Annotated in this window: 124 protein-coding genes and 4 tRNA genes (1 of these 128 cut by a window edge); 41 read left to right on the forward strand and 87 right to left on the reverse strand. The window is 69.5% G+C overall.

What is annotated here, in order from left to right; all coding sequences use genetic code 11:
• Positions 1 to 250 precede the first annotated feature (250 nt).
• From V6R91_RS22435 to V6R91_RS22465, 7 genes are read right to left on the reverse strand one after another with little or no spacing between them, the layout of a single operon-like run.
• Entirely contained in the window at positions 251 to 586 is a 336-nt protein-coding gene (locus tag V6R91_RS22435) for a hypothetical protein (RefSeq protein WP_336397140.1), read from the reverse strand.
• Complete coding sequence (locus V6R91_RS22440) at positions 586 to 984, reverse strand: hypothetical protein (RefSeq protein WP_336397141.1); 399 nt, start codon at positions 982 to 984, stop codon at positions 586 to 588. Before V6R91_RS22440 ends, V6R91_RS22435 begins: the two co-directional genes overlap by 1 nt.
• Positions 981 to 1808 (reverse strand): hypothetical protein, encoded by an 828-nt coding sequence (locus V6R91_RS22445; RefSeq protein WP_336397142.1) that lies wholly within the window; start codon positions 1806 to 1808, stop codon positions 981 to 983. Before V6R91_RS22445 ends, V6R91_RS22440 begins: the two co-directional genes overlap by 4 nt.
• A gap of 56 nt (positions 1809 to 1864) precedes the next feature.
• Positions 1865 to 3004 (reverse strand): hypothetical protein, encoded by a 1140-nt coding sequence (locus V6R91_RS22450; protein ID WP_336397143.1) that lies wholly within the window; start codon positions 3002 to 3004, stop codon positions 1865 to 1867.
• Positions 3004 to 3495, reverse strand: a complete 492-nt coding sequence (locus V6R91_RS22455) for a hypothetical protein (RefSeq protein ID WP_336397144.1) — start codon at positions 3493 to 3495, stop codon at positions 3004 to 3006. Before V6R91_RS22455 ends, V6R91_RS22450 begins: the two co-directional genes overlap by 1 nt.
• A 9-nt stretch (positions 3496 to 3504) precedes the next feature.
• Entirely contained in the window at positions 3505 to 3867 is a 363-nt protein-coding gene (locus tag V6R91_RS22460) for a hypothetical protein (protein WP_336397145.1), read from the reverse strand.
• Complete coding sequence (locus V6R91_RS22465) at positions 3867 to 4346, reverse strand: hypothetical protein (RefSeq protein ID WP_336397146.1); 480 nt, start codon at positions 4344 to 4346, stop codon at positions 3867 to 3869. Before V6R91_RS22465 ends, V6R91_RS22460 begins: the two co-directional genes overlap by 1 nt.
• A 47-nt stretch (positions 4347 to 4393) precedes the next feature.
• On the opposite strand from V6R91_RS22465, the gene V6R91_RS22470 reads away from it, so the two are divergent.
• Positions 4394 to 4576 carry a hypothetical protein gene (locus tag V6R91_RS22470; protein WP_336397147.1) on the forward strand — a complete coding sequence of 61 codons (183 nt, stop codon included), beginning with the start codon at positions 4394 to 4396 and terminating at the stop codon, positions 4574 to 4576.
• Positions 4573 to 5007: a DUF732 domain-containing protein gene (locus V6R91_RS22475; protein ID WP_336397148.1), complete on the forward strand. Its 435-nt coding sequence runs from the start codon at positions 4573 to 4575 to the stop codon at positions 5005 to 5007. The genes V6R91_RS22470 and V6R91_RS22475 overlap by 4 nt, the downstream gene beginning before the upstream one ends.
• Here the strand turns inward: V6R91_RS22475 and V6R91_RS22480 are convergent.
• The 39 genes from V6R91_RS22480 to V6R91_RS22670 form a co-directional block, all read right to left on the reverse strand.
• Entirely contained in the window at positions 5000 to 5560 is a 561-nt protein-coding gene (locus V6R91_RS22480) for a hypothetical protein (RefSeq protein WP_336397149.1), read from the reverse strand. The two genes, V6R91_RS22475 and V6R91_RS22480, sit on opposite strands and share 8 nt — an antisense overlap.
• Positions 5561 to 5682: 122 nt before the next feature.
• Positions 5683 to 6783, reverse strand: a complete 1101-nt coding sequence (locus tag V6R91_RS22485; RefSeq protein WP_336397150.1) for a hypothetical protein — start codon at positions 6781 to 6783, stop codon at positions 5683 to 5685.
• 12 nt (positions 6784 to 6795) lie between these two features.
• Positions 6796 to 7590, reverse strand: a complete 795-nt coding sequence (locus tag V6R91_RS22490) for a hypothetical protein (protein ID WP_336397151.1) — start codon at positions 7588 to 7590, stop codon at positions 6796 to 6798.
• A complete protein-coding gene (locus V6R91_RS22495; RefSeq protein ID WP_336397152.1) occupies positions 7590 to 10934 on the reverse strand; it encodes a phage tail protein in 3345 nt (1114 codons plus the stop codon). Before V6R91_RS22495 ends, V6R91_RS22490 begins: the two co-directional genes overlap by 1 nt.
• A gap of 366 nt (positions 10935 to 11300) precedes the next feature.
• Complete coding sequence (locus V6R91_RS22500) at positions 11301 to 11666, reverse strand: hypothetical protein (RefSeq protein WP_336397153.1); 366 nt, start codon at positions 11664 to 11666, stop codon at positions 11301 to 11303.
• Positions 11667 to 11760: 94 nt separating this feature from the next.
• Positions 11761 to 12342 (reverse strand): hypothetical protein, encoded by a 582-nt coding sequence (locus tag V6R91_RS22505; protein WP_336397154.1) that lies wholly within the window; start codon positions 12340 to 12342, stop codon positions 11761 to 11763.
• A 97-nt stretch (positions 12343 to 12439) separates the two neighbouring features.
• Positions 12440 to 12859: a hypothetical protein gene (locus V6R91_RS22510; protein ID WP_336397155.1), complete on the reverse strand. Its 420-nt coding sequence runs from the start codon at positions 12857 to 12859 to the stop codon at positions 12440 to 12442.
• On the reverse strand, positions 12856 to 13146 hold the full coding sequence (locus V6R91_RS22515; protein ID WP_336397156.1) for an HK97 gp10 family phage protein: 291 nt from the start codon (positions 13144 to 13146) through the stop codon (positions 12856 to 12858). The genes V6R91_RS22510 and V6R91_RS22515 overlap by 4 nt, the downstream gene beginning before the upstream one ends.
• A gap of 19 nt (positions 13147 to 13165) precedes the next feature.
• Positions 13166 to 13525 carry a hypothetical protein gene (locus V6R91_RS22520; RefSeq protein WP_336397157.1) on the reverse strand — a complete coding sequence of 120 codons (360 nt, stop codon included), beginning with the start codon at positions 13523 to 13525 and terminating at the stop codon, positions 13166 to 13168.
• Between the two features lie 2 nt (positions 13526 to 13527).
• Positions 13528 to 13881 carry a hypothetical protein gene (locus tag V6R91_RS22525; RefSeq protein ID WP_336397158.1) on the reverse strand — a complete coding sequence of 118 codons (354 nt, stop codon included), beginning with the start codon at positions 13879 to 13881 and terminating at the stop codon, positions 13528 to 13530.
• A gap of 18 nt (positions 13882 to 13899) precedes the next feature.
• The gene (locus tag V6R91_RS22530) at positions 13900 to 14259 is read right to left on the reverse strand and encodes a hypothetical protein (RefSeq protein ID WP_336397159.1); all 360 of its coding nucleotides are present in this window, start codon (positions 14257 to 14259) and stop codon (positions 13900 to 13902) included.
• Positions 14259 to 15173 carry a phage major capsid protein gene (locus tag V6R91_RS22535; RefSeq protein ID WP_336397160.1) on the reverse strand — a complete coding sequence of 305 codons (915 nt, stop codon included), beginning with the start codon at positions 15171 to 15173 and terminating at the stop codon, positions 14259 to 14261. The genes V6R91_RS22530 and V6R91_RS22535 overlap by 1 nt, the downstream gene beginning before the upstream one ends.
• A 14-nt stretch (positions 15174 to 15187) precedes the next feature.
• Positions 15188 to 15547: a capsid cement protein gene (locus tag V6R91_RS22540; protein WP_336397161.1), complete on the reverse strand. Its 360-nt coding sequence runs from the start codon at positions 15545 to 15547 to the stop codon at positions 15188 to 15190.
• Positions 15548 to 15549: 2 nt separating this feature from the next.
• Positions 15550 to 16752 carry a head maturation protease, ClpP-related gene (locus V6R91_RS22545; protein WP_336397162.1) on the reverse strand — a complete coding sequence of 401 codons (1203 nt, stop codon included), beginning with the start codon at positions 16750 to 16752 and terminating at the stop codon, positions 15550 to 15552.
• Positions 16749 to 18170: a phage portal protein family protein gene (locus V6R91_RS22550; RefSeq protein WP_336397163.1), complete on the reverse strand. Its 1422-nt coding sequence runs from the start codon at positions 18168 to 18170 to the stop codon at positions 16749 to 16751. Before V6R91_RS22550 ends, V6R91_RS22545 begins: the two co-directional genes overlap by 4 nt.
• Before the next feature lie 15 nt (positions 18171 to 18185).
• Positions 18186 to 19778 carry a hypothetical protein gene (locus V6R91_RS22555; RefSeq protein WP_336397164.1) on the reverse strand — a complete coding sequence of 531 codons (1593 nt, stop codon included), beginning with the start codon at positions 19776 to 19778 and terminating at the stop codon, positions 18186 to 18188.
• Positions 19779 to 20305: 527 nt separating this feature from the next.
• Entirely contained in the window at positions 20306 to 20590 is a 285-nt protein-coding gene (locus V6R91_RS22560; RefSeq protein WP_336397165.1) for a hypothetical protein, read from the reverse strand.
• Positions 20587 to 20886 (reverse strand): hypothetical protein, encoded by a 300-nt coding sequence (locus V6R91_RS22565; RefSeq protein WP_336397166.1) that lies wholly within the window; start codon positions 20884 to 20886, stop codon positions 20587 to 20589. The genes V6R91_RS22560 and V6R91_RS22565 overlap by 4 nt, the downstream gene beginning before the upstream one ends.
• 2 nt (positions 20887 to 20888) lie before the next feature.
• Complete coding sequence (locus tag V6R91_RS22570; RefSeq protein ID WP_336397167.1) at positions 20889 to 21026, reverse strand: hypothetical protein; 138 nt, start codon at positions 21024 to 21026, stop codon at positions 20889 to 20891.
• Positions 21027 to 21321: 295 nt separating this feature from the next.
• On the reverse strand, positions 21322 to 22035 hold the full coding sequence (locus tag V6R91_RS22575) for a hypothetical protein (RefSeq protein WP_336397168.1): 714 nt from the start codon (positions 22033 to 22035) through the stop codon (positions 21322 to 21324).
• Positions 22036 to 22043: 8 nt separating this feature from the next.
• Positions 22044 to 22526, reverse strand: a complete 483-nt coding sequence (locus tag V6R91_RS22580; protein WP_336397169.1) for a hypothetical protein — start codon at positions 22524 to 22526, stop codon at positions 22044 to 22046.
• 301 nt (positions 22527 to 22827) lie between these two features.
• On the reverse strand, positions 22828 to 23268 hold the full coding sequence (locus V6R91_RS22585) for a helix-turn-helix transcriptional regulator (protein WP_336397170.1): 441 nt from the start codon (positions 23266 to 23268) through the stop codon (positions 22828 to 22830).
• Entirely contained in the window at positions 23265 to 24200 is a 936-nt protein-coding gene (locus V6R91_RS22590; RefSeq protein ID WP_336397171.1) for a helix-turn-helix domain-containing protein, read from the reverse strand. Before V6R91_RS22590 ends, V6R91_RS22585 begins: the two co-directional genes overlap by 4 nt.
• On the reverse strand, positions 24193 to 24483 hold the full coding sequence (locus V6R91_RS22595; RefSeq protein ID WP_336397172.1) for a hypothetical protein: 291 nt from the start codon (positions 24481 to 24483) through the stop codon (positions 24193 to 24195). The genes V6R91_RS22590 and V6R91_RS22595 overlap by 8 nt, the downstream gene beginning before the upstream one ends.
• The gene (locus V6R91_RS22600) at positions 24467 to 24934 is read right to left on the reverse strand and encodes a single-stranded DNA-binding protein (RefSeq protein WP_336397173.1); all 468 of its coding nucleotides are present in this window, start codon (positions 24932 to 24934) and stop codon (positions 24467 to 24469) included. The genes V6R91_RS22595 and V6R91_RS22600 overlap by 17 nt, the downstream gene beginning before the upstream one ends.
• Positions 24934 to 25206: a hypothetical protein gene (locus tag V6R91_RS22605; RefSeq protein ID WP_336397174.1), complete on the reverse strand. Its 273-nt coding sequence runs from the start codon at positions 25204 to 25206 to the stop codon at positions 24934 to 24936. The genes V6R91_RS22600 and V6R91_RS22605 overlap by 1 nt, the downstream gene beginning before the upstream one ends.
• 206 nt (positions 25207 to 25412) lie before the next feature.
• Positions 25413 to 26060, reverse strand: a complete 648-nt coding sequence (locus tag V6R91_RS22610; RefSeq protein ID WP_336397175.1) for a hypothetical protein — start codon at positions 26058 to 26060, stop codon at positions 25413 to 25415.
• 363 nt (positions 26061 to 26423) lie between these two features.
• The gene (locus V6R91_RS22615; protein WP_336397176.1) at positions 26424 to 26687 is read right to left on the reverse strand and encodes a hypothetical protein; all 264 of its coding nucleotides are present in this window, start codon (positions 26685 to 26687) and stop codon (positions 26424 to 26426) included.
• Positions 26684 to 27091 (reverse strand): HNH endonuclease, encoded by a 408-nt coding sequence (locus V6R91_RS22620; RefSeq protein ID WP_336397177.1) that lies wholly within the window; start codon positions 27089 to 27091, stop codon positions 26684 to 26686. The genes V6R91_RS22615 and V6R91_RS22620 overlap by 4 nt, the downstream gene beginning before the upstream one ends.
• Complete coding sequence (locus V6R91_RS22625) at positions 27088 to 28284, reverse strand: DNA cytosine methyltransferase (RefSeq protein ID WP_336397178.1); 1197 nt, start codon at positions 28282 to 28284, stop codon at positions 27088 to 27090. Before V6R91_RS22625 ends, V6R91_RS22620 begins: the two co-directional genes overlap by 4 nt.
• Positions 28281 to 29207, reverse strand: coding sequence for a DNA methyltransferase (locus tag V6R91_RS22630; protein ID WP_336397179.1), 927 nt, complete (start codon positions 29205 to 29207; stop codon positions 28281 to 28283). The genes V6R91_RS22625 and V6R91_RS22630 overlap by 4 nt, the downstream gene beginning before the upstream one ends.
• Complete coding sequence (locus V6R91_RS22635) at positions 29204 to 30502, reverse strand: DEAD/DEAH box helicase (protein WP_336397180.1); 1299 nt, start codon at positions 30500 to 30502, stop codon at positions 29204 to 29206. Before V6R91_RS22635 ends, V6R91_RS22630 begins: the two co-directional genes overlap by 4 nt.
• The gene (locus tag V6R91_RS22640) at positions 30499 to 31209 is read right to left on the reverse strand and encodes a hypothetical protein (RefSeq protein WP_336397181.1); all 711 of its coding nucleotides are present in this window, start codon (positions 31207 to 31209) and stop codon (positions 30499 to 30501) included. Before V6R91_RS22640 ends, V6R91_RS22635 begins: the two co-directional genes overlap by 4 nt.
• Positions 31206 to 31661, reverse strand: coding sequence for a hypothetical protein (locus tag V6R91_RS22645; RefSeq protein WP_336397182.1), 456 nt, complete (start codon positions 31659 to 31661; stop codon positions 31206 to 31208). Before V6R91_RS22645 ends, V6R91_RS22640 begins: the two co-directional genes overlap by 4 nt.
• Entirely contained in the window at positions 31658 to 32404 is a 747-nt protein-coding gene (locus V6R91_RS22650) for a hypothetical protein (protein WP_336397183.1), read from the reverse strand. The genes V6R91_RS22645 and V6R91_RS22650 overlap by 4 nt, the downstream gene beginning before the upstream one ends.
• 1 nt (position 32405) lies before the next feature.
• Entirely contained in the window at positions 32406 to 33371 is a 966-nt protein-coding gene (locus V6R91_RS22655; RefSeq protein WP_336397184.1) for a YqaJ viral recombinase family protein, read from the reverse strand.
• Positions 33368 to 33727 carry a DUF6085 family protein gene (locus V6R91_RS22660; protein WP_336397185.1) on the reverse strand — a complete coding sequence of 120 codons (360 nt, stop codon included), beginning with the start codon at positions 33725 to 33727 and terminating at the stop codon, positions 33368 to 33370. The genes V6R91_RS22655 and V6R91_RS22660 overlap by 4 nt, the downstream gene beginning before the upstream one ends.
• Positions 33724 to 34029, reverse strand: a complete 306-nt coding sequence (locus V6R91_RS22665) for a hypothetical protein (protein ID WP_336397186.1) — start codon at positions 34027 to 34029, stop codon at positions 33724 to 33726. The genes V6R91_RS22660 and V6R91_RS22665 overlap by 4 nt, the downstream gene beginning before the upstream one ends.
• Before the next feature lie 185 nt (positions 34030 to 34214).
• A complete protein-coding gene (locus V6R91_RS22670; RefSeq protein ID WP_336397187.1) occupies positions 34215 to 34964 on the reverse strand; it encodes a phage antirepressor in 750 nt (249 codons plus the stop codon).
• 24 nt (positions 34965 to 34988) lie between these two features.
• On the opposite strand from V6R91_RS22670, the gene V6R91_RS22675 reads away from it, so the two are divergent.
• The gene (locus tag V6R91_RS22675) at positions 34989 to 35453 is read left to right on the forward strand and encodes a hypothetical protein (RefSeq protein ID WP_336397188.1); all 465 of its coding nucleotides are present in this window, start codon (positions 34989 to 34991) and stop codon (positions 35451 to 35453) included.
• Between the two features lie 69 nt (positions 35454 to 35522).
• Here V6R91_RS22675 and V6R91_RS22680 read toward each other — a convergent pair whose 3' ends face one another.
• Positions 35523 to 35771: a hypothetical protein gene (locus V6R91_RS22680; RefSeq protein ID WP_336397189.1), complete on the reverse strand. Its 249-nt coding sequence runs from the start codon at positions 35769 to 35771 to the stop codon at positions 35523 to 35525.
• Positions 35772 to 36186: 415 nt separating this feature from the next.
• Positions 36187 to 36259, reverse strand: a tRNA-Val gene (locus V6R91_RS22685).
• 57 nt (positions 36260 to 36316) lie between these two features.
• Here V6R91_RS22685 and V6R91_RS22690 point away from each other — a divergent pair.
• The 7 genes from V6R91_RS22690 to V6R91_RS22720 all read left to right on the forward strand — a co-directional run bounded on the left by V6R91_RS22690 (position 36317) and on the right by V6R91_RS22720 (position 45073).
• Positions 36317 to 37333, forward strand: a complete 1017-nt coding sequence (locus V6R91_RS22690; protein ID WP_336397190.1) for a methyltransferase family protein — start codon at positions 36317 to 36319, stop codon at positions 37331 to 37333.
• Positions 37334 to 37430: 97 nt separating this feature from the next.
• Entirely contained in the window at positions 37431 to 40157 is a 2727-nt protein-coding gene (gene aceE / locus V6R91_RS22695; RefSeq protein ID WP_336397191.1) for a pyruvate dehydrogenase (acetyl-transferring), homodimeric type, read from the forward strand.
• Between the two features lie 28 nt (positions 40158 to 40185).
• Positions 40186 to 41394, forward strand: coding sequence for a PucR family transcriptional regulator (locus V6R91_RS22700; RefSeq protein ID WP_271061107.1), 1209 nt, complete (start codon positions 40186 to 40188; stop codon positions 41392 to 41394).
• 88 nt (positions 41395 to 41482) lie between these two features.
• Positions 41483 to 42403, forward strand: a complete 921-nt coding sequence (locus tag V6R91_RS22705) for an ACP S-malonyltransferase (RefSeq protein ID WP_336397192.1) — start codon at positions 41483 to 41485, stop codon at positions 42401 to 42403.
• Positions 42400 to 43398, forward strand: a complete 999-nt coding sequence (locus tag V6R91_RS22710) for a beta-ketoacyl-ACP synthase III (protein ID WP_336397193.1) — start codon at positions 42400 to 42402, stop codon at positions 43396 to 43398. Before V6R91_RS22705 ends, V6R91_RS22710 begins: the two co-directional genes overlap by 4 nt.
• Before the next feature lie 64 nt (positions 43399 to 43462).
• On the forward strand, positions 43463 to 43711 hold the full coding sequence (locus V6R91_RS22715) for an acyl carrier protein (protein WP_067243147.1): 249 nt from the start codon (positions 43463 to 43465) through the stop codon (positions 43709 to 43711).
• Positions 43712 to 43831: 120 nt separating this feature from the next.
• A complete protein-coding gene (locus V6R91_RS22720; protein WP_271061077.1) occupies positions 43832 to 45073 on the forward strand; it encodes a beta-ketoacyl-[acyl-carrier-protein] synthase family protein in 1242 nt (413 codons plus the stop codon).
• Between the two features lie 178 nt (positions 45074 to 45251).
• Here the strand turns inward: V6R91_RS22720 and V6R91_RS22725 are convergent, their stop codons facing one another.
• Together V6R91_RS22725 and V6R91_RS22730 are read right to left on the reverse strand one after the other, a co-directional pair.
• Entirely contained in the window at positions 45252 to 45755 is a 504-nt protein-coding gene (locus tag V6R91_RS22725; protein ID WP_336397194.1) for a DUF3145 domain-containing protein, read from the reverse strand.
• Between the two features lie 238 nt (positions 45756 to 45993).
• Positions 45994 to 46767: a hypothetical protein gene (locus tag V6R91_RS22730; protein WP_336397453.1), complete on the reverse strand. Its 774-nt coding sequence runs from the start codon at positions 46765 to 46767 to the stop codon at positions 45994 to 45996.
• A gap of 240 nt (positions 46768 to 47007) precedes the next feature.
• Here V6R91_RS22730 and V6R91_RS22735 point away from each other — a divergent pair, with 240 nt between their 5' ends.
• The 3 genes from V6R91_RS22735 (at position 47008) to V6R91_RS22745 (ending at position 50886) form a co-directional block, all read left to right on the forward strand.
• Positions 47008 to 49002, forward strand: a complete 1995-nt coding sequence (locus V6R91_RS22735; protein ID WP_336397195.1) for a DUF262 domain-containing protein — start codon at positions 47008 to 47010, stop codon at positions 49000 to 49002.
• Positions 49002 to 50258 (forward strand): alpha/beta fold hydrolase, encoded by a 1257-nt coding sequence (locus tag V6R91_RS22740; protein ID WP_336397196.1) that lies wholly within the window; start codon positions 49002 to 49004, stop codon positions 50256 to 50258. Before V6R91_RS22735 ends, V6R91_RS22740 begins: the two co-directional genes overlap by 1 nt.
• A 112-nt stretch (positions 50259 to 50370) precedes the next feature.
• Positions 50371 to 50886: an FHA domain-containing protein gene (locus V6R91_RS22745; RefSeq protein WP_336397197.1), complete on the forward strand. Its 516-nt coding sequence runs from the start codon at positions 50371 to 50373 to the stop codon at positions 50884 to 50886.
• Positions 50887 to 50940: 54 nt separating this feature from the next.
• Here the strand turns inward: V6R91_RS22745 and V6R91_RS22750 are convergent, their stop codons facing one another.
• The gene (locus V6R91_RS22750; RefSeq protein WP_271062187.1) at positions 50941 to 51207 is read right to left on the reverse strand and encodes a DUF7218 family protein; all 267 of its coding nucleotides are present in this window, start codon (positions 51205 to 51207) and stop codon (positions 50941 to 50943) included.
• A 36-nt stretch (positions 51208 to 51243) separates the two neighbouring features.
• Positions 51244 to 51447, reverse strand: coding sequence for a hypothetical protein (locus tag V6R91_RS22755; RefSeq protein WP_067243140.1), 204 nt, complete (start codon positions 51445 to 51447; stop codon positions 51244 to 51246).
• Positions 51448 to 51626: 179 nt separating this feature from the next.
• Here V6R91_RS22755 and V6R91_RS22760 point away from each other — a divergent pair, with 179 nt between their 5' ends.
• Positions 51627 to 52709 carry a carboxylate-amine ligase gene (locus tag V6R91_RS22760; RefSeq protein ID WP_336397198.1) on the forward strand — a complete coding sequence of 361 codons (1083 nt, stop codon included), beginning with the start codon at positions 51627 to 51629 and terminating at the stop codon, positions 52707 to 52709.
• Positions 52710 to 52748: 39 nt separating this feature from the next.
• Here the strand turns inward: V6R91_RS22760 and V6R91_RS22765 are convergent, their stop codons facing one another.
• Both V6R91_RS22765 and V6R91_RS22770 read right to left on the reverse strand, forming a co-directional pair.
• A complete protein-coding gene (locus tag V6R91_RS22765; protein ID WP_336397199.1) occupies positions 52749 to 53108 on the reverse strand; it encodes a DUF7882 family protein in 360 nt (119 codons plus the stop codon).
• A gap of 108 nt (positions 53109 to 53216) precedes the next feature.
• The gene (locus tag V6R91_RS22770; protein ID WP_067243137.1) at positions 53217 to 53684 is read right to left on the reverse strand and encodes an SRPBCC family protein; all 468 of its coding nucleotides are present in this window, start codon (positions 53682 to 53684) and stop codon (positions 53217 to 53219) included.
• Between the two features lie 388 nt (positions 53685 to 54072).
• Here V6R91_RS22770 and V6R91_RS22775 point away from each other — a divergent pair, with 388 nt between their 5' ends.
• Together V6R91_RS22775 and V6R91_RS22780 are read left to right on the forward strand one after the other, a co-directional pair.
• Positions 54073 to 54210: a hypothetical protein gene (locus tag V6R91_RS22775; RefSeq protein ID WP_336397200.1), complete on the forward strand. Its 138-nt coding sequence runs from the start codon at positions 54073 to 54075 to the stop codon at positions 54208 to 54210.
• 1 nt (position 54211) lies between these two features.
• Positions 54212 to 54889 carry a DUF6766 family protein gene (locus tag V6R91_RS22780; RefSeq protein WP_231820960.1) on the forward strand — a complete coding sequence of 226 codons (678 nt, stop codon included), beginning with the start codon at positions 54212 to 54214 and terminating at the stop codon, positions 54887 to 54889.
• A 2-nt stretch (positions 54890 to 54891) separates the two neighbouring features.
• Here V6R91_RS22780 and V6R91_RS22785 read toward each other — a convergent pair whose 3' ends face one another.
• Positions 54892 to 55377: a DUF4383 domain-containing protein gene (locus tag V6R91_RS22785; protein WP_336397201.1), complete on the reverse strand. Its 486-nt coding sequence runs from the start codon at positions 55375 to 55377 to the stop codon at positions 54892 to 54894.
• 181 nt (positions 55378 to 55558) lie between these two features.
• Between V6R91_RS22785 and V6R91_RS22790 the strand changes: the two genes are divergently transcribed.
• Genes V6R91_RS22790 through V6R91_RS22815 form a run of 6 tightly spaced genes read left to right on the forward strand, consistent with a single transcriptional unit; the run spans position 55559 to position 61894 of the window.
• Positions 55559 to 57064 (forward strand): FAD-dependent oxidoreductase, encoded by a 1506-nt coding sequence (locus V6R91_RS22790; protein WP_336397202.1) that lies wholly within the window; start codon positions 55559 to 55561, stop codon positions 57062 to 57064.
• Positions 57061 to 58017, forward strand: a complete 957-nt coding sequence (locus V6R91_RS22795; RefSeq protein ID WP_336397203.1) for a TIGR03557 family F420-dependent LLM class oxidoreductase — start codon at positions 57061 to 57063, stop codon at positions 58015 to 58017. Before V6R91_RS22790 ends, V6R91_RS22795 begins: the two co-directional genes overlap by 4 nt.
• Positions 58014 to 59663, forward strand: coding sequence for an alpha-amylase family protein (locus tag V6R91_RS22800; RefSeq protein WP_336397204.1), 1650 nt, complete (start codon positions 58014 to 58016; stop codon positions 59661 to 59663). Before V6R91_RS22795 ends, V6R91_RS22800 begins: the two co-directional genes overlap by 4 nt.
• A 16-nt stretch (positions 59664 to 59679) precedes the next feature.
• Positions 59680 to 60609, forward strand: coding sequence for an SDR family oxidoreductase (locus V6R91_RS22805; protein ID WP_378818413.1), 930 nt, complete (start codon positions 59680 to 59682; stop codon positions 60607 to 60609).
• A complete protein-coding gene (locus tag V6R91_RS22810; RefSeq protein WP_067243131.1) occupies positions 60606 to 60914 on the forward strand; it encodes a hypothetical protein in 309 nt (102 codons plus the stop codon). Before V6R91_RS22805 ends, V6R91_RS22810 begins: the two co-directional genes overlap by 4 nt.
• Positions 60915 to 60922: 8 nt before the next feature.
• Positions 60923 to 61894, forward strand: coding sequence for a CorA family divalent cation transporter (locus V6R91_RS22815; RefSeq protein WP_336397206.1), 972 nt, complete (start codon positions 60923 to 60925; stop codon positions 61892 to 61894).
• Positions 61895 to 61937: 43 nt separating this feature from the next.
• On the opposite strand, the gene V6R91_RS22820 is transcribed toward V6R91_RS22815, so the two are convergent.
• From V6R91_RS22820 to V6R91_RS22830, 3 genes are all read right to left on the reverse strand, one after another.
• Positions 61938 to 62011 (reverse strand) — tRNA-Ile (locus V6R91_RS22820).
• A gap of 46 nt (positions 62012 to 62057) precedes the next feature.
• Entirely contained in the window at positions 62058 to 62603 is a 546-nt protein-coding gene (locus V6R91_RS22825) for a gamma carbonic anhydrase family protein (RefSeq protein ID WP_271062922.1), read from the reverse strand.
• Positions 62600 to 64723 carry an acyltransferase family protein gene (locus V6R91_RS22830; protein WP_336397207.1) on the reverse strand — a complete coding sequence of 708 codons (2124 nt, stop codon included), beginning with the start codon at positions 64721 to 64723 and terminating at the stop codon, positions 62600 to 62602. The genes V6R91_RS22825 and V6R91_RS22830 overlap by 4 nt, the downstream gene beginning before the upstream one ends.
• Before the next feature lie 195 nt (positions 64724 to 64918).
• Between V6R91_RS22830 and V6R91_RS22835 the strand changes: the two genes are divergently transcribed.
• Positions 64919 to 65404, forward strand: coding sequence for a Dps family protein (locus V6R91_RS22835; RefSeq protein ID WP_067243128.1), 486 nt, complete (start codon positions 64919 to 64921; stop codon positions 65402 to 65404).
• Between the two features lie 73 nt (positions 65405 to 65477).
• On the opposite strand, the gene V6R91_RS22840 is transcribed toward V6R91_RS22835, so the two are convergent.
• From V6R91_RS22840 to V6R91_RS22875, 8 genes are all read right to left on the reverse strand, one after another.
• Positions 65478 to 66146 carry a response regulator transcription factor gene (locus tag V6R91_RS22840; RefSeq protein WP_336397208.1) on the reverse strand — a complete coding sequence of 223 codons (669 nt, stop codon included), beginning with the start codon at positions 66144 to 66146 and terminating at the stop codon, positions 65478 to 65480.
• A 38-nt stretch (positions 66147 to 66184) separates the two neighbouring features.
• On the reverse strand, positions 66185 to 67573 hold the full coding sequence (locus V6R91_RS22845) for a sensor histidine kinase (RefSeq protein ID WP_336397209.1): 1389 nt from the start codon (positions 67571 to 67573) through the stop codon (positions 66185 to 66187).
• A 107-nt stretch (positions 67574 to 67680) separates the two neighbouring features.
• Complete coding sequence (locus V6R91_RS22850; protein ID WP_336397210.1) at positions 67681 to 69210, reverse strand: amidohydrolase; 1530 nt, start codon at positions 69208 to 69210, stop codon at positions 67681 to 67683.
• Positions 69207 to 69863 carry an FMN-binding negative transcriptional regulator gene (locus V6R91_RS22855; RefSeq protein ID WP_336397211.1) on the reverse strand — a complete coding sequence of 219 codons (657 nt, stop codon included), beginning with the start codon at positions 69861 to 69863 and terminating at the stop codon, positions 69207 to 69209. The genes V6R91_RS22850 and V6R91_RS22855 overlap by 4 nt, the downstream gene beginning before the upstream one ends.
• A gap of 28 nt (positions 69864 to 69891) precedes the next feature.
• Positions 69892 to 71376 (reverse strand): alanine/glycine:cation symporter family protein, encoded by a 1485-nt coding sequence (locus V6R91_RS22860; protein WP_336397212.1) that lies wholly within the window; start codon positions 71374 to 71376, stop codon positions 69892 to 69894.
• A gap of 104 nt (positions 71377 to 71480) precedes the next feature.
• Positions 71481 to 72491 carry an Fpg/Nei family DNA glycosylase gene (locus V6R91_RS22865; protein ID WP_067249109.1) on the reverse strand — a complete coding sequence of 337 codons (1011 nt, stop codon included), beginning with the start codon at positions 72489 to 72491 and terminating at the stop codon, positions 71481 to 71483.
• A complete protein-coding gene (locus V6R91_RS22870) occupies positions 72491 to 72976 on the reverse strand; it encodes a ribose-5-phosphate isomerase (RefSeq protein WP_067249111.1) in 486 nt (161 codons plus the stop codon). The genes V6R91_RS22865 and V6R91_RS22870 overlap by 1 nt, the downstream gene beginning before the upstream one ends.
• Positions 72977 to 72996: 20 nt before the next feature.
• A complete protein-coding gene (locus V6R91_RS22875; RefSeq protein ID WP_336397213.1) occupies positions 72997 to 74202 on the reverse strand; it encodes a ferrochelatase in 1206 nt (401 codons plus the stop codon).
• Positions 74203 to 74333: 131 nt separating this feature from the next.
• Here V6R91_RS22875 and pepN point away from each other — a divergent pair, with 131 nt between their 5' ends.
• The 4 genes from pepN to V6R91_RS22895 all read left to right on the forward strand — a co-directional run bounded on the left by pepN (position 74334) and on the right by V6R91_RS22895 (position 80324).
• Complete coding sequence (gene pepN / locus V6R91_RS22880) at positions 74334 to 76919, forward strand: aminopeptidase N (protein ID WP_336397454.1); 2586 nt, start codon at positions 74334 to 74336, stop codon at positions 76917 to 76919.
• 98 nt (positions 76920 to 77017) lie between these two features.
• A complete protein-coding gene (locus V6R91_RS22885; RefSeq protein WP_271061808.1) occupies positions 77018 to 78211 on the forward strand; it encodes a mechanosensitive ion channel family protein in 1194 nt (397 codons plus the stop codon).
• Positions 78208 to 78663, forward strand: coding sequence for a globin (locus V6R91_RS22890; RefSeq protein WP_231820974.1), 456 nt, complete (start codon positions 78208 to 78210; stop codon positions 78661 to 78663). The genes V6R91_RS22885 and V6R91_RS22890 overlap by 4 nt, the downstream gene beginning before the upstream one ends.
• Positions 78660 to 80324, forward strand: coding sequence for an FAD-binding dehydrogenase (locus V6R91_RS22895; protein ID WP_336397214.1), 1665 nt, complete (start codon positions 78660 to 78662; stop codon positions 80322 to 80324). The genes V6R91_RS22890 and V6R91_RS22895 overlap by 4 nt, the downstream gene beginning before the upstream one ends.
• Here the strand turns inward: V6R91_RS22895 and V6R91_RS22900 are convergent.
• Positions 80297 to 82393: a transketolase family protein gene (locus tag V6R91_RS22900; protein ID WP_336397215.1), complete on the reverse strand. Its 2097-nt coding sequence runs from the start codon at positions 82391 to 82393 to the stop codon at positions 80297 to 80299. The two genes, V6R91_RS22895 and V6R91_RS22900, sit on opposite strands and share 28 nt — an antisense overlap.
• Positions 82394 to 82484: 91 nt before the next feature.
• Between V6R91_RS22900 and V6R91_RS22905 the strand changes: the two genes are divergently transcribed.
• The 6 genes from V6R91_RS22905 (at position 82485) to ptsP (ending at position 88008) form a co-directional block, all read left to right on the forward strand.
• Positions 82485 to 83639, forward strand: coding sequence for an ROK family transcriptional regulator (locus V6R91_RS22905; RefSeq protein ID WP_067243260.1), 1155 nt, complete (start codon positions 82485 to 82487; stop codon positions 83637 to 83639).
• Positions 83640 to 83755: 116 nt separating this feature from the next.
• Positions 83756 to 84247, forward strand: coding sequence for a PTS sugar transporter subunit IIA (locus V6R91_RS22910; protein WP_336397216.1), 492 nt, complete (start codon positions 83756 to 83758; stop codon positions 84245 to 84247).
• Positions 84244 to 84519 carry a PTS sugar transporter subunit IIB gene (locus V6R91_RS22915; protein ID WP_067243258.1) on the forward strand — a complete coding sequence of 92 codons (276 nt, stop codon included), beginning with the start codon at positions 84244 to 84246 and terminating at the stop codon, positions 84517 to 84519. The genes V6R91_RS22910 and V6R91_RS22915 overlap by 4 nt, the downstream gene beginning before the upstream one ends.
• 26 nt (positions 84520 to 84545) lie before the next feature.
• Positions 84546 to 86015 carry a PTS ascorbate transporter subunit IIC gene (locus tag V6R91_RS22920; protein WP_271061804.1) on the forward strand — a complete coding sequence of 490 codons (1470 nt, stop codon included), beginning with the start codon at positions 84546 to 84548 and terminating at the stop codon, positions 86013 to 86015.
• 56 nt (positions 86016 to 86071) lie between these two features.
• On the forward strand, positions 86072 to 86353 hold the full coding sequence (locus tag V6R91_RS22925; RefSeq protein ID WP_336397217.1) for an HPr family phosphocarrier protein: 282 nt from the start codon (positions 86072 to 86074) through the stop codon (positions 86351 to 86353).
• Positions 86350 to 88008 (forward strand): phosphoenolpyruvate--protein phosphotransferase, encoded by a 1659-nt coding sequence (ptsP, locus tag V6R91_RS22930; RefSeq protein ID WP_336397218.1) that lies wholly within the window; start codon positions 86350 to 86352, stop codon positions 88006 to 88008. The genes V6R91_RS22925 and ptsP overlap by 4 nt, the downstream gene beginning before the upstream one ends.
• A gap of 26 nt (positions 88009 to 88034) precedes the next feature.
• On the opposite strand, the gene V6R91_RS22935 is transcribed toward ptsP, so the two are convergent.
• Positions 88035 to 88706 carry a hypothetical protein gene (locus V6R91_RS22935; RefSeq protein WP_336397219.1) on the reverse strand — a complete coding sequence of 224 codons (672 nt, stop codon included), beginning with the start codon at positions 88704 to 88706 and terminating at the stop codon, positions 88035 to 88037.
• A 66-nt stretch (positions 88707 to 88772) separates the two neighbouring features.
• On the opposite strand from V6R91_RS22935, the gene V6R91_RS22940 reads away from it, so the two are divergent.
• Positions 88773 to 89657, forward strand: a complete 885-nt coding sequence (locus V6R91_RS22940) for an acyl-CoA thioesterase (RefSeq protein WP_067243253.1) — start codon at positions 88773 to 88775, stop codon at positions 89655 to 89657.
• Between the two features lie 51 nt (positions 89658 to 89708).
• On the opposite strand, the gene V6R91_RS22945 is transcribed toward V6R91_RS22940, so the two are convergent.
• From V6R91_RS22945 to V6R91_RS22970, 6 genes are all read right to left on the reverse strand, one after another.
• On the reverse strand, positions 89709 to 90200 hold the full coding sequence (locus tag V6R91_RS22945; RefSeq protein WP_336397220.1) for an acyl-CoA thioesterase: 492 nt from the start codon (positions 90198 to 90200) through the stop codon (positions 89709 to 89711).
• 7 nt (positions 90201 to 90207) lie between these two features.
• Entirely contained in the window at positions 90208 to 91887 is a 1680-nt protein-coding gene (ettA, locus tag V6R91_RS22950) for an energy-dependent translational throttle protein EttA (RefSeq protein WP_067243251.1), read from the reverse strand.
• A gap of 269 nt (positions 91888 to 92156) precedes the next feature.
• Positions 92157 to 92672 (reverse strand): DUF6993 domain-containing protein, encoded by a 516-nt coding sequence (locus V6R91_RS22955; protein ID WP_336397221.1) that lies wholly within the window; start codon positions 92670 to 92672, stop codon positions 92157 to 92159.
• Between the two features lie 70 nt (positions 92673 to 92742).
• A complete protein-coding gene (locus V6R91_RS22960; RefSeq protein WP_271063145.1) occupies positions 92743 to 93234 on the reverse strand; it encodes a single-stranded DNA-binding protein in 492 nt (163 codons plus the stop codon).
• A gap of 131 nt (positions 93235 to 93365) precedes the next feature.
• Positions 93366 to 93890 (reverse strand): peptide-methionine (S)-S-oxide reductase MsrA, encoded by a 525-nt coding sequence (gene msrA / locus V6R91_RS22965; protein WP_336397222.1) that lies wholly within the window; start codon positions 93888 to 93890, stop codon positions 93366 to 93368.
• A 91-nt stretch (positions 93891 to 93981) separates the two neighbouring features.
• On the reverse strand, positions 93982 to 94608 hold the full coding sequence (locus V6R91_RS22970) for a LysE family translocator (protein ID WP_231820982.1): 627 nt from the start codon (positions 94606 to 94608) through the stop codon (positions 93982 to 93984).
• 82 nt (positions 94609 to 94690) lie between these two features.
• Here V6R91_RS22970 and V6R91_RS22975 point away from each other — a divergent pair, with 82 nt between their 5' ends.
• The 5 genes from V6R91_RS22975 (at position 94691) to V6R91_RS22995 (ending at position 97692) form a co-directional block, all read left to right on the forward strand.
• The gene (locus V6R91_RS22975; protein WP_271061831.1) at positions 94691 to 94984 is read left to right on the forward strand and encodes a hypothetical protein; all 294 of its coding nucleotides are present in this window, start codon (positions 94691 to 94693) and stop codon (positions 94982 to 94984) included.
• A gap of 511 nt (positions 94985 to 95495) precedes the next feature.
• Positions 95496 to 95567: transfer RNA gene (locus V6R91_RS22980), tRNA-Arg, on the forward strand.
• A 41-nt stretch (positions 95568 to 95608) separates the two neighbouring features.
• On the forward strand, positions 95609 to 96235 hold the full coding sequence (orn, locus tag V6R91_RS22985; protein WP_231820984.1) for an oligoribonuclease: 627 nt from the start codon (positions 95609 to 95611) through the stop codon (positions 96233 to 96235).
• Between the two features lie 36 nt (positions 96236 to 96271).
• Positions 96272 to 96347 (forward strand) — tRNA-His (locus V6R91_RS22990).
• A 79-nt stretch (positions 96348 to 96426) separates the two neighbouring features.
• On the forward strand, positions 96427 to 97692 hold the full coding sequence (locus V6R91_RS22995; RefSeq protein ID WP_336397223.1) for a tyrosine-type recombinase/integrase: 1266 nt from the start codon (positions 96427 to 96429) through the stop codon (positions 97690 to 97692).
• A 46-nt stretch (positions 97693 to 97738) separates the two neighbouring features.
• Here V6R91_RS22995 and V6R91_RS23000 read toward each other — a convergent pair whose 3' ends face one another.
• The 7 genes from V6R91_RS23000 to V6R91_RS23030 form a co-directional block, all read right to left on the reverse strand.
• On the reverse strand, positions 97739 to 97954 hold the full coding sequence (locus V6R91_RS23000) for a hypothetical protein (protein WP_336397224.1): 216 nt from the start codon (positions 97952 to 97954) through the stop codon (positions 97739 to 97741).
• A 351-nt stretch (positions 97955 to 98305) separates the two neighbouring features.
• Entirely contained in the window at positions 98306 to 98560 is a 255-nt protein-coding gene (locus tag V6R91_RS23005) for a hypothetical protein (RefSeq protein ID WP_336397225.1), read from the reverse strand.
• Positions 98561 to 98741: 181 nt separating this feature from the next.
• Positions 98742 to 98960: a holin gene (locus V6R91_RS23010; protein ID WP_336397226.1), complete on the reverse strand. Its 219-nt coding sequence runs from the start codon at positions 98958 to 98960 to the stop codon at positions 98742 to 98744.
• A gap of 3 nt (positions 98961 to 98963) precedes the next feature.
• Positions 98964 to 99308: a hypothetical protein gene (locus V6R91_RS23015; protein ID WP_336397227.1), complete on the reverse strand. Its 345-nt coding sequence runs from the start codon at positions 99306 to 99308 to the stop codon at positions 98964 to 98966.
• 11 nt (positions 99309 to 99319) lie between these two features.
• The gene (locus tag V6R91_RS23020; RefSeq protein ID WP_336397228.1) at positions 99320 to 100603 is read right to left on the reverse strand and encodes an N-acetylmuramoyl-L-alanine amidase; all 1284 of its coding nucleotides are present in this window, start codon (positions 100601 to 100603) and stop codon (positions 99320 to 99322) included.
• A 122-nt stretch (positions 100604 to 100725) separates the two neighbouring features.
• Positions 100726 to 102081, reverse strand: a complete 1356-nt coding sequence (locus V6R91_RS23025; protein ID WP_336397229.1) for an SGNH/GDSL hydrolase family protein — start codon at positions 102079 to 102081, stop codon at positions 100726 to 100728.
• A complete protein-coding gene (locus V6R91_RS23030; RefSeq protein ID WP_336397230.1) occupies positions 102074 to 102556 on the reverse strand; it encodes a hypothetical protein in 483 nt (160 codons plus the stop codon). Before V6R91_RS23030 ends, V6R91_RS23025 begins: the two co-directional genes overlap by 8 nt.
• A gap of 49 nt (positions 102557 to 102605) precedes the next feature.
• On the opposite strand from V6R91_RS23030, the gene V6R91_RS23035 reads away from it, so the two are divergent.
• Together V6R91_RS23035 and V6R91_RS23040 are read left to right on the forward strand one after the other, a co-directional pair.
• On the forward strand, positions 102606 to 102749 hold the full coding sequence (locus tag V6R91_RS23035) for a hypothetical protein (RefSeq protein WP_336397231.1): 144 nt from the start codon (positions 102606 to 102608) through the stop codon (positions 102747 to 102749).
• The gene (locus V6R91_RS23040; protein ID WP_336397232.1) at positions 102746 to 103165 is read left to right on the forward strand and encodes a hypothetical protein; all 420 of its coding nucleotides are present in this window, start codon (positions 102746 to 102748) and stop codon (positions 103163 to 103165) included. The genes V6R91_RS23035 and V6R91_RS23040 overlap by 4 nt, the downstream gene beginning before the upstream one ends.
• Here V6R91_RS23040 and V6R91_RS23045 read toward each other — a convergent pair.
• From V6R91_RS23045 to V6R91_RS23070, 6 genes are all read right to left on the reverse strand, one after another.
• Positions 103162 to 103851 (reverse strand): hypothetical protein, encoded by a 690-nt coding sequence (locus V6R91_RS23045; protein ID WP_336397233.1) that lies wholly within the window; start codon positions 103849 to 103851, stop codon positions 103162 to 103164. The two genes, V6R91_RS23040 and V6R91_RS23045, sit on opposite strands and share 4 nt — an antisense overlap.
• A complete protein-coding gene (locus V6R91_RS23050; protein ID WP_336397234.1) occupies positions 103844 to 104941 on the reverse strand; it encodes a hypothetical protein in 1098 nt (365 codons plus the stop codon). The genes V6R91_RS23045 and V6R91_RS23050 overlap by 8 nt, the downstream gene beginning before the upstream one ends.
• Positions 104942 to 104949: 8 nt before the next feature.
• A complete protein-coding gene (locus V6R91_RS23055; RefSeq protein ID WP_336397235.1) occupies positions 104950 to 105600 on the reverse strand; it encodes a hypothetical protein in 651 nt (216 codons plus the stop codon).
• A gap of 98 nt (positions 105601 to 105698) precedes the next feature.
• On the reverse strand, positions 105699 to 108434 hold the full coding sequence (locus V6R91_RS23060; protein ID WP_336397236.1) for a phage tail tape measure protein: 2736 nt from the start codon (positions 108432 to 108434) through the stop codon (positions 105699 to 105701).
• 231 nt (positions 108435 to 108665) lie between these two features.
• Entirely contained in the window at positions 108666 to 108935 is a 270-nt protein-coding gene (locus tag V6R91_RS23065; RefSeq protein WP_336397237.1) for a hypothetical protein, read from the reverse strand.
• Between the two features lie 86 nt (positions 108936 to 109021).
• Positions 109022 to 109033, reverse strand: the 3' end of a protein-coding gene (locus V6R91_RS23070) for a hypothetical protein (RefSeq protein WP_336397238.1). It continues 402 nt past the right edge of the window; the window shows 12 of its 414 coding nt (coding positions 403–414); the start codon falls outside the window, past its right edge; the stop codon is at positions 109022 to 109024.

The following is a 109033-nucleotide window of genomic DNA, read 5'->3' on the forward strand; positions in this document are numbered from 1 at the left end:
TGACCGTAGGCGACAGCATCAAACGCGCCGCACAAGGAACGAAGAACGTCACCGACAAAGTCGTCGACGCAGTCGAATCAAAAATCAGCGACGTCACAGACACCATCCATGACGCGGCCTACGACGCCAGCGACAGAATCCACAAAGCAACCGGACGCGAGCCGAAAGAAAAGTAGACGTGCCCGAACAAACGAAATCCGCCCCACCTTCCCGCAGGAGAGTGGGGCGGATTCATGCGAAGGACGGCCCGCTAGCGGAGGTCGCGGCGGAGGGAGGCGCTGGGCGTGTACCGGCGCTCGATGGCGGCTGCCGTGGGCTTGGTGATGAGCGCGTAGCTGGCCTGGACGACCACGACGGTGAGCAGCACGAGCTGCGGCCACTCGGGCACAGCGTCGCTGGTGTACACGTAGTAGAACGCGAGTGCGACGGCGGCGAGCACGACCGAGACGACGACGGACAGCGTCCGCTTCTGCCACGGCTTCTCGATGAACGACAGGATGCCGTTGAGGAAGCCGATCAGGTGCGGTGCGAGCAGGCCGAGGAGCACGAGCACGCCGGCGGGGATGGTGGGCAGGGTGATGTCCATCAGGGGGACTCCTTCTTGTGTTCGAGGTTGGTCATGCGGTCGGCGAGGTCCTGAATCTGTTCGGTCGTCGCCTGGTGGTTGTCGTGGTTCGCGCGGCGGTCGTCGCGGAGCTCCTGGCGGATGCCGCCGATGTCTCGCTGCACGGACTTGAACTGGCCTGTGACGGTGCGGCGGAGGTCTTCCATCCACCGCTTCGTCTCGGCGTGGCGGGAGTCGTTCTCCTCGCGCAGGTTCGTGTCGTGGTCGTTCTCGACCTGGACGCGCGCCGCGGCGCTGTTCGTGCGCGCTTCGGCGGCGTCCTTCTTGACCTTCCCGACCCAGCTCCCGAGGAGGCCGAGCAGCGCGAGGGTGATCGCCTGTCCAGCGATCACGAGCTGGACCATCACCCCCTCGCTCATGCGACCGCGGGGATTCGCTTGAGCAGCTCGTCGAGGGACCGCGCGAAGCCCTTATCGCTGAGCGTCTCGCTGACCTCGATGGCCATCTGCCGAGACCAGAACGCCCCCTTGCCGAAGTTCGACAGGTTGTCGAACGCGCGGGAGTGGTAGGTCGCGTCCATCGCCTCCCACGGGATGCCCAGCATGAGCTGCACCTCCGTGAGTTCGTCGTTCGAGTACTCCGCCGGCGTGACGCCGGTGAGCTTCTTCGCGGCGGACAGGGCTTCGAGGTTGCGGACGTAGGCGACACGTTCGAAGCCGACGAGCCAGACGCGGCCGTTCCAGATGATCGGGGTCATGGTGTCCTCCTTGCGGACGGGGATCGTTGCGGGTGCGGGTGCGGGGTCTTTGCCGATGTGGCCGAGGGGGCCCCAGAAGGTCCAGTGCCAGTCCTCGTCGAACGCGGCGCCTTCCCAGGTGATGTCGTGTCGCTCGCAGAGCTGGCGGGCACGACGGTGCGCGGCCGTGCCGGAGTCGTTGTACGGCCAGCCGAGGTCGTTCGCACGGCGGCGCTCGTGGTTGCTGGATCCGGGCGCGCCGACGGCCCACGGGTGGATCCGGTACCAGAGCTCCCCGTTCCACCATGCGGTGCCGTAGACGGTGCGACCGCCGGGGTCGAGGGTCATCCGGTCGTACCAGATCGCGAGCTGCTCCTCGGGCTCTCGGTCGCCGTCCGTGACCACGATCTCCGGGTGCCCTTCCGCGACGAGATCCGCGGACAGCGCCCCGAACGCGTTGCGGGTGCCCTCAGCCAGGTTGTACGCGCCGTCGACGTAGATCGTCATCAGTGCTCCTCTCATGACGGAGCCCCGCCACGGTGGGCGGGGCTCCACGGGTCCGGTTAGGCGATCGCGCCAGCGATGAGCGCGACGACGACCATGGCGAGCAGCGCCGAGGCACGGGTGTTGCCATGGAGGCCGTCGAGCATCAGCTGGTGCGCGTTCGCCTGCGCGTACAGGCCGATGACCTGTTCCTCGTCGATCAGCGGCCAGTCGTGCTGCTGAGCGATCTGGTAGAGGTGCGCGGCGAGCGCGTGGGTCGGTTCGAGCCCGCGGTTGCCGTCGATGCCGCCGGGGCTGATGATGATCACCGGCACGCCGAGGGCCGCGAGCTGGTCGTAGTAGACCGTGAGCGCGTTGAGATCGGTGATCTCGTTCGTGCCGAGGGCGCTGATGATCACGTCCGGGGATGTGGCCGGCCCGTCCACGACCGTCGCGAATCGTCCGGTTGGTGAGGTGCCGGACCAGTCCGAGGCGGCCGAGGACGGTCGGGCGGGGTTGGAGATCCGCAGCATCGGTGTGTCGTAGGTGAGGGTGATGCCGGACACGTACAGGTCGCCGGTCGCCTCGAGCTTCACCGTGTGCGGGTTCGGTGGGAGCGTGCCGAGCGGGATCGGGTGGAACCCGGCTGTCGCGGGGATCGTGACCGCGGTGGCGGTGCCGTCGATGGTGAGCGTGGCGGGGCCGCCGCCGGGGATCCGCGCCCACAGGGTCCCGCCCGCGAACCCGTCGAGGGTCGCGAACTGTGCGGACTTCGGGTCCGTGGTGCCGGTCGTGGTGGGGCGGACGCCGATGCTCGTCGTCGGGGCGAGCTGCATCCCGACGAGCGTCCATCGTGGGTCCATCAGACCGTCGTCGGCCTGCACGAACCCGTCGGCGGCGGCGAGAGACCGGCGCACCTGCTCCGGCCAGCCCATCACGAGCCCCTGGAAGTTGGAGCCCTTCGAGTCCGCGGTGATCAGGATCTCGCAGGAGTCGCGGCCGAGGACCGCGGCGATGACGCGGCGGCGGATCTCGAGTAGCGCGGGCGATTCCCGGTTGAACACGGGCGGGCGGAACGTCGCCGTGGTCCCCACGATCCATCCGGGAAGGGTCTCGATCGGACCCTCGAAGCGGGGCGCGTACCGCTTGTCCAACGCTTCCTGCGTCATCGGGAGCAGGTCACGGGTGACCAGATCCGCGCCCAGAGAGAGGACGGGCATCAGACCACCGGCTCCCCGTCAGCGACGCCCGGGAGCGTCGACGGCCACCCCGCCTGAGTGAACGTCTCCATCACCGTGGAGATCGCCCGCGCCGCCTTCGCGAACTGCACGAACACCGCCCCGGAGGAGTTCACGGCGAGGCGCACGATGTGCCCGTCCGACTGGATCTTGTAGTCCTTCGTGGACGTGTAGAACGGGCGGAACGACTGCAGCTGCGTGCCCGAGATGATCGCCCAGCTCTGCCCCTCGGCTGCTGCCGGAAGCATGAGCGAGTCGAACGCCCACAGCACCTGGAAGTCCCGGCGGGCCACGAGCAGGCGACCACTGGTCACCTGCCCCGGGGTCAGCAGCCCCGTGATGTCACGGAACCCCGTGAAGCTCCCAGTTTCCACGGTCTTCCCATCGAAGGTGAGCGCGGCACGGCCGCTGGCCGCCACGATCGTGGAGGTGAACTCCGCACGGGTGATCAGGGTCTTGTTTGCGTCAGCCATGGCGGCCTCCTACCAGTTGAAAGCGGGGGTGGACTGCGGCACAGGCCACACGGTCGGACGGACGATCAGGGCGCCCGTGTCGTCGGGCAGGACGTAGTGGGTGGCGGCGAGACCGTTCGGGCCGTCGTAGACCCACTTCCCGGCCTCCAGGTGCACGCACTTGATCGGCTTCACCTCGGCGGCGTTGAGGCCCTCCTCGATCGCGGCCATGACCGCGTCTCGGATCGTGGGGTCGTTCGCGATCACGTCGCCCGCGACGACCTCGAGCAGGCCGATGAGCGCGGCGCGGAACTCGCTGTCGGAGGTGTTCGTGATCACGGCCATGGAACGGTCGGTGGCGAAACTCATCTCGCCCCATCGCGTGAGCGGCATCAGGCACCCCCTACCAGGTGGGTCTGGTCGAACCAGAGCACGGGCTTACCGTTCGGGAGGCCGGAGATGTCGACCCAGACGACGTCGTTGCGGACCCGCAACACCTCGGGCGGATCCCCGAACCCGAACCACACCCCGGACAGGGCCGGGACTGCCCCGGGAAGTTGGTCGATCGGCCCGCCCTGTCCCGGATGGAACATCGGCCACTCGACTTGTCCACGGGCGCGGTTGGTTGGGTCCGCCGGGTTCTTCAACCAGGTCAGAATCGGCACGTACAGCAGCCCCGGTGTGGACTCCAGGTCCACGATGAACGCCCCCGTGCCGACGGTGAACGTCTTCGCCGGGACCTCACGGTCCGAGATCAGCCCAGCCGCGATGATCGAACCGACCGGCCGGAACCACAGCTCCGGCTCGTTCGCCGCCGGGATCGGTGCACGGTTCGCGTCCCACGCGTTCCCCGTGATCGTGACCTTCGCCATGGCGCCTCCATCTGGACAAGAGAAGGAAACTGGGTTACCTTCTTGGGGTGGATCAGATCAGGGCCGAACTCGAAGCACTCGCCGCGGAGCGAGCCACCTTCGACGAACGACGTGACGCGCTCATCAAGCGCGCGCACGAGGCCGGGATGACCTGGAACAAAATCGCGGAGGTCCTGGGGATGACGCCGCTCGGATTGCGGAAAGCCCGCGCACGGATGGAGCAGTCATGAAGCGCACGCCCCTCGCCGCTGTAGCGGCCGTTCTCCTGCTCGCCCTGGCCGGGTGCGCCGGAACGACCGAGGCGCCCGCAGATGCGAGCGCAGCACCCGAAACGACGACACCTACGGAGACACCGACCGCGGAACCGCTGGTGGCGGAGGAGCCGAAGGCCCCCGAAGTCTCGCCGGAGGCGTTCATCTCTCAGGTACGCGATGAGCTCCCAGAGAACACGCAGATCCCGAACGCCACCGACCAGCAGTTGCTGGATGCAGGCATGCAGGCATGCGATCGGATCCGCGCCAACGAGTCAACCGAGGTGATGTCTCTCATCGAGGGTGAGCAGCCAAATGGCCTCGGCTACTTCGCGGACAGCGGGGTCATCATCTCGGCCGCGCGAGCGAACCTGTGCCCCGACCTCTTGAACTACGTGCCGACTAGTTGACGACCCGCAGCAACTCGTTGCTGCCGCTGATCACCACCATGTTCGGCTGAGCCCATGCGCCGACGTCGACCTTCGGAATCGTGTTCATCGAGGCAGTGATGCCGGTGTTGGAGACGGTCAGGGACCGGGAGCCGACGCGCAGCCGCGCGACGCCGTCGAATGCGGCGGCCTGAGCGTTGCCCTTCGTGATCTGAATCCCGTCGATGTCCGCTCGCACGGAGGACCCGTTCGCGAAGTCCATCCGAGAGTTGTTCAGCACCGTGTCACCATCGGGTCCCTGGACGACGATGCGCCCGTTCGTCGCGACGATCAGGTCCGACATCAGTTTGAGGATCCCGGTGATGTCGACGTTCCCGGTGATCTGCCCGTTGCCGGTCAGCTTCCACGGGCCCTGCAGGTCGATCGTGCCCTGCCAGATGATGGTGCCGTTGCCCTCGAGGCGTCCGGTGATGCGGAGGGTGCCGTCGACGAGCTGGAGGCCGGTGACGCGAATGCCTGGGTCCCCGCCGATCACCTGGTTGACGCGGATGCCTTCCGCGGACTCGACTCGCATTCCGCCGCGGGTGATCGAGGAGAACCCGAGCGGTGCGGAACGTTCGGCCGATCGCAGGCGCCGGTTCAGTCCCGTGATTGCTTGCGGGAGATCGAGTCGCTGTCGCGCTACCATCGCACCTCCTACAGCGGTTCGAGGACGAGCGAGTACTGGGCGGACTCTGTTGTCCCGGAGTACCCGATGACCCGACGACGCACGATGCCTGGGTCGAGCCACGGGCTGGTCTGGTCGATGAGGGCAGTGAGGATCGATCCGATCCGAAGTTCAGAAGGCGGGATGTCCTGGGTGAGGACGTCGGTCGACCACTGAACCCGAGGACCGGCGTGTGACTGCACCCATGCCAACGCGAGGGCGTCGAGGTGGGCCTGGTCGTCGATCTCGCGATAGGGGACGATGTAGTCGGCGGAGACCGGGACGGTCTCTGGGAGTGCGGCCTGTCCGATCCGCTGGTCCTGTTCGGACCCGCGGCCGACGGCGAAAGCTCCAGTAGCCATCTCGGAACCGTCGTGCACGACCTGAGCGCCGACGAGCGACCCGGGCGCTGGGGCGGCTCCGCTCGTGGGCGCGGCCCGCAGGGGAAGCTCGTACGCGGGACCCGTCAGGTGCGGGGTACCGATCCTTGCCGCCCACCAAGCGGCGCCGTTTCGGAACTCGGGCTCCAGCTCGATGTCCGGCCCGATGTCCTCGATGTCGGAGAGGATGTCTCCCGCCGTCTGTCCGTCGTACGCGAAGTACTGCGCCCACGGTGACGAGCCGAGCTCGGCGCCGCCGACGTCCACATTCAGCGGCCAGGCGGCGCTGTACGGGTGCACGAGGGCGTAGTACAACACCTGCCGCGCGACACCGCGTGTGGAGTATCCGCGCCAGTCGAACACGGACTGCGGCGTCATGTGCCCGACGCCCCACAGGTATCGGCGAAGGATCCTTGCCCGGATGTCCTCATGGGTAACGGTGAGTTTCTCGGTCGTGATGTCGAACGAGAGGTTTCGGATCGGCCGGTGACAGATCGGCTGCCCATTCCAGCAGACCGTGATCATCCGAGTCCGCGGCTGGAACAGTTCCCGCCGGTCCGCTCGTGAGAGACCGTCGTGATCGCCGAGGCGGAAGACGTGTGTCTTCTCACCTGTCGGGTTCCCTCGCTCCCACTCCCCGGACTCCGGAGTGAGCCGTTCGAGGAACACGCCGCCCTGGGTCGTACGTACCTCTGTTGAGAACTCGCCCACCGGCGCCTCCTGTCACTCGTAGGCGTCGTAGATGCGCCCCTGGATGGTTCCCGTCCCGCCGGCTCCCGTGACGCTGTGAACGACGCCGAGCTCACCGCCGGGGATCTCCCACCGGCCCGGATAGCTGATCGCGCCGAGCACACGGACCCCGTTGCGGTACACACGAGACGCACCGACGTCGACCGTCTCCATGGCGCCAGCCGGCAACGCCGTGGTCACCACCACCTGGCCGAGCCCGGCCGCCGTGATCGTGTACCCGTTCGGAAACGGCCCGTACACGTCGATGAGCGGCGCGATCGGAGCATCCCCCTTGTGGGAGATCCGGATCGACCCTGCGCGGACGGTGCTGCGCATTCTTCCGACGAGGATCGGGTCAGGGAATACCCACTGCACGAACGCTTTCGCGTAGTGCCGTCCGTGCCGTTTCCCCGAGTCACGGAACGTGATCTGACCGCCACGCCGTGCCCACCCGGAGACGGTATCGCCCAGATGATCGATCTCCACCAGGAATCGCCGACCGCCCTGGCCGACGCGCTTGAGCTGCGAGCGAAGCGCGCGCAACTCCGTCATCGAGTAAGCGATCACGTGCAAATCGATCGAGACCACCCGCGCCCCGGAGAACACGGCGAGGTCAAACTCGCCACGCTCCCCGGGGCGCGGGATGGACTCACGACGGACTTCGGCGCCATCGTCGATTCCGATCACGCCATCCTTCGCGACGAAGATCCCCGACTCGGTCGCCCGCGGCCGCCCCCGAATCTCCGCACCGTCGGCGCGAATGATCAGGGTGGTCTCGGGGGCGGCCATCAGGAACTCCTCACCAGGCTGTCCATCTGGTCGCGCGCCAACGCGGCCGCGACCTTCGGATCCTCATGCGCGTAGGTGTTGTGCTGCTCGATGTGCGTCACGGGTACGGACGCCCCTCCCCCGCCTCCGCCGCCGGACGTGGCCACGGTGGCAGACGCGGATTCCATCGCGGCCTGCGCCCGCCGTGACGCGGTCGAGGCCGCATCCACCAGGGCGTCACCGAACTTCGGGGCTTCGTCGTCCGCACCAGCGTTGAACTGGGCGAGCGTTGCCGCACCGGACTCCTTCAACTGCCGCCACCCGGAAGCGGACAGCGGCCCCTTCTTCGCCGGAGAGTGCGGGAAGAAGTCGAGGATCCCGCCGAGGACCTCCCCGATCGCGTCGCCGACGGCGCCGACCATCGAGAAGAACCCGTCGATGATGCCCTGTATGATCTGCGCTCCGAGGCCGAGCCAATCGACCGCGGCCAGCCCATCCCAGATCGCCTTCACGATCTGCGGCAGGGCGGCGATGATCTTCGGGATCGCCTCGATGAGGCCCTTGATCAGCGACACCACGAGCGTGATTCCCGCGGTGATGAGCTCGGGCAGCATCGTGATCAGTCCGGCGACGAGCTGGAGCACCAGTTCGACCGCTGTCGTGATCAGTTGCGGCAGCGCGGCGATGAGTCCCTGCACGAGCGACAGCAGCAGCTGCACGCCCGCTTCGATGATCATCGGCAGGTTCTCGACGATGGCCTGCAGCAGCCCCATCACGAGCGACAGGGCGGCTTGCAGGAGCATCGGGAGCGCGGTGACGATCCCCTGGATCAGCGCCATGAGCAGCCGGATGCCACCTTGGATGATCGTCGGGAGCGCGGCCACGATCGCCGACAGCAGTCCGCCGACGAGCGACACCGCGGCCTGCACGATCAGCGGCAGCGCCTGGATGATCCCCTGGATGAGGGTCATCACGAGACGGATCGCTGCGGTGATGATCGCAGGGAGGTCCGCCACGATCCCGTCGATCAGCGCCGTCAGGATCGACAGTGCCCCGTCCGCGAGCAGCGGCAGCGCGGTCACGATGCCGTCCACCAGCGCCGACACGATGCCGGTCGCGGCGGTGACCAATTGCGGGACCGCGGAGAGGATGCCCTGCACGATGCCGGGCAGCGCCTGGACGACCACGTCGATCACCCCGGGCAGCGCCTCGGTGATCTTCGACACGATCCCGGTGATCGTCGCGACCAGGGCCCCGGCGTCCCCGCCGGTGGCGAAGAACCCAGCCAGTGCGGCCGCGGCGATCCCGAGGGGGCCACCGAGGGCGGCGAGGGGGCCGGCGAGTCCGCCGAGCAGCCCGCTGACGAGCGGGAGCTTGGACAGGAGCCCGGCGAGCCCTCCGGCGCCGAGCGCGGTGAGCATGCCGACGACCGGGCCGAGGACGGGCGCAAGGCCCTTGAGCCCGTCGAACGCGGCAAGCCCGCCTTCCCCGAACCGGTTGAGGAGGTTGGTGATCCAGTCCATTGCGGGACCGAGCACCCGGGACAGGGTGTCGCCGAACGCGAGGGCCTTCTCTTCGATCGGGCCGAGCGCGTTCGTGACCGACTGGAATAGCGGGGCGAGCTTGGCGTAGAGGCCGAACATCTCGCCGGTCTCTTTGTTGATCCCGCCGAACACGTTCGCGCCGACACGGCCGAGCGCGGCGAACATGTTCTTCAACGCGCCGGGGACGGTCTTGCCCATCTCGTCGGCGACGGTTCCCGCGGCAGCTTCCGCCGCGCGCGCGAACGTGTCGAAGTCGACCTTCCCCTGGGAGGCGAGGTCGAACACTTCCCCGGCTGTGACGCCGAGGATCTTCCCGAGCTCCTGGTAGATGGGGATGCCGCGGTCGGCGAGTTGGCTGATGACGTCGTTCTGGACGCCGTTGGCCTGGGTCGCTGCCTTGTTGAACAGCGCGCCCATCTCCTCCATCGAGGAGCCCGCGGCCGAGGCGGTGTTGGCGATCCGCTTCAGGTGTCCCTGCAGCTGCTCGCCGGGCTGGATCTGCGCGGCGATCGCGCCGGCGGCGACGTTCGCCGCCTCTCCGAGACCGAACGCGGTGCCCTTCACCGACGCGGTCGCGTCGTTCATGATGGCCGCGACGGTCAGGCCGTCCTTGCCGAGCCCGGTGAGCTTGGCGCGGGCGGTGTCCAGCGACGTCAGCCGGGACATGCCCTTGGTCAGGGCGATCCCGACAGCGGCCGCGGCGGCGGTTACCCCTGCGGTCGCGGCGGACTGGATCCCGGTGCCGAGCGCACGCCCTGCGGCGGACGCGGCGGTGCTGGCGGCGGAGACGATCCCCTGGAACGCGGATCCGGCGACGGCACCGAGACGGCCGACACCGGACGCCAACGAGGACACCAGGCCGCGGGCGGCCGGGCCACCGGCGGCGGCGATCTTCGCGAAGATCCCGCGCACCTGGGTGGTGACCGGGCTCAGCCAGGTCGAGACCTTCGACCCGAGCTTGACGAACGGGGACGCGAGGATCGTCGCCTGCGCGGCGAGGTACTGGCCGAGCGGGGCGAACGCGCCGCGGACGGTGGAGCCGATACCGCCGAGCCACCCGCGGGTGGCGGCCCACGCGGAAGCGAGCTTGCCGCCGACCTGGGTCGCGAGGGACGTGAACGTCGAAGCGACCCGCTGCGCGGTCAGCCGGGCCATCTTCCCGAGGAAGGTCAGCCCGGATACGTCCGACACCGCCCGCAGCAGCCCGCCGAGGGATCCGGCGAGGCCAGTGAACGCGGACTGCGCGGCGCGGGCGTCCTTCCACCCGGCGCGCAGGGCGCCCAGGGTGCCGCTGACGCCGGTGAACACCTTCGACCAGGACGCGGCGTCCACCGCGGTCTGGGCGGCGGTCACGGCCTGCTGGGCGGCGGTGAGACGCTTCGACGCGGCGGTGACCGCGTCGATCGCCGCGGTGTGGGTGCGGCGCACCGAGGCGAGGCGTTCCTCCGCGGCGACGGCCTGCGACGACGTCGCCCCGTTCTTCGCGATCGCCTCCTGCAGGCGGGCCTCCGCGACACGCACCTTCCCGGCCTCGTCCTGCTGCTTCAGCCGTGCCTTGGACAGTGCGGCCGACGCGGACGCGACGTCCCCGGTCAGCTTCCGCAGCGCGCCCGCGCCCATGTCGCCGGCGGCCGTGGTCAGCGCGGACTTCATGTCGCGGCCGAGCGTCCGGCCCGTGCGGGCCCCGGCACCCTTGAACCCGCCCTCGAAGGTCTTCGCGCCCGCGGCGCCCGCGGAACGGGTCTCCTTCGCGACGCGGGCCTTGAAGCCCGTCAACACGGGGAAGACGGAGATGTGACCGGAACCGACCTCGGAGGACATCAGCACCCCCTCAGGACGTGAACACCAGCCCCTCCTCGAGGGACGCTTCCGCTTCGGCGACCTCGGCGGCGTCGCGCGGGGCGGTCTTGCGCGGGCCGGGCATCGCCCACGGCATGAGCTTCTTCGCCGCGTTCGCGTTCCCGATCTGCGCGATCAGCCCCAGCAGATCCAGGGTCGTCGCGGGGTACGCCCACCCGGCGAGCTCGGCGCCGAGGTGCGTGGACGGATCCTCCGCGGCGGCCTCGAGGAGGATCTTCGCCTCACCCCAGGTGAGACCGTCGCCCAGATCAGAGATCCCTACACCGAACGCTCGTAGCGTGCGGGCGGCCGCGGTCCGGTGCTCTCGGATGATCTGGGCGACGGAGACTATTCCGGGAGGGCCGCCTTCGTGACCCGCTGCAGGATCGTGAAGTACTTCTCCGCGAGGACGGCCGTCTCGGCGATGTCGTGGGACGTGAACGCCTTCGCAGCGGCCTCACCGCCGACGTTGGTCAGGATCGTCTTGAACTGGTCCACGGGCCCGCCGACGCCGTCGAGGTTGTCGACGTCGTCGAGGCTGAGGGAGATCGGCACTTCGACGATCGTGCCGTCGGTGAAGCGGCCGATGAATGTCCGCTCGACGATGATGTACCGCACGTCGATGGTGTCGGCGATCTGCGCGATCGCCTTCTCCTCCGCGTCCTCCGACCAGCTGTCGAAGTCGTACTCGGGAGTCTTGGTCTTGGTGGCCATGATGGTCTCCTTGTCGGGTTACGGGTGGGTCGGGTCGAGAAGAGGTGAGGCTGGCCGGGGTGACCCGATAGCACCCCGACCAGCCGGTCTTGGGTCAGCCCTCGCCGGGGGCGGCGCCAGGCACACCGACCCACTGCCAGAACGGCGCCCCGTTGAACAGGTCGTCCTCCTGCCAGGTGAAGGTGACCGCCTGGCCCTCGACCTCACCGCGGGTCTGCTGATCCGGCTCGACCGCGGTCACCGCGGCGACGCCGATCTGCCGCTTCTCCTTCCCGCCGCGGTACTTCGTGACCACGAGCAGGATGAAACGGTTCGAGGGGATCGAGGACGACACCTCGATGACGCCGTTCGCGTCCGGCTCGGCGCCCTCGGTGAGCTCCTGCACGGCAGGGTTCTGCTCGGCGAGGTTGATCACCACCGCCCGGGTGCCGTCGCCGGCGAGGGTGTACCCCTTCTGGAAGAACTCGATCGCGTCGCCGGACTCCCGCGACGGTGCCGGTCCCCCATCGACCTTGTACAGGCCGAGGCGCTTGAACGCGGCGGGCAGGGTCAGGGGGCTCTTGTTCAGGTCCAGCTTCGGGATGACGTTGGCCACCTCGGCGGGGGCGAAGGCCGCGAGGCCCGTGAGGGGGACGCCGACGGCGTCGAGGTCGTTACCGGCAGTGTCAGCCGCCATGATCTTCTCCTTCTGATGGTTCGACGTCCCCAGGCGGGGCCGGTTCGGTATCGGGTGGATGCGGGCCGCCCAGACGGGCGGGCAGGTCGGTGGTGGCTCACCAGGAGCCGGAGACGACGTACTGCGCCGTCATGTAGCGGCGGGCGACGTCGAGGGGCTCCGTCACCGCATAGGGGCCGTTGCAGCCGTCGAAGTCGACGGCTGCGATCGGGCTGCCGGACACCAGCGGGAGCTCGTCGTCGAACAGGACCCCGGCGAGCCACCGGGCGAGGTCGTTCGCCGGCTTGTCGTTCATGCGGGACCCGGCCAGCACCGAGGCGCCGATGGATCGGTCGAACGTCGTCCAGTTCATCCGGGTCCCGGAGTCGTCACGGATGACGATCAGCGGGCGTGCCAGGGGCAGCTTCAGCCCGACCGGTTCCTTGTTCCCGACCTCGACGTCGTGGCCTTCGGCAGCGGCGAGCGTGCGCACGTATCCGGTCAGCCACAGCTCCAGGTCGGGCGGGGTGACCCTCACGACTTCGCCGCTTTCAGGGCTCGGGCGAGGTTGCCCGTCTTCGACTCGATCAGTAGCGTCTTCGCGTCGTCGCCGACGACGCGGGTCGTGCGCCGGTAGGTCGCCTCGTAGTGCTCGATGTGCAGGCCGTCACGGTAGTCGCCGGAATCGACGGGTGCGGTCGACTTCGCGATCGCGAGTGCGCGCTCCGCGACCTCGTCGGTGAGCGTCTCCACACGGGCAGTGCGGAGGATCGCGTCGAAGAACTTCGGGTTGAACTCGACGATGGTCTGATCCTTCCGGGGCATGGCGTCACCGCCTTTCGGTTCAGCCGACCGATCGGGTCAGCGGGATCTCTCGGGGCGGAGTCCACCCGGTGAACGGGTTCGTGTCCGCCGCTGGCGGGATGCCGTCGATGCTGTACAGCGGGGCGTCGGCCCCGCCGTCGCGGATCCGATCGCCCTTCTGGACGTCGACCGTGCCCTCGCAGAACAGCGACTTCGATTCGAGTGCCTGCTCGCGTGTGGCGTTGCTCAGCATGGACGTGGACGTCTGCGCGATGAACGCCCCGGGGATGGGGAGCTCGTCCGGGTCATCCCAGTCCTCGCCGATCACCGTCTGCGAGTACGGGTCCAGGACGGGCTTCGCGCGGAGCCGGACCACGGTGCGCCCGAACGGGAAGTCCATGCTCAGTACCTCTCCGGCCAGATGCGGCCCACCGGCCGATCCGTGGGGAAGCTGCCCGCTGAGTGCGCGGCCGACGGACGCGCAGCGCACAGCGCCCGCAGGGCCCGTGTCGGCTGGCCGTCGAACGCGGACCGGACGGCGACGTCGTACTCGACGCGCGCCGAGCCGATCGACTGCCCTTTCACGAACCGCGAGCCGCGAGCCGCAGCGGCTTTGAACACGCGCCGCAGGATCGCGAGCGCGTTCTTCTCGTCTTCCCCGGCCAGGGAGTCGAGGCAGGGGGCGATGTCGCGAGCGATGACGAGGACCTCACGGGCGAGGTCCTCGTCGGCGCCGACCTGGTCATGCGTGATCACGTCATCGCCCCCCGACTGTTACTGCTTGGCGTCGTCCGCGAGAAGCGCGGCGACGATCTGCGGGCGGTTGCCCGGCTCGGCGGGAACAACCTTGGCGGCGTCCTCGCGGTCGGAGTTGCGCTTGTCGATCTCCGCCTTCAGGTCCTTGACGCTGACACCCTTGTAGATGCCCTCGTCCACGACCTCGGCATCCTCGGCGGCCTCGTCGACGTCGACGGCCTCGATGAGTCCTCGGTCGGTGAGGTGCTTGAGCGACTCCTCGGACACGCCCTCGGGTACGACGTCGCCGCGGCGCAGGAGGACCGCGACGCGGTTCCCGCCGGCGCCGCCGACGGACACCTTCGCGGCCGCGGCCGTCACGATGTGCTGGGTGCTCATCACGGGGCCTCCGTTCCGGTCAGGTAGAACGCGGCGAGCGGGTCGGTGACGATCGGCACGTGCACGTTCCGGGCCTGGAGGCGGGTCTTCTCCGACTCAGGCACGCGGATGGACGCGATCTCGACGCCGGTGTCTCCGCCGATCGGACGCATCTCCGGGGTGGGGATCTGCTCGCGGGCGATGCCGCCGAGGCGGCGCCGGTCCACGAACAGCGGGTCGGTGATGTCGTCGCCGTCGTCCGGGATCCACGTCAGGCCGGCCACGGTCGGGAAGCCGTCCGTGAGCGCCTGGCGGTCGTCCTTCGGGAGGATCTCGAGCAGCTCCGGAATGACCTCGGCGTACAGCTCACCCGGCAGGACGACCGTGTCGATCGAGTAGCCGAGCTTCTGCCGGCGCACCGCGGCCTTGACGCGCAGGGCGTCCTTGTAGACCTGCTTTCCGGTGGTCCAGGTCGCGCCGGCGGCCATGGTGTTCGTGATCGACGACGCGACGGCGCCGATCGCCATTTCGTTCGCCGAGAACACGAGCTCGGTCTGCAGGAACGTGAAGGCGTCGTCGATCGGCTGGCGCAGCAGCCGGCCGACCTGCTCGTCCGTGACTTCGGTGGCGAGGCCGTCCTTCATCGCCGAATAGAACTCGTACTCTTCCTGCGACATCGGCGTGAGCTTGTACTCGCCGCCGGGGGCGACGATCTCAGCGCCACGCTGTGCACGGATCACCTCGTTGATGGGGACGCCGATCGCGCCTCCGGTGATCGTGAAGCGCTTCTGCAGCAGAAACAGTCCGAGGAACTGCTGCGCCTGCAGAATCTCTCCGAAGCGGCGAGCGACGAGCGTCGGCGACTTCAGGAACGCGATGACCTCGGCGGCCGAGACGTTGGCGAGCTGGCTCGGGGTGAGCGGGTAGGTCTGCATCGTGCTCTCCTTTCTCAGAGCTGGAGGGCGCGCACGAGCGCACCGTCCGCGGCGGACGTCAGGGCGAGGAAGACCGCGTCGCCTTCGGCGACCGTGCGGACGGTGCCTGCGGCGGCGGTCTCGAGCTTCTGGCCGCGGGTGATGGCACCAGTCGCCTTCAGCTCGTGGATGGGCTTGCCGATCTCGACGGTCAGCTTGTCGCCGACGGCCGCGTCGTAGCCGGCGACGCCGACGTACTTCGCGGATCCGGCGGCGGCGGGCGCGACCGACATGTCGGTGGCGCCGACTTCGACGGCCTGGCCGCCGATCACAGCAGCCGTCACGTTGAAGGTGACGGTGTCACCCGGGCGGAACAGGGGCAGGTAGCTGGCCATGCTCAGGCCTCCTTCTCGGTCGAGCCGTACACCGAGCCGTACAGCGCGTCGTCGGCGCTGGTGAGGGTGTCGGCGTGGCCGATCTCCTCGACGGGCACGGCGTTCTTCGGGAAGGACTCGAGCAGCGCCTTGATGCCGTCCTCGTCCTTGTCGAGCTGGGCGCGCCAGCCGTCCTTGGCGGACGCCGCGATGCGGCCGTCGTTCATCGCGTCCGCGATGATCTGGTCACGACGCTGCGCGTCGATCGCTTCCATCGCCTGGCGGCCCTTGTCGGCGTCGGCGCGGAGCTGGTCGTGCAGGGCCTTGTCCATGACGATCGCGCCGTCCGGGATGGTCGCGGCGGGCGCGGCCGGGGTGTCGGCCTGCTCAGCGAGCGCCTCGTCGAGGGCGGCCAGAACCGCCTCGTCGGAAGCATCGGCATCGGTCACGCCGAGCCGCTCGATGATGCCAGCCTTGATGGTGTCGCTCACGGTGAGCTCCTCCTTCTGGATGGGGGTACCCGGCTCGGTCGAGTCCGGGGTCTGTGCGTCGACGTGCGCGGCGGCCCGGCGGCCGTTCTTCCGCGCGAACACCGACAGGTCGAACTTCGCCTTCGCGGCCTCGGCGTCGCCGACGCCTTCGATCCGGTCGGCGAGCTTCTCCGCGACAGCCTCCTCGGCGGTCAGGAATCGGTCCTTGTCCATCTCGGCGAGCCAATGCTCTACCGTGTCTCCGGACTTCGCCGCGTACACGCTCGCGATGTTGCGGTCGAAGGACGCCTCCAGTTCGGCGGCGACCTCCCGCAGCTCAACGGCGTCACCGATCGCGATCGCCCAGGCGTTGTGGATGTAGAGCTGACTGTTCTGCATCATCACGAGCTCGTCGGCGGCCGCAGCGATGAACGAGGCGGACGACGCGGCGATGCCCTCCACGACCGCGGTGATCTTCGCCGGGTGAGAGCGCAGCGCGTTCATGATCGCGATGCCCTCGAACACCTCGCCGCCCGGCGAATTGATCAGCAACCGGATCTCGCTGATGTCGTCAGGCAGCTCGTCGAGGACGCGCGTGAACTCCTTCGCGGAGACGCCCCACCACTCGCCCCAGCTGTCGATCGGGTCGTACAGCCGGAGGGTGGCGACGGTGCCGCTCGTCTTCGACGACGGGAGCTCGGCACGGATAGGGGTGCGCTCGACGCTCGCGCGCCCGGCGGGTCGGAACGGATTCATGCGGCCTCCTCAGGCTGAGTGGAAGGGATCCGGCTCACGTCGGGTCCGTCCCCGGTCAGGTCCGCTCCGGCGGCACGGAGGATGTCGCGGGCTTCGTCCTGCCGCAGCGGCGGCTTGTCGGTCGCGAGATAGACCTTCTGCGAGATCTCGGCCACGGTCCGGGCAAGGTCGCGCACCGCGTCCGCGGTCTCGGCGGCGTCCGTGAGGTCCTCGACCGGCAGCCCGAACTTGTCTCGGACGTACGCGCGCAGCGCGGGGTCGGGCTTGACGGCGCCGCACTCGATCAGTGACTTGATCGCGTCCGCGGTGATCTGCTGCTGCTCGCCGATCACGGCAGGCACCAGCCGCGGTGCGGGCTCGGTCGGCCCGAACGCGTGGTCGACGAGGTCCTCGATGACGTGCTGCTGGGTGACGTCGGCGATGTGCTGCGCGACGGCGTTCAGCGAGTCGGTGAAGAAGTTCGCGAAGGTCGACCCGAGTGCCCAGGACCCGGTCTCGGTGCCGAGGTTCAGGAAGTGCGCGAGGACTGCGCGAGCGATCTGCTCGTCGTAGTACCGGATCGGCCCCTCGGTGTCCGGGAGCTTCCCGCTGACGCCGACGAACTCGAGCTTGCCGCCCGGGCCTACCGCGGCGCCCGCCGCTTCTCCCGCCCGCGCCTGCTTCGCGATCTCCAGGCCGCGCTTGATCTCCTCGTCCAGCCAGGCGATGACCTTGTCCAGATCCTCACCCTCCGGCGGGGCGCCGACGGTGAATACCGGCAGGCCCAGGCCGTTGCGTTCCGCGGTGAGCGCCTGGATTCGCAGCACGCGGTCCTTCAGCAGCCACATCTTGTACGCGGAGCGCAGCAACGACTCCCCAAGCCAGTTCGACCCCTCGCGCTCGTTCACGAACGCGACGAGACGGTCGACTCCGATCGGCCTGGACAGCCCGTGCTGACGGATAGCGACCAGCCCGCCGTCCTTCGCGACCTCGATGTCCGAGATCGTGCGCGGCGGACGCCACGCCAGCTTGGCCAGGTGGGTGCTCCCCGAGGACTGGTCGTAGACCTGCTCGAAGAAGCTGTGCCCGTAGACGAGCTCCAGCAGCGCGAGACGCAGGAACTCCTTGAACGAGAACCGGCCCCGCGTGCGCAGCGGTGCGACGTACGGCTCCCCCTTCACCGGGAGCCCCAGATCTGCGGCGACGTGCGCCACGACCTCCGGACGGCAGCCGGCACCGTCGATGACCCACTCGGTGCGCATGATCGGCAGGGTCACCGCGCGCAGCACCGACTTCACCTGCGGGTCCTCGCGGCGCATGCGGTCGAATACGTCGATCGAGTTCGGCCACTGCAGCTCGGGGTTCGTCTCGTGCGTCTCCGCCGTGAGCTTGCCCCAGCCCACCAGCCCCGAGTCCGCCTGGTAACCGATCTCAGTCAAGGCGCACCTCCTTCGTCAGAATCGCGCCGAGGCGAGATCGAGCTCGTCGCGACCGATGTCGGCGCGGGTGAGCACGGCTGCCTTCGGCGGCGGCGCCTTGCGCTTCTGCGGTGACGCCTCGGACTTGAGCACGCCCCACAGCGCCCAGGTGATGGCCTGCGCTTGGCTGACGGGCTTGGTCGGGTCGGACTGCTCCCATGTCATCCCGGCACGGCCGATGTTCCGGGTCGTCGCGAGTTCGAGCGAGCGGGTGACCTCGTCCTGCTTGCGGTGCGGGACGAGCCCGGCGTTCACGAACTCGATGAACAGAGTGTGCGCTGCGGCGATCTCGTCGAGGTTCATCGCGAGGTACTTGATGCCGGCGGCGTCGAGCGCGCCGATGACGGCGGCGGCGTTCTTCGGGTCGAGCACGACGAGCGCGTTACCGTGCTTCGCCTTCAGCTCCTTCAGCTTCGGCGCGATCCAGCGGGTGCCGCTCTCGGTGTGCAGATGTTCTACCGCGATGGTCTCGGAGTCCACCCGGACGGCGGCGCCGATGGTGCCGTACCCGCCACCGCGGCCGAGAGCCAGGGACAGCACCACGCCGTCGCCGACGACCGCGGCGTCGTCGCGGGCGTGCCGCTTCCACACCTCGAGGTCCAGCTCGGACAGCTTCGCCGCCGTCTCCGGGCGCCGGCTCGGCCAGATCGAGCACCGCTGCCGTGCGAACGCCTCCGGGTTCGTCTGGCCCATGCGGTTCCAGGCGTCCTGGACGGTCCTCCACGCCAGCCGGATCCCGAGGCCGGGATTCGCCTCCCGCCACGTCTGCGGTGAGCCGAGGTCGATCTTCGCCGCCGTGTCGGGGTCATCCGACCCTACCGGTGTGTGCTCGATCCATCCGGTGCGCTCCTGACCACCGGCGCGGCCTCGATCACGGATGCCCTCGAAGTACTCGCCGTCCTGGTCCTCCTTCGGGACCGTGCCGGTGAACAGCACCTGCAGGTTCGGACTCGCGTCCGACGCCGGAAGCAGCGCCTCGAGGATGCTGAGCGGTGAGTGCTGCGCCTCGTCCACGATCAGAACGTCGAAGGAGATTCCCACGCCAGCGGCGCCCGTCCTGGTGAAGAACACCAGGCGGTTGCCGTTCTTCAGCTCGATTGCCCAGTTGCCGTTGCCGGTCGAGATGCCGGTGACGCCCTGCGCAGTCTGCTTGCCGCCGCCGACGAGCTCGGCGCGCAAGATCGGCGAGGCGAGGATCGTTCGGCGGGCTCGGCGGAATGCCTCCCGCGCGGTCGCGCCCTCGTGCGCGGTGTGGCCGATCAGCTTCGGGGCGCCGTCCTCGCGCGGCCAGAGGAACAGGTGAGCGAGCTCGTACGGCAGCAGGATGTTGCCCTTGCCCTGCTGCCGCGAGACGAGTACTCCGAACTCGGTCGCAGCCCACTGGCCGTCGGCATCGATCGACGCGATCGCCTCGAGCGCGCCCTCCTGCCACGGGTCGCACCGGATGTTGGCGAGATCGCAGATGTCGAGGACATCATCGACCAGCGTGTCAACGCGGCTGAGCGGCAGCGCCCTGACTCTGGGCTCTTGCAGCCCGAGCAGCTCGGGCCTCGGCGAGTTGCTCGGCAAGGGTCAACTCCTTCGGAGGCTCGACCGGACCGCGGGTCGCTTCGACAGCCGACCGGAACTCGCGCGCGATCGGCGCCAAGCGGGTCGGATCCTTCTCCGCAACCGTGGTGAACACGGTTCGCAGCGTGTCGACGATGAGCTGCATGTCGTCGCGGTCCTCCGACACCTCGGACCGTGGCGGTCGCGCCGGAGCGGTCGTGGCCGCGGCCGGTGAACGGCGAGCATCGCGACGCATCGCAGCGTGCGCATCGCGGCACGCGTCATCGACCGTCTCGCCGTTGCGGAGGTGGCGTCGGTACGCCGCCTCGGTGCCGCAGGGCGCCTTGGGCCGTCCCATTCGTCCCACCCCCTCCGATTCCCACACACTCGCGAATTGACACACGGAGAGAACCGCCAGGACCGGCGCGGGAGGTTGGCAGCGAACCGCGACCCTGGATTTTCTGGCGACCTGGCGGCGGAGGCGGGCAAGAGCCGCGCCTCACGGGCCTTCTGGCGGTCTGTCGGGCCTTCGTCGGCTTAGACGGCGCTCAGCTGCGACTCCCGCGCCAGGGGTGCCGCCTCGGGATACGGAAGCGGTGGCGTCTGGTGACGATGTAGGCGTGACCGTCCTCGTCGCGCGCAGTGACGATGCGGCCGCGCTGATCGATGACAGGCACGTTACCCACGATGAAGCGACCATTGGGACGATGGAGGACCCCGTCAACCACGATGAGGCGGCGCGCGTTCTTGCCGCGGGTGTCGGCCTTCCCGGTGATCTGCTCGACAAGCGCCCGGTTCTCCGGCGTGAAGGCGATCGGGTCCTGACGGGTCACGATGCCTCCCAGATCTCGGCTGGAGCGTGGTCGCTCTTCCTGCTGTTGCACGACAGGTGCATGGGCACCAGCGGTCCGAGCAGAGGCCCGCTGTTACCGAGGGCGGTGTCGTGATCCGCGGTGAAGCTCATGCGGTGGCCGGCGGGCAGCGTGGTATCGATCTGCTCACCACATCCCCACCCGTGTGTCGACCCATATCCGCACGGGAGCTTCTCCACCTGAGTGCGCCGCTTCAGCGCGGCCTGCTTGCGACGGTAGGCGCGGTGGCCTTTCCCGTCACGGACGCTCTTCGCCATGATCAGCGCTTGCGACGGCGCGGCACGATCTCCACGACTGCCGCCGCCACCTCGGGATCGATCGCCTCGGCTTCGTCGCGCGGCATTGGTCCGGGGTTCGCCGGTGCGACGACGACATCGACACGGTGCTCGCTGTTCATGGCATCTCCCTCGCTGACGTCCTGGAAGGCCCCAGCATCCGGTGAATACCGAACACGCGACCATGCAGCCGGTCGTCCTCCTCGTACGCATCCTGATCCGCACAATCCGCCGCGGCCAGCACGGACGGGAACTCACGACCGCAGGACTCGCACGCGTACATCGGCCCCCCAGACATGACGAAAGCCCCGCCGAAGGGCGAGGCTTCAAGGTCATAGATCAGGTGCAAGCACAGCTTAACAGAACCTGCCGCAGTTGTGTGCAGACTTTCTTCGAATGGACAGACGTGACCGAGCGTTATCGCCCGGAGGCCAATTTCAGGACCTCGCGGAGGATCTCCTGCTCCTCATCTGCGAGCAGTTCGCGTCCTTCCGCGAGGTCGGACTCAGCGGTTGAAAGGCGCTCCTCAACGCGCGTGAACCCTATACGGTAGGTGTCCCGCCAACCATCCAGCACTCTGACAAACTCCTCGAACTCGCGGCGAGTCTCCACTGTCTGAGGCTCCGTCCTGAGGATCCGATAAGCCTCGACGTAACCCTGCGCCAAGGTAAGGCGCGCCGCCAACCGATTGCTTTCAAACTCACGACGAATCTCCGCCAGTCGGGTTCGCACCGACCGATTAAGTCGCCGTCGCCTTGCCTCCTTAGAGAAGGGCATCCGCCGATGCAACCGCACCAGCCGATCACCCATCAGCGCGACCATGATTCCCAGCACTGGGGTGAGGACAACGGTGTTCAGGCCGACGGTGATCGACGCTTCAGCGACGAAGATCTTCCAGGGGGCGAGTTCGTCTCCGAGCGCGCCTTCAAGCGCGATAGTGAGCCCAGAGAGGAGCGCGACGCTGGTTACGCCGAAGATGATTGCGTAGAGGAGACGAACCCCGCCGGACTCGGCGAAAGTCCTTCTTCGGGCAAACTGGCCGGCGATCGCGCGCCCTTCAACTACCAGAGCCAGCATGAGCACTGGGAGTATCTGGGCGATGAGCGTCCAGTATGTCGGGGTGTACTTCACGATCCAGTTCAGGCCCGTCGAGGGACAACGGCGAACTCGAGACGCTCAGAGGGGGCATAGCTGCGCTCGCGCCCCTCGCTGAACCTCACCACTACGCTCTGCGCGGAGTGTCGGACCTCGTCAATCCGACCGTCCGTGCTCTCCCGGCCGACGTCCTTATGCCCGAGCGCCCTAGCCTCCTTCGAGACGTAACGAGTCGGTGTGACGTACTCGGGCACGTCCGGTGCGCAATGGCTGCAGCGCGTGTAGTGACCTACCGCCGCGAGATTGTCCCGATCAATCCTGGCGCTGACCCAGCGTCGCTCGACTGACTCGCTCGTGATCGTTCGCACCAACTCGGTCTGCGGGTCGACTCGCGTGATCTCATGTGCGACGCCCTGATCGAACGTCACCCTTTCTCGGTGACCATCCACGTAGTGGGCGATGTGCGGGCACCCCTCGACGTGGATCATCCCCGAACTGGACTGAACGAGCGGCTTCACGTCGGTCATCGAACCATCGTGGCATAGCGGGCCGACATCGGGACTGCCTTCACCCACCTCGCCCACGCTCACCGTGCGATCTGTGCTGCCGTCGAAGATCGAGTAGCAGCGGTCGCACGTCAGTGTGACGAACCGGCAGGCGGTCATCGCTCCCCCTGACCAATCGGGCGGTTGGTGACCTCGCGGGCCATTGCCTCTCGTATGTCGCGCGCGAACTGCTCAGCGATGCTCGACCGCTCTTCGTAGTCACTGATGTGCTCCGCGATCAGGTGCATAGCATCGTTCCGAAGGCTTCACCAGAGGGCGTCGGTCATCGCTCCGCGCTCCCATCCGGGCGATCCGTGCCGTCGCACGTGCAGTGGCCGGCCTCGGAACATCCGGTCACCGCGTGGCACCAGTCCTCATGACGGATCGGGCGGTTGGGTGTCGCTGTGCGGAGAACGCACCGCTTGCAGGTCAGGGCGATCAGGCCGCCGTCGAGTGCGGGCGTGTGGGCACCGCAGGGAGCGACCTCGACCCATGTCCCGGGAGCGACCTGCAGCACCCGCGGGGCGGTCGTCGTGGGTCGCCGGCGGCGGCCGCGCATCTCGCGCTCAGCGGCGAGCACCTCGTCGCGGTCGAACCATCCGGGGCGGACGGGGCGGAGGACGCCGTCGCGGATCCAGTTGCGTATCGTGGACTCCGACCGGCGCGCCACGGCCGCGACCTCGGCGCGGGGCAGGTACTGACGGGGCTGTCGTTCAGCGGTCATGCTGCCGCTCCTTCCTTCATCGCCTTCACGGCGAGGACATCGTCGCGGCGGACGCGGCCGTCCATGCGTTCGAGGTGGCCGTCGCGGATCCAGGTGCGGATCGTGCCGACCGTGCGCCCCGCAGCGCGTGCTGCCTCGGTGAGGGTCAGCAGGTCCGGGTCGTGCGGGCGGATCTCCGGCGGGGTCGGCTCGGCGAACACTGCCGCCCACAGGCCGCCGTCGTCGAGCTCGTTCGCCTCCCACCCGCACTCGGCCGCCGTGCACCGGTAGCGGGTCGGGCGGCTCCCGCGGGACGGCTGCACCCGGACGGCCATCAGGTCGCACTCGGGGCACGGCGCGGACGCCCACCGCGGCTGATCATCGAGGGGCCACCGTACGGCGGCGTCCGCGATCGACCAGACCGATGGCTCGCCGTGGTGCACGACGATCGCGTCTTCGCAGAGCGCGAGGACCTGGTGCGAGTCGTTCGCGAGGTGCTCCAGCTCATCGAGGACGACGTCGGCGGCCATCCGGACGACGTCGTGCGCCTCGGCGGCGTCTGCGCCGGCGTGCAAGCCGACGGCGGCGCGGTCCTCCCCCGCGCACCAGTTCGCCCAGGCGTTCAGGTTCTGGGTGATGTCGTTCGACGCGTCCACGAGATCCGCGGCGACCGGGGCCGGGAGCTCCGGCATCGACGAGGAAACCCGGACGCGATCGAGGACGACGGCCTTCGTCGGGTCCGCGACCGATCGGAGGTGCGCGACGAGGTCGGCGGCGTCCTCCAGATGCCGGCGGAGCGTGCGGAAGCAGCGCTCGCACAGCAGGACGCCGTCGGCCGCGTCGAACGGGACGCAGCCCGTGCAGCCCGCCGTCGGCTCTCCGTCAGCGTTCAGGCACACGGCCAGGTGCTCGCCCTTCCGGGCGCAGCCGCGGATGCACACCCGCTCAGACATGGCTCGCCTCCATCACGACTCGGCGGATCGTCTTCCACCCGGAGCGCCGCGCCCGCTTGGTCACCTTGCTCTCGCCGTCCAGGGCACGGATCGCGATCTCCCGCTGCCAGGGCAGGAGGGTGAGGCCGAGGCGACGCTCGATGATGGTCACGCGCTCCTCGGCGGACAGCGGCGGGTCGGTGCAGACGCAGTCGACGTCCGTGTCCGGATCGCGGGTCACCATGACGAACCCGGCTCCACGGCAGTACGGACAGCCCGGCTTCGGCTCAGAACGGCGTGTCATCGGAGAACCCTCCCCACTCGTCGGCCGGCGGCTCCGCCGTCGGCCACTGCTCGGTCTGCTGCGGCGCGGCCGCGGCGCCGTCACGGCGGGCGGCGCGGGTGACCTGCGCCGTCGCGTAGCGCAGGCTCGGGCCGATCTCGTCGACCTCCAGCTCGATCGCGGTGCGCTGGTTGCCCTCGCGGTCCTGGTAGGAACGCTGCCGCAGACGCCCCTGGGCCACGACGCGCATGCCCTTCGTGAGGCTCCCGGCGACGTGCTCGGCGAACTCGCGCCAGACGCTGCAGCGCAGGAACAGGGCCGGGTCGTCCTTCCACTCGTTCGACGCCTTGTCGAAGTGCCGAGGAGTCGACGCGATCGTGAAGTTCGCCACCGGCAGCCCGTTCTGCGTGAACCGCAGCTCCGGGTCAGCGGTCAGGTTCCCGACGACGGTGATGATCGTCTCCCCGGCCATCAGATCTGATCCTCCTGCTGCTGGCTGTTGCTGCTCTCGCGCTCCTCACGCGCCAGACGCGCGGCCTCGATCCGCTCCTCCCGGGCCCGCTCCTCGGCAGCGATCTCGGCGGCCATGAACTCGACGTCGATGCAGCCCTCGAGGATCAGGCGCTCAGCCATCCGCACGCGGGTGTCCTTCGCCGACTGCGGGGACGCGATCTTCATCTGATCGACGACGCGCTCCCGAACCGCCAGCCACTGCGTCGCCGAGATCTCCGTGCTCTTGCTCATGATGGTTCTCCTCGTTGCTCTGCTGACCTCGCAGGTATCGGGTCAGCTGTTCGGTCTTCTCGTCGTAGGCACGCTCTCGTCGCGCCTCCCTCGTGGGCAGCCCCTCACCCTCGCGTCGGAGGTCGTAGAGCCGTCCGGGCCTCTGGTAGCGGCTCGCGCAGCGGGCGAGGAAGTCGGAGAACCACTCGTCCGCGACCGTGCGAACCTCAGAACGGCTCGTCATCCCACACCCCCTCGTCGCCCTGCTCCTGTTCGGTGATCTGCTCGCCGTAGCGGGCTTCCGCGACCCATCGGTCGTGACGTCGGCGCGCGGTGCCGCAGGGTCCGCAGTCCTTGAAGCGGCCGTGAGGGTGATCGGGGCATCCGATCGGCGGGGCGTCCATCAGCAGGGGCCGACGCGGCTGACGGGGTCCGCGCTCCTGCTCGTGCGCCCACGCGGCCCACTCCCCCGCACGCTCGGCACCCTCGGCCTGCACCCTCGCCCGCGCCCGCTCGCGCGCTCCCCCCACAGCCGCGAACGTTCGCGAATGCTCGCGTGGCGGCTCCGGGGCATCCGAGGAGGCCAGGCGCGCGTCGACCTTCAGCGGTCGGCGTAGGGCGATCCACTCCGCGCCGTGCTCGTCCTGGTACAGGGTGAGGAACCCGACGTCGGCGAGCATCAGCACGTGCTCGATCACCATGTCCGTCGCGGCCTCGCCCGGGTAGATCGCTGCGGCGATCAGCTCCGGCACCAGCTCGCACCGGCCCAGCGGATCCGTCGTCAGCCACAGGCCCAGCGCCGTCGGCCGGGCCTCCAACGGCGCGCGGAGATACCCCGGCCACTGCAGGTCCGCCGCGCTGATCCTCCGCTGCACGCTCCTCGTTGACACCTTGCTCGCTTCCCTTCGCGAATCCCTCGAAACACAGATCGACCGCCAGGCGCAGGTGCTCGTCGTCGACCTCGAAGCACTCCGTCCACCCGCGGCCCTTGAACAGGACCCGGCGGGCCTCGCGCTCGTTGGCGAACGCCTGCGGGAACCAGCGGCGCAGGATCCGCAGCGCCTCCGTCTCCCACGTGGCATCCGTGCCGCGCGCGAGCACGAGCACCTGGCCACCGGAGACGGTCATCATCTGCACCCGAGCGAACCGCCACGCGCGGCCCACCTTCAGCACGTGCCGGCCCGGGCCGAGCTCATCCGCCCAGACGACGACGTACGTCATCGCGTACCTCGGCATGCTCATCGCGCGCCCGCTTTCATGTCGGCGCGGAGGCCCGCGCGCCAGTCCTTGTGAGCCTCGGAGGTCTTCGAGCACAGGCCGTAGCGGTCAAGCTGGCGGCACGCCTGGCCGCAGAGGCGGCACGTCGGCGAGCCCGCCTGGATCGCGTCGATCTCCTCCAACGCGCGCAGTGTCACGGCGCGGTCCGGGGTCCACGCGGTGGCGGTCTCCGTCATCCCGCCGCCGCGGTCCTCGCCGAGCTGCTGCACCTCGCCCGCGGTCATGAGAACAGCTCCCGGGCGCGCCATTTCATCCAGTCGTCGCCGTACACTGCGCAGCCCATCTCCATCGCGACGGCGTGAGAGATCCGAACCCGGTTCGTGCCCTCGAGGCGGAACCATGCGAACTCGTGCGGGAAGTACACCGGGACGCGGGCGGCGCTGCCGACCCAGCGGCGGACCTTCCAACCGTTCGCGAGCGCCTGCATCTGCAGCTCCGCCTCGCACGCGGCGTTGCACAACGCGCACAGGGTCAGGCCGTCCACCGGGGCGGGGATGTTCGTCGAGCCGCCCATGCCCTCCGCGATGCGGTGCTGGAACGTCAGCCCGTCGACGGCACCGCACATGACGCAGCGGTAGCCGTCCCGGAAGTAACAGGCCTGGCGGGTCGCGTTCGTCGGCTTCGTCATCCTGCCACCTCCGCGAAGATCTGCTCCCACGGGTTCCGCTCGCGGGCATCCGCGATCAGCGCGCCGAGCACCGCGCCCGCCATGAGCGGCGGGACGGCGTTGCCGATCTGCAGGAATTGCTTGGTCTTCGACCCCCGCCAGATGAAGTCGTCCGGGAAGCTCTGGAGCGTGGCCGCCTCGTCGCGAGTCAGGGTGAGCGCCGTCTTCGACTGCTCGCCGTGCTCGTGGTGCTCGCGTGCTGTGGTCCTTGGGTCAGCGGCGACGGTCGTCGCGGGCCTGTCGGCCCACTTCCAGGTACGCGCCTGGCCGGTCACCGTCTGCGCCGGTGCGCTGACGTGCCGGGACTGGCGACGCTTCATCCCGCGGCCCAGCTGTGAATCCTGGTTGCCGATGATCCACGCGCCCCGCGCCTGCGCCTTCTCCATCGCTGCTCGGGCGTTCGTCGGGAACGGCTCGTAGCCGCCGGTCTCCGCCCCGCCGGAAGTCACCGTGAGGGACGGGCGCTCGGTCATCCCCCACCCGAGAGCCTCGGCCATGCTCACCCAGGGCAACACCCCGGGGTCGAACCGGTGCGGCTCGAGCGGGTAGTAACGGGAGTGCGTCGGAACCGGCGCCTCAGCGACGCCGTCGAGGCGCGCCATCAGGATCGCGCGCTGACGCGTCTGCGGGACGCCGTACATCTCCGACGAGAGGATCCCCGTCCACACCGAGTAACCGACAGTGCGCAGCACCGACGCGATCGCGTTCCACACGGGCAGGACCTGCGGGACCTGCTCAAGCGCCACCAGGCGGGGACGATGCGCCCACACATGCGCGAGCGGGGTCAGGACGAGCGCGGTGCGCGGATCGAGGAGCTTCGTGAGCGCGAACAGGCTGTGGACATCGACGTACCGCCGATCGTCGATGGCCTGGAGGACATCGCTGAGAGCGTCTCGCCCCTCGCCGTTGCCCGCGAGGCTGAACGTCTGGCACGGCGGCGAGGAGATCTTCATCTCGTGAGGAGGCACGAGCCAGGGATGGAACAGGCCCGACCAGACGTCCCGGTAGATCGTCCGGAACCCGTTCGCCGATCGTGTGCGGATCGCCTCCCGCATGATCTCGGTTCCGTACTCAACGATGCCGAGTCGGCGGGCCGCGACAGACCACCCACCCGCGCCAGCGAAGTGATCGACGGCGACGATTGGCGGGTTCATTCGTGGTCCTCGCTCTCGTCGAGCAGGTCGGTCAGCTTCGGCGCCGCGATCTCGGCTTCAAGTTCGGCGAGGTACTGGCAGCCGGCGCGCCAGTACGACGGCTTGAGCTCGATGCCGTGTGCCCGGCGGCCGAGCTTTACCGCCATGTACAGCTCGGAGCCGACACCACCGAACCGCGTGAGGACGGTCTCACCCGGGTTCGTGTACAGGCGGATGCCCCGCTCGATGTAGCCGAGCTGCAACGGCGTCAGGTGCTTCTCGTCGTCGTCCTCACGGGCGGCACGCGCGTTCAGGGTGTCGGACTCCTTGATGTCCAGCCACACCGGCCGAGCCCACTCGATCCACTCCTCGTTCGTGAGATCGCCGACGACAGGCACGGCATTCTCGCCGGGCTTCTTGAACAGCAACGCGTAGTCGGCGAGTGCCGGCCGGATCATCGTCCGGTCCTTGTTCTTGGTCACGAACATCAACTGCTGCGCCTTGGTGCGGATCGCCTGCGCCTGGGGGTCCTTGTCGACGGTCGCCTCGCCCCAGTAGATCCAGCCCTCGCGTTCGTACGCGGCGATCGTCTCGCCGCGGAAGTCGGACATGCCGATGTACCCGTCGCGGGACTTGAGCTTGGTGACCTGCTGGACGTGGACCATCGCGAGTCGGCCCGGCTTGGTGACGCGGAGGTTCTCGCGGATCATGTAGGCCCACTGCTCGAAGAAGTCGGCGCGGTCGAGGGCATTGCCCATGTCGCGCGGGCTGTTCGAGTAGGTGTACAGGTCAGGGAACGGCGGGCTGTCGATCGTGAAGTCGATCGAGCAGTCGGCGAGCTCAGCGAGGCGGGCGCCGCTGTCACCGAGCCAGAACGTCCACATCTTGCCGGCGGCCTCGTCGGTGACGTAGACATCGGCGTCCTCCTGGATGAACGGGGTCATGCTGCTGCCTTCCGGTGTGCGTTCCGTGCGACGAGCCCGTCGATGACGCGGTTCGCCTGGTGTTCCTTGCGCGCGACGTTGTCGGCGATCTGTTCTTCGATGTGCGAGAGCACGATGTGGGCGTGGACGACGCGGGTCTGCCCGTACCGATAGGACCGGCGGATGCCCTGGTAGTAGCCCTCGTAGGAGTCGTTCATCCCGACGAACGCGATGCGGGCGCAGTGCTGGTAGTTCATGCCCAGCCCGGCGATGCCGATCTTCGTGATGAGCACACGGAACTCGCCGCGTGCGAAGCCGAGCAGGCGGTCTGCCTTCTCGTCAGGGGTCATCGACCCGTGCACGTTCACCGCGCCTGGGATGCCGGCGGCGAGCGCGTCGGCCTCGTCGTTCAGGCCGCACCACAGCAGCCACGGCTCGTTCGGTTCGGCCTCGACGAGCGCGACGGTGCGCGCGACGCGCGCCGCCAGCGTCTCGCGGCGCACCCGCGACCGTCCCGAGACGCCACCGATCGACACGGCGAACAGTTCTCCGTCGGCAGGCTCGATCTCGACGGCGACCAGCTCAGGGATCACGTCCAGTCCGGGCAGGTCGTATCCCTCGTCGTCGTAGCCGAGATCGGAGGGGCGACGGATCGCGATCGCCCACTGCGACATCCAGTCGAGCATGGGCTCGATCGCGTGCCCCTTGAGACGCCACCCGTCCTGGTCGTGCACGAAGTATGCCGCGAGCATGTTCGTGCGGGTCATGTGCCCGAGGAACTCGGCCTGATTGGTCAGCTCCTCCGGATCGTTCGGCGCCGGCGTCGCGGTCCACGTCGACCGGAACGGAACCTCGGCGAAGTGATGGATCAGGCGGGTGCGGGTCTTCCCGTCGGACTGCTTCAGGATCGACGCCTCGTCGAGCGCGACGGCGCCGAACATGGATGCCGGGAAGCGCTCGACCATCTCGTAGTTCGTGACATATAGGCCAGGGCCGTCGACCTCGGCGGCGTCGCGGACATATCGCGCCGCGACGCCGATCTTCGCGGCTTCCTCCACGGTCTGCTGCGCGACAGCGAGCGGCGTGACGATTAGGGACGTGTCGCTCATCAGGCGGCACCATTCGACCTGCATGCGGGTCTTCCCAAGGCCGGTGTCGGCCCAGACTGCCGGGCGCCCGACCTTCGCCGCCCACTGGACGAGGTCGGACTGGAACGGCTTGAGCGACGGGTGCAGGTCGTCGCGCGCGACGTCGCGCCCCGCCGCCTGGACTCGAGCGCGGCGGCGGGCGATGAACTCGCCGTAGGGGACGCTCATTCGTCGGCCTCGGTTCGGGTCGGCTGGATCACGGCGGTGGCGCGGAGGACCGGCCCTTCCCAGAAGTCGAGGACCGCGGATCCCGGGCGGCCCTGAGCACCGGTGGTGTAGTCGATCGTCGGGATCGTCGAGTGCGGGGTCTGCAGGGTGCGGGCGTCGGCGAGGAAGTCGAGGTTCAACGGCGCCGGCTTCCCGCGGTCCGCGGTGCGGGCGTTGTCGATGATCCGCTCCAGCGTGGGGTAGTCGTCGCCGATGAGTGGGGCGTCGAAGCGGGCGGACGGGGCGTCCTCGTCGTCCCACTCCTTGTAGATGACCTGGACCCATCCGGGCTTCGAGTGCTCGTCCGGGATTGCAGGGACGGCGAGCTGCAGGATCGCGATCGGCTCGATCAGGGCGTCCTTCTTGGCGACGAACGTGCGGACGTTCTTCGCCGCCCAGACGAGCGCCTCGCGCGGGAGGACGACGGAGAGCTGGTCGACCGGGGCGCGCAGCGCGAGCTGCATCTGGTGGATCCGATACCCGTCGGTCGCGGAGGCCGTGGCGGACAGCCCGTCGGCGGTGATGTGGGCGTGGTAGGTCACCCCGAAGACCTCACCGCGCGCCGCGGCCGCGAGGAGTCCTTTCGCGAGCCAGCCCATGTCGAACGTGGACAGCTTCAGCTCGTGGATCACGGTCATGTCGGCCGCGTCGATCGTGGTGGTGCTCATGAGTGGTGCTCCGCTCGGAAGTTCGCATTGAGGCTGCGGAGGATGTCGATGTCGGTGGTGAGCGACTTGCGCAGGTCGCGGCCGAACTCCAGCTCGAGCTCGGCGTCGTCGACGGCCTCCCGCGCTTCGACGACCGGACCGTCGACCTCGGCGTAGGCGCGGGCGTCGGTGATGTTGAATCCGGCCTGCCGTGCGTCTCGGTACGCCTTGCCCTTCGCGATCAGCAGGTCCCGCTTCGCGGACTTCACCGCCGCCGAGAGGTCCTTCAGCACGGCCGGAGCGTGGCCGATCCGGGCACGCGCGATCTGCAGCGCTCCCGCGACCTGCACCGGCGACGGGAACATCGCCAGCAGCGCATCCTCATCGAGGGCGACCAGGTCGAGCGGGACCAGCTCGAGCACGCTCGGTGCGTCCTCCACCTCACCGGTGACGGGGTTGATCGTCTCGGTCATCGCTTCCCGCCCTTCTTGCGGGCGGCCTTGCGGCGCGCGGCTCGGTTCGCCGGCGGCAGGTGATCCTGCGGGGCCGGGCGGGCGGGCGCGACGGTGGCGACGTGTTCGTCGGGCGCGCTCACCACGGCGCCGGGCGCCTGTGTGCTCCACGGGTCGGGGTCGGCGGCGGTGAGCTCGCGGCGGCGCGCGCGGAACGCGATGTGCAGCGCGGTGCCCTCCGGGCTCGGGGTGAAGATCCGGGCGGCGCGGGCGTCCTTCTCGATCTGCTCGAACAGGACGAGGGACTGAGCTTCGGCGATCTCCGTCCGCCAGTCGCGCTCGGCTGGCGTCTGGGCGGGTGTGGCGTCCGGGAGGGTGCGCTCGTCGCCCTCGTCTTCGATCACGATGTTGCCGAGCAGGTCGCGGAACGTCTGACGGAAGCCGACCATGCGGGCGGTGCGGCCGAAGTGCCGCATCGGTGCGCCGACCCACTTGCCCGCCCAGAACTCGTCGGCGCGGGGCACCTGCTCGTCCCAACGGATCGTGACCTTCGTCGGGATGCGGACGTCCTTGCGGTACACCTCGATGCGTGCGAACTCCGGCAGCGGGTGCGCGTCGGTCGGTGCCCAGGTCTCGGACCATGTCTCGCCGTCGTTGGAGAACTCGACCGCGCTGTTGCCGTCCCACAGGCCGGAGCCGTGGACGATGCGCTCGACTTCGCCGATCGTCTTCTTCTCGACGAGCTTCTCGTTCTGCTCGGTCACGTCAGGCCTCCTGGAACCGCAGCGACTCACGCCGCGTGGTGATCGGGTACATCTGCTTCGCTCGGGCTTCGCGCGCCGCGATGCGCTCACGCATCCTTCGCACCGACCCGTAGACGGCCGGGTTGTCCTCTTCCCAGGCGTCCTCGTCGAAGGACGTGGACTCGGTGACGATCAGCTGGAACCCGCCGTGCTCGCCCATCCCGACGGCACCGAACCGCCGGGCGTGAGGCATGCCGGCCAGCAGCTTCTTCAGCTCGGCCGCGGCCTTCTTCTCGGCGGCGGCCGCGGCGTCGAGCTTGCGCTTCAGCGGTGCCCACTCGGCCAGCGCCGCGGCGACGTCCTCGGGCAGGTCGACGTCGACGTCGGGGCATCCAGCGTCCCGCCATGCGAGGAACTGGTTCGCACGGTAGATCAGGAACGCGATCATCTCCTCGTCGCGGGGCACGTCGATCCACGTCGCGCCGTCCGCCGGCGGCTGGTCGTCCTCGTCGCGAATCTCGTACCCGTACAGGCCGGAGACCGCGCCGAGCACGTGCATCTGCCACTGCAACTGCGCCATGTGGTCAGCGGGGATGCCCTCGTCCCTGTAGCCGTGCTCGTGGGACTTCACCTCGACAGCGACGATCGTGCCGTCGCTGTTCCGGCCGATGCCGTCCGGGGTCGCCCGGTGCAGATCGTTCTCGACCGACGACCACAAGGCACGGTTCGGGGTGACCTGGTGCAGCTGCTCGACGGCCTCATCGAGGAGTGCGTCCTCACGGGCGGAGCCGGCGCGGGTCGCCGCGGTGCCGCGGAACGACGAGCCATTCATCATCTGCTCGAGCTCGCGCCGCCAGGTGCGGATGCCACCCTTCGCGATCGCCCACACCCGAGAAGCGGTGACGCCCTCGCCGCGCTCCATCAGCCAGACCTCGCGGGGCGCGTCCGCGGGGACGACGACGCGGGCGGCGGTGATCTGCGGGGTCATCGGACGTGCTCTGTCGTGGGGATGAGGTCGAGGACACGGCCCTCGTCCATCACGACCCGGTAGCGGCCGTCCTCCAGCGGCTCGCCTGCGGCGATGTGGTCGTACACCTCGCACTCGAACAAGTCGCCGGTGAGGCGCTCGGTGAGCGGGTGCTGCAGGGTGAACGTCTCCCCGTCGGCCTGGACGATGTGATCGTGCCCGCCGGTGAGATCCACGAGCACGGCGATCGCGACGGCCGCGGCGGAGGTCGCGATCGAGCGGCGCTCCGCGGCGGCCAGGTAGCGGCGGTGCGGGGCCATCTGGTTCTTGATGCCCTCGGCGACGAGCGCCTCGAGCACGGCGAGAGACTTGCTCATCGGTCGGTTCCCTTCGGTCGGATGAAGAACAGGCCCGCGAACAGGGCGAGCAGGATCAGCGCCATGACGTCGGCGCCGTTGAACACGGGGCGGGCGGCCTCCAGGCCGACCGGACCGGCGACGAGGAGGATCGTCGCGAGAAGGACCAGCCGCCACGGCTCGAAAGGGAGGAACGGCCGGCGGGGGCGGGCGGGGCGCGCGTCGAGCGGGTGGCCGCAGGTGCAGCAGTCGTCCCGGGAGGGATCCGCGTAGCACTCGATGCAGTGCAAGGCCGTGCAGCGGCGGGCCTTCGTCGACGGCATCACGCCGCCTCTCCCGGCTCGGCATCCACGTCGGTGGGCTCGTAAGCGGGGACGCCGACGAGACGAATGTGCGCGGTCGCGGGGACCGGGACCATAGGCTGATGGGTGCTGGTGGACATGTGCGTGTCCTCCTTCGTTTTTGGTGGGGCGTCCGTTGCCGCGGGCGCCCCGTCTTTCGTCTGGGGTCAGGTGAGGGCGAGCGCGCCGAGCCGGACTCGGAGGCGTTCGAGGCCGCGGGCGGTGACGCGGACCTGCGGGGCGACCGGGACGAGCTCGCCAGTGTCGTGGTCGCGGCGGGGCGGCTGCGCCCGCTCGGTCAGGTAGCCGTCGTGCACGGCGGTCGAGTAGTCGCGCCAGCGGCGGTCACCGCCGCGGAAGATCCACCGCAGCTCGCGGAGCTGCTCGAACAGGCGCTGCGGGCCGGTGTCCACGCCGGCGCGTTGCAGGATCTTCGCCGCATCGCCGACCGCATAGTCCGTGCCCGCGTCGGCGAGCTCGTCCCACGCCTGCGCGCGCGGGGTCAGGACCGCGATGTGCTCGTCCTTCTCCGCGATCGCCGCCGTCGCTTCCAGAACGGCGCGCGCCAGGAGCTGCTCACGGGACTCCGGCGCGACATACGCGCCCGTGCGGCGGATGCTCGGCAGCACCTCGCGAGTCACCCAGCGTCGGAACGCGAGCGCGTCCGGCTTGTCGGATCGGATCGCGACCTCGTACAGGCCCGACTCGTTCACGACCCGAGCGCTCTGCACCCGGCCCATCGAGTCGATGACCTCAGCGTGGCTTAGGGCATCCGGGTCCACCCTCGTCGCCGTCACCGACGGATTGCTCAGCCCCAGCACGGCACACACGTCAGCGAGCACGAACCACGGCTCACCATCGATCAGCACCGTCCGGACCTCGCGGCCCTCGAACCGGAACACCTCCAGCGCGCTCATCGCGCACCTCCTAGAGTGATCCGCATGGAATGGTGGGAATGGGTCACCTGGGGCGTCACTACGGCGATAGCGATCGCCGCTTTCCTTCTGAGCGTCGTCAACGCGGTCCGCGCCTCCCGGGCCGAACGTCGAACCGAGAAGGCCGACGCACGCCTCGAACGGATCGAACGGCTTGAGCGCGTCCAGTTCGAGATCCGTCGAGCCCCGAACGCCCCCGAGCTGTTCGGCCTGGTGAACACCGGCACCGACACCGTCGAGGGGATCGAGATCGATCCCGCGTCCGTGCTCGGCGTTACGTTTCGCGGGTCACTGAGCAGAGGTCGCCTTGAGCCGACCGAGCGCCACACGTTCATGCTGGAAGTGCCGGACAAACACGCGAAGCTGCCTGCATCCTTACGAATCACTTGGACTCACCCCTACGAAGGCGAGCGTCGAGTGCCGCTTCCAACCGATGCTGACGAGCCTTGGTCCGCCGCAGTGTTCGGCTAGTCCGAACCTCGAGGACGATCCCCGCCAGCCCGACCAGCCCGATGATCGACGACATGATCAACACCGCGCTCACGACGCCACCGCCATGTCAGCGGCCTCGATCGCCGCGTCAGAGTAGAACGCGGCCACCGGGACCCCGATGACGGGCGCGATGGCGATCAGGTCGGCGGCCGTGAACGGGGTCTCGCCCGACATGCGCCGCCACGTTGCCATGCGCGAGAGATGCAGCGCGGCCGCGATTGCCGCCTGCTTGGTCTTGGTCTCGGCAGCGAGTCCACGCACCCGGCGGGCCACATCCGCATTCGTTTCTATCGCCATGCGTTAGAACGTAAGCCACCAAGAGAGAATGTCAAAGCACTTGGGACACCTACCGCGTGTCGATGTAACACGGGGTAGCGCAAACGTATCGAAATCAGTTACATTTGTGGCATGACAGATGCAGCCGCGCAGTCCTCAGAGCGACCTTCAGCGAACGAGACCGTCGCAAGCAACATCCGCGCCGAGCTGGCCCGAATCGGATCTCGGCCCGCCGACCTCGCGCGCGCGATCGGTGAGGGCGATATGTGGCTCAGTCGCCGCCTGGGGAGCAAGGTCGCGTTCTCCACGAACGAAGTACAGCTGATCGCCGATGTACTCGGCCTCGAGCCTGGCGACCTCTTCACGTTCCACGGACGCAGAACGCCCCGCCTTGGGGGCGGGGCAGGGCGGCGGAGTCTCTACCTTCTGGATTCGGTGGGCCCTGCCGGGATCGAACCGACGACATCCACGGTGTAAACGTGGCGCTCTACCAGCTGAGCTAAAGGCCCGCGCTCGGAAGTCTACCGATCCCGACAGCGTGCGGCGACGGACCTAGACTGGCGGCCATGGCGGAACGGGGAGGCAGCGGGAGCCTCGTCGACCTGCTCGACCGGCGGTGGGGGCGCGCCTACTTCGCGTTCCAGGCGCTCGCGGGGATCACGTGGTGGATCGGAGTCTTCACCACCCCGCTCGTCCGCGACAGCACACTGGGACGCCTCGATCCCGTCCTCGTCGCGGTGCTCGACATCCCGCTCTTCGTCGGCGCCTCCGTGCTCGTCGCCGCCGGTGTCCGTGCCGCCGTGTGGGTGGCGGTCCCCTGGACGGCGCTCGTCTCGATCGGCATGGCGACGTACGCGACGGTGACCGGGCTGGGCGGATGGGGCGCCCTGGCGATGGCGGTCGCCGCGCTCGCCTCGGTCGGGGCCGGAATCCTCGTGCTTCTCGACCGCGTGCCCGTCGAGTGGATCGTCGTCGGACCGTTTCGGTTCCGGTCCGCTCCCCCGGCTCCCGCCGGAACCCACCTCGCCCGCACCGGTATCCAGACTCTCGTGTTCTCCGGCGTGCTGCTCCTGGCCGTCCCCCTGGTCATCCTCTTCTTCGAGCAGCGTTGGGGACTGCACCCACCCATGCCGCCCGCCGTGCGCCTCGCAGGCGCGGCCCTGTTCGTGCCCGCGCTCGCGCTCTCGCTCTGGTCCGGCGTCGCCGTCTCGCTCCGTGGCGGCGGGACGCCGCTGCCGTCCGTCATGCCGAACTGCCTCGTCGTCACCGGTCCGTACCGGTTCGTGCGCAACCCCATGGCCGTGGGCGGGATCGCGCAGGGGGTCGCGGTGGGACTGATGCTCGGATCCTGGCTCGTCGTCGCCTACGCGCTGGCCGGATCGGTGGTGTGGAACACCCTGGTGCGCCCGCAGGAGGAGGCCGACCTCGAACGCCGCTTCGGCCGGGAGTTCCTCGACTATCGGGAGGACGTCTCCTGCTGGATCCCCCGGCTGCGCCCGCGCGCCGCGGAGAGGACCCGCGGGCACCACGGGTCGGCGACCTCACCGCCCGATGCGCATCTCGACCCCCGCGAACGGGGCTAGGGTATCCAACAAGGCGTGCTGTACGAATGCGACAAGCGTTCCTCATGCCTCATCCCGTTTCCTTGGCACGACCTGCCAGACAGACGAAAGGCTCCCCGTGACCGTTCACGATCAGGATCCGTACTCTCAGGGCCCGCTGGACAGCGACCCCGAGGAGACCGGCGAATGGCAGCAGTCCCTCGACGAACTCGTGGAGGCGAAGGGCCACGGCCGCGGACGAGAGATCATGCTCAGTCTGCTCAAGCGCTCCAAGGAGCTGCATCTGGGCGTCCCGATGGTCCCGACGACGGACTACATCAACACGATCGCCCCGGAGAACGAGCCCGACTTCCCCGGCGACGAGGAGATCGAACGCCGCTACCGCGCGTGGATCCGCTGGAACGCGGCCATCACGGTCCACCGCGCCCAGCGACCCGGCATCGGCGTCGGCGGTCACATCTCCACGTATGCCTCCTCGGCCGCCCTCTACGAGGTCGGCTTCAACCACTTCTTCCACGGCGCGGACGCCTCCGGCGGCGCCGACCAGATCTTCATCCAGGGGCACGCTTCTCCGGGCATCTACGCCCGGTCGTTCCTTGAGGGACGCCTCACCGAGCAGCACCTGGACGGATTCCGGCAGGAGGCCTCGGCCGCCCCGTACGGGCTTCCCTCCTACCCGCACCCGCGGCTCATGCCGGAGTACTGGCAGTTCCCGACCGTGTCGATGGGTCTGGGACCGATCAACGCGATCTACCAGGCGATGTCCAACAAATACCTGGAGAACCGCGGGATCAAGGACACCTCGGGCTCGCACGTGTGGGCGTTCCTCGGCGACGGGGAGATGGACGAGGTCGAGAGCCGCGGACAGCTCCAGGTGGCCGCGAACGAGGGCCTGGACAACCTCACCTTCGTGATCAACTGCAACCTGCAGCGGCTGGACGGCCCGGTGCGCGGCAACGGCAAGATCATCCAGGAGCTGGAGAGCTTCTTCCGCGGCGCCGGCTGGAACGTCATCAAGGTCATCTGGGGCCGGGAGTGGGACGACCTCCTCGCCCGCGACGCCGACGGCGCCCTGCTGAACATCATGAACTCGACCCCGGACGGCGACTACCAGACGTACAAGGCCGAGTCGGGCGCGTTCATCCGCGAGCACTTCTTCGGGCAGGACGAGCGGGCGGCGAACCTCGTCAAGGACTACTCGGACGAGCAGATCTGGAACCTCAAGCGCGGCGGCCACGACTACCGCAAGGTCTACGCGGCCTTCAAGGCGGCCACCGAACACAAGGGCCAGCCGACGGTCATCCTCGCCAAGACGGTCAAGGGCTATGGCCTGGGCCCGCACTTCGAGGGGCGCAACGCGACGCACCAGATGAAGAAGATGACCCTCGAGAACCTGAAGACGTTCCGCGACGCGATGCACATCCCGATCACGGACGCGCAGCTCGAGGAGAACCCGTACCTGCCCCCGTACTACAACCCGGGACCCCAGGACGAGACCATCCAGTACATGCTGGAGCGACGCAAGGGGCTCGGCGGGTTCCTCCCGGAGCGTCGCAGCACCCACGTGGGTCTCAGCCTTCCGGACGAGAAGGCGTACGCCCTTCCCAAGAAGGGCTCGGGCACGCAGGAGGTCGCCACCACGATGGCGTTCGTGCGTCTGCTGAAGGACCTGCTGCGCTCGAAGGACTTCGGGCACCGGATCGTGCCGATCATCCCGGACGAGGCGCGCACCTTCGGCATGGACGCGTACTTCCCGACCGCGAAGATCTACAACCCGAACGGCCAGCACTACACCTCGGTCGACCGCGAGCTCCTCCTCGCCTACAAGGAGAGCCCGCAGGGACAGATCGTCCACGTCGGCATCAACGAGGCCGGCGCCCTGGCCGCGTTCACGGCGACGGGCACCTCGTACGCCACGCACGGCGAGCCGCTGATCCCGATCTACATCTTCTACTCGATGTTCGGCTTCCAGCGCACCGGCGACGCGCAGTGGGCCGCCGGCGACCAGATGACCCGCGGGTTCATCATCGGTGCCACGGCGGGCCGCACGACGCTCACCGGCGAGGGCCTGCAGCACGCCGACGGGCACTCGCACCTGCTCGCGGCGACGAACCCGGCGACGGTGTCGTACGACCCCGCCTACGGCTACGAGATCGCGCACATCGTCCGTTCCGGCCTGGAGCGGATGTACGGCGGCGAGCACGCCGACCCGAACGTCATGTACTACCTCACGGTGTACAACGAGCCGATGATCCAGCCGGCCGAGCCGGAGGGCGTGGACGTCGACGGCATCGTCCGCGGCATCCACCGCGTGTCCGTCGGAGAGGGAGACGGGCACCGGGCGCAGATCCTCGCCTCGGGCGTGGGCCTGCCGTGGGCCCACGAGGCGCAGCAGCTCCTGAAGGACGACTGGGGCGTCGTCGCCGACGTGTGGTCGGTGACGAGCTGGACCGAGCTGCGCCGTGACGGCCTGGCCGCGGACGAGCACAACTTCCTCCACCCGGAGCAGGAGCCGCGCACGGCGTACCTGACCGAGAAGCTGAAGGACGCGCAGGGTCCGGTCGTCGCCGTCAGCGACTTCATGAACGCGGTCCAGGACCAGATCCGCCCGTGGGTCGCCCAGCCGTACTACACGCTGGGAGCCGACGGCTTCGGGTTCTCCGACACCCGGGCCGCCGCACGACGGTTCTTCAAGATCGACGGCCCGTCCATCGTGGTCCGCACCCTGCAGGCGCTCGCCGACGCGGGCGCGGTGGACCGTGCGCTCGTCGGCCAGGCGATCGAGAAGTATCGCCTGCACGACGTCAACGCCGGGACCAGCGGCAACGCGGGCGGCGAGAGCTGACACCCGCGTGACCGACCCGTCCCCCACGATGACCAAGGCGTCGACGCTCACGTGGCTGCGACGCATCTCCGGGGACCTGGCCACGGCGACGCTCCAGCGGCTCGAGGAGTCGCTGCCCTGGTACGCCGAGATGCCACCGGCCCGACGGTCCGCCGTCGGGCTGGTGGCCCAGGCCGGGATCACGTCGTTCATCCAGTGGTACGACGACCCGACATCGACGCCGTGGATCGCCGCCGACATCTTCGCCGCGGCGCCGCGTGAGCTGCTGCGCAGCGTCAGCCTGCAGCAGACGCTGCAGCTCATCCGCGTGACCGTCGAGGTCACCGAGGAGCGCGTCGCCGGCAAGGGCGAGCATCTGCGCGAGGCGATCCTGCTGTACTCCCGGGACGTCGCGTTCGCCGCGGCCGACGTCTATGCCCGGGCTGCGGAAGCCCGCGGCCTCTGGGACGCCCGCCTGGAGGCGCTCGTCGTCGACTCGATCCTGACCGGCGAGGCCGATGAGGAGCTGCCCAGCCGGATCGCCGCGCTCGGCTGGCACGGCCACGGCGAGGTGTGCGTCATCGTGGGCACCACGCCGCCGCAGTTCGACGTCGACCAGGTGCGGCGCACCGCTCGCAAGCTCTCGGTCGACGTGCTCATCGGCGTCCAGGGATCGCGTCTGGTCCTCGTGATCGGGCGGGCGCGGTCGGCATCCAAGGCCGAGGACGAGGGCGACGCCGAGGAGGAGCAGCTGTCGTTCAGCGAGATCGCGAGGCGGCTCGAGCCGTCGTTCGGCCCCGGCTACGTCGTCGTCGGCCCCGCGGTCGCCGCGCTCGTCGATGCGGGACAGAGCGCCCGTGCCGCGCTGGCCGGGTTCGCCGTCGCGAAGGCCTGGCGCGGCGCCCCCCGTCCGGTCGAGGCGGACGACCTGCTCCCCGAACGGACCATCGCCGGCGATCCGCTCGCCAAGCAGACGCTCATCGAGCGGATCTACCGCCCGCTGCAGGCGCATTCGACCGATCTCATCACCACGCTGTGGAGTTACCTCGACAATGGCCGATCGCTGGAGGCGACCGCCCGTGAGCTCTTCGTGCACCCGAACACCGTGCGCTATCGCCTGAAGCGGGTGAGCGAGGTGATCGGGTGGGACGCGACCGGACCACGCGAGGCCCTGATCCTGCAGACCGCGCTCGTGCTCGGATCGATCGGGGCGGCCGAGCCCGTGCGCCGCCGCACCCATCCGCGCCGTCCGCGGTGACCTCGCTGTACGCCACACACAACTGTTCCTCGGATTCTTGTGAGGGATGTGCCACCGAAACCGCGCATTCGTTGGCAGACTGGAACCCGTGATCGTCGTCGCATGTCCCGGACAGGGCTCTCAGACCCCCGGCTTCCTCTCCCCCTGGCTCGAGCTCGAAGGAGTCGCCGAGCTGCTGGACTCCTTCTCCGAGGCGGCTGAGGTGGACCTCGCCCTGCACGGCACGGAGTCGGACGCCGACACGATCCGTGACACCCGGATCGCGCAGCCGCTCATCGTCGCCGCGTCGATGATCGCCGGCAAGCTCCTGCGCGAGCGCGCCGGACGAACGCCGGACGGGATCGCGGGCCACTCGGTCGGCGAGCTCGCTGCCCTGGCCGGCGCCGGGGTCGTTTCGGGAACCACCGCGATGCGTCTGGTCGGCATCCGCGGCCGAGCCATGGCCGATGCGGCCGCCGCCACGCCCACCGGCATGAGCGCGGTGCTCGGCGGTGATGAGGACGCGGTCCTCGCCCGACTCGCCGAGCTGGAACTGACCCCCGCGAACTACAACGGCGGTGGCCAGATCGTCGCGGCCGGGGCCCTCCCGGCCCTCGCCGCGCTCTCCGAGGAGCCGGTGCGGGGCACGCGCGTCATCCCGCTGCAGGTGGCCGGCGCGTTCCACACCTCCTATATGGCTCCCGCGGTGGATACCCTCCGTGCGGCCGTCGACGGCGTCGAGGCGCAGGATCCCCAGACCCTGCTATGGACGAACCACGACGGATCCGTCGTCTCGGACGGACCCGCGGCGCTGGAGCTCCTCGTGAACCAGGTCGCCTCCCCCGTGCGCTGGGATCTCTGCATGGCGTCGTTCGCCGAGCACGGCATCACCGGCCTCATCGAGCTCACCCCCGCCGGCGCGCTCACCGGTCTCGCCAAGCGCGGGCTGCGGGGCGTGCCGGCCGTCGCGGTGAAGACCCCCGAAGACCTCGACGCGGCCGTGGCGCTGCTGAACGGAGAAGCCGCATGACCGGGCTCACGCAGGCCACCGGGCCCGCCTACACGCGCATCTACGCATACGGCGCCGCACGCGGCGAGAACGCCGTCCCCAACGAAGACCTCGTCGGTCCGATCGATTCCAGCGACGAGTGGATCCGCCAGCGGACCGGAATCGTCACGCGGGTCCGGGCGGACGCCGGCACGGACGCGATCGACCTCGCCACCGAGGCCGCCAAGGAGGCCGTCGCGACCGCGGGCATCGACCCGCGGGACGTCGACCTCGTGATCGTGGCGACGATCAGCAACCCGAAGCAGACCCCGTCCGTGTCGGCGATCGTCGCGGACCGGATCGGCGCGAACCCCGCCGCGGCCTACGACATGAACGCCGCGTGCGCGGGGTACGCGTACGGTATCGCCCAGGCCGACGCCCTGATCCGCGCCGGAGCGGCCCGGTACGCCGTCGTGATCGGCGCCGAGAAGCTATCCGACATCGTCGATCCGACCGACCGGAGCATCTCGTTCCTGCTCGGCGACGGCGCCGGCGCCGCGGTCGTAGGCCCGAGCGACACGCCGGGCATCTCCCCCGCGGTGTGGGGCTCGGACGGTTCCAAGGCTGACGCCGTCGGCATGAACCACACCCTCGTCGACTTCCGCGACGGGAAGGCTCCGTGGCCGACCCTGCGCCAGGAGGGCCCGACCGTGTTCCGCTGGGCCGTCTGGGAGATGGTCAAGGTCGCTCGGGAGGCGCTGGAGAAGGCCGGAGTGGAGGCTTCGGATCTCGCCGCCTTCATCCCGCACCAGGCGAACATGCGGATCGTCGACGAGTTCGCCAAGCAGCTGAAGCTCCCGGAGGGCACGGTGATCGCGCGCGACATCGAGACCACCGGCAACACGTCCGCGGCCTCGATCCCGCTCGCCAGTCACCGTCTCATGCAGGAGCACCCCGAGCTCAGCGGCGGCCTCGCCCTGCAGATCGGATTCGGCGCGGGTCTCGTGTTCGCCGCGCAGGTCGTCGTGCTCCCCTGACGAGCCGTCGTCGCCTCCTAGACTGTTCACCGGTTCCGAAACCATCCAAGAAAGAGGAAAAGCCATGGCTTTCACCAACGATGAGGTCCTCGCGGGCCTCGCCGAGCTCATCACCGACGAGACGGGCATCGACGCCTCCGAGGTCGCCCTCGAGAAGTCCTTCACGGACGACCTCGACATCGACTCGATCTCGATGATGACGATCGTCGTCAACGCCGAGGAGAAGTTCGGCGTGACCATCCCGGACGACGAGGTCAAGAACCTCAAGACCGTCAAGGACGCGGTCGACTTCATCGTCGCCGGCCAGGAGTGACACCCGTGGATGCCACCCCCGCGTCCGCGGGGCGTGGCGTCCTCGCCTCATGGCGCCTTCTCCCCCACACGGACACATGACCCGCGATCGCGGACACCCAGCCCCACAAGGACTCCCCACATGACCAAGCGCATCGTCGTCACCGGCATCGGCGCGACCTCCGGGATCGGAGGGACGGCTCCCGAGAACTGGGCCAATCTCCTCGCCGGCGCGTCCGGCACCCACACCCTGGAGCACGACTGGGTCGCGCAGTACGAGCTGCCCGTGACCTTCGCGGCCGAGGCCTCCGTCCGGCCCGAGGAGGTCCTGCCCCGTCATGAGGCCAAGCGGCTCGACCCGTCGACGCAGTTCGCCCTCATCGCCGCCAGAGAGGCCTGGGAGGACGCCGGCGCGCCCGACGTCGAGCCCGAGCGGCTCGGCATCGACTGGGCGACGGGCATCGGCGGACTGTGGACGCTGCTCGATGCCTGGGACACCCTGCGCGAGAAGGGTCCACGGCGTGTGATGCCGCTGACGGTCCCGATGCTCATGCCGAACGCCGGCGCGGGGAACCTCTCGCTGCACTTCGGCGCGAAGGCGTACGCCCGCTCCGTGGTCAGCGCGTGCGCGTCGAGCACGGAATCCATCGTCAACGCCTACGAGCACCTGCAGGACGGACTCGCGGACGTCGTGATCGCGGGAGGCGCGGAATCCGCGATCCACCCGATCACGATGGCCGCGTTCGCGTCCGCACAGGCGCTCTCGCGTCGCAACGACGACCCGGAGCACGCATCGCGACCCGGTGCCGTCGACCGCGACGGCTTCGTGATGGGCGAAGGCGGCGCCGCGGTCGTCATGGAGACCGAGGAGCACGCCAAGGCCCGCGGAGCGAAGATCTACGCCTACGTCGTGGGCGGCGGGGTCACCGCGGACGCCTACCACATCACCGGCAACGACCCCGAGGGATGGGGGGCGGCCCGCGCGGTCGAGCAGGCGCTGGCCGCGGCCGGGGCCACCGCCGACGAGGTCACCCACATCAACGCCCACGCCACCTCGACCCCGGTCGGCGACCCGAACGAGTACGTCGCGCTCAAGCGCATCTTCGGCGACCGCCTGGACGAGATCCCCGTCTCGGCCACCAAGGCGTCGACGGGGCACCTTCTCGGCGGCACCGGCGCACTGGAAGCGGTGTTCACCATCCTGGCGCTGCGCGACCGCGTCGCACCGCCCACGATCAACATGACCGAGCAGGATCCCGAGGTGCCGTTCCGGCTCTCCGGCGAGCCGCAGCCGCTCGGAGAGGGCCCGCAGCTCGCCATCAGCAACTCGTTCGGCTTCGGCGGACACAACGCGGTCGCCGCGTTCCGCAGCTACGACGGCTGAGACCCGTCCGCTCGTCTCGAGACCCCGAGGCCCCCGGGATGATCCCGGGGGCCTCGTATCGTCCGGGGCGCCGATTCCCTTTCCCGCCGGCCGGGTCCTTGCTCTCCGGTCTTCGGTAGTCGGGCCTCTGCGCCCCTGCCTGATCCCGACCCCGACGAGACGCCGGAATCGGACGCGGCTAGCCGACCTTGTGGAGCCAGACCACGTGCGCGTCGTCGCTCGCGTGCCGGAAGGGCTCGAGCTCTTCGTCCCACGCCGCACCCAGCGCGACGTCGAGCTCGCGCTGGAGGTCGACGGCGTTCCCGGCGGCGATCTCCATCGCGTAACGGATGCGGTCCTCTCCGACGACGATGTTGCCGGCGGCGTCGGTCTGCGCGTAGTGGATGCCGAGCCCCGGCGTGTGCAGCCAGCGTCCGCCGTCGCTGCGCGGCGTCGGGTCCTCGGTCACCTCGAAACGGAGATGCTCCCAGCCACGGATCGCCGTCGCCAGCGCGGCTCCCGTCCCGACCGGGCCGTCCCAGTAGAACTCCGCCCTGCGGGCGCCTTCCAGCACGGGCTGGTCCGCCCACTCGAAGTTGACGGCGCGCCCGAGGGCGCGACCCACCGCCCACTCCAGGTGGGGGCAGAGCGCGCGTGGCGCGGAGTGGATGAACACCACTCCGCGTGCGTGTGCATTCGCCATGTTCTCTCCGTTTCCTCAGGTGCGTCTTCCCCTACGACCTGATCCGCGAAGCACGGCGTTCCTATGCGGTTATGCGCCCATTCTCACCGATGATCGGCGAAATCACAAGCATGTAACTCTTGACGTCGCCGGCGTGTCGGCGACGGCGTCCGCCGACAGGACGACGCGGGCCCCGGACGCTGTCGCGCCGGGGCCCGCGGCACGTGTCCGCCCTGGGGCGGTCACCGTGCGAGGAGGCTCAGGCCTCGCTCATCGCGATCTTCTCCTGCTGCCCCTTGGCGGCGTAGTAGGCCGCCCGGGCGGCGTCGCGCCGCGCCTGCTCGGCGTAGCCGGCGTCGAGGATGTCCTGCGAGACCTCATAGTTCTCGACGTCCTGCGTGCCGTGGTACTTCTCGATGTACGCGTCGAGCTCGGGGCCCGAGGTCCACGAGGTGATGAGGCAGTAGCGGGGCTCGGTGCCGTTGTGGGTAGCGGCGTGCCACAGACGCTGCGTGTCCACGATCAGCTGTGCGCCGGCCGGCAGGGCGATGCGGTACTCCACGCTCGGGTCGGTCCGGTTCTCGCGCAGGACGAAGTAGCTGTCCTTGTCGTCGGTCAGGTTGAAGAAGCCGCGAACGACCCAGCCGGTGCCGTCGGGGTTGAGGCGGTTGTTGTCGTCCTGGTGCAGGTTGTACAGGCACTCGCCGTACGTGGTCGGCTGCAGCTCGATCACGCGGCAGCGGCCGACGTTCGCACCCGGCTCCTGCGCCCGACGGGTCAGGTTCGGCGCCTTGGCCGTCTGCGCGTCGATCCAGACGCCGTCCTTGTCGGTGCGCGGCGGCACATGGTTCCAGAACCCGTTGCACTCGATCTCGCCCTTGGCCGAGGCCAGGGGGGCGAAGCGCGTGTCACCCGAGGACTTCCAGTCGACGTACTCGATGTCGAGCCACTCCTTGGGGTCGAGCTCCTGGGCGTAGCTGTCGAGGACGACGAAGCCCTTGTCCTCGAGGGCGGCGGACTTGATGTATCCCATGATCTGAGTCATGTCCTTTCATAAGGGGCCAGCGAAGTTTTTACAGGCCCTTCTTAGGACAGCCTAACATCGGGCTCCGCGCGTGCCCGGGGACCCCGCGCCGTGAAAAACCGACGGGCCGCCCGGAGCACCGGACGCCCGCTGCGGAGAGGGGCACGGCCTAAGCTGGAAGGGCCGGCGAGCGCGCAGCATGCCGGCGTACGAGGACCGCAGAGCAAGGGACGAGTCAGCAGAATGAGCATGGCCACGAACGTCGAGGCGACCGCAGTCAACACGATCGAATGGCTCTCCGCCGACTCCACGACCATCGTGGTCCCGGTGTATCAGAGGCAGTACCGCTGGGACATCGGCGGCTGCGAGCAGCTCCTCGCCGACGTCCGCGCGGTGGCGGCTCAGGACGACGCGCACCGCCACTTCATCGGCTCGATCCTGTCGGCTCAGGACGCCGGTGCCGACGCGGACCTCGTGCTGATCGACGGGCAGCAGAGGATCACCACCCTCATGCTCCTCGTCGCCGCCCTGCACCACACGGTGCGGGAGCAGGACCCGACGCTCGCCGCCGAGCTCGAGCGCGTCCTGGTGCGGGCCGACGACGCGACGCGCACGAAACTGCGCCCGCACCACGCGTGGGCGGACCTCTACGAGTCCGTCGTGCTGGACCGCCGCTCCCCCTCCGACGAGCGCGAGTCGCGCTTCGACGACAACTACGCCTTCTTCCGCAGTCAGGTCCACGCGGACGAGGCGCCCCGGATCTGGCGCGGGCTGCAGAAGCTGGAGCACGTGTCCATCACGCTCGGCGCGGACGCGAACGCCCAGCAGATCTTCGAGAGCCTGAACTCGACGGGAGAGCCCCTTCGCGACCACGAGCTGATCCACAACTACGTGCTGATGGGCCTGTCCCACGCCGAGCAGCTCGCGGTGGAGACGGAGTTCTGGCTGCCGATCGAACGCAACACCGGGGAGCTCATCGGCGCGTTCTGGCGTCACTTCCTGATCATGACGACCGGCCGAGAGGTGGCCGTCGCCGGCGAGCACGGCGTGTACAGCGCCTTCCGCCAGAGCTTCCCGCACCTCGGGCTGGACGAGCTGCGGACGCAGGCGGGCGTCTGGCGCGAGTTCTCGGAGATCTACCGGGTGCTGCTCGATCCCTCCCGCGAGCCCGATCCCGACATCCGTCGCCAGCTCCGGTACGTGAACACGTTCGGACGCGCGACGTACCCGCTGCTGCTCAGCGCCTACCGCGACCACTCTCTCGGCCTGATCGGCAAGGACGAGCTCATCGGCACGCTGGAGAACGTCCAGTCGCTCCTGCTGCGGCGCAGCGTGGTGGGCGTCCCGACCGATCGCCTGATCGCCCGGCTCTGCCGCGCCCGCGCCCAGGGCCCGGAACAGCTTCTGCGCGCCATCGCCCGGATCACCCCCTCCGACGAGCGCGTCCGGGTCGCGCTGAAGTACAGCGAGCTCCCCCACGCGGCCTACGTCCTGAGCCGGCTCGAGGGGATCGACGATCCGGAGGCCTTCGACGTCGAGCACATCGTCCCGCTGGCGCCGCATGAGTCCTGGTCCGGCGACGGCGAGCGCCCGTGGAGCGAGTACACGGAGGACGAGCAGAACAGTCACCGTGCGCTGGCGCCGACTCTGGGGAACCTCACGCTGCTGGAGGGGCCGCTGTCAGAGCGGGTGTTCGGGGCCTCCTTCCCCGACAAGCGCGACGCCTATGCGCGCAGCCGTGCCGCGGCCACCCGCGTGCTCGCGACGCGCGACGCCTGGGGCACCTCCGCCATCGCCGCGCGGACGGTGGAGCTGACGGAGACGTTCGTGTCGGTGTGGAAGCGGCCGGCGGTCACCGACATCGACGACGACGGACTGACCCCGATCCTGGACGCCGTACGCCGACGCGGATGGCCCCAGGGCTGGGACCGCGAGTTCGAGTACGTGGAGTACCGCGGCGAGCACTGGGAGGTCTACGACGTCAAATACCTCTTCAACCGTGTGTTCCGGCGGGGATGGACCGACACCCGCGACGCCGTGCTCGCGTACAGCGCCCGTCGGGGAGGCCCGATCTACGGGGAGAAGGCGTGGAACGGACAGTGGGACGAGCTGGACGAGAGCCACTTCCTCTACATGGGCTGGGACTCCAAGTACATGATGGGCGCGATCCAGGGTCTGCTGGAGGAGTCCGGACTCGCCCCGGAGGTCTTCGTCAAGTACTCCTACATCGGGAACGTGATGTGATGACCTCGGCGCGCACCGTCGTCCGCCGGATGCAGGATCTGACGGTTCACGAGCACACGCTGACGCTTCCCCTCGTGTGGGGGGACCCTTCCGACACCCGCACCATCGACGTCTTCGCCGCGGTCGTGTCGAGGCCCGGCGGCGAGGAGCTCCCGTTCCTCGTCTTCCTCCAGGGCGGCCCCGGACACGAGGCGCCCCGGGCCTTCCGCTCCCCCACGGGGCCGCTGTGGCTGGACGACGCCCTCCGGGAGTACCGCGTCGTCCTGCTGGACCAGCGGGGCACCGGGCGCTCGACCCCGGTCGGGGACCGAGATCTCGACGCGGGCCCTGATGCGGCCGCCGAGCGTCTCACCCATCTGCGCGCGGACGCGATCGTCCGCGACGCCGAGGCGTTGCGCGCGCATCTCGGCGCGGACCGGTGGAACCTGCTCGGGCAGTCGTTCGGCGGCTTCACCACGCTCGCCTACCTCAGTGCCTTCCCCGACGCCCTGGACCACGTGTACATCACCGGAGGGCTCAGCACCGTCACCCGCCACCCGGACGAGGTCTACGCGCTGTGCTACGACAAGATGCGCGACGCGTCGATCCGCTACTACCGGCGCTTCCCCGAGCACCGGGACCGGATGCGCCTCCTCGTCGACCGGGCCGCATCCGGCGGCATCGTGCTCCCGGACGGCGAGGTCGTCTCGCCGTCCCGCCTGCGTTCAATCGGCTCCGCCCTCGGCACCAACGACGGCTGGCAGTCGATCTGGTCCCTGCTCGAGCTCGACCCGGACTCCCCCGCCTTCCGGTACGACCTCGCCCGCGCGATGCCGTTCGACGGACGCAACCCGCTCTACTACGTGTTCCACGAGTCCAGCTACGCGAGCGGCCACACCACCTCGTGGTCCGCCGAACGGGTCGAGCCGGACGACTTCCGCGAGGACGTCACCCTGTTCACCGGCGAGCACATCCGCAGCGAGTGGACCGAGAGGGTGCCTGCGTTCCGCCCCTGGGCGGGCGTCGCCCGTGCGCTCGCCGAGCACCCGTGGCCGCGGATCTACGACGCCGAGGCCCTCGCCGCGTCCGGTGCGCGGGGTGCCGCCGCCGTCTACGTCAACGACGTCTACGTCCCGCTGGAGTTCTCCCTGGAGACCGCCGCGCTCCTGCCGGGCGTGACCCCGTGGATCACGAGCGAGTACGAGCACAACGGCCTGCGATCGGGCCCGGTCCTCGCCCGCCTGCAGGACATCGTGCACGGTCGCCGGGTGCGCTGACCCGGCGCCGCCCGGGCCCTGCCGTTGCAGGGCGCCCGCGTCAACCCCCTCGAGCATCGGTCGTCGGCTGCAGTAGCGTGCATCGTCCACGAACCCGACGGAAGGCGCAGACATGTCGCACGACGACGCACGAGAGCCCGCACACAGCCTCCCTGAGCCGACCAGGGGCGGAACGACGCACGCCGCCTGGGGCGCGGGGAATCCGCGGCTGCTCGTCTCCCGGGAGGACGAACGCCAGGTCTTCGATCTCGTCGACGACCGCACGGCGATCGGTTCCGCACCGGATGCGCAGCTCCGACTCGACGGCGCAGACCCCGTGCACGCGACGATCACGCATGACGACCGGGACGAGTACGTGCTGGAGCTGCACGCCGCCGGGGAGATGAACGCCCGCCCGGACGTCTCAGGAACCGACGCGGAGCGGGGCGAGATCCTCCGCACCGGGGCCCGGTTCACCGTGGCCGACTGGACCCTCGTGTTCCAGCGCGACGAGTTCGCGGATCATGGCCGCCCGTACGGCGGGCGCGAAGGCGGCGAGCTGTCCGACCAGCCTCCGCAGCCCGCGCGACCGGACTACCGGCGCGACGAGCCGGGCGACGAGCGCCCGCTGGAGGTACACGACAGCTGATGGCCGCGGACGACGACGGGGCGCGAAGGCGCCTCGTCGTCGTCCCCCACGAGCTCAGCTGTTGCGGAGCATGTCGATCAGTTCGCCCTTCCGGCGATCGGAGTAGCCGTGCAGACCGATCTCCTTCGCCCGATGGCGCAGCTCGTCGACCGTCCATTCCTCGTACGGCTCCGCTTCGCCGCCACGGCGACCGACCGCGGAACGACCGTCCCTGGCCGCGGCGTTCGCGATCCGCGCGGCCTTCTGCTTGGAGGCGCCGTCCTCGCGCAGCTCCTGGTAGACCTCTTCATCCTTCACGCTGTTCCTGCGCGAACCGGGCATGTCTCTGCTCCTCTCGTGTGATCCGTTCTCGCGGCCTCAGTCCACCTGTTCGCCCTGGGTCCGGATGAACTGTCGGTCCTCCGGGCCCAGACTCGCTCCGTCCGGGATGTCGGTGCCCGTGGATTCCGCGATCTCGCGGCGCACCTCCTCCGACAACGGGGCATCGAGGTCGCGGAGGATCCGATGCTTGGCTTCCATGGACAGCGTCGGCCACCACCGATGCGCGTCGTACTCGGCCATCCGGATCTCCTCTCGGCTCGGCGGACATCGCCCGCATCGCCAGGCTGTCGCGGTCACGCGGAGCGGACGAGGGCCTTGACGATCCCGGCTCGGCGTGACAATGCGCCGTCGTGTCAAGAGGCTGTCGCGGCGACGGCGTCCGTCTCAGAATGAGGGGCCCCTTCCGACAGGAGAACGCGATGACCGCAGACACGTTCGGGGTCGAGGAGGAGTTCATGCTCGTCGACCCGGCGCGGCTCACCCCCGTGCACGAGGGGCCGGCGGCGATCGCCGCTCTCCGCGGCGGCCGAGGATACGGAGATGTCGCCGCCGAGTTCCTCCCCTGCCAGATCGAGCACTCCACGCGGGTCTGTTCCGGCTGGGACGAGCTCGCGGACGAACTCCACACCTTCCGACAGGCGCTGTCGCACTGGGCCGACCGGCACGGGCTCCTGGCCGTCGGCAGCGGCACCCCGTACCGTCGGCCGCAGGAGACGGCGTCGCCGCGTTCCGCCCGCTATCGCCGCATCGCCCGCGACGTCGGAGCACTGACGCAGGAGCACCTCCTGAACGGCCTGCACGTGCATACCTGCATCTCGGACAGGAAGCAGGGGGTGCGAGTGATGAACGGCCTGCGCCCCTGGCTGCCGCTTCTGCTGGCCGTGTCCGCGAACTCCCCGTTCTGGGAGGGCCAGGACACCGGGTACCGGAGCTGGCGGGCGATCCAGACCCGGCGCTGGACCACCTACGGGGTGCCCCCGTTCCTCCGCGACGCGGACGAGTACGACCGGCTGCACGCGCGGTTGACCGACGTCGGCGCCACGCGGAAGGGCGATGGGCTCAACTGGGCGATCCGCTTCTCCGCACACCTGCCCACCATCGAGACCCGCGTGTGCGACGCCCAGCTGGCCCCTGCGGCGTCGGTCTCGCTCGCCGCCCTCCTCGTGACACTCGCCCGCTCCTTCGACGACGCCCGCGTCGAACCGGAGCCGGTGCCGTCGGCCGTGATCGATGCCGAGATGTGGCACGCCGCCCGCTACGGACTCTCCCGCGGCGCCTTCGACCCGGTTTCCGGCAGGCACGAGCGGACCGGCGTCGTCCTCGACCGGCTGCGCGCGACGATCCGCCCCGTGGCCACCGCATCGATGCGCGTGCTCATCGACGACCTTCTGGACGCGACATCGAGCGAACGCTCCGGAGCGGATCTCCAGCGCCGTGCCGGAAAGGAGGGCGACACCGCCCTCGCCTCCCTGTACCGCAGCGCGATGACCACCGCACCCTGAAAACCTTGTGTCCGCGGCACCCCGTGCCCGACCGCGTGCTCAGCGCCCTCCGCCGTCGATGTCGTCCTCTTCCCACTGGGTGCTCGGCGCCGTCGACGAGGACTCGGCGGGCTCGGGCACGAGGTACAGCCCGTGCGGCGAGTTCGCGGTGTACGCGAGCGCGTCGATCCACGCGACGTTCAGACGCGGCTGCCTGCTGCCGAAGTACTTGTAGACCATCGGCACCTGCGGATGCATCCAGACGCTCGTACGGCCGTCCCCGACGCTGGCGTCGTCGCGCCAGGTGAAGAAGAACGACTCGCCGCGGCGCAGTTTGCTGCCGATCACCACCTGCAGGTGGGCGAGCACCCGGTCGTCGAACTCCTTCTTGACGGTCCCGTCGTACGTGAGAGTGCCCATGCTCCTCCTTCGGGCGCGACTCCGGCGGGCCGGAGTCCGCCGTGGGGGAAGCCGCCCCGTGGTCCCAGGCTGGCATCGACCCGCCGTGGTGGCAAGTTCGGGGGCGGATCAGTCCGTCTGCTCCCCGCCGTGGATCTCTCCGCGCCATGCGCCCGTGGGGTGGTGCGTCTCGATGAACCGCTTGAAGTTCTCCAGGTCCCGGCGCACCATCGCGTCGTCGATGCCCAGGGCGGCCCCCGCGCGCTCGGAGAACGTCTCCGGCCGCCAGCTCATCTCCAGCGACACGCGCGTGCCACCCGACGGGTCCACCGCGAACCGGACGGTGCCGGCGTGGACCTCCTCGTCGACGCTGCGCCAGGTGATGTGATCATCGGGCACCTGGTCGACCACAGTGGCGGTGAACTCGCGTCTGACGCCGCCGATCTCCACCCGCCACCGCGTGCGCTCCGCTGTCGTCTGCTCGATGCTCTCCACCGCCGTCATGAAGTCGGGGAAGTCCTCGAACTGGGTCCACTGGTCGTAGGCGACCGGCACCGGGACGTCGACGACCGTGGATGCCCGCACTGTGCTGTACATGCTCGTCTCCTCGCGCTCGGAAGAGCGAGATTACGTCCCTCTCCGCACCGGCGCAGGAGGGTTCCGCCCGCCGGAGGGCATGAGTATGCTCCGCTACCCCGCTACCCGCGACGCCCGGCCAGGGCAACCCCCTCGCCGACGCCGACGCGTCGCCCTAGCCTCCGATCCAGAGGCGCATGGCGCCTTCGGCACGCGTGCCCCGCGTCGCCGCACGTCAGCCCCCGGGAGGACACCATGAACGCACGACACGACCCCGATCGCCCCGACCCTCGCGACCGCGGAGCACAGGGACACCCTTCCCAGGCGGAGGGAGAGGATCCGGACGCCCCGGAGGGCACGGACCCCTGGATCCCCGGCCACCCGTCCCAGGCCGAGGGCGAGGATCCCGATGACGACGCCGACTCCTGAGGGGATCGCCGAGGAGCGGCGGGCTCGTATCGGCATGGCCGTCGTGTTCTGGACCTGGATCACGATCCTGGGCGGCGGGCTGGTCGTCATGCTGGCCGTCGCCGGGGCGGGACGCTGACATGCGCCGCCTCATCCGCGACCATGCCCTGAGCCTGCTGTTCCTCCTCCTGTTCCTCGGGGCGCTCGGGGGCCAGGCGATCGCCGGGTACGCCCGCTATGCCTCTGAGCAGCAGGAGCACGGGGGCGTCGTCGAGAGCTTCGGCGGCTTCCTGCTCTCCTCCGAGTTCGTGGTCGACGTCGCCGAGAACTGGCAGTCCGAGTTCCTCCAGTTCCTGCTCTTCATCACGGCGACGATCTGGCTCGTGCAGCGCGGTTCGCCCGAGTCGAAGAAGCCGGAGGACGAGGGCCCCGGGAACGATGAGGATCAGCTCGTCGGGGCGCACGCGCGACCGGACTCACCGCGATGGGCGCGCGCCGGCGGCTGGCGGACCTGGCTCTACGGCAACTCGCTCGTCCTGGTGATGGGGGCGGTCTTCGTGCTGTCGTGGCTCGCACAGTCCCTCGCCGGCGCGGTGGTCTACAACGCCGAGCAGGCGCAGCACGGCCAGCCCGCGATCACCTGGGCGCAGTACCTCGCGTCCCCGGACTTCTGGGATCGCACGCTGCAGAACTGGCAGTCGGAGTTCCTCGCGGTGGGTGCGATGGTGGGCCTGTCCATCTATCTCCGCCAACGCGGCTCGGCCGAGTCCAAGCCCGTGGGCGTCCCGCATCGGCTCAGCGCCTGGGAGTCCGACTGACCTCAGTCCAGTGCGCGGACGCCCGTCGCCCGCGGGCGACCGCGTCGGCCGATCAGCAGCGCGGACAGGATCATCAGGACGGCGAGCACCAGGTGCAGCACGTTGTCGGCGGCGTTGAGCGGGACGACATCCCCTTCCCGCCCCGCGAGGAAGAGCCCGTAGACCCACAGCGCCAGATAGACCACTCCGCCCCACAGCAGGTAGTGGCGGGAGGCCGCCGGGCGGATCGCCGAGACGACGCCGACGACGCCGAACAGCAGGTGCACGGCGTTGTGGAGGACGGAAACCTGGAAGAGACCGAGCAGGTACGCCTCCGAGCCGTGTCCCAGCGGCTGCAGGTGCTCCAGGCCGTGGGTCAGCCCAGGGACGAAGCCGGCCACCCCGACGAGAAGGAAGACCACGCCGGCAGCGAGCGCCGCCTTCTGCACCGCGCTGCCCGCGTACGGCTGCCCCGGCCGTGCCTCGGATCGGTCGTCCGTCGTCATCATGGCTCCTCCTGCGCTCGTCGCCGGACGCATGACGCTAGCCCGGTCGTGACGGGCCGCCGAGGGGATTGACAGCGTCCCGGCGCCGACCGATCCGGTGTCAACCCCCTGCCGGTCCGGACGAGGCCGGGCGAGGGTGCGAGCAGAGCGCAGAGGACCGTGACGCGCCCGAGAGGAGGGCCCCATGCCGATCCGTGCGGAGTCGCTGTGGCGGGAGCGCCCCGTGGAGGTGCCGACGACGTCCCTCCCCCAGGCCGTCGAGGTCCTGGTGGCGGGCGCCGGGCTGACCGGCCTCACCTGCGCCCTGGAACTGGCTCGCCGCGGGCACCGCGCGCACGTCGTGGAGGCGCGACGGATCGGCGCGGGCACGACCGGAGGAACCACCGGCAAGCTGAGCCTGCTGCAGGGCGGGAGGTACGGCGAGGTGCACCGCCACGCCGGACGCTCGGCCCTGGGCGCATACGCGGCCGCGAACCGCGTCGGCGCGGACTGGCTCCGCCACGAGATGCGCGAGGATCCCGGCGCCCTGCACGGCGAGACCGCCGTGACGTTCGCGACGTCTCCCGAGGGGCTGCGGGCACTGTCGCGCGAACGGGAGGCGAGCAGGATCGCCGGCGTCCCGCTGCTCTCCGGCGGCGACACAGGGCTTCCCTTCCCGGTGCTCGGCGTCCTGCGGCTGGGCGACCAGGCCGCTCTCGATCCACGGGAGGTCCTGCGGATCCTGTCGGAGCGGGCGTTCCGTGCCGGAGTCGGGTTCAGCATGGGCGCCCGCGTCACCGGCGCCGATCCGCTGCCCGGCGGGGTCGACGTGACCACGACCGGAGGAAGGACCCGTGCGTCCCGCCTCATCGTCGCGACGGGCTTCCCCGCGGTGGAGGACGGATCCTTCACGATGCTCCTGTCGCCGTCCCGGGAGTTCGTCGCCGCCTACCGGGTGCGGGATCGGGACGCCCTGCCCCGCGGGATGCATCTCTCGGTCGACCATCCACGCCGGTCATTGCGCACGGCGGTCGACGGATCCGGCGAGACGCTGCTCCTCGTCGGCGGAGAGCCGTTCGTCCCCGGGCGGGTGTCTGACACCAGCCCGCGTCTGGCCGCGCTCGACGCGTGGACGCAGGAGCGCTTCGGCGTCGCCCAACGCGTGCGGTGGTGGGGCGCGCAGGACTACGCCCTTCCGACGATGCTCCCCTTCGCCGGCGCCCGTCCGGGGACGGGCGAGCGGATCCTTCTGGCCACCGGCTACGCGAAGTGGGGAATGACCAACGCCGTCGCCGCAGCGCTCGCCATGGCCGCCCGCGTCGACGGCGGCTCGCCGCCCTGGTCCGAGGTGTTCGAACGGCCGCGGATCGGCCTGCGGAGCGCGCCCACGCTCATGGGCGCCGCTGCGGCGACCGCGGTCAACGCCCTGCGCGGGCGCGTGCTGCCGACCCGTCGCCCCGCGCCGGACTCCGTCGTGCGTGCACGGGTGGTGCGACGGGGTCTCGGCCCTCCCGTGGCCGAGACCCGCACCCGTGAGGGGCGCTGCGCGGTGTCGGCGGTGTGCACGCATCTCGGGGGCATCGTCACGTGGAACGACGTCGAGCGCAGCTGGGACTGTCCGCTCCACGGCTCGCGGTTCGCGCCGGACGGGACCGTCCTCGAAGGGCCCGCCGTCCGGGATCTTCCCCGCGTCGACGAGGAGCGGCCGTGATCGTCGGGTATCACGCGTCGCACGAGCAGTTCGGCCCGGACCTGCTCCGGGACTGCGTGATCGCGGCGGAACGTGCCGGGTTCGATGCCGCGATGTGCTCGGACCACCTCGCCCCATGGGGCGCACGGCAGGGCGAGTCCGGATTCGCCTGGGCATGGCTCGGGGCCGTCCTTCAGGCCACCTCCCTGCCTCTGGGCGTCGTGACGGCGCCGGGCTACCGGTACCACCCTGCGGTGGTCGCCCAGGCCGTCGCGACGGTGGAGCTGATGTTCCCCGGGCGGTTCTGGGCGGCGTTGGGCAGCGGCGAGGCGGTCAACGAGCACGTGACCGCCCTCCCCTGGCCCGCGAAGCCCGACCGCGACCGCGCCTGGGAGGCCACTGCCCGCTCCATCCGAGAGCTCCTCCGCGGGCAGGTCGTCACCGCGCTCGATCCTCCGCGAATCGACCGTGCCCGGGTGTGGAGCCTGCCGCCCTCCCCTCCGCCGCTGCTCGCCGCGGCGGTCTCCCCGGCGACCGCCGCCCGGGCCGCCGGCTGGGCGGACGGGCTGATCACGGTCGCGCCCCAGCCCGATCCGCCCGAGCGGGTGCTGGCGGCGTTCCGCGATGCGGGGGGACGAGGACGCGCAGTCCTCCAGGTCCACGTCTGCCTCGCCGAGAGCGAGTCGCTGGCGCTGGCGGCCGCCAGGGACCAGTGGCGTCACAGCGCCGTCCCCGCCGATCGCGTGTGGGATCTCGCACTGCCGGAGGAGTTCGACGCCCATCCCGCCCCGGACGACGACGCCCTCCGCTCCGCCGTCGTCATCGACACCGACGCCGGACGACTGGCGGAGCGGATCCTCGACCTCGCTCGCGGGTTCGACGAAGTCCAGCTCCACCAGGTGGCCAGGGACCAGCTGGCCTTCATCGACCGCGCGGGAAGCGACCTGCTCCCCGCGCTGCGGAGCGCCGCATGAAGCCCGCGGACGTGAGCGACCTCTGGTGGCGTACGGCCGTCGTCTACTGCCTCGACGTCGAGACGTTCCAGGACTCGGACGGCGACGGCATCGGGGACTTCCCCGGCCTGTCCAGCAGGATCGAGCATCTCGTGGAGCTCGGGGTGACCTGCGTCTGGCTCCTGCCGTTCCACCCCTCCCCGAACCGCGATGACGGCTACGACATCAGCGACCACTACGGAGTCGACCCGCGCCTGGGCACGGCGGGCGACGTCGTGGAGTTCCTGCGCATCGCGCACGACCGTGGCATCCGCGTGATCATGGATCTCGTCCTCAACCACACCTCGGACCGGCACCCCTGGTTCCGCTCGGCCCGTCGTTCGCCGGACAGCCCGTTCCGCGACTACTACGTCTGGTCCCACGATCCTCCCCGAGCGGGGCGTCATCCCGTGTTCCCCGGCGAGGAGGACGACGTCTGGACGTTCGACGAGAAGGCCGGGCAGTACTACCACCACTCGTTCCACCGGTTCCAGCCCGATCTGAACCTCGCCCACGCCGCGGTACGGGCCGAGTTCGCGCGCATCGTCGGCTACTGGCTGGAACTGGGCGTCGACGGCTTCCGCCTCGACGCCGTGCCTTTCCTCATCGGACCGCCCGGCGCCGCCGACCACGCGGATCCGCACGCCTTCCTCCGGGAGTTGCGACGGTTCATCGCGCGGCGGCGCGGGGACGCCGTGCTCCTCGGCGAGGTGGGACTCAGCCACGCCGACCAGGTGGAGTACTTCGGCACCCGCGGGACGGAGCTGGACCTGCAGTTCGACTTCGACACGATGACCGCCACGTTCCTCGCCCTGGCGCGCCGCGAGGCGGAGCCGCTGCGCGCGATCCTGGGGAGCCGTCCGCTCGTGGACGCGAGCCAGGGATGGGCGATGTTCCTGCGCAACCACGACGAGCTGACGGTCGAGCTCCGAGAGCCCGACGAGCGGGAGGACGTGTTCGCGGCGTTCGCGCCGGACGAGCTCCAGCGCGTCTACGACCGCGGGATCACCCGCCGGCTCGCTCCCCTGCTCGACGGCGACCCGCGACGCCTCCGTCTCGCCTACAGCCTGCTCTTCTCCGCGCCCGGCGCACCGGTGCTGCTCTACGGCGAGGAGATCGGGATGGGAGAGATCCCCCGGACGCCCGACCGCCTCGCCGTCCGCACGCCGATGCAGTGGACGGCGGAGCCGGCCGCAGGCTTCTCCACGGCCCGGCGCTCGCGCCTGGTCCGCCGCCTCCCGGACGACGGCTACGCCCCGCGTCATGTCTCGGTCCAGGAGCAGCAGAACGATCCCGGCTCCCTGCTCGCCTTCGTCCGCCGGCTCATCGCGCGGTATCGGGCGACGCCTGAGATCGCGTGGGGGCGGACGGAGGTGCTGCCGGCGGACGACCCCGCCGTCTTCAGCCACGCGCAGATCGACGACGACCGCGTCTTCCTCGCCGTGCACAATCTGTCCGAGTCCGCCTGCAGCGTCCGCGTGGACCTGCGCTCCCTGCCCCCGCACGGCCCGCTGCGCGACATCCTGGGCACCGGTGCTCCTGCCGCGGACGCCGAGGAGCGGACGATGACGATCGACCTCGACGCCTACGGCTTCCGCTGGTTCCTGGGCGACCGAGGGCAGGGATGATGTCAACCCCCTCGTGATGCCGTCGTGCGCACGGCAGTCTCGGACGAGGCCATCGAGAGGAGACACCGTGAACCGTGCCGCCGACCCCCGCACCCTCCACGACGACCAGTTCGCCCCGCAGAGCCAGGAGCAGCCGGGGCAGACGTCCCGGATGCGTCCCCGACCGGATCATGGCGAGGAGTCCTACCGCGGCCACGGCCGGCTCGCGGATCGCAAGACCTTCATCACCGGTGGGGACTCGGGCATCGGACGGGCGGTCGCGATCGCCTTCGCCCGCGAGGGCGCCGATGTCGCGATCGTGCACATGCCCGAGGAGCAGGAGGACGCGGACGACACCCTCGGATTGATCCGCGACGCCGGTCGCACCGGTCTCAGCCTGGCCGGTGACGTGCGCGATGAGGCCTTCGCGGAGGAGAGCGTGAAGGAGGCGCGGCGCAGCTTCGGGCGTCTCGACGTCGTCGTGCTCAATGCCGGCTACCAGCACGATGTGGAGGGGCTGGCGCAACTGGACACCGAGGACATGCGCCGGGTCTTCCAGACGAACCTGGAGGGACTGCTCTTCTCGGCCCGCACGGCGCTGCCGCTGCTCGAATCGGGGGCGTCCCTCATCGTGACCGCCTCGATCCAGGCGTTCCAGCCGTCCCCGGGCCTCATCGACTACGCCATGACCAAGGCCGCGCAGGTCGCATTCGTGAAGGCGCTGGCGGAGGAGGCCGGGCCACGGGGCATCCGCGTGAACGCGGTGGCCCCCGGTCCGATCTGGACGCCGCTCATCCCCGGCACAGGATGGGACGAGGACAAGGTGGCCGAGTTCGGCCGCGACACGCCCCTGGGGCGCGCCGGACAGCCGGCCGAGCTCGCCGGCGCCTACGTCTTCCTCGCCTCCGACGACGCGTCGTACGTCTCGGGCGCCGTCCTGCCCGTCACCGGAGGGAAGCCGCTGTGAACGTCTCGGGGGAACGTCCCGGACCGAGACCCCGCTGGCGGCTGCGACCGCTCGGCGAGACGGGGTGGCGCATCTGCGACGACACCCGGGGCGAGCATGATCCCGCGCACCTCGTCGCCTACGTCGACCGGGACGGCTTCGGCGCGCTGAACGTCATCTGGCTGCGCTCGCCGTGTCCGTCACGGCGCCGCTTCCACGACCTGGACGAGCTGCTCTCGGCTCTGGAGTCCCTGGGCGATGTCGACCCGCTTCCCGGGTCCACCCGCCCGGTCCCGATCCCCCACCTCCCGCCGGCGACCGGATGAGGACCGCGATGAGATCCTCGACCGCAACCGGGCATACGGGCTCGCGCCCCGCCGCAGCGGGGGCGTTCTGGACCCTCCTTCCGAACCCCGCCCCCGCCGAGCTCGCCCGCGCCACGCAGGGCTGGGACCTGCACCCGCTGATCACGACCGACCTCACCCAGCGCCGCCGCCACCCGAAGCTGGAGCGCTTCGGGGAGGTCCGGTACCTGACCGTGTGGGACATCGACCCCCGGGACGGACGTGAGGCCTCCGATGCCGAGCTGCGGTTCGTCTTCGACGACGAGCGGCTCCTCATCGTCCAGCAGGGGCCGCCGGAGCACCTGCGCGACATCGGGGCCCTGCTCACCGCCGCCGACGCGCTCCCGGTGCGCTCCCCCGTCTCCGCGGTGTATCGGGTGCTCAACGCCGTGGTGGCCGACTTCGTCCAGATCGGCGCGGACATCGAGCGGGAGCTCGAAAGGGTGGAGGCCGAGGTCTTCGACAGCCGGGTGCATGAGGACTACCGGCGGATCTACCGTCTGCGGCAGCGGATCGGGACGATCGACCGGGCCGCCTCGGGGCTCGCCGAGGCCGTGCGCGACGGGCGGGCGGAGATCGAGGCCGCGACCGTCGAGGAGACGGCGCTGCGCCCCTACTTCCGCCGCCTCGTCCACGACGTCGAGGGAGTGGCCCGGCTCGCCGCCGCAGAGCACGTCGCCCTCGACGCCGTCGTCTCCAGTCACGAGAGCAACGTCTCGACACGGCAGAACCAGGACATGCGGACGATCTCCTCCTTCGCCGCGCTCCTCGCGATCCCGACCGTCGTCGCCGGCATCTACGGGATGAACTTCAAGAACCTGCCTCTGGTGCAATGGCAGTTCGGCTGGCTCGTGATCGGACTGTCCATCGTCGTGGTGGATGTCGTCGCGGTCGTGCTCTTCCTCCGGCGGGGCTGGCTCGGCAAGGGGCGGAAGGGCCGTGCCGCGGAGGACGAGCAATAGCCCGGCAACGGCCTGCGCTACGCCCGCTCCAGCAGACGGCTCGTGGGGCAGGCGGGACTCGAACCCGCGATCGTTGGGTTATGAGCCCACTGCCTTGACCAGCTTGGCCACTGCCCCGGAGACTCCAGCCTAGCGGGGCGTGACGAGGCGCCGTTCGTGCTCGTCAGCGGGTCTCGGCGGGGACGTCGACCGCGGCGGCGTGGGCCGTGGTGTGCCGACGGTACGCGTGGGCGTTCTCGCGCAGCCGCGCCCGTTCCTCGGCGCTGAGCGCTCGGCGCACCTTCGCCGGGACGCCCGCGACGAGCGAGCCGTCCGGCACCACGGTTCCGCCGAGCACCACCGCTCCGCCGGCGATCAGGCACTCCTCGCCGATGACCGCTTCGGACAGCACCACGGCGCCCATTCCCACGAGGGACCCGTCGCCGATGGTGCAGCCGTGGACCACGGCGTTGTGCCCGATCGAGACGTCCGCTCCGATCCGCACCGGATGGCCCGCGTCGACGTGAACGGACACGTTGTCCTGGACGTTGCTGCCGGCACCGACCGTGATGGTGTCGGAGTCCGCGCGGAGCACGGCGTTGTACCAGACGCTCGCGCCCTCGCCGAGGACGACCTCGCCCACGATCCGGGACCCTTCGGCCAGGAATGCCGTCGGATCGATGCGCGGAGAACGGCCCGGCAGGGACAGGATGCTCCCCCGTCCGCTCATCGCGCCATCGCCTCCTTGAGGGCGGCCGTGTACTGCGGGGCCAGGGTGTCCACGAACGTGGCGGTCAGGTGGTCCTGGTCGCGATAGACGTTGGCGCCGCCCACGACGGTGCGGCAGATCTCGTCGTCGCAGAACACCGGGGTGAAGTCCAGCAGGGTGACGCCCTCCGTCTGCGCTGCCGCGTCGCGCAGCGGGTCGTCGGCGGTCAGCAGCTCCGAGCGCGCGCCGTCGCACGAGGCCGCGTCGCGCGTGCGCAGGCACTTGTTGGGATCGGTCTCCCACACGGGGTTGTCCACGACGGTCACCACCGGCGTGCCCCGCGCGATCATCTGGCCCCACACGTCCTTGTAGCCGGCGACGGCGGCGTCGTGGCCCGAGTCGAAGCCCCGGGCATCGAACGAGGTGGTCGAGAGCGCGGCGGTGAACGCCACGTCGAAGTCCCGCTTCTCCAGGTCCGCGGCCACCCCGGCGCGCCAGTCGTCGCACGCCTGGCCGAACGCGCCGCCCGCCGCGAGCGGCGTGCTGTTCCACGGGCACGCGCCCTTGAAGTACGTCACCAGATGCCAGCCCTCGCGCTCGGCGATGTCCTGGAACGTGCTGAGGACCTGGAAGGCGTGGCTGTCCCCGATGAGCGCCACCTGCGGGGCCTCGGGGTCGTCCGAGCCGTACTCGCACACGACGGGCCGGGAGTCGTTGAGCTGGACGAAGCAGCCGTCGGCGTTGGACGGTCGGTCCACCCGAGCGAATCCGGGCGCGGGGAGGATCGTGTCGCTCACCGTGCCCGCGCACGCCTCGTCCAGAACCACGGCGGCGCCGAAGCACTCCGGCGGGTTCTCGCGCAGCTCCTTGATCGCCTGCACGCCCCGGTCGTAGGCGGGGGCGTTCGCCGCCCAGCCGATGCCCGCGGACCCGGCGACGACCACCATGGCCGCGAGCGACGCCCACAGTGTCAGCCGCGGCGGGCGAGACGTCAGCGGCTTCCAGGAGCGCACGGGATCCTCCACGAAGCGCTTGGTGAGCCACGCCAGCACGAAGCAGATCACCAGCAGCGCCACCCGATGGTAGATCGTCAGCCCCCAGAACGGGACCGAGGGGGCGATGATGATGAGCGGCCAGTGCCACAGGTAAAGGCTGTAGGAGATGTCGCCCGTGAACGTCATGGGGCGCAGCGACAGCACCCGCGTCGGGTACCACCAGCGGTCCGTGTTCGAGGCGGCGATCACCGCCGCCGCGCCGAGGGTGGGCAGGGCCGCGGCGTATCCGGGGAAGGGCGTCTGCGCGTCGAAGCGGAACGCGCTATAAAGGAGGGCGGCGATGCCGGCCCAGCCGAGCAGGAAGCTCAGCACAGCACCGCGCACGCGCAGCATCGGGACGAGGGCGATGACCGCGCCCACCCCGAACTGCCACATCCGGCCGAACGTGACGAAGTACGCCGGCGCCGGGTTCGTGATCGTGAAGACCACGCAGAAGACGAACGACGCGACAGACACGACGCCGATCGCGATCGCGGCGGCCCGCAGCCGGGCACCTCGGAACCACTTCACCGCGACCCATGCCGCAAGGAGCATGATGAGCGGCCAGAGCACGTAGAACTGCTCCTCCAACGAGAGCGACCAGTAGTGCTGGACGGTCGTCGGGTCGCCGGAGTGCGCGAGATAGTCGGCGGAGTCGAAGGCGAGGAACCAGTTCTCGACGTAGAACGTGGAGGCGACGATCTCCTTGATCTCGCCCGGAAGCGCCGCGGTGGGCATGAGGTAGGGCGTCGACACGACGATCGCGCAGAACAGCAGGACGAGCAGCGATGCCGGCAGGAGCCGGCGAGCCCGTCGGGCCCAGAACCGGCCGAGCCGGACCGTCCCCGTCGAGGTCAGCTCGCGGGCGAGGTGCGAGGTGATGAGGAATCCGGAGATGACGAAGAACACGTCGACGCCGACGTAGCCGCCGCTCAGCCGCGCGGGCCAGAAGTGATAGAGCACCACGAACAGGACGGCGATCGCGCGCAGCCCCTGCACGTGCGGCAGGAACCGGGAGGCGGATGACGAAGCGGTCGAGGCGTCCGCGGAAGGACGAGGACGGGATCGTCGGAGGTCGACGCGGGAGGATTCACCAGCAGAGGCCACCAGACGACGGTAGCGCGGATCCCTGGACGCCCCGGTCCGGCGCGCGCTCACACCGCGGGATAGGAGTGAGGCGAGCCTTCCCGAACTTGCCTCTGATCTGCGTCTTAGCCATGCCTCAGCTTGCTTGCGGAACATTCTGAGACGAGTAGCGTTGTCCCTGACGAAGCCGGAAACGATCTACGGAGGACGATCAGAATGAGCAAGGCAGAGACCATCACCACCACCGCGAGCGACCCGACCGTCGCCGCCGCCGCCGCGCAGTTCCTGACCCCGGTCGTGCTGGGCCTCCAGGCGCTGACCATCAACGGCAAGCAGGCGCACTGGCACGTCCGCGGCGCCAACTTCGTCGGTGTGCACGAGCTCCTCGACACGATCGTCGCCCACGCCGGGGACTTCGCCGACACCGCGGCGGAGCGCATCGTGGCTCTCGGTCTGCCGATCGACGCGCGCGTCGCCACGGTCGCGGAGAAGGCCGCCGCCACGAAGGTCCCCGCAGGCTTCACGAGCTCGGACGAGCTCGTGCGCGACGTGATCGCGGACATCGACGCGATCCTCGCCGACGTCCGCGCGGCCGTGGAGGGGCTCGACGAGATCGACCTCACCAGCCAGGACGTGGCCATCGAGATCCAGCGCGGCCTGGAGAAGGACCGCTGGTTCCTCGTCTCCCACGTCGCCGCCTGACCAAGGCTCACCCGACGAGACCCCGCGCCGCTGCCGGTGCGGGGTCTCGTCGTCTGCGCGAAACGAGAAGCGCTCAGGCGCGGGCGCCGTGCTGCAGATAAGTGAGGACCGCGAGGACGCGTCGGTGGTCGGTCCCCGAATCCTCCAGCCCGAGCTTGCCGAAGATCGCGCTGATGTTCTTCTCCACCGCGCCGACGCCGATCACGAGGCGGTCGGCGATCGACGCGTTGCTGCGACCCGCCGCCATCTCCTCGAGCACGTCGCGTTCCCGCGGCGTGAGCAGGCTCACCGGATCCGGGCCGCGCGATACGAGCTGCTGCACGACCTGGGGATCCAGCACGGTGCCGCCCGCCCGGACCCGGAGAACCGCCTCCGAGAGCTCCTCCAGCGAGGCCACCCTGTCCTTGAGCAGGTAGCCGACCCCGCCGGATCCGGAGCCGAGGAGCTCGCGCGCATACACCCCCTCGACGTACTGGCTCAGCACGAGGATCGCGACCCCCGGGGCCTCCGCACGCAGGGACAGGGCGGCGCGGATGCCCTCGTCGCGGAACGTCGGGGGCATGCGGACATCCAGCACCGCGACATCCGCGCCCGCCTCCCGGGTCCGCGCGACGACGTCGCCGACGTCGCCGTACGCGCCCACGGTCTCGAACCCCGCTTCCTCGAACAGGCGGACCAGCCCCTCGCGGAGCAGCACCGAGTCCTCGAACAGGATCACGCGGGGAGGGCCGGGGATCGTCACCGCTCCAGGATACGGACCCGCGGGTCCGTATCCTGGCGTCACGCGGCCGGGACCCGGACCCGGATCTCCGTGGGACCGCCGGCCGGGCTGTCGATCTCCATGTCGCCGCGGAGCCCCTGGACGCGCTGACGCAGCCCCTCCAGGCCGTGCCCGGGACGCGGGAGCGCCCCGCCGCGTCCGTCGTCTCGCACCCGGACCTCCACCGCCGCGCCGTCCAGCGTCGCGGTGAGCTCCACGCCCGCGGCCCCCGAGTGCTTCGCGGCGTTCGTGAGCAGCTCGGCGACGACGAAGTAGAGGTTGCGCGAGGTCTCGGGAGTCAGCACGCCGTCGATGCGCGGGTCGATCGCGCTGGTGACGGGCAGGGCGCCGGCCGTCCCGAGCGCGCGCAGCGCCTCGACGATCCCTCGGTCCTGCAGCAGCGGCGGCGCGACCCCGCCCGCGAGCGCCCGCAGCTCATCCAGCGCCGCCTGGGCATGCGCACGCGACTCCTGTGCCAGGCGCTGCGCCGCCTCCGCGTCGCCCGCCGCGGCGCGTCGCTCGATGGCGCCGAGATCCATCTGCAGCCGGACCAGACGCTGCTGCGGGCCGTCGTGGATGTCCCGTTCGAGCCGCCGGAGCGCCAGGTCCTCGGCCTGGATCGCGGCGCCGCGGGACGCGTCCAGCTCCGCGACCTCCGCCTCGTGGTCGTCCGCGTCCCAGCGCCCGAGCATCCCGGCGGTCGCCGCGTGGTGCAGACGCACGAGCCCGCGCAGCACGAGCGGGAGCGTCACCAGGAACACGAGTCCCACCGCGAGGTACATCATCGAGGCCCACAGGTGCGGGTCCGGATCGGGGTCGATGCCGCCGAAGAAGTGCTCGACGACCCAGCCGACCCACACCTGATCGGAGTTGCGGTCGGGGATGAACGAGGCCCAGAACCAGTAGGTCGGACCGCCCAGCGCCATGGCGAGCCACGACACCCCGAGCCCGAACGAGAGGATCGCGATGATGGGGCGCACGAGGACGGCATGCACGAGGGCCATCCAGTAGTGCCCGTTGCGCAGCGGCTGGGTGAGGCCCGCCCATCGTCCCTCCCCGCGCCCGCGCCGCCAGTCGGGAGCGGGGAACGCCGGCATCCCGACCCACCGCTGCAGCGCGGTGTCCGCGGCGGCGAAGCCACGGGAGAGGAAGAGGGAGGCGACCATCAGCGGGACGCCGATCACGAGGACCAGCGTCCCGACGCCGAGCAGGAACACGCTGACGCTCAGCCCCATGGCGAGGATCGCCAAGGGGAGCGAGAGGATCGCCAGGTAGACGGCCGCGCGCGGCGCCATGATCCACGCTGCGGCGTAGCCGCGCGAGCGTGCCGCGGGTGCGGCCTGCGGATCGGACAGGGGCCTGGTCATCGTCGCCTCCGGGGCGGGTCGGGTCGTGTCCTGCAGGGTCATCGGGTCCTCCGGTTCCGGCCGGACGACCGCGGCGGTCGTCCTCCGTCCAGGATCCCGCGGGCGTATCCGCGTCCGCCATGCGGTGGCCGCCCCGAAGGATGGTGGGGCTATCCCCCGTATCCGGGGTCGAGGTATGTCGCCCGACCCGCCAGCAGCGTCGCCTGCACGGGCATGCTCCGCAGCTCGGCGGCCGACGCGGACGACGGATCGAGACCGCACAGGACGAGATCGGCGTCCGCTCCGGGCCGGATCCGGGCCGGAGACTCCCCGTCCGTGCCGGTCCCTCCGCGGCCGCTGGCCGCGAGGGCCGTCTCGACGTCCAGCCGCTCCTCGGGGTGCCAGGCGGGCCGGTCGTCGTCGGTGCGGTGCACGGCCGCAGCGACCGCCAACCAGGGATCGAGCGGGGCCACGGGGGCATCGGAGCCGAACCGCAGGGACGCCCCGGCGCGATGCAGGGAGGCGAGGGGGTAGGCGAGGGCGGTCTGCGCGGCCCACAGCGCATCCGCGGCGTCGCGGTCGTCGACGGCGTGCTGCGGCTGCACGCTCGCCGCGACCCCGAGGCGCGCGAAGCGCGCCAGATCGGCGTGACGCACGAGCTGGGCGTGCTCGATCGTCCCCGTCGCCCCGCTGAGCGCGAACGCGTCGAACGCCGACGACAGCGCCACGTCCCCGATCGCGTGGACGGCGGCATCGATGCCCGCGCCGGCGGCGCGGACCAGCATGTCGCGGAGCTCTTCGGGGGCGACGGTGAGCACCCCGTGGTTGTGCGGGTCGTCCGTGTATCCCGCCGAGCACGCGGCGGTGCGCGTGCCCAGGGAGCCGTCGGAGATCACTTTCAGCGGTCCGCGTCGGACGAGGCCGAGCGGATCGCCCTCGATCCCCGATCCGCTCGTCCATCCCTCCGCGATCGCGCGGTCCAGGTGATCGGGGTAGACGGCGAACGCGACCCGGTGGGCGTCGAAGCCCGCGGCCAGTCGACGCGCCCAGGCATCCTCGTTCCAGGCCATGTCGAAGTCCACGATCCCGACGACGCCGCGCGACGCGGCGCGACGAGCCGCATCGGTCACCGCGGCGTCCGCGAGGGCGGGCTCGGCCGCGTTCAGCCGGCGAGAGATCTCGAACGCGTCCGCCTCTCGGAGCAGTCCGTCCGTCGTCGGCGCGAACCCCTCGCGACGGAACGCCGCGGAGTTCAGCCACACGCTGTGGACGTCGGCGTTGATGAGGTACGTCGGCACGTCGCCGGTCGCGGCATCGAGGAGCCCCAGGTCCGGGGCGTCCGTCCACCGCACCGCACGATAGCCGCTGCCCACGCGCCGGCCGTCCGGAAGCACCGCCGCGCGGGACATGCGATCGGCGGCCTCACGCGCGGATCCGACGTCGCCCAACGGCTCGCGCTGCGCCGCGAGCGCCCACTGCACGGTGTGGACGTGATGATCCCAGAGGCCGGGCACGACCCAGCTCCCGGCACCGTCGAGGATGCTGCCGCGGGCGAGGCGGCTGAGGTCGAGCGCTCCCGTCGGCGCGACATCGGCGACGCGCCCGTCCGCGATCAGGATGTCCACCGGCTCGTCCGTGGGAAGCAGGCTCCGCTCGGCGGTCGCCACCCGGACGGCCCGCAGCGCCCCGACGAGCGTCACGATCCGGCCCGCGTCGCGCGCGCGGCCCGGCGCGCGTCCTGGGCGCGTCGCATCTCGGCGGCCAGCGCCGCGTTCGCGAACGGACCGGTGCCCGACAGCTCCGTGATCACGTTCTCGATGACCTCGTCCGGACGGTTCTGACTGAGCTTGCGCTTGGCCGTCACGCGCGTGGGCGTCAGCCGGAAGCCGACCGTCCCCGCCTCCAGCCGGCGCACGAACGCGTCGTCGTTCGGCGGGGCCCACATCCCTCGCGGCTGCGGAAGTGCCCCTTCGAACCGATCGACGAGACGCTCGAGCACACGCAGGTTCTCCTCCGTGGACAGGATCTCGGGGGTGCCGGAAAGGTGGACCGCGACGTAGTTCCATGTCGGGACCGCCGCGGTGTCCCCGTACCACCCCGCGGACACGTAGCCGTGCGGTCCCTGGAACACGATCGTCAGCTCCTCCCGCCCGAGTCCGAGGACGAGGTCGTCGGGGCGTCCGACGTGGCCCAGCACCGTCAGGTCCTCGCGCTCGGGGTCGAGCAGCACCGCGTAGTGGGACGCGGTCGTGCCCTGGGCGTCCCGGCCGACGAGGGTCGCCCACGGGTGGGCGTCGATCACCCGGCGCAGCTCCGCCGGGTCGGTCATCGCGAAGCTGGGGTTCTGACGCACTCCTTCAGCCTAGGCCCCCGGACGCGGATCAGCCCTTGGCCTGCTTCACGACGGGGATCGCCTGCGTCTTCCAGTCGTCGTAGCCGGGGTCGCCCGCCATGAACGACTCGATCTCCCCCTTCGACGCGCGCAGCTTCGGATCGTTGTCCAGGTACTTCTTCGTCTCGCGCGCGATCAGCGGCGACAGGATGAGCAGCCCGATGAGGTTCGGCACCGCCATCAGCCCGTTCATCACGTCGGAGAAGGACCAGACGACGTTGAGCTGGACGGTGCACCCCACGAACACGACCAGGGAGAACAGGATGCGGAAGGGCATCACCGCGCGTCGTCCGATCAGCCGCTCGATGTTGCGCTCCCCGTAGTAGGACCACCCGAGGATCGTCGACGCGGCGAACATGACGAGCCCGATCGTGACGATGTAGTGCCCCCACTCTCCGGGGAGCCCGTGGGAGAACGCCTGGCCGGTCATCAGCGCGGGGCTGATCTGCTCGCCGGTGGCGGGATCGATCGCCTTCCAGGTGCCTGTGGCGACGATGACGAGCCCCGTGCACGTCACCACGATGATCGTGTCGATGAAGGTCTGCGTCATCGACACCAAGCCCTGGCGCACCGGATGGCTGGTCTGCGCGGCCGCCGCCGCGATCGCCGCCGAGCCCATCCCGGACTCGTTCGAGAAGATGCCGCGCGCCACGCCGAACTGGACCGCGATGATGATCGCCGATCCCGCGAAGCCGCCGACCGCGCTCGTCCCCGTGAACGCCTCCGAGAAGATCTGCGCGAAGGCCCCCGGCAGCGCGCCGACGTTCGCGATGAGGATGTACAGCGCGCCGAGCACATAGAAGATGATCATGATCGGCACGAACCCCGCGGTCACGCGGCCGATCGACTTGATGCCGCCGACGAGGACGAGCAGGGCGAACACGGTGAGCACGATGCCGGTCACCCATGTGGGCACGGCGAAGCTCGCCTCCAGGTTGGTCGCGATGGAATTGCCCTGGGTCATGTTCCCGATGCCGAAGCAGGCGAAGACCGCGAAGACGGCGAACAGGAGCGCCAGGGTCTTGCCGAGGGGCCCCCGGATGCCGCGCTCCAGGTAGTACTGCGGGCCGCCGGACTTCTCCCCGGCCGCGTCCGTCGTCCGGAACCGCACGCCGAGGAACGCCTCCGAGTACTTCGACGCCATCCCGAGCAGGCCCGTCACCCACATCCAGAACAGGGCGCCGGGTCCCCCGATCCCGATGGCCGTCGCGACGCCCACGATGTTCCCCGTCCCGACCGTGGCCGCCAGCGCCGTCGTCAGCGCCTGGAACTGCGAGATGTCTCCGTCGGATCCGGGGTCCTTCCGAGTGAACAGCCCCAGGCGCAGCGCCGATCCGAGACGCAGGAACTGGATCCCGCCGAGGCGGATCGTGAGGTACAGCCCCGTGCCGAGCAGCAGCGGGATGAGGAAGAACGGCCCCCAGATGAGGCCGCCCAGGAAGTCGAGCGCGGATTGCAGGCCGGAGATATCCATGGGGCTCCTGTCGGTGCGTCGGTGCAGCGGACCCGTCCACTTTATGCAGCAACGCAGCCGAGATCACCAGCGCAGGGTGTCTCCGGCGTGTCCGCCCACGTCCGTCACGCCTGGCAGGAGGGGCACCAGTAGAGTTTGCGCGCGCCGATCTCCTCAAGCACGATGTCCGTTCCGCAGACGCGGCACGGCAGGCCGGCCCGGTGATACACCCAGTGCCGATCATCGCGATGCGCCATCGCCGCTCGGTACTGCTCCGGGGTGAGGTCGTCCATCGTCATCATCTGCCCGGTCTCGACACCGATCGCGAGCAGTCGGACCCAGTCGCGCCAGAGCGCGCGCACGACGTCCTCCGGCACGGCCCTGCCGGGCGTGTGGGGGTTGAGTCGCGCGCGGAAGAGCATCTCGGCCCGGTAGACGTTGCCGATGCCGCTGACGACGGCCTGGTCCATGAGCAGCAGCGCGATGGGCGTGCCCTTCTTCCGCACCGCCGCGACGAAGCGCTCTTCGCCCTCGGCCGGGTCGCCGACCAGCGGGTCCGGACCGAGCTTGGCGACCGTGGCGAGCATCTCGTCGGGTGTCTGCAGCACGCAGGCGGTCGGCCCGCGCAGATCGGCGCACGTGACGTCGGTGAGCAGGCGCAGGCGCACCTGCCCGACGACGGGCGGCGGCCACTCGTCCCCTTCGTCCGCCAGTCCCCTGGTCTGCTCCGACATCCGGACGTGGACCCGGGTCTTCCGCGGTGCGCCGATCGAGGAGAGCGAGTTCTCCCCGGCGGTGTCGAGAATGGGAGCGTCGAGCTCGGAGTCGAGCTCCGTGCCCCGCTGGTTCGTCTGCCCCATCCGCCCGTTCGCCGAGGCGATCGTGGGATCCACGAGGATGTCGCCGGCGAAGTCCCACGCCCCATAGAGACCCAGGTGCACGCGCAGCCACAGGTCCCCCTCGGTCTCGAGGAACATCTGCTTCCCCACCGCCTGGACGCTCTCCACGACCCGGCCGTCCAGCAGCGCCGCCCCTTCCGCGAATCGCCCTTGCGGGCTCGAGGCGGAGACGGGCTTGCCGACGAAGTTCCGGGCGAACTGGCGAGCGATCCGATGGACGGAGTGACCCTCGGGCATCAGGCGCGCGGGTCCGGGAGCAGCGAGCCGTCGCGCTCGAAGTCCGCGATCTGGCCGATCCGTCGAACGTGCCGCTCGTCGCCCGAGAAGGGAGTCGCGATGAACCGGTCGATGAACTCCGCGACCTGCTCGAAGGTGTGCTGGCGAGCGCCGATCGCGATCACGTTCGCGTCGTTGTGCTCGCGCGCGAGCTCCGCGGTCGCGATGCTCCACACGAGGGCGGCGCGGATCCCCTCGACCTTGTTCGCGGCGATCTGCTCGCCGTTGCCGGAACCGCCGAACACCACGCCGAGCGCCTCGACCCCGGCGCGCTGATCCGCGATGGTGGCCTGAGCCGCGCGGATGCAGAAGGCCGGGTAGTCGTCGAGCGCGTCGTACTCGACCGGACCGTGATCGACCACCTCGTGACCGGCCGCGGAGAGGTGGTGCTGCAGCTGCGTGGAGAACTCGAGGCCGGCGTGATCGGTGGCGATGTGGATGCGCATAGGCCAATCCTAAGGAGGTGTCAGGGGGCGATGCCCGCGGCGGCGGGACGGAAGCCCAGGCGCACGTTCTCGCAGTCCCCGGGCCGGGACACGTCGTACCACGGGCCGAGCTCGGTCAGGTGCGGGCGCTCGGCCGCCGGGGTGCCGTGGACGCGCTCGAGGACGAGGTCCACGAGACCGGAGACGAACGCCGGGTGCGTGCCGGGCGTGGGCGTGCGGATCATCCGCAGCCCTGCCTCCGCCGCGCTCTCCATGGCCTCGGTGTCCAAGTCCCAGAGCACCTCCATGTGATCGCTGACGAAGCCCAGGGGCACGACGACCACGGCCCGGGCGCCCCGGTCGGGGAGCTCGGCGATGACGTCGTTGATGTCCGGCTCCAGCCACGGCTGGGTCGGCGGGCCGGAGCGCGACTGGAAGACCAGCTCCCACGGTAGGGTGCCGGCCTGCGGGACGTGCTCGGCGAGCGTCGACATGATGTGCGCGGCGACGGCACGGTGCTGCGCCTCGTACGCGCCGCCCTCGCCCCAGTCGCGGTCCCGGGGACCCGAGCGACGCGCGTCGTCGACGGGGATGCTGTGCGTGGAGAAGAGGACCGTGATCGCCTCGGGAGCGACGCCGTCGCCGAGCAGGGTCCGCACCGCCGCCTCGACGCCCTCCTGGAAGGGGGCGACGAACCCGGGGTGGTCGAAGAAGAGGCGGACCTTGTCCGCGGTGAGCACGCCGCCGAGCCCGGACTCGTCCATCGCGATGGCGATGTCCTCCCGGTACTGACGATCGCTGGAGTAGGAGCTGTAGGCGCTGGTCGCCAGGACCAGGAGCGTGCGGTGCCCGTCCTGCGCCGCGGCGGTGAAGGCCTCGTGCAGGTACGGGCCCCAGTTCCGGTTCCCCCAGTAGACGGGCAGGTCGAGGCCTCGTCGGGCGATCTCCGCCTCCAGGGCCGCCTTGAGCTCCCGGTTCTGCGCGTTGATCGGGCTCACGCCGCCGAAGTGCCGGTAGTGGTGCGCGACCTCCTCGAGGCGCTCGTCGGGGATCCCCCGCCCGCGCGTGACGTTGCGCAGGAACGGGATCACGTCGTCCTGGCCCTCCGGCCCGCCGAAGCTCGCCAGCACGACGGCGTCGTAGTCGACCGGCACCTCCACGTGCGCGGGGCCGGAGCGGGCTGCTTCGGAGGCGTGCAGGACGGGGACGGCTGTCTGAGGCGTGGCGGGATCGATCACGTCTTCCATGCTCCCACCTCACACCTTTCACTCAGCCGAGGATGGCAGTGAACGTGCGCTGGCGTAGGCTGTCAGGGTTGCCGTCGCCGCCAGCAGCGTGAAACCGCGGCAGATCCCCTCACCCCATGGGAGACCGAGTAGTGCCTGGAGAGAACCTCACCCGTATCGAGGCGCAGGAGCGCCGCGAGATCGTCGACACGCAGTCGTACGAGATCTCGCTGGATCTGACGAAGGGTGCGGAGGTCTTCGGATCCCGCAGCGTCGTGCGCTTCACCGCCACGCCCGGGGCCTCGACCTTCATCGACCTCATCGCCCGCGAGGTCCGCGAGATCACGCTCAACGGCGAGCCGGTCGACGTGGACTCCGCCTTCGCCGATTCCCGGATCCGGCTCACCGGTCTCGCGGCCGAGAACACGCTGATCGTGGACGCGGACTGCCTCTACACCAACACGGGCGAGGGCCTGCACCGGTTCGTCGACCCGGTGGACGGCGAGGTGTACCTGTACTCCCAGTTCGAGGTCCCCGACTCCCGCCGGGTCTTCGCCGTCTTCGAGCAGCCCGACCTCAAGGCCACCTTCCAGTTCACGATCACGGCCCCGGCCGCGTGGAAGGTCGTGTCCAACTCCCCCACCCCGGAGCCGATCGTGCACGACGCCTCGACCGGCTCCGGCACCGGCGAGAAGCCCGCGGTCGCGACCTGGGGCTTCGAGCCGACGCCGCGGATCTCCTCGTACATCACCGCCATCATCGCCGGCCCGTACGAGGCGACGTTCTCCGAGCTCACCAGCGCCTCCGGCCGGGTGATCCCGCTCGGCGTCTACGGACGAAAGAGCCTCTGGGAGCACCTCGACGCGGACTACATCTTCGACAAGACCCGCGAGGGGTTCGCGTACTACGAGGAGAAGTTCGGCGTCCCGTACCCGTTCGCCAAGTACGACCAGCTCTTCGTCCCGGAGTTCAACGCCGGGGCGATGGAGAACGCCGGGGCGGTGACGTTCACCGAGACCTACGTGTTCCGCAGCAAGGTGACCGACGCCGTGAAGGAGCGCCGCGTCGTCACCATCCTCCATGAGCTCGCCCACATGTGGTTCGGCGACCTCGTGACCATGAAGTGGTGGAACGACCTGTGGCTGAATGAGTCGTTCGCCGAGTGGGCGTCGACGATCGCCACCGCCGAGGCCACGGAGTGGCGCGAGGCGTGGACCACGTTCAACGCCATGGAGAAGACCTGGGCCTACCGTCAGGACCAGCTCCCCTCCACGCACCCGATCGTGGCCGAGATCAACGACCTCGACGACGTGCAGGTGAACTTCGACGGCATCACCTACGCCAAGGGCGGTTCCGTCCTCAAGCAGCTCGCCGCCTGGGTCGGCATCGAGGCCTTCTTCGCCGGCGTCTCCGAGTACTTCCAGAAGCACTCGTGGGGCAACACGGAGCTGAGCGACCTCCTCGTCGAGCTCGAGCGCACCAGCGGACGCGACCTGTCGACGTGGTCCAAGAAGTGGCTGGAGACCGCCGGGGTCAACACGCTCTCCCCGGTGATCGCCGAGGCGGCGGACGGCACGATCTCCCGATTCGCCGTGACCCAGACCGCCCCCGCCGACTACCCCACGATCCGGCCGCACCGGCTCGGCATCGGCTTCTACGACCTCGACGAGGCGGGCGCGCTGGTGCGCGTGCACCACGTCGAGGTGGATGTCGACGGCGACCGGACGGAGATCCCCGAGCTGCAGGGACGGAAGCGTCCCGCGCTCGTCCTGCTGAACGACGAGGACCTGGCCTACGCGAAGATCCGTCTCGACGAGCGCTCGCTGGAGACGGCGATCGCGCACCTCGCGGACATCAGCGACCCGCTCGCCCGGTCGCTGGTCTGGGGCGCCGCCTGGGACCAGACGCGCGACGCGGAGAGCGCGGCCTCGGACTACCTCGACCTCGTGCTCGGCAACATCGGCCGCGAGACCGAGTCCACCACCGTCCGCACCACGCTGGCGCAGCTCCAGACCGCGGCGTCGCTGTACGTCACGCCGGAGAACCGCGTCGCCGCCCGGACGCGGGTGGCGGACGGGCTGTGGGAGCTCGCGCAGGCGGCCGCTCCCGGCAGCGACAGCCAGCTCCAGTTCGTCGCGGCCTTCGCCAACGCGCTGGTCACGCCCGAGCACGCGGACACCGTCCGCCGGCTGCGCGCCGGCGATCTGGCCCTGGACGGGCTCACGATCGACACCGACCTGTCCTGGCAGCTGCTGGCGGGGCTCGCCGCCGCCGGTGCCGTGGACGCCGCCGACATCGACGCCGCGCTGGCCGCCGACAACACCTCGAAGGGCGCCGAGTTCGCCGCCCAGGCGCGGGCCGCGCTGCCCACGCCGGAGGCGAAGCAGGCGGCCTGGGCCGCGCTGGTCGAGAACGACGACCTGTCGAACACCCTCGTGCGCTCGTCCGCTCTCGGCTTCACCCACCCGTCCGGCGCCGCGCTGCTGCGTCCGTTCGTGGCGTCGTACTTCGACAGCCTGCTGCCGCTGTGGGAGGGCCGGACGTTCCAGGTCGCGAACTACCTGATCGTCGGGCTGTACCCCAAGGCCCTCGCCGACGAGGAGCTGCGCAGCGCGACCCGCGCCTGGCTCGCTGCCCACCCCGACGCCGCGCCGGCGCTGCGCCGACTGGTCCATGAGAACCTCGCGGACGTCGACCGCGCCCTCGCCGCGCAGGCCCGCGACGCCGATCAGGGCTGAGCGCCGTCGACGGGGCCGGGCGATCCGTCGTCCGGCCCCGTCGTTCTCCCCCGTGATCCTCAGTCTCCGCCGAGGTGCCCGGAACTAGGATCGTGACGATGCACATCCTCCCCACCGCCCCCTCGACGGAAGACGTCACCGAAGAGGCGCTGACCCTCTGGCAGCAGTTCCTCAACGGCCTCGGCGCCGCCGGTATGAACCTGCTCTGGTGCGCGCTCGCCATCGCGGGCTGCGTCCTCGCCGCCTACGTGCTGCGCCTCGTGATCCGGAGGGTCGTGCGCCGGATCGTCGACGGCGCCAAGAACAAGGCACGCGTCACGGACACCCAGGCCCTGGAACGGTCCCCGCTCGCCGACATGCGCCTCGTGCAGCGCACTCGCACCCTCGGCACGATCCTGCAGAACATCGTCAACGTGATGCTCGGCATCGTCGCGATCATGATCGTCGTGACGATCCTCGCCCCGAATCTGCTGGGATCCCTCACCCTCCTGACGGCCGCGGCCGGCGCCGGTCTCGGCTTCGGCGCGCAGAACATCGTCAAGGACGTGCTCAACGGCCTCTTCATCGTCGCGGAGGACCAGATCGGGATCGGCGACGTCGTCGACCTGGGGCTCGCCACGGGCGTCGTCGAGTACGTGAGCGTGCGGGTGACGCAGGTCCGCGACGTCAACGGCACCCTCTGGTACGTGCGCAACGGCGAGGTCACCCGGATCGGCAACATGTCGCAGGGCTGGGCCCGTGCGATCGTCGACGTCGGGGTCGCACCGGACGCCGACGTCGCCGCCGTCGAGGAAGCGATGCTCTCCGCCGCCCAGGGCCTCGCGAAGGACCCGAAGTGGCGCACGCGAATCGTGGAGAAGCCCGAGCTGTGGGGCCTGGAGGCCGTCGACGGCGAGGCGCTGGTCGTGCGCATCGTCATCAAGACGCGGGCGAACGCCATGGACGACGTGGCGCAGGAGCTGCGTCGTCGGCTGCGTTCCGCGATTGCGGAGATCGGCGTCGCGCTCCCGAGCCTCGCGTCGGTGCAGCTCACCGGCCCCGAGGGTGCCCGGCGGGTGCGCGGTGCGAACCCGCCGCAGACCCGGCCCACGGCGGTGACGGGCGTGCCCGAGCGGGGCTTCTGGCGCCGGCGCAAGCCCGAACAGGACCCGACGCCCACTCCCCCGTCACCGACCAAGCCGCCGGCCCCTGCGCCGAAGAAGGGGTCGGGGCACGCGAAGGGAAACCAGCCGCGCCCGGACGGCGGCGCGGCCGACGGCACCGACGACGGCCGCGATCAGGAGAAGCCATGACCCTCACGTTCTACGAGGAGGTCGGCGGCGCGGACACGTTCCGCACGATCGTCGACGTGTTCTACCGAGAGGTCGCGCAGGATCCGGTCCTCAAGCCGATGTACCCCGAGGAGGACCTGGGGCCCGCCGCCGACCGCCTCCGGATGTTCCTGGAGCAGTACTGGGGAGGTCCGACCGCGTACGGGGAGCAGCGCGGGCATCCCCGGCTGCGGATGCGGCACATGCCGTTCCGGGTCGATCCGGACGCGCGCGACCGGTGGCTGCGCTGCATGCGCACGGCACTCGACGAGGCGAAGCTGTCACCGCTGCACGACGCGACGCTCTGGGACTACCTCGAACGCGCCGCGTATGCGATGGTGAACACGATGGAACCCGCGGGGATCGGTCCGCAGGCCGCCGGCCGGCCGACTCTGGAGACCCGCGCCGCGCAGAGGCCGACGGAGACCCCATGACCACGACACCCGCCATCCGCTCCACCGACGTCCTTGTGATCGGATGGGGGTTGGCGGGTCTGGTCGCCGCCGCCGAGGCCGTCTCGGCCGGGCGGCGAGTGGTCATCGTCGACCAGGAGCCGCGCACGAACCTCGGCGGACAGGCGTGGTGGTCCTTCGGCGGGCTCTTCCTGGTCGACTCGCCCGAGCAGCGCCGCATGGGGATCCACGACTCCTTGGACCTCGCGCGGCAGGACTGGTTCGGCACCGCGGGGTTCGACCGGCCCGAGGACGAGTGGGCGCGGCGCTGGGCCGAGGCGTACGTGCAGTTCGCCGCCGGCGAGAAGCGCGCCTGGCTCCACGAGCGCGGCGTGCGCTTCTTCCCCGTCGTCGGGTGGGCCGAGCGGGGCGGTTACGGCGCCACCGGGCCGGGCAACTCCGTCCCGCGCTTCCACATCGTCTGGGGCACCGGCCCAGGGATCGTCGCGCCGTTCGCGGACGCGGTCGCCGAGGCGGAGAAGCGCGGTCACCTCACGGTTCTGCCCCGCCACCGCGTGACGGGCCTGGTCGTCACGGACGGCGCCGTGACCGGTGCGCGCGGAGACGTCCTGGCCAGCTCGCCGTCGGCGCGCGGCGTCCCCTCCTCCCGTGACATCGTCGGCGCCTTCGAGATCCACGCCGGCGCGACGATCCTGGCGTCGGGGGGCATCGGCGGAAACCACGACCTCGTGCGGAGGATGTGGCCGGCCTCGCTGGGCGCGCCTCCCGCCGACATGCTCACCGGGGTGCCGGCGTACGTGGACGGATCCGGGTTGCAGATCGCCGCGGACGGCGGCGCCCGGGTCGTCAACGGCGATCGCATGTGGCACTACGTGGAAGGGATCCGCAACGTCGATCCCGTCTGGCCCGGCCACGGCATCCGCATCCTCCCGGGACCCTCCTCGCTGTGGCTGGACGCGACCGGTGCCCGGCTCCCCGTTCCCCTGTATCCCGGGTTCGACACGCTGGGCACGCTCGCGCACCTGCGCGGCACCGGCTACGACCACTCGTGGTTCGTGACGTCGCAGCAGATCGTCGAGAAGGAGTTCGCGCTCTCCGGCAGCGAGCAGAACCCGGACCTGACCGGCAAGGACGTCGCGCTGCTGCTGCGCTCGCGGATCGGGAAGGGGCCCACCGGCCCGGTCCAGGCGTTCCTCGACCGCGGCGAGGACTTCGTCGTTGAGGACGACCTCGGACGCCTCATCGCCCGCATGCGGGAACTGCCGGGAGGCGACGCCCTCGACCCGGATCGGGTCCGCGACGAGGTCGTGGCCCGCGACCGCGAGATGTCCAACGACTTCACCAAGGACGCCCAGATCGCGATGCTGCGCTCGGCGCGCGCCTATCGCGGCGACCGCCTCATCCGCACGGCCGCGCCGCACCGTCTCCAGGATCCCGCGGCGGGCCCGCTGATCGCCGTGCGGCTGCACGTGATCACTCGCAAGACGCTCGGCGGCGCGCAGACCGATCTCGACGGCCGGGCCCTGGACGCCGGCGGCTCGGCCATCCCCGGCCTGTTCGCCGCGGGCGAGGCAAGCGGCTTCGGCGGCGGGGGCGTCCACGGCTACCGCGCCCTGGAAGGGACGTTCCTCGGCGGATGTCTCTTCTCGGGCCGTCAGGCCGGGCGGGCCGCCGCGCGCTGAGCGAGGAGCCCGCGGGCCACGTCGGCCACGTGCTCCGGGGTGATGCCCTGCCTCGCCAGGATCTCCTCCCCCGCTCCCGACTCGCCGAACGTCTCGACGCTAACGACGCGTCCGTCCCGACCGACCCAGCGATACCAGCCGTCCCCGCGACCCGCCTCGATCGCGACGCGTACGGACACCGACGCCGGAAGGACCTCCTCCTGCCACGCCGGGTCGCTCTGCGCGAACCACTCCAGGCTCGGCAGCGACACCACGCGGACCGCGACGCCGTCGACCGCGAGCACGCGGGCGGCCGCCACCGCGACCGCCACCTCGCTGCCGGTCGCCAGGAGCGCCAGGTCGTCCCCGGCGTCGTGCTGCCACCGGACGTACCCGCCGTCAGCCGTGTGCCGCGAAGCCTCCGCGCCGCCGGGCAGGGTGGGGAGAGCCTGCCGCGAGAGGACCAGGGCGGCCGGCCCGGACGGGCGACTGAGCAGGCGACGCCACGCGCCGATCACCTCGGCCGTGTCCGCCGGACGGATCACGGCGAGTCCCGGCACCGTCCGCAGCGACGCCACCTGCTCGACCGGCTGATGCGTCGGCCCGTCCTCCCCCACCGCGACCGAGTCGTGCGTGTAGACGTACACCGTCGGCAGCCCCATGAGCGCGGCGAGGCGGATCGCGGGGCGCTGGTAGTCGCTGAACGCCAGGTATGTGGAGCCGAACGGCCGCCAGAGGCCGTGGAGCGCGATGCCGCTCAGGATCGCCGCCATCGCATGCTCGCGGATGCCGAAGGGGAGGAAGGCTCCGCCCGGGGCCGCAGCTGAGACCGCGTCGCCCGGGATCGCGACGTTCGTGGACTCCGACAGATCCGCCGATCCGCCCCAGAGCCCGCCCCACTGCTGCAGGGCGGCGATCACCTGCCCGTTGGCCTTGCGGGTCGCCACCGGCTCCCCCGCCTCGGGGAAGGGGAGTCCATCCAGCACGGCGAGGGCCTCCGCGGCGTCGGGGTCGCGCGCGCCGAGCACCGTCGGCACCGCCGAGGAGGCCGCCAGGCGGTCCCGCGCGGCGGCGAGCCCGGGGTGAGCGTTCCGCCACTGCGCCTCGTCCTCCTGCCACGTCCGCTCGAGCTCCTCCCCGCGGGCGAGGGCCGCCCGGGTCGTGGCGAGGATCCCGTCGTCGACCAGGTCCTCCAGGCCGCTTCCGGACGGGTACCCGAGGAGCTCGAGCACGGCCTGCGTCTCCTCGGCGCCCAGCCCGCCCGAGTGCGCGGCGGGGAGCCCGGATCGATGCGGTGCCGGGGCGCCGATGACGCTGCGGACGGCGACGAGGGTCGGCGCGCCCTGGCGCTCTCGGGCGTCCGTCAGGACGCGCTCGATCTGGACGAGGTCGCGGTGATCGTCCACCTCGAGCACGCGCCATCCATAGGCGCGGTACCGGGCGCGGACGTCCTCGCCGAACGCGACGTCGGTCCCGCCGTCGATCGTGATCCCGTTGTCGTCCCAGATCAGGACGAGGTTGTCGACGCCCAACGTGCCCGCCAGACTGCTGGCCTCGCCGGAGACGCCCTCCTGAAGGCATCCGTCGCCGGCGAGCACGAACACCGTGCGGTCCCACAGACCGGCGCCCGCGCCGTGGAGCGCTTCGTCGCGGCGCATCGCGAGGGCGATCCCGACCGCGCTGGCGACCCCCTGCCCGAGCGGTCCGGTCGACATCTCCACGCCGGCGGTGTGCCCGAGCTCCGGGTGACCGGGGGTCCGCGCGCCGAGCGTGCGGCTCGCCGCGATGTCGTCGATCGTCAGCCCGTAGCCGGTGAGGAAGAGCTGCGTGTAGAGCACGAGGCTGGCATGACCCGCCGACAGGACGAACCGGTCCCGCCCCGTCCATGACGGGTGGGCGGGGTTGTGCCGGAGGATCCGCTGGAAGAGCACGTGAGCCACCGGCGCCATCGCCATGGCCGTCCCCGCGTGGCCGTGGCCCTTGCGCTGCACCGCCACCGCCGGGATGGCGATGGCCGCCCTGACGGCGCGCTCCTCCTCGACGTCACGAGCGCCGACGACGGCGCGGTGGACGAGGTGGTCGGCGGGCATGGAGGAGGATGGAGAGGCAACCATGCGGGACACTTTGGTATAGAAATAGTCATAAGTCAATCGTCCGATCGCGATCACTCAGGGAGCAGCGATGACCCACGCCTCCGCGACCGGGTCCGGCGTCGTCCTCGGACTCATCCGGTCCGGCGCCGCCACGACCCGCCGCGACCTCCTCGACGCCCTGGGCTGGTCTCGTGTGACGCTGGAGCGCCGGCTGGAGGAGCTGCTGTCCGCCGGGCTCATCGTGCACGCCGGCTCCCGCGCGAGCGGGGGCGGGCGACCGCGGGAGGAGTTCGCGGTCGACAAGGACCGCGGGCTGGTCCTCGCCATCGACATCGGCAGCTCGCACACCCGGGTCGCGATCACCGATCTGCACGGCGGCGTTCTCGTCGAGGACGAGGCCGACATCGGCCTCTTCGACGGCCCCGAGGAGATCTTCAGCTGGTCGCGACAGGTGTTCGAGTTCCTGCTGCGCGGCCTCGGCCGACCCGTGTCGGACGTGCTCGGGGTGGGCATCGGCGTGCCGGGTCCGGTCGATCCGACGACCGGGCGGCTGGGCAGCCCGCAGCTGGACCCGCGCTGGGACGACGTCCGCGTGGTGGACTACCTCACCGAGCTCGGCGACGACGTGATCGTCGCCGTCGACCGGGACGTGAACATCCTCGCGCTCGGCGAGGCGCGGTTCGGCTGGCCCGAGTACCGGGACCTCGTGGTCGTGAAGTCCGGGATCGGCCTCGGCTGCGCCTTCGTCCTCGACGGCGGCATCGTCCGCGGCAGCCGCGGAGGCGCCGGCCAGCTCAGCGCCCCTCTGCGCGCCCGCCTGAGCGATCCGCTGCGGCGCCTGGAGACCGTCGCGAGCGGCGGCACGATCCGGGACGACCTGTCCGCCTCCGGCATCCGGGTGCGCACGAGCGCCGAGATCGTCGCCCTGGCGGCGGACGGCGACGCCGAGGTGCAGCGGCTCATCCGCGAGGCGGGCGAGACCATCGGATACGCCCTCGCCGACGTGGTGGGCCTGCTGAACCCGTCGGCCGTGGTCATCGGCGGGAACCTCGCCGAGGCCGGCGACCTCTATGTCGGGGCGATCCGTCGCTCCCTGTTCGGCTCGGCTCACGCCTATTCGCGACAGGGACTGGTCGTCGAGCGCGCGCGGCTGGCCGAGAAGGCCGGCGTCCGCGGCGGCTCCGCCCTGGCCCTCGACGCCCTGTTCGCCCCGGATCGGATCAGCGAGCTCACCCGGAGCTGAACGCCGCCGAGGCGCGGGCGTGTCGGGCCAGAGATCTGGCGCTTTCGTATAGAACTATGCAAAAGTAATCCGAGGCGGAGCGCATCGTCCCCGCCGGCGTTCAGCAAGGAGGCAGGATGACGCTCGCCGACCATCTTCCCGAGTCAGCGATCCGCACGGGCGCGCACGCGAGCGACTGGCGGTCGGCCGTGACCCTCGCCGGGGACCTGCTCGTCTCCCGCGGGATCACGACGGACGCCTACACCGCCGAGATGCTGTCCGCGATCGACAAGCACGGACCGTACATCGTGATCGCCCCCGGCTTCGCACTGGCCCACTCGCGTCCTTCCGCCGCGGTCCTGGGTACGGGCTTCAGCTGGGTCGGGCTCGCCGAACCGGTGGAGTTCGGCAGCGAGGCGAACGATCCCGTGCGCCTCGTCGTCGGGCTGGCCGCGGTGGACCACGACGCGCACCTGGAGGCCATGGCCGCGCTCGCGGGTGTCCTCGCGGACGACGACGTGCTCAGCGCGGCGCTGTCCGCGACGACCCCCGCCGAGGTGCGTGCCATCCTCGCCGGCACGGCCCCGGACACCGGCCGCACCCCGACCCGAGAGGAAGACACGAAATGAAGATCGTTGCTGTGTGCGGAATGGGCATCGGTACCTCCGTGCTGCTGAAGATGAACGCCGAGAAGGCGCTTCGCGCGCTGGACGTCGACGCCGAGGTGGAGGCCGCCGACATCGGCAGCGCCCGCGGCGCCGCGCGGATGGCGAACCTCGTGCTCACCTCGGCCGAGCTCGCCGAGGAGATCGGCGACGTCCCCACCGAGGTCATCGTCATCTCCAACTTCACCGACGTCGCGGAGATCACGGACAAGCTGTCCGCGTTCCTGGCCAAGTAGTCCCCCTCAGATCGATTGGAGCCCCAATGGAGTGGCTGGTCGTGGTCCTGAACTTCATCGGACAGCAGATACTCAACGTCCCCGCATACCTGATCGGCATCATCACCGCGATCGGGCTCATCGCCCTTCGGCGCAACACCGGTCAGGTCATCGGCGGTGCGCTCAAGGCGACGCTCGGCTTCCTGATCCTCGGCGCCGGCGCCGGGGTGGTGGTCGCCTCCCTGGCGCCCCTCGGCGAACTCATCCTCGAGGTCACCGGAGCCCAGGGGGTGATCCCCACCAACGAGGTCATCACGGCGATCGCCTCGGAGAAGTACGGCGCGACGAGCGCGTACGTGCTCGTCCTCGGCTTCGTCGTGATGCTCCTGCTGGCGCGGTTCACGCCCCTCAAGTACATCTTCCTGACCGGCCACCACATGGTGTTCATGGCCCTGATGATCTCGGTCGTCCTCACCGTCGGTTTCGGTGAGGAGCTGAGCTGGCTCGTCGTCATCGTCGGTGCCGTCCTGCTCGGGGTGATCATGGTCGTCATGCCCGCGTTCGCGCAGCCGTGGATGAAGAAGATCACCGGTGACGACACGATCGCGATGGGGCACTTCGGCAGCGCCGGGTACATCGCCGCGGGCGCCGTCGGCCAGGCCGTCGGGCGGCGCAGCCGCTCCACGGAGGAGATCCGGTTCCCCAAGGGACTGAGCTTCCTGCGCGACTCGATGGTGGCCACCGCGCTGTCCATGGTGCTCATCTATCTCGTGTTCGTCGTCTGGGGGCTGATCGCCGCCCCCGAGAAGACGCTGGAGCTGCTCGGCAGCACCGACGGCGGCGCCGCCGTGATGGCCGGGTTCGGACAGGCCCTGCAGTTCGGCGTCGGCGTCGCCGTCATCCTCTACGGCGTGCGCACCGTGCTGGGCGAGCTGGTCCCCGCCTTCCAGGGCGTCGCGGAGAAGGTCGTGCCGGGCGCGAAGCCCGCCCTCGACGTCCCGATCGTGTTCCCGTTCGGCGCCAACGCGGTCCTCATCGGGTTCATCAGCTCGTTCGTCGGAGGCCTGTTCACCCTCGTGCTCCTCGCCGTGTGGCTGAACCCGATGTTCGGTCTCGCGCTGATCCTCCCGGGCATGGTCCCGCACTTCTTCACCGGTGGGGGCGCCGGCGTCTTCGGCAACGCCGCCGGCGGGCGCATCGGCGCCGTCGCGGGGGGCTTCGTGAACGGCATCATCATCACGATCCTGCCCGCGGTCCTCCTGCTGGTCATGGGCGAGTTCGGCTTCGCGAACAGCACGTTCGGAGACGCCGACTTCGGCTGGTTCGGCACCGTCATCGGCGTGAGCGTCATGGGTCCGACGCTCCTCGGCGTCATCCTGTGCGTCGCCGTCGCCGTCGTCCTGGTCGCGGCCGCGTCGGTGTGGCAGCGCAAGGTCGTCGACGGCGGCTGGGTGCCCGGCGCCAAGCGCGACGCCTACCTCGCCGAACAGTCCGCGCAGGCATCCGCCACGAAATGACCGCGACCGGCGGGGCGCGACCTGAGCGCGTCCCGCCGACAGGAAGGAACGGCCCCATGACACAGCACACCCGCACGATCACGATCCTCGCCGAGGAGGGCCTGCACGCCCGGCCTGCGAAGCAGTTCGCGCAGACCGCCAAGGACGCCGGGATCACCGTCACGGTCGCGACGGAGGGGGGAAAGCCGGTGAACGCCGCCAGCATCCTGGCGCTTCTCTCCCTCGGTGCCGGAAAGGGCGACACCGTCACGCTCACGGCGGAGGGAAGCGATGCGGAGGCGGTCCTGGACCGCCTCCAGCGGGTCCTCACCGAGGGTCACGACGGCGGCGGCGAATGACGCGGCTCTCGGGGAGCGGGATCGGGCTCGGCGTCGCGGTCGGGCCCGTCGCCCGGATGGCGGAACCGGAGCCCGACCCCGTCGACGAGGACAGCGCCCTGGGGGCCGATGCGGAGCGCGCGCGGGCCCGTGAGGCCATCGCCGCCACGGTCGGCGACCTCACCGCCCGGGCCGCCGCGGCAGAGGGCACGGCCGCGGAGGTCCTCGAGGCTCAGGCGATGATGGCCGAGGACCCGACCCTCTCCGAGGCGATCGACGCACGGATCGACGCCGGAGCCACCGCAGAGTGGTCGGTCCACGCGGCCATCGCCGAGTTCCGGGAACAGCTCGCCGGCATCGGCGGGTACCTCGGGGAGCGCGCCGCCGACCTCACGGACGTCTCCCGCCGCGTGCTCGCGTCCCTGCGCGGCCGCCCCGCGCCGGGTCTGCCCGTGCGCGACGAGCCGTACGTGCTCGTCGCGCGCGATCTCGCGCCGGCGGACACGGCGGGACTCGACCGTGCCACCGTGCTCGCCCTGGTGACCGCGGACGGCGGCCCCACGTCGCACACCGCGATCCTCGCGCGCGAGATGGGGATCCCCGCCGTCGTCGCCGTCGGGGACGTCAGCTCCTGCGTGGACGGGGAGACCGTGATCGTGGATGCGGCCCAGGGCGCCGTCGTGGTCGCGCCCGGCCCGAAGGAGCGCGAGGAGGCCGAGCGGCGTGCGGACGAGCGGAGGACGCGTGCCGGTGCGACCGGGCCCGGCGTCCTCGCCGACGGCCACCCGGTCCCGCTGCTGGCCAACCTCGGGTCCCCGGCCGAGGCGCCGGAGGCCGCGCGGCTCGGCGCCGAAGGCGTCGGGCTTTTCCGCACGGAGTTCCTCTTCCTCGGTGCTCGGCACGCGCCGACGCGCGATCACCAGGTCGCCGCCTACCGCGAGCTCTTCCGGGCCTTCGCCGGCAAGAAGGTCGTCGTCCGGGTCCTCGACGCCGGGGCGGACAAGCCCCTGCCCTTCCTCACCGACGGCGGCGAGGAGAATCCTGCGCTCGGGAGACGCGGTCTTCGCGCCCTACGTGCCCACGAGGAGATCCTGCGCACGCAGCTGGAAGCGCTCGCGGTGGCCTCCGCGGACAGCGAGGTCGAGCTCTGGGTCATGGCGCCCATGGTCTCCACCGCCGAGGAGGCCGCCTACTTCGCCGCCCTCGCCCATGAGCACGGGATCCGCGCCGCCGGCGTGATGATCGAGGTTCCGTCCAGCGCGCTCATCGCCGATCGGATCCTGCGCCATGCCGACTTCGCGTCCATCGGGACGAACGACCTGACGCAGTACACCCTCGCCGCCGACCGCCAGCTCGGCACGGTCGCGTCCCTTCAGGACCCCTGGCACCCCGCCGTCCTCCGCCTCGTCCGCGAGGTGGGCGTCGCCGGACGCGCGGCCGGTCGCGCCGTGGGCGTCTGCGGCGAGGCCGCCGCCGATCCTCTGCTCGCGGTCGTGCTCGTCGGGCTCGGCGCGGGCACCCTGTCGATGGCTCCCTCAGCGATCGGCGACGTCCGCCTCGCGCTGTCGCGCGTGACCCGGACGGAGGCGGAGCGAGCAGCCGTCGCCGCCCTCGCCGCAGAGGACGCCGCAGCGGCGAAGGCCGCGGCGCAGGCCGTCGTGGCGGCGTCCGGGTGACGGGCGCCGCCCACTGATGCGTCGACTCAGGACGACGCGGCTGCGCCGGTCGAGCGCACCGGGGTGAGCCCGGTCGCCACGGGGCCGCGCGCGAGCACGTGTCCCCGGCGGAACGCCAGGCGCGTCCAGCGGCCGGACCGCGTCACCCGCACCTGCTCGGCCCCGGAGATGAATCCGAAGGCGTGCGCCGCGAAGGCCACACCGCGCGGGAGGTCCAGGAGGTCCTCATCCGGTTCGCCCCAGACCCGCGCGCGAAGCGCGCGGACCGCCTCCTCGCCGGCGCCCGGAGGTGTGCCGTGGGCGACCGCCGAGATCCCCCATTGCGCACGCTGCGCGATCAGGTCGGCGCCCAGCTCGCCGACCTGGTCCCACCCGCCCCGCGGCGGGGAGACCCCGGCCCATGCGGGGGCCAGACCGGTCTCCGGCAACGCCAGAGCGCGCGGATCGTCGGTCTCGCCGAGCTCGGACACCACGATGTCGCACTGGAGCTCCGGATCGGCGCGCAGCACCCGCAGCGCGAGGATCGTCGGGGTGGAGTCGAAGAACCCCTGCGGCGCCAGCGCCGCGGCCGTCATCACGAGCACCCCTTCGGAGGCCTGCAATCGCACGCCCTCGTCGGCGGCGCGCACGGCGCGGGAGGCGAAGGTCACGGCGTCGCGCGCCGTATCGGCGTCGGCGAGGATCAGAGGGGTCGGCACCCGCCCTAAACTACCAAGCGACACCGCCTCCGGATTCGCTCCGCTCCCCCGCGACGAAGGGTCTCGATGAACGCCGACAACGCCCGCCGATCGGTCCGGCAACTCCTCGACGTGCTGGATCTCGACGGGTCGGACGCACGCACGACCGAGGACATCTTCACCGGCTCGTCGCACGCGATGCCCACCGGCCGTGTCTACGGCGGGCAGGTGCTCGCGCAGTCGCTCATCGCCGCCGAACGCACCCTGCCCGACGACCGCGTGGTGCACTCAATGCACGGCTATTTCCTGCGGCCGGGCGATGCGTCCCAGGGGATCACGTTCGCGGTGGACCGGATCCACGACGGCCGGTCCTTCTCGACCCGTCGCTCGCAGGCCTATCAGAACGGTGTGCCCATCTTCTCGATGATCGCGTCGTTCCAGGACGAGGACCCGGGGATCGAGCACGCCGTCCCGATGCCGGAGGGAGTGCCCGCTCCCGAGGACCTGCCCGCGGACGACGCCGTCGAGGGGATCGACCATCACCCGGTCACGCGTCGTCTCCTGGCCGAGCGCCCGGCGGATGTGCGTCATGTGGAGGGCCCGCTGTACGCCTCCGTCGAGGGAGCCCGTCAGCCCCGGCAGGCCGTGTGGATGCGGATGCGCGCCCCGTTCCCGGACGACCCCGCGCTGCACCGCGCCGCGCTCGCGTACCTCAGCGACATGACCATCCAGGAGTCGATCCTCCGTGCGCACGCCGTCACCTGGCAGACCCCGGGCCTGAAGGTCGCCAGCCTCGATCACGCCATGTGGTGGCATCGTCCCGGGCGCGTGGACGAGTGGCTGCTCTATGTCCAGGAGTCGCCGAACGCCCGCGGCGGCCGAGGACTCGCCCAGGGGCGGATCTACACCCGCGAGGGCGTGCTCGTCGCCACCGTCGCCCAGGAGATCATGGTGCGCGTCCCCGGCCTGTGACCGGGCGGCTGAGCGACCGCCCTGTCCCCGGAAGGGCCGGCACCGCCGGCGTCAGCGGTGGGCGTACGCGATCGAGGGGCCGAGGTACGGCTCCCAGGCCGACCGCATCTCCGGGGTGATCCGCGTCGGCCGTCCCGAGGCGGCGTTGACGAGGACGATCACGGCCGTGGAGCGGGCGTAGAGCACCCGCTCCACGGCAGACGGGTCGTTGAACACCTCGTAGCAGACCTCGATGCTCGATCCGCCGAGCTTGCCGAACCACATCTGCACCTCGAGCGGGTGCCGCTGATACGGCACCGGCGCGAGGTACTCGATCTCCTGCCGGGCGACGAGCGTGAGCACGCCGGCGTCGATGCCCGAGTCCAGCACGGCCGTCGCCGGTGCGTGCTCGCCGCCGCCCGGACGCCAGAACGCCCGCACCCGCGCCTCCTCGAGGAGCTTGAGCATCGAGGTGTTGTTGACGTGGTTGAACGCGTCCAGGTCCCCCCACCGCAGGTGGATCGGGACGTGCAGGCGCCGGAGCTCGGCCGGGGACTCAGGCATCGCCGGCTCAGTCGCGCGTGAGCTTGCGGTGCGTGGAGCGGTGCGGCTTCGCCGCGTCCGGCCCGAGACGCTCGATCTTGTTCTGCTCGTAGGCCTCGAAGTTGCCCTCGAACCAGTACCACTGGTCGGGCTTCTCGTCGGTGCCCTCGTAGGCCAGGATGTGCGTGGCGATGCGGTCCAGGAACCAGCGGTCGTGCGTGATCACCACGGCGCAGCCAGGGAACTCCAGCAGTGCGTTCTCCAGCGAGGAGAGGGTCTCGACGTCGAGGTCGTTGGTGGGCTCGTCGAGGAGCAGGAGGTTGCCGCCCTCCTTGAGCGTGAGGGCGAGGTTCAGCCGGTTGCGCTCACCGCCGGAGAGCACTCCCGCCTTCTTCTGCTGGTCCGGGCCCTTGAACCCGAACTTGGAGACGTAGGCGCGCGACGGGATCTCCGTCTTGCCGACGGTGATGAAATCGAGGCCGTCCGACACGACCTCCCAGAGGGTCTTGTCCGGGTCGATGCTCGCGCGGGACTGATCGACGTAGCTGATCTTGACGGTCTCGCCGATCTTCAGGTCGCCGCCGTCGAGCGGCTCCAGGCCGACGATCGTCTTGAACAGCGTCGTCTTGCCGACGCCGTTCGGTCCGATCACACCGACGATCCCGTTCGGCGGCAGGCTGAAGCTCAGCCCGTCGATGAGGGAGCGCCCGTCGAAGCCCTTCTTCAGGTTCTTCGCCTCGATCACCACGTTGCCCAGGCGCGGACCCGCGGGGATCTGGATCTCCTCGAAGTCGAGCTTCCGCGTCCGCTCCGCCTCCGCCGCCATCTCCTCGTAGCGCGCCAGACGCGCCTTCGACTTCGTCTGGCGCCCCTTGGCGCTGGAGCGGACCCACTCGAGCTCGTCCTTCAGGCGCTTCGCGAGCTTGGCGTCCTTCTTGCCCTGGATGTCGAGGCGCTCGGCCTTCTTCTCCAGGTACGTCGAGTAGTTGCCCTCGTAGCCGATCAGACGGCCGCGGTCGACCTCGGCGATCCACTCTGCGACGTGGTCGAGGAAGTATCGGTCGTGGGTGATCGCGATGACAGCGCCCTTGTAGGCCTGCAGGTGCTGCTCGAGCCACAGCACGCTCTCCGCGTCGAGGTGGTTCGTGGGCTCGTCCAGGAGCAGGAGGTCGGGCTTCTGCAGCAGGAGCTTCGCCAGCGCCACACGGCGCTTCTCCCCACCGGACAGCGGACCGATCGCGGCGTCGCCCGGCGGGGTCCGCAGCGCGTCCATGGCCTGCTCCAGCTGGGAGTCGAGGTCCCAGCCGTCGGCGGCGTCGATCTCCTCCTGGAGCGTCCCCATCTCCGCCAGCAGCGCGTCGAAGTCCGCGTCGGGGTCCGCCATCAGGGCGGAGATCTCGTTGAAGCGGTCCACCTTCGCCTTGATCGCGATCCCGTCCTGGATGTTCTCCAGGACCGTCTTGGACTCGTCGAGCTCGGGCTCCTGCATGAGGATGCCGACCGAGAAGCCGGGGGTGAGCTTCGCCTCGCCGTTCGAGGGCGTGTCCAAGCCCGCCATGATCTTGAGGATCGTCGACTTGCCGGCGCCGTTCGGGCCCACCATGCCGATCTTCGCGCCGGGCAGGAACGCCATGGTCACGTCGTCCAGGATCAGCTTGTCGCCCACCGCCTTACGGGCGCGGACCATGGAATAGATATATTCGGCCACGAAGAAGCACTCCCTCTGTCGGCATGTTTCCGCCGACTCGGATGTCGGCGTCTCCCCCGGCGTCACGCGCGGGGATGAACGACTCTCCAGCCTACCGGCGGATCGCCCCGTGTCGAACGCCGCCCGGGGGGGGCGGGTTCGGTGTTCGGTCGTTGAGCGAGCGCAGCGAGACGAAACGTGGTGACCCGGGCGGGGCGCGTTTCGTCTCCGTACTGCGCTCCTCGCTCAACGACCGGGGGCGGGCCGGACGGGGCGGGGGCGCCCCGGCGTCACCAGTCGATCGGCATGGTGTCGCCGACGAGGCAGCGCCCCTCGGCGAGCTGGGGCATGACGGCGGTGACCGGCTGGTCCCCGGTGGACGGCCCGACCTGCCCCATCAGGCACTGGTCCGTTCCCCAGCGGACGGAGAACAGGATGCTCTCGGCCGCGTACTCGACGGTCGAGATGTCCTTCGTCACCTGCATGTCGGCGCGGTTGAACCCCGCGGCCGTGAGGGCGTCCACGTACGCCCGGCTGGAGACGCGCTGCTCCGACGCCCAGACCTGCGCCACGATCGACTGGAAGAAGGGGAGATTGTCCTCGGCGGACCCTTCCGGCACCAGCGCGGGCCCCGCCGGGGCCGGTTCCGCCGTCGCGGTCGGCTCCGCCGGCGGCGTCGTGCGGGTGTCCTCCGCCGGCTGCCCCGTGCACCCGGCGAGCAGCAGGAGCGCTGCGGTCGCCGCGACGACGGAAGTGACGAGCCGACGGGGCTCGCGCGAGAGCGTGGACGAGACGGAGCGCAGCACGGTCCGAGTCTATGCGGGCCACCTGCGAAGCCCCTGCGCGTGAGTGCCGCCGCCCCGCGGCGGCGCCCGGCTAGAACGGGGTCTGACCCGCGCCGGCCCCGACTGCGGCCCAGTCGTCCGCCGCCCCGGACTGCGCGCCCCGCTGCGGGGAGTCGTCAGCGGGCTCGTGCCGCGGTGTCGCCTCACGGGGCGGTTCGACCGCCCGGATGTTCTTCGTGTAGACGCTCGTCCCGAAACGGAGGTCGGATCCGAGCAGGTCCGCCTCCAGGTCCGCGCTCGTGCCGCGCTGGCCGTCCTTGCTCTCCCAGTCCCGGATCCGCAGTCGTCCGTGGACGACGACGCTCGTCCCCTTGCGGAGGGACTGCGCCGCGTTCTCGGCCAGGCGTCGATAGGCGGACACCGCGTACCAATTGGTGGACAGGTCCACCCACTCCCCCGTCCGGGCGTCGCGCTTGCGGAGGTTGCTCGCCAGCCGGAACTTCAGCACGCTGACGCCGGTGGGCGTTCGTTCCAGCCGCGGTTCCGTCGCGATCGTGCCCGCCACGGTGATGGTGTCCGTCATGTGTCGCTCCTCTGGTCGTGCCGGCGGGACCGCCGGGTGCTGTCCAGAGTGGTCGCCCCGTCCACGGCGCGTGACGCCGATCCGGGAACCGTGCATAACGGGCCGGATCCGCCCGCCGGGGAGGAGGAGACTCAGTCCCGCAGGTACTCCGCGAACCGGGCGCGCACCTTGTTGACCTTGGGCACCGCCACGGCCAGGCAATACCCCTGGCCCGGGTTCTTCGCGAAGAAGTCCTGGTGATACTCCTCGGCCGGGTAGAACGTGCCGAGCGGCTCGATGGTGGTCACCGGCTGACCGTCCCAGAGGTCGGCGGCGCGATCGCGTGCGGCCTCGAACAGCGCCCGCTGCCGATCGTCCCCGGGGAACATCGCACTGCGGTACTGGGTCCCGATGTCGTTGCCCTGACGATTGAGCTGGCGCGGGTCGTGCATCGTGAAGAAGGCGTCGAGGATAACCTCCGACGGGATGACGTCGGGGTCGAACGTGACCGCCACGGCCTCGGCGTGACCGGTGGTCCCGGTGCAGACGAGCTCGTAACCGGGATCCGCCACGGTCCCCCCGGTGTATCCGGACACCACCGACTCGACGCCCCGGAGCGGACGGTACGCCGCGTCCAGGCACCAGAAGCAGCCGCCGGCGAGCACGAAGGTCTCCATCAGTTCCTCTCCCCGCGACGCCCTCCGGCCCGCGGCGTCCTCCACGCTACGCCCTTCCCCGCCGCCTCCGGGTCGTCCTTCCTGTGAGGAGTCAATGGACCACCAGGAGGAGCGCCGCGACCCCGATGAACAGCGCCCCGAAGACCGTGTTGAGCCGGCGCCGTCCGCGCGCCGTCCGGGTCCAGCGCCGGAACGGACCCGCCGCGGCGGCGAAGAAGAACCACATGACGGCGACGTCCACCACGACGACGGTGCCGATCAGCACGAGATACTGCCCCCAGGGTTCCCGATCGAGCCGGATGAACTGCGGGACGAACGCGAGGAAGAACACGATGGCCTTCGGATTCAGCAGATTCACCCAGAACCCTCGGCGGAGCATCGACCACGCGCTCTCCCGCGGACGGGCGATCTCGGCGGCGTCGTCGACGTCGTCCGACTTCGCGACGATGAGTCGGACGCCCAGGAACACCAAGTAGGCGGCACCGAGGTAGCGGATCGCCTCGAAGACCACGGGCGAGCGGGAGACGAGCAGCCCCACCCCCGCGGCCACGATCGCCACGTGCACGACGAGGGCGAGCTGCTGCCCGGCGATCCCCCATAATGACCGCCGCCACCCCTCGTTCAGGGCGTTGGTCATCGTGTTGATGGCCCCCGCGCCCGGCGTGAAGCTGATCACCACGCACGCGAACAGCAGGGAGAGCCAGATCGTCCACGTCACGACGTCAGTGTAGAGATGCGGCGCGGCGCGCATCCGCGAATGTCGGTGGTCGTCCTTATGTTCGAAGACGAAAGGAGTGATCATGACCCCTCACACCCCGCGTGGCCGCAGCGCGACCGCGACCTCGCCCGCCGTCCCCGCCGTCCGTTGGGCGACACCCGCCCTGTCCCGTGCACGAGAGACCCTCCAGCCCGCCGGCGAACGCCTGTGGCGGGTCCTGGACGAGCGGGGCACGATCCGCGGGCACCTTCGCGTCGCACCGGATCCGCTCGGCGTGCGCTACCGCGCCGAGCGTCTGCACCTCGCGACCGGAGCCTTCCGCCTCGTCGGCGAGTTCTGGTCGGCGGACGACGCCGTCGCCGCCCTCCGGTTCTAGACCGTGCCCAGCCGTGGACAGCGCCTGAGAGAAGCCCAGGCGATCCACCGTCAGCGCAACTTCGAGCGTGTGCTGGCCCATCTCCGGAACCACCCGTGCGTGGACTGTGGAGAGACGGATCCCGTCGTCTTGGACTTCGATCACCTCCCCGGGTTCGAGAAGCGTTTCGAGATCGCACGCGCCGTCGGCGCGTCGACGAGGTCGTGGCGCAGCATCGCGGAAGAGATAGAGAAATGCGACGTCGTCTGCGCGAACTGCCACCGGCGCCGCACGGCACGCCGCGGCGGGCACAGGAAGTTCCAGGCGGGGATCTCCGGGACCGTCGATCGCGTCACGTTCTCGGTGCCGGCACAGGAGCCGGTGCCTCATGGCGGAGGCGCGAAGGGGCGCCGCGGATGCCCCTGCGAACCGTGTCGCCGACGACGACGGGAGTATGCGCGATCCTGGCGCTCCTCTCGTCGCGTCGCCGAGCGCGACGAGGAAACGTGACAGCCGGTAACCTGGGTCTCGACCCCCAGTAGCTCAGCGGAAGAGCATCGACCTTCTAAGTCGCCGGTCGCACGTTCGAATCGTGCCTGGGGGACGACCCGACGGCGTGTCCGACCACGTCATTAGGATGGAGGCATGGTTTCAGCCTCCGAGAACGACCGGCTCGTCTGGATCGACTGCGAGATGACGGGCCTCGATCTCGAGGTGGACGAACTGGTCGAGATCGCCGTGGTCATCACGGACTTCGAGCTTCGTCCCGTGGACCCCGGCTTCCAGGTCGTCATCGCGCCGAGCACCGCCGCCCTCGAGAACATGGGCGAGTTCGTGACGGAGATGCACCGCACCTCGGGCCTGCTGGACGAGATCCCCTCTGGGATCCCGCTCGCACAGGCGCAGGAGCGCACGCTCGAGTACATCCGCCGGTTCGTCCCGCTGGAGCGCAAGGCCCCTCTTGCCGGGAACACGATCGGGACCGACCGGATGTTCCTCGCCAAGTACATGCCCGAGGTCGACCAGTACCTGCACTACCGGAACGTCGATGTCTCCAGCATCAAGGAGCTGGCCCGGCGGTGGTATCCGCGGGTGTTCTTCCAGGCCCCCGCGAAGGACGGCGGACACCGCGCCCTGGCCGACATCCTGGAGTCGATCCGGGAGCTCCAGTACTACCGTCGCGCGGTGTTCGTGACCGAGCCGGGGCCCTCCAGCGACGAGGCCAAGTCGCTCTCCCAGGACGTCGTGTCAGAGTTCGCCCCGAACGTGTAATAGACTTTTCTGGTTGCCTGCTCCGGCAGGCACATGGTGGGTATAGCTCAGTCGGTAGAGCACCTGGTTGTGGTCCAGGGGGTCGCGGGTTCAAGTCCCGTTACTCACCCCAAGTTTTGCCCCGTAATCACGCGGATGTCGGTGGCCTCTGGTAGGCCAGGACTACACGCGGGACTACATCAGGGGGCAGCATGCCTAATCCGAAGGCAAGAAAGAACCGCGACGGCTCGGTGAGCTGGCGCGTGCAGTACAGGCTCAACGGGTCGGTGACCACGGAGACCTTCTCCACGTTCGACGGCGCGCAAGAGTTCTGCGACCACATCAAGGTCGTCGGGAGCGCGCAAGCCAAGGAAGTCCTCCTCGCCCGCCGGCAGGACCGCAAGACTCCCACGCTCAGCGACTGGGTGGCCGAGTACCTTGACCCGGCCAGCGGTCTGCTGACCGGCATCGAGGACGGCACTCGCGAGGGCTACCAGCGCGAGGCCGACCGGACGTACCTGAAGTTCCTCGGGCACTACCCGGTCGATGCGATCACCGAAAAGACCATCGGCCAATGGGTCGCATGGCAGGAGCAGCAGACCGTCTATCGCGACAGGAAGAAGCCCGAGGACGAACGCGCCCTGGTGTCTGCGAAGACCGTCAAGAACGCGCACTCGAACCTCTCGTCCGTTCTCGCCGCAGCCGTGAAGGCAAAGCACCGAACCGACAACCCCGCTCACGGCACGCGGCTCTCGAAGGGCCTGAAGAGGGAGGCGGTCTTCCTGTCGCCGGCCGAGTTCGCGACGCTACTGCACTTCATCCCCGAGAAGCACCGGCCCCTCGTCCTCTTCCTCGCCGGAACGGGATGTCGCTGGGGCGAAGCTACCGCGATGACATGGGGCGATCTCACGCTTGACGCAGAGCTTCAGACCGCACGCGTCACCAAGGCCTGGAAGCGCGGCGTGAGAGGCGGATCGGTGCTGAAGCACCCGAAGTCCTCCAAGGCGCGGAGAACGATCAGCCTATTTCCGGACCTTGTGGCCGCGCTCGGTAAGCCCGGCGATCCCGCGCAACTTCTCTTCTCTGGGCAGACGGGCAAGCGGGTACGCCACGCGAACTTCTCCGAACGAGTGTGGAGTCGGGCGGTGGCGAAGGCGACGGACAAGGCCCAGTGCGCGGAGGCCGGGCTAGTACCGCTGGGAACGGCACCGCACATCCACGACCTCAGACACACACACGCATCCTGGTTGATCAGTCGCGGAGTCCCCCTCCCCTACATTCAGGCTCGCCTCGGACACGAGAAGATCACCACGACAGTCGACACCTACGGTCATCTGGTGCCAGATGCCCACGAACAGATGGCCACCGTTGTCGCGAACACTCTCGCCGGCATCGCCCCCGCGGCCATGGGCGAGCTACCTTCACCAGAGGACGACGAACCGGACCTGGAGTTCGCAGAGGTCATCGACGAGGCCTGAAACACAAAGAGAGCCCCCACCCAATCAGCGGGTGGGGGCTCTTCTTTTACGCGACACGATTCGCGTGGAACCGGGTGTGGCGTCCGGGCGTGAGTACCCGGTGCGCGGTGATCGGGTCCAGTTCCGGGTGTTCTCTCGCGGCCCGGTCGAGGAGTAGGTAGTAGCGGGCGACGTTCCACCCGCGTCGGAGCAGCAGGGTTTCCTTGTGGGCGGTGTGGCCTGGGTGGGCGGCTTCGAATGCGAGGAGGGCTTCCGGGGTCATGGGGTCATGATCCTCCAAGCCACGGACACGCTACGATGAGCGGACCTTCTATCGACCGGTAGCCGCAAACCCCTGACCGTCACACCCACAGTGATCTTGGCAACCGGCCAAGGGATAGGAGGTGGTGGCGTATGGGACGTTCGCAGAAACGAAGAACTCCCACCGGCCGAGATGTCATTGACGTGATGCTCGTCCTGGTAGGAGTTCTTACCCTGATCCAAAACCTCATGAGGTGATGGTGAGTCACCGGGCGGCCAGTAGCAGCTGGTCGCCCTTTTCCTTGTGTGGGTGGATGAGGTATCCATAGTCTACCTCGGGTTCAGCAGGTATCACCAGGTTTCGTGAGGTTTCTCAGCGTCCGCCGTTGGGCGGCCCCTGGTGCCGTGTCCCGACGTCACGGGTGTACGCCTCCCACAACCGTTCCGTGGCCGTGGATAGCTCGGTCGCCCAACCAATGACCTTCCCGTAGAGCTGCACCTTGTACCTGAGCCCACCGTCGACGCGGCGCAGCTCGATCTTCCCGAACGGTGCGTCCTCGGTCGGGTGCTTCATCGTCCACACGCCCGGGGTGGGTTCCTCGGTGAGGAAGATCGGGTGCCACTTCACCCCGGCATCTTCCCTCGCCCCTCGGACATCTGCTATCGTCGGGGGTCCTGGGAACGCTGCCCGTTGACTCGGGACCCAGAACCCACGAAGCCCCCTATGGACGGGGGCCTTCGTGTTTCTACGCAAAGAACGCCCCCTCCCGACGAATCAGGAGGGGGCGTTACTCATACACGCATTATGACTACGGGGTGGGCGTCTCTTCGCCCTTGCCGCGGAACGCGACACTGGTCAGCACGGACACCAGGCCGGCGAGGCCAGCGACGGATGCCATCTGAGTCCAGTCGACGTCCAGCAGCCCGGTGACGTTCGCGGTCAGGACCGCCACGGCGGACTGCGCGACCGTCGACACGGCCCGGTCAAACGTGTCCACCCAGAACGCCTTGTTTGCGTACTTGCTCATCTTCTACTCCTTCACATACCTCTCGTGGAGGTCGTTCAACTTGCCCTCGATGGCGTCCACCCGGCCCTCAAGCCGCTTAGTGGAGTCCTTCAGGGACGACCCGTGGTTCGTGGTCACCTCGTGCTGCACGACCTTCACGGCCGCAGTGAGGTCGTCCTGCTTGTCCTCGACTGCCTGAAGGCGTTCCATCAGCCCGGGGCGTGCATCCACACCAGGCCGTGCGGGTTCGCCGGCTACGTCATCGATGAAGTGGACGAGCTTCAATACGAACGGGGCGACCTTGAACCCGACCCAAACGATCACCCCGATCGCAGCCACCCATGGGGCGACGTTGAACAGGTCCGTCAACCACGCGGGCATCATGCGGCCGAAAGGGCCTTCTCGTAGGCAGCAGTCGCGGCAGACTTCACCACCGTCTGCGGCTTGTTGCGGTTCACGTTCCACGCAGCCCACATATTCCCTGACCGAACGGACCCATCCCGCGGGTCGTAGACCACGAACGCGCCATTGCGGACATCCCAGATGTTCAGGTCGCATCCGTAGGTCTGGAGCAGCTTCGGCAGTTCGTTACCGTCCGTCTCCAGCCACTTGTCGTCCGCGCGGATGATGTTCTTGATGCGCTCGGGGTCGTCGGAGCTGATCAAGTGTCGGAACACGCCGAGGCCCAGCGTGCACAGGTGCCACGTGCCTCCGATGCCGATCTTCAGTGCAAGCATGTCGTCCTCCTCGGGGACAGTCACGGGCGCCGGGCGTGCCGGAACGTCCCACGGGGTGTAGTCGATGATGTGCCAGGGCTCCCAGTCGAAGTAGCCGGGCACGAAGCCGGCGTCACTGGCGAGCTGGTAGAACGCGTCCTGCCCGATGTCGCCCCAGTTGCCGATGTCGAGCGCGCCCGTCTCTGCCCCTTCGAACCATCCGCCGTGCGACGAGTAGCCGGGGGCTGCGGCGTTCCCGCCGTAGATGCGCTTGTACTCGATCTGCACAGACAGGCGCCGGTATGCGTCGTCTGGTCCGGACACGAGCGGAGTCCACCCGTACCGCGCCCGGCCCAACTGCACCAGCCGGTCATACTTCACCGCCGTGCCAGGAAACATCAGACAGAAATCCTTCGACGCGGACGGACGTGACACCAGCACATCCAACGGCGCCTCACCGTTCGGGTATCGGGGCACGAGTCCCCCCTTCTCCACGAGCTGACGAGCCCGGGCAATGATCCAGTCGATGTCCATGGACGGGCCAGGACACAACGTCCCGGTCTCACGTCCCGCGGGAGTCTCGTTGTGCCCGACGATCCCCGGGGTCACGATCCGGTTCCCGTCCGCGACGTGCCCGCGCTGCAAAGGCACGCCGAACGTCTGATGCGTCCAGAGGAACAGGCGAGCGATCGCCTCATGTGATGCGCGGGAGATACCCCAGGACGGTTCCCCGGACGTGTTCTGCGTCTCACAGGTCACCGCGAAGTGGTCAATCCCACCGGTCGTCCACGCCCGGTAGTGCCGCGGCGGGACGACCTCCCACACAGTGCCATCCGCGTTGATCTGGTAGTTCGGAGAAACCGCACGGTCGTTCGCGCGCATGAACCGTTCCCACGCGACTTCCGGGGCTGTTGTCCCGCCGTAGTGGTGCGTGATGAACAGTTGCACGCTGCCGAGTCGTACGTTCCGGTTCGGAGAGAGGCCCGCACGTGAAGCACCTGGATACTCAGCCATCCGGGCCTCCTCTCAAAGACGAAGCCCCGCAGGTCGCGGGGCCAGAGGGACGGGAATCATGAGCCGCAGAGGATCCGCCACAACAACCACGCCTCATACCGATACCCACGCGCGTTCTCATGCAACGTGTCAGCCATGTACCCACGATCAGCCGCGATCGAGTTCCCGATGAGGTCGTTGAAGTCAGCCAACGGCATCGAGAGGTCTGCGGCGATGTCGTACAAGGCGCGCTTCAACGTGATCCGGTCGGCAGTGTTCTGCACCCCTCCAGGGACGACGATCAGCACCTCATACCCGAGGACCCGCAACCGCTCAACGAGCGCCCGATAACCGGCAGGCATATCCGCGGAAACGTTCGTCCCCAACTGGACGATCGCAACGCGGCGTCCCGGAAGCTGAGACACGATCCCAGCAGTCGCGTTCAACACACCCAGACGAGACGTGGACGTCGGATCCCATCCCGAGATGAACGACCCATGCAGGCCCGCGTTCGTGACCGTGACGCCCGTAGAACCGTGCAACGACTCAATCCCGAGGAGCTGGAAACTCCCCGCGGTCATGTTGATGGTCAACTCCAACGAGTGGTTCGCGTCAGCCCCGGTGAAGTCCTTGTAGTAGTAACCGGTCGTTGCGCCAGGCGCCGTCAGCACACCATCCGGGGCCAACGGGACACCCGCTGCCCCGTCAAACGACACCGAATGCGACGCCAACGTTGCCGACTGGGAGTTCCACAGCAACCGCAACCCGGTCGCACGACGGATTCCCTGGAACTTCGCCGTGTTCACTCCAACCGCGGCGTTCAGATGCATCGACGTGCCCGTAGCGGTGAACCCTGTCACACCGGACCAGCGACCATCGGGCGCCGACGACACCGCATGCGCCGCGAACGCGACACCATCCAACGCGCCAGCCATGCGCATGAAGTTCAACGGCACCGAGCCCTCGTACCCGACCGCGGAACCGGCCGTCTTCGAGTCACCGATGAACAGGATGTTCGTGCGGATGTACCCCTGCTTCGACCACGCAATGTTCGTGATCATGTCGACAAGGTCCGCGGCGGACCCGTTGAACAACCGCAACGACGGGTCGTACTCGACCGAGTACTCCGGGATCATTCCCGCCGCAGTCACATACGCGGGTACGGTGCGCCGGTACTCCTCCATCCGGTTCGCGACCGCTGCATACGTCTCCGTGTCCGTCTGGCCCACATACGTTGCCGTTGCAGAGTCCGCGGCGACCGCGTTCACACCAGGGAGCCCCCGAGGGGTCCGGAAGTGGAAGTGACGGTTCTGATCCGGTCCCGACATGACAACGGAAGCCGCCTGATCCGCAGGCACACTCTCCGCAGTAACCGACGTGATCCGTGCAGCCGGCCCACGAATGTTCGTCAGCTCAGGGTAGATATCAGCCACGCTGCGCCCTCCTCAATGACCCGATATCCGGATCGTCCAGCGGCATCACTTCGCCGTTCTGCGTCGACGGGGAATACAGCCAGTAGCCCCGCCACCCATTCGGCGGACGAGTCAGCCCCACCCACACCGACTCCGGCGACATCGGCCCACCAGGCAACTCAGGGAACGACCCACCACCCGAAGGGACGTGAATCCTCGAACCCCACCACCAATGCCGAGAGAAGTTCCCCTCCCGGTCCAGCTCGATCAACTCCAGCTCGTACCAACACGGCGGAATGTTCCCCGTCGTCGCGAAGATGTTGATCTGCCAATCCGTGCCGGTGATCGTCGCGTCCACCGGGTCAGCGGACAGCAACCGGTCTCCCCTGAGCGCCAGGTCCCCCACCTCGGTACGCAGATGGAACCGAAGGATCGGTGCACGATCCGCCAGGGGGAACGACATCACGTCAGACAACGTCCCGGAAACAATGGGCATAGCCGCCCCCTCTATTGATTTGTGACCACAACGGGCCTACGATTCGTGCATGAGCGAGACGCCAGTCCGCAGGATCCGAATCGACAACGAACTATGGACAGCCGCACAACAAACCGCCGCGAACGAACACAGCAACGTGTCCGAAGTCATCCGCCGCGCGCTCATCGCCTACATCAAGGAGCAGCAGTCATGAAGAAGCCGCTCACCGCGGTACTCGCCCTCACCATCGGACTCGCCCTCGCCGGATGTGCTGGGACGCCTGAAGCAGCGGATGCACCTCTCACAGCAACGCCGTCGACTCCCGCGACGCAAAGCGCGAGTCCGACACCTCCGCCGTCAGATGGCCCTGTGGAGGTAACCACGTCTCCGACCGCGACTGACTCTGAAGCACCGCTGGCGGATCAGTGGATCGCTGGCACCACCGAGTGGTTCGCGGGCAAGGGCGTGGTCATCACGGAAGATCAGGTTCGGGCCGCTGCCAACTTCGCCTGCGACCAACTCGACGCAGGCGTGGACATCTCCTCCATACAGCCGCTTACTGGGGACGTGGACCCCGAGGTTGTGTCCACCTTCATGGCCAACATGTCGACCTACTGCCCGATGCGCTAAGGGGCTGGCACGGCGAAAACGTCGCCAGCCGAGTTGATTGCCAGGTAGGACAGCCCCGTCGCATCCGTTGCTTCCGGAACGCCCGCCATGCGGAATCCTCCACCCGATGAGACCCGGAAGAACTTTCCGCCGGACCGGAGTTGCGCTTGCCCGGAACCAGCGACGACACCAGAGGTGCCCTGACGAACCACAAGCGAGTCGGTTTCGGAGACGAGTTCGGCCCCATTCGCGAACGTGACCCGACTATTGGCGATCACCGTGTCCCCGTCAGCACCGGTCACCGTGATCTTCCCGCCCGACTCCACACGCAGATCCGACAACAGCCGCAGGATCCCCGTGATGTCCACTGGCCCCTGGATCTTCCCCGTGCCGTTCAGGTTCCACGGACCGGTCCAAGTGAGAGTCCCGGTTCCGGTGACGTTGCCACTGATCGTCCCATCGCCCGCGAGGTTCCATGGCCCCGTGACGGTGAATGAGCCGGTCACGGTGGTTGTCCCGTCGACTTCGAGGCTTCCGACGATCTCCACGGAACCGCCCGCGTCTACACGCAACGTTCCGCCGATGAATCGCACCCGACCGGACGTGACCGACGCCGCTTCCAACGGGTTCGCCATCATCAACCGGTCGACGTCCTGACGCAACTTCTCGATCGCGGCTTCGAGCTTCCGAGACAGGTCATCAGCCATACGCCTGCACCTCCGGTTTCACCACATGCCCCAACCCGCCAGACAGCGACACCACCCGCTGCGGATGTGACCCGTCCTCAATGAACTCGTCCCCGTACACGTGCAAGTCGTGGATGCTCCCAGGCGCGGCCATCGCTGGCCCCACACCGCCGATGTACAAGCTGTAGTGCCACTGTTCGATCGGCCAGTTCCGCAACCCGAACTCCGTGTTCACCGCCGCCTGAAGCCGCCCCTGATCAATCACGTCGGGGAACGTGACAGTGGAGTCCATCACAGGAAGATCCCGGATCCCGTCGCCGGTCGTCGGAGCAAACGCCCACTTCTTGTCCTGACCGGATCCCTTACCGAACCCGAGCTGCCCGGTCCGCTGAGTCACGTAATCGTCTTCGGTTTCGAGGCCGACGACGATCGACCCGGGCGCACGCGCCGCCAACAAGAACGGACCCCCGGTTGTGATTTTCTGGTTGACTCGCACCGTGTACCGCAGGTAGCCGTTCGCGTCCAGGTAGGGGGCGAAGTCCGTTTCGGGGCCATCCGCTTCGATCTGCGCCAGAAGGTTCTCCGTACGCAGACCCTCCTCGTGACGCCACGTCGCACTGAACCCGCCAGGCCCATCAGCGGGAAGATCCAACGGCAACTCCCACCCCGACACGGCGTTGCTCTTCGTCGCCGCCAACAGCACCGCACGCACAGCCCCAGCCCACGAACGGTTCGCGACCACAAGAGTCCCCGCCGCAGGGTTGTACTCGTTCACCCCGTGAGGGAGACGCACACCCAGCAGCGCTTTCCTCAGCTCGTTCGACTGGATCCGCAACACGGAACCGGAAGCAACATAGCGACGGTTCTGGATCAGCCCCGCGTACGCCACATGGTCACCCCAACGGTGCACGATCGTGTACTTGTTGCCGCGAGCCAGCTCACGGATCAGAGACTTCGGGATACCCGCACCGCGCAGCATCAGCAGGTGCGTCGCGGATCCCTTCGACCCCAACACCCGGTTCCAGTTCGCGCCCTGCAATGGCCCCGTGGTCTTGAAACCCATTTCCGGTGACCCGGACCGGGTGTTGTGAATCCACGCCTCCCAGTCCATACACGCCCCTAACTGAAGGTGTCCGGCACCCGAACCGTCATCTGGCCACTACCCGAAACCGGGGTCAACGACATGGCCACGGGAAGACCCGGAGGGATGACCCACGTCTGCGCACGAGACACAGCCCCCTGCTGGAGCGTCCCGTTCCGGTACAACCAACCCGTACGAAAGTCCAACCGGTGCGTCTGCCCCGACGACAGCGCCTGCGACACGATGAACTGTGCACCACCCGGACCGTTGACCCGATACCCGGAGGGCATCGAACCGGTCACTTCAACGACAGGAACAGCATTCGCATTGCCGTAGTGATAGACGGACGCGGAAGTCCCAGGCCCGAACACGCGGGTCTCCCCAAAGAGGAACGGATCCGGGGCCTCCACACGCACCTCATACGACGCGACCTTCCCAGGAACCAGCACCTCCGGGTTCGCGATCCGAACAGGCTCCACATCTACCCAGACAGTCGTGTCGCCGTCCACGACGAGTCGATCCGCGCCCTCCAAACCAGACGAGCCAGACAGACGACGGATCGCATGCTCCTGCTCAGCCGGCGTGTCCGTGAGAATCAGACCACCCCACGCGATCGGACGAGGGCCAAGGTAGCCGGGAGCAGGGAACCGGCCATGAGCGTTCTCACGACCAACCTGCTCCCGGTCCACCTCACCACCAGAGAACCCTGACACCCACGCCAACGTGTACGGAGTGCCCCCGCCGATACCGCCATCGAACGTTATCCCACGCCAACGCAACCGCTGCATCACGACCCCCTCAGCGTGGAACCCAACCCGTCGTTCGCCTGCTCAATGCGCACATCGACGTACTGCAACAGGTCGATACCGCCCTTCGACGACACCACCACGTTGAAGTTCGGGCTCCCACCAGAAGCCGACACGGCAGCAGGCGCGGCAGCCGCACGGGAACCCGCAGGCTGCCACACACCACCGGACCGCAACGACGCACGCCACTGCTCAACAGCACCATGCCCACCAGCTGCCTGAACCTCCGCCGCCGTGATCACATGCTCACCGTTCGACAGAAGGCTGTACACGGAATCCGAGGTACCCGTACCAGGCCCAACAACGGGACCACCAGTCGCATACCGACCAGCCGGATCCTCAATGTCGAGGCCCGCGTACAGCATCAGCCGTCGACCGTTGTTCAGCTCAACGAACCGGTCAAGGTCCGCCTGCGCCGACGACGTCTCCGCGAGGATCGCGATCTCCTTCTCGGACGGGATCGCGAAGATCTTGTCCGCGAGAGCCTGCGCCTCCTCCTGCGTAGCACCCATCGCAACAGCCGAATCGATGAGAGCCTGACGACCCTCCTGCATCCGGGCGATGTACGCCTCCGTCGACCCATCAAGCGCGTACTGGGCCTCCGCAGCCGACTGCGAATCCGACGCCAACTCGACCAGCATCGCCATGTTGTCCCGACCCGACTCGGTCAACACATCCAACCCAAACGCGCCGTCAGCGATCGCCTGACGCACACCAGCCAACGTCTCCTGATACGCGATGTTCTGCGAGATCGCGTCCTGCCCGACCCCGTTCGCCTCGTTGATCGTCTCGATCAGATCCGACAACTGCGTCTGAAGATCAGAGACCGCATCCGCCTCCGCCAGGTACGACTCAGCCGCAGTCTCAGCCACCGCCGGAGTGTCCCCAAGCGCCAGATTCAACAGCGTCTGATCATCCGCAGCCAGGCCCGCCGCGGTCGCCTGCTCCGTCAACGCCTTCTTGAACGCAGGCATCTTGTCGATGAGAAGAGCAACCTGCTTGTCGGTGAGCCCCGCATCCTCCGTCAGCATCTGGAAGCTCTTCTGAGCGGCCGGGAGATTCGTCGTCGCCAGTTCGCCCAGCTCTGTGCTGAGGTTCTCGACGCCACGAGTCGCGGCCAAGACGCCGTTCACATCCTTCGCCGCTGCCTGAGCGCCCGACGCCGACAAGTCCAGCATCTTCCCCAGGTTCGCGATCGCGTTCTCTGCGATCTCGATGTCCTGGGTAGCGATCGCCCAGTTCCCCTTGCCGAGTGCTGCGTTCAGCACTTCGGCGCCGTTGGCCGCGGTGGCGAGCTTGTTGTCTGTGACTTCTGCGGAGTCTCCGATGTTGGCCATGGCCTGCTGAAGCAGGTTCAAGCCCTCGGATGCCAGGGCGAATCCGACGAGCATCCCACCGGCCACTCGTGCCACCTTGCCGAGCTTGCCGACAAGCGCGTCACCGTCCCGGCCGAGCCCGTTCAGGGCCTCCCGGAAGTCGTTCACCTTCGGGATAGCGAGCAGCAGCCCGCCACCAACCAGACCGATACCAGCCGCGACACCAGCAAGCCCAAGGCCGAGCTGCTTCGCCCAGTCCGGCAGATCGTTGAACCCGTCAACCAGCTCCGTAAGCTGCTGAATCAGGAACCGAAGCGGACCATTCGCGCCCTCACCCATCGAGATGAACGCAGTGTCCAACGCACCAGTGAACGCTTCCCAATCTCCACGCAAGTTGTCGAGACGAGTCGCTGCCGTCTCCGCCGCGTACCCCTGGTCGTCAACAGCCTCGATCCAGTCACGGATACCCTTCTCACCCTCGGAGTAGATGACATTCGCCGCCCGGACCGCATCCGAACCGAACATCACCGAGAGCGCAGCATTCCGCTGCTCAGGAGTCAGATCCTTCAACGCGTTCTGAAGGATCCCGGCGAACTTCGCCATCCCCACGAAGTTCCCGGACGCGTCGTATGCCGACACGCCCAGCTCTTCCATCTTCTCCCGCGCGACCGCAGACTGCGGAGTGAGGCGCTGAAGCATCGTCTTGAACGACGTACCCGCATCCGACCCAAGAAGGCCCTGCGACGCAAACGCCGCCAGCGAAGCCGTTGTCTCCTCGATCGTCAGCCCGGTAGCCGCAGCAACCTGCCCACCCTGAGCGAGTGCCTGCGACAGATCCGTAACGTCGCCCATGGCCTTACCGGCACCAGCCGCGAGCAGATCCGCGACATGGGCCATGTCGGACCCCTGAAGGTTGAAGACCTTCAACGCGGTAGCGGCGATACCCGCGGCCGAGGCAACGTCGAGACCCCCCGCAGCGGCAAGATCGAGCGCGCCCCGGAGCCCTCCGCCCAGGATCTCCCGAGCGTCCAGACCGGCCTTCGCCATCTCCTCGATAGCGTTCGCAGACTCCGTCGCAGAAAACACCGTCGCTGCGCCGGCATCCAACGCCGCCTGCCGCAACGCGTCCAGATTCTCCCTCGCGTCCGCACCCGTCGCGGCCACAAACGACATCGCCTCGTCGAACTCAGCAAACTTGTTGACGGCGACACCGATCCCGGCAGCCAACGCCGCCCCCGTCGCGACCCCAACGGTGCCCAGCATCTGCAACGACTGGCGAGTCTGCGCGATCCGCTGCTCCTGAGACCCAACCGTCCTAACGGCTTCCGCCGCCTCGGCCATGTCCTTCTTGAAGTCAGCAACGACAGCGGACAGACGAACACGCACAACCCGTTCGGCCATGGCACCCCCAGGAATGCGAAAAGCCCCTACAGTGAGGGGCGTGAGGTCGAATCTTGTGCGGGCGCTCGTGTTCGCAGGAGCCGTGTGCGTCGCCTTCGCTGTCGGGATCTGGGTGGTCTACGGGTTCCTGCACACAGCGGTACCAGACGTACCGCAAGCGCTCAGCTTGGTTGCAGGGTTCCTCGGGCTCGCCTTGTTCGCCTTCGCAGTCGTCGCGCAGATGAAACGGGACTAGTCCTTCTTGCGGACACGGAAGTGCAACCCAGTCATATCCACGCCAGGGTTCTGCTTCTCGTACTCACGGATATGCGCCCGACGCGCGATCTCCGCCCAGTCCTTCATCGGCCCCTCAACAACCCACGACCCCGCGAACTGGTTCTTTGGATCCATCGCTTCCGACAGCAACACCCCATGCGAGCCCCGAGGAGCACGCTCCTCCGCAAGATCCGCCAACAACACCGCACGATCCCACTCCGAGAACTCCGGCTCACGAACCGTCACCGCACGCACAAGACGACCAGCATCGTTGTACTCAAACGACGTGACCTCACCCGGCTCCCACCCCAACAGCCGGCGAGGCGAAACCCCTAGTTGGCGGG

This window comes from Microbacterium sp. CCNWLW41, from assembly GCF_037083505.1.

Bases quoted from the DNA above. Each gene is read 5' to 3' on its own strand.
- V6R91_RS22435 (WP_336397140.1), bottom strand. From the start codon at position 586: ATGGACATCACCCTGCCCACCATCCCCGCCGGCGTGCTCGTGCTCCTC.
- V6R91_RS22440 (WP_336397141.1), bottom strand. From the start codon at position 984: ATGAGCGAGGGGGTGATGGTCCAGCTCGTGATCGCTGGACAGGCGATC.
- V6R91_RS22445 (WP_336397142.1), bottom strand. From the start codon at position 1,808: ATGACGATCTACGTCGACGGCGCGTACAACCTGGCTGAGGGCACCCGC.
- V6R91_RS22450 (WP_336397143.1), bottom strand. From the start codon at position 3,004: ATGCCCGTCCTCTCTCTGGGCGCGGATCTGGTCACCCGTGACCTGCTC.
- V6R91_RS22455 (WP_336397144.1), bottom strand. From the start codon at position 3,495: ATGGCTGACGCAAACAAGACCCTGATCACCCGTGCGGAGTTCACCTCC.
- V6R91_RS22460 (WP_336397145.1), bottom strand. From the start codon at position 3,867: ATGCCGCTCACGCGATGGGGCGAGATGAGTTTCGCCACCGACCGTTCC.
- V6R91_RS22465 (WP_336397146.1), bottom strand. From the start codon at position 4,346: ATGGCGAAGGTCACGATCACGGGGAACGCGTGGGACGCGAACCGTGCA.
- V6R91_RS22475 (WP_336397148.1), top strand. From the start codon at position 4,573: ATGAAGCGCACGCCCCTCGCCGCTGTAGCGGCCGTTCTCCTGCTCGCC.
- V6R91_RS22480 (WP_336397149.1), bottom strand. From the start codon at position 5,560: ATGCGAGTCGAGTCCGCGGAAGGCATCCGCGTCAACCAGGTGATCGGC.
- V6R91_RS22490 (WP_336397151.1), bottom strand. From the start codon at position 7,590: ATGGCCGCCCCCGAGACCACCCTGATCATTCGCGCCGACGGTGCGGAG.
- V6R91_RS22495 (WP_336397152.1), bottom strand. From the start codon at position 10,934: ATGTCCTCCGAGGTCGGTTCCGGTCACATCTCCGTCTTCCCCGTGTTG.
- V6R91_RS22500 (WP_336397153.1), bottom strand. From the start codon at position 11,666: ATGGCCACCAAGACCAAGACTCCCGAGTACGACTTCGACAGCTGGTCG.
- V6R91_RS22505 (WP_336397154.1), bottom strand. From the start codon at position 12,342: ATGGCGGCTGACACTGCCGGTAACGACCTCGACGCCGTCGGCGTCCCC.
- V6R91_RS22515 (WP_336397156.1), bottom strand. From the start codon at position 13,146: ATGCCCCGGAAGGATCAGACCATCGTCGAGTTCAACCCGAAGTTCTTC.
- V6R91_RS22520 (WP_336397157.1), bottom strand. From the start codon at position 13,525: ATGGACTTCCCGTTCGGGCGCACCGTGGTCCGGCTCCGCGCGAAGCCC.
- V6R91_RS22530 (WP_336397159.1), bottom strand. From the start codon at position 14,259: ATGAGCACCCAGCACATCGTGACGGCCGCGGCCGCGAAGGTGTCCGTC.
- V6R91_RS22535 (WP_336397160.1), bottom strand. From the start codon at position 15,173: ATGCAGACCTACCCGCTCACCCCGAGCCAGCTCGCCAACGTCTCGGCC.
- V6R91_RS22540 (WP_336397161.1), bottom strand. From the start codon at position 15,547: ATGGCCAGCTACCTGCCCCTGTTCCGCCCGGGTGACACCGTCACCTTC.
- V6R91_RS22545 (WP_336397162.1), bottom strand. From the start codon at position 16,752: ATGAATCCGTTCCGACCCGCCGGGCGCGCGAGCGTCGAGCGCACCCCT.
- V6R91_RS22565 (WP_336397166.1), bottom strand. From the start codon at position 20,886: ATGGCGAAGAGCGTCCGTGACGGGAAAGGCCACCGCGCCTACCGTCGC.
- V6R91_RS22570 (WP_336397167.1), bottom strand. From the start codon at position 21,026: ATGAACAGCGAGCACCGTGTCGATGTCGTCGTCGCACCGGCGAACCCC.
- V6R91_RS22580 (WP_336397169.1), bottom strand. From the start codon at position 22,526: ATGACCGACGTGAAGCCGCTCGTTCAGTCCAGTTCGGGGATGATCCAC.
- V6R91_RS22585 (WP_336397170.1), bottom strand. From the start codon at position 23,268: ATGACCGCTGAACGACAGCCCCGTCAGTACCTGCCCCGCGCCGAGGTC.
- V6R91_RS22590 (WP_336397171.1), bottom strand. From the start codon at position 24,200: ATGTCTGAGCGGGTGTGCATCCGCGGCTGCGCCCGGAAGGGCGAGCAC.
- V6R91_RS22595 (WP_336397172.1), bottom strand. From the start codon at position 24,483: ATGACACGCCGTTCTGAGCCGAAGCCGGGCTGTCCGTACTGCCGTGGA.
- V6R91_RS22600 (WP_336397173.1), bottom strand. From the start codon at position 24,934: ATGGCCGGGGAGACGATCATCACCGTCGTCGGGAACCTGACCGCTGAC.
- V6R91_RS22605 (WP_336397174.1), bottom strand. From the start codon at position 25,206: ATGAGCAAGAGCACGGAGATCTCGGCGACGCAGTGGCTGGCGGTTCGG.
- V6R91_RS22615 (WP_336397176.1), bottom strand. From the start codon at position 26,687: ATGACCGCGGGCGAGGTGCAGCAGCTCGGCGAGGACCGCGGCGGCGGG.
- V6R91_RS22620 (WP_336397177.1), bottom strand. From the start codon at position 27,091: ATGACGAAGCCGACGAACGCGACCCGCCAGGCCTGTTACTTCCGGGAC.
- V6R91_RS22625 (WP_336397178.1), bottom strand. From the start codon at position 28,284: ATGAACCCGCCAATCGTCGCCGTCGATCACTTCGCTGGCGCGGGTGGG.
- V6R91_RS22630 (WP_336397179.1), bottom strand. From the start codon at position 29,207: ATGACCCCGTTCATCCAGGAGGACGCCGATGTCTACGTCACCGACGAG.
- V6R91_RS22635 (WP_336397180.1), bottom strand. From the start codon at position 30,502: ATGAGCGTCCCCTACGGCGAGTTCATCGCCCGCCGCCGCGCTCGAGTC.
- V6R91_RS22640 (WP_336397181.1), bottom strand. From the start codon at position 31,209: ATGAGCACCACCACGATCGACGCGGCCGACATGACCGTGATCCACGAG.
- V6R91_RS22645 (WP_336397182.1), bottom strand. From the start codon at position 31,661: ATGACCGAGACGATCAACCCCGTCACCGGTGAGGTGGAGGACGCACCG.
- V6R91_RS22655 (WP_336397184.1), bottom strand. From the start codon at position 33,371: ATGACCCCGCAGATCACCGCCGCCCGCGTCGTCGTCCCCGCGGACGCG.
- V6R91_RS22660 (WP_336397185.1), bottom strand. From the start codon at position 33,727: ATGAGCAAGTCTCTCGCCGTGCTCGAGGCGCTCGTCGCCGAGGGCATC.
- V6R91_RS22665 (WP_336397186.1), bottom strand. From the start codon at position 34,029: ATGCCGTCGACGAAGGCCCGCCGCTGCACGGCCTTGCACTGCATCGAG.
- V6R91_RS22670 (WP_336397187.1), bottom strand. From the start codon at position 34,964: ATGAGCGCGCTGGAGGTGTTCCGGTTCGAGGGCCGCGAGGTCCGGACG.
- V6R91_RS22675 (WP_336397188.1), top strand. From the start codon at position 34,989: ATGGAATGGTGGGAATGGGTCACCTGGGGCGTCACTACGGCGATAGCG.
- V6R91_RS22680 (WP_336397189.1), bottom strand. From the start codon at position 35,771: ATGGCGATAGAAACGAATGCGGATGTGGCCCGCCGGGTGCGTGGACTC.
- V6R91_RS22690 (WP_336397190.1), top strand. From the start codon at position 36,317: ATGGCGGAACGGGGAGGCAGCGGGAGCCTCGTCGACCTGCTCGACCGG.
- V6R91_RS22700 (WP_271061107.1), top strand. From the start codon at position 40,186: ATGACCAAGGCGTCGACGCTCACGTGGCTGCGACGCATCTCCGGGGAC.
- V6R91_RS22710 (WP_336397193.1), top strand. From the start codon at position 42,400: ATGACCGGGCTCACGCAGGCCACCGGGCCCGCCTACACGCGCATCTAC.
- V6R91_RS22715 (WP_067243147.1), top strand. From the start codon at position 43,463: ATGGCTTTCACCAACGATGAGGTCCTCGCGGGCCTCGCCGAGCTCATC.
- V6R91_RS22720 (WP_271061077.1), top strand. From the start codon at position 43,832: ATGACCAAGCGCATCGTCGTCACCGGCATCGGCGCGACCTCCGGGATC.
- V6R91_RS22725 (WP_336397194.1), bottom strand. From the start codon at position 45,755: ATGGCGAATGCACACGCACGCGGAGTGGTGTTCATCCACTCCGCGCCA.
- V6R91_RS22730 (WP_336397453.1), bottom strand. From the start codon at position 46,767: ATGGGATACATCAAGTCCGCCGCCCTCGAGGACAAGGGCTTCGTCGTC.
- V6R91_RS22735 (WP_336397195.1), top strand. From the start codon at position 47,008: ATGGCCACGAACGTCGAGGCGACCGCAGTCAACACGATCGAATGGCTC.
- V6R91_RS22740 (WP_336397196.1), top strand. From the start codon at position 49,002: ATGACCTCGGCGCGCACCGTCGTCCGCCGGATGCAGGATCTGACGGTT.
- V6R91_RS22745 (WP_336397197.1), top strand. From the start codon at position 50,371: ATGTCGCACGACGACGCACGAGAGCCCGCACACAGCCTCCCTGAGCCG.
- V6R91_RS22750 (WP_271062187.1), bottom strand. From the start codon at position 51,207: ATGCCCGGTTCGCGCAGGAACAGCGTGAAGGATGAAGAGGTCTACCAG.
- V6R91_RS22755 (WP_067243140.1), bottom strand. From the start codon at position 51,447: ATGGCCGAGTACGACGCGCATCGGTGGTGGCCGACGCTGTCCATGGAA.
- V6R91_RS22760 (WP_336397198.1), top strand. From the start codon at position 51,627: ATGACCGCAGACACGTTCGGGGTCGAGGAGGAGTTCATGCTCGTCGAC.
- V6R91_RS22765 (WP_336397199.1), bottom strand. From the start codon at position 53,108: ATGGGCACTCTCACGTACGACGGGACCGTCAAGAAGGAGTTCGACGAC.
- V6R91_RS22770 (WP_067243137.1), bottom strand. From the start codon at position 53,684: ATGTACAGCACAGTGCGGGCATCCACGGTCGTCGACGTCCCGGTGCCG.
- V6R91_RS22775 (WP_336397200.1), top strand. From the start codon at position 54,073: ATGACGACGCCGACTCCTGAGGGGATCGCCGAGGAGCGGCGGGCTCGT.
- V6R91_RS22780 (WP_231820960.1), top strand. From the start codon at position 54,212: ATGCGCCGCCTCATCCGCGACCATGCCCTGAGCCTGCTGTTCCTCCTC.
- V6R91_RS22785 (WP_336397201.1), bottom strand. From the start codon at position 55,377: ATGATGACGACGGACGACCGATCCGAGGCACGGCCGGGGCAGCCGTAC.
- V6R91_RS22790 (WP_336397202.1), top strand. From the start codon at position 55,559: ATGCCGATCCGTGCGGAGTCGCTGTGGCGGGAGCGCCCCGTGGAGGTG.
- V6R91_RS22800 (WP_336397204.1), top strand. From the start codon at position 58,014: ATGAAGCCCGCGGACGTGAGCGACCTCTGGTGGCGTACGGCCGTCGTC.
- V6R91_RS22805 (WP_378818413.1), top strand. From the start codon at position 59,680: ATGCCGTCGTGCGCACGGCAGTCTCGGACGAGGCCATCGAGAGGAGAC.
- V6R91_RS22815 (WP_336397206.1), top strand. From the start codon at position 60,923: ATGAGATCCTCGACCGCAACCGGGCATACGGGCTCGCGCCCCGCCGCA.
- V6R91_RS22825 (WP_271062922.1), bottom strand. From the start codon at position 62,603: ATGAGCGGACGGGGGAGCATCCTGTCCCTGCCGGGCCGTTCTCCGCGC.
- V6R91_RS22835 (WP_067243128.1), top strand. From the start codon at position 64,919: ATGAGCAAGGCAGAGACCATCACCACCACCGCGAGCGACCCGACCGTC.
- V6R91_RS22845 (WP_336397209.1), bottom strand. From the start codon at position 67,573: ATGACCCTGCAGGACACGACCCGACCCGCCCCGGAGGCGACGATGACC.
- V6R91_RS22860 (WP_336397212.1), bottom strand. From the start codon at position 71,376: ATGGATATCTCCGGCCTGCAATCCGCGCTCGACTTCCTGGGCGGCCTC.
- V6R91_RS22865 (WP_067249109.1), bottom strand. From the start codon at position 72,491: ATGCCCGAGGGTCACTCCGTCCATCGGATCGCTCGCCAGTTCGCCCGG.
- V6R91_RS22870 (WP_067249111.1), bottom strand. From the start codon at position 72,976: ATGCGCATCCACATCGCCACCGATCACGCCGGCCTCGAGTTCTCCACG.
- V6R91_RS22875 (WP_336397213.1), bottom strand. From the start codon at position 74,202: ATGGAAGACGTGATCGATCCCGCCACGCCTCAGACAGCCGTCCCCGTC.
- V6R91_RS22885 (WP_271061808.1), top strand. From the start codon at position 77,018: ATGCACATCCTCCCCACCGCCCCCTCGACGGAAGACGTCACCGAAGAG.
- V6R91_RS22890 (WP_231820974.1), top strand. From the start codon at position 78,208: ATGACCCTCACGTTCTACGAGGAGGTCGGCGGCGCGGACACGTTCCGC.
- V6R91_RS22895 (WP_336397214.1), top strand. From the start codon at position 78,660: ATGACCACGACACCCGCCATCCGCTCCACCGACGTCCTTGTGATCGGA.
- V6R91_RS22900 (WP_336397215.1), bottom strand. From the start codon at position 82,393: ATGCCCGCCGACCACCTCGTCCACCGCGCCGTCGTCGGCGCTCGTGAC.
- V6R91_RS22905 (WP_067243260.1), top strand. From the start codon at position 82,485: ATGACCCACGCCTCCGCGACCGGGTCCGGCGTCGTCCTCGGACTCATC.
- V6R91_RS22910 (WP_336397216.1), top strand. From the start codon at position 83,756: ATGACGCTCGCCGACCATCTTCCCGAGTCAGCGATCCGCACGGGCGCG.
- V6R91_RS22915 (WP_067243258.1), top strand. From the start codon at position 84,244: ATGAAGATCGTTGCTGTGTGCGGAATGGGCATCGGTACCTCCGTGCTG.
- V6R91_RS22920 (WP_271061804.1), top strand. From the start codon at position 84,546: ATGGAGTGGCTGGTCGTGGTCCTGAACTTCATCGGACAGCAGATACTC.
- V6R91_RS22925 (WP_336397217.1), top strand. From the start codon at position 86,072: ATGACACAGCACACCCGCACGATCACGATCCTCGCCGAGGAGGGCCTG.
- ptsP (WP_336397218.1), top strand. From the start codon at position 86,350: ATGACGCGGCTCTCGGGGAGCGGGATCGGGCTCGGCGTCGCGGTCGGG.
- V6R91_RS22940 (WP_067243253.1), top strand. From the start codon at position 88,773: ATGAACGCCGACAACGCCCGCCGATCGGTCCGGCAACTCCTCGACGTG.
- V6R91_RS22945 (WP_336397220.1), bottom strand. From the start codon at position 90,200: ATGCCTGAGTCCCCGGCCGAGCTCCGGCGCCTGCACGTCCCGATCCAC.
- V6R91_RS22960 (WP_271063145.1), bottom strand. From the start codon at position 93,234: ATGACGGACACCATCACCGTGGCGGGCACGATCGCGACGGAACCGCGG.
- msrA (WP_336397222.1), bottom strand. From the start codon at position 93,890: ATGGAGACCTTCGTGCTCGCCGGCGGCTGCTTCTGGTGCCTGGACGCG.
- V6R91_RS22975 (WP_271061831.1), top strand. From the start codon at position 94,691: ATGACCCCTCACACCCCGCGTGGCCGCAGCGCGACCGCGACCTCGCCC.
- orn (WP_231820984.1), top strand. From the start codon at position 95,609: ATGGTTTCAGCCTCCGAGAACGACCGGCTCGTCTGGATCGACTGCGAG.
- V6R91_RS22995 (WP_336397223.1), top strand. From the start codon at position 96,427: ATGCCTAATCCGAAGGCAAGAAAGAACCGCGACGGCTCGGTGAGCTGG.
- V6R91_RS23000 (WP_336397224.1), bottom strand. From the start codon at position 97,954: ATGACCCCGGAAGCCCTCCTCGCATTCGAAGCCGCCCACCCAGGCCAC.
- V6R91_RS23010 (WP_336397226.1), bottom strand. From the start codon at position 98,960: ATGAGCAAGTACGCAAACAAGGCGTTCTGGGTGGACACGTTTGACCGG.
- V6R91_RS23030 (WP_336397230.1), bottom strand. From the start codon at position 102,556: ATGCCCATTGTTTCCGGGACGTTGTCTGACGTGATGTCGTTCCCCCTG.
- V6R91_RS23035 (WP_336397231.1), top strand. From the start codon at position 102,606: ATGAGCGAGACGCCAGTCCGCAGGATCCGAATCGACAACGAACTATGG.
- V6R91_RS23040 (WP_336397232.1), top strand. From the start codon at position 102,746: ATGAAGAAGCCGCTCACCGCGGTACTCGCCCTCACCATCGGACTCGCC.
- V6R91_RS23045 (WP_336397233.1), bottom strand. From the start codon at position 103,851: ATGGCTGATGACCTGTCTCGGAAGCTCGAAGCCGCGATCGAGAAGTTG.
- V6R91_RS23050 (WP_336397234.1), bottom strand. From the start codon at position 104,941: ATGGACTGGGAGGCGTGGATTCACAACACCCGGTCCGGGTCACCGGAA.
- V6R91_RS23060 (WP_336397236.1), bottom strand. From the start codon at position 108,434: ATGGCCGAACGGGTTGTGCGTGTTCGTCTGTCCGCTGTCGTTGCTGAC.